Origin of the sequence: Flavobacterium jejuense (genome assembly GCF_006491595.2) — a bacterium.
Taxonomy (GTDB): Bacteria; Bacteroidota; Bacteroidia; order Flavobacteriales; family Flavobacteriaceae; genus Flavobacterium; species Flavobacterium jejuense.
In genome coordinates, this window is record NZ_VEVQ02000007.1 from 173,015 (window position 1) to 257,751 (window position 84,737).

Annotated in this window: 85 protein-coding genes and 1 tRNA gene (1 of these 86 cut by a window edge); 58 read left to right on the top strand and 28 right to left on the bottom strand. The window is 30.4% G+C overall.

Features of this window, described 5'->3' with window-relative positions; genetic code table 11:
• The 3 genes from FIA58_RS12295 to dnaG all read left to right on the top strand — a co-directional run.
• On the top strand, positions 1-406 hold the end of the coding sequence (locus tag FIA58_RS12295) for a hypothetical protein (protein ID WP_140962782.1). It extends 878 nt beyond the left edge of the window; 406 of the gene's 1,284 nt are visible here — the last part of the coding sequence; the start codon falls outside the window, past its left edge; it ends in the stop codon at positions 404-406.
• Between the two features lie 256 nt (positions 407-662).
• Positions 663-1,946 carry a hypothetical protein gene (locus FIA58_RS12300; RefSeq protein ID WP_140962783.1) on the top strand — a complete coding sequence of 428 codons (1,284 nt, stop codon included), beginning with the start codon at positions 663-665 and terminating at the stop codon, positions 1,944-1,946.
• A gap of 92 nt (positions 1,947-2,038) precedes the next feature.
• Complete coding sequence (gene dnaG, locus FIA58_RS12305) at positions 2,039-4,015, top strand: DNA primase (RefSeq protein WP_140962784.1); 1,977 nt, start codon at positions 2,039-2,041, stop codon at positions 4,013-4,015.
• On the opposite strand, the gene FIA58_RS12310 is transcribed toward dnaG, so the two are convergent.
• Both FIA58_RS12310 and nadE read right to left on the bottom strand, forming a co-directional pair.
• A complete protein-coding gene (locus FIA58_RS12310; RefSeq protein WP_140962785.1) occupies positions 4,012-4,641 on the bottom strand; it encodes a LuxR C-terminal-related transcriptional regulator in 630 nt (209 codons plus the stop codon). The two genes, dnaG and FIA58_RS12310, sit on opposite strands and share 4 nt — an antisense overlap.
• A 97-nt stretch (positions 4,642-4,738) precedes the next feature.
• Entirely contained in the window at positions 4,739-5,545 is an 807-nt protein-coding gene (gene nadE / locus FIA58_RS12315) for an NAD(+) synthase (protein WP_140962786.1), read from the bottom strand.
• A 100-nt stretch (positions 5,546-5,645) separates the two neighbouring features.
• Between nadE and gldB the strand changes: the two genes are divergently transcribed.
• The gene (gene gldB, locus FIA58_RS12320) at positions 5,646-6,602 is read left to right on the top strand and encodes a gliding motility lipoprotein GldB (RefSeq protein WP_140962787.1); all 957 of its coding nucleotides are present in this window, start codon (positions 5,646-5,648) and stop codon (positions 6,600-6,602) included.
• Positions 6,602-6,934, top strand: coding sequence for a gliding motility protein GldC (gene gldC / locus FIA58_RS12325; protein WP_140962788.1), 333 nt, complete (start codon positions 6,602-6,604; stop codon positions 6,932-6,934). The genes gldB and gldC overlap by 1 nt, the downstream gene beginning before the upstream one ends.
• 53 nt (positions 6,935-6,987) lie before the next feature.
• Here the strand turns inward: gldC and FIA58_RS12330 are convergent, their stop codons facing one another.
• From FIA58_RS12330 to FIA58_RS12340, 3 genes are read right to left on the bottom strand one after another with little or no spacing between them, the layout of a single operon-like run.
• Positions 6,988-7,926 carry a DUF6845 domain-containing protein gene (locus tag FIA58_RS12330; RefSeq protein ID WP_140962789.1) on the bottom strand — a complete coding sequence of 313 codons (939 nt, stop codon included), beginning with the start codon at positions 7,924-7,926 and terminating at the stop codon, positions 6,988-6,990.
• Between the two features lie 28 nt (positions 7,927-7,954).
• On the bottom strand, positions 7,955-8,575 hold the full coding sequence (gene yihA, locus FIA58_RS12335) for a ribosome biogenesis GTP-binding protein YihA/YsxC (RefSeq protein WP_140962790.1): 621 nt from the start codon (positions 8,573-8,575) through the stop codon (positions 7,955-7,957).
• A gap of 41 nt (positions 8,576-8,616) precedes the next feature.
• Positions 8,617-9,372, bottom strand: coding sequence for an alpha/beta fold hydrolase (locus tag FIA58_RS12340; protein ID WP_140962791.1), 756 nt, complete (start codon positions 9,370-9,372; stop codon positions 8,617-8,619).
• A 360-nt stretch (positions 9,373-9,732) separates the two neighbouring features.
• On the opposite strand from FIA58_RS12340, the gene mraZ reads away from it, so the two are divergent.
• From mraZ to FIA58_RS12415, 15 genes are all read left to right on the top strand, one after another.
• Positions 9,733-10,203 (top strand): division/cell wall cluster transcriptional repressor MraZ, encoded by a 471-nt coding sequence (mraZ, locus tag FIA58_RS12345; RefSeq protein ID WP_140962792.1) that lies wholly within the window; start codon positions 9,733-9,735, stop codon positions 10,201-10,203.
• Positions 10,190-11,086, top strand: a complete 897-nt coding sequence (gene rsmH, locus FIA58_RS12350; RefSeq protein WP_140962793.1) for a 16S rRNA (cytosine(1402)-N(4))-methyltransferase RsmH — start codon at positions 10,190-10,192, stop codon at positions 11,084-11,086. Before mraZ ends, rsmH begins: the two co-directional genes overlap by 14 nt.
• 48 nt (positions 11,087-11,134) lie before the next feature.
• Complete coding sequence (locus tag FIA58_RS12355) at positions 11,135-11,494, top strand: FtsL-like putative cell division protein (RefSeq protein ID WP_140962794.1); 360 nt, start codon at positions 11,135-11,137, stop codon at positions 11,492-11,494.
• Complete coding sequence (locus tag FIA58_RS12360) at positions 11,485-13,470, top strand: penicillin-binding protein (protein ID WP_140962795.1); 1,986 nt, start codon at positions 11,485-11,487, stop codon at positions 13,468-13,470. The genes FIA58_RS12355 and FIA58_RS12360 overlap by 10 nt, the downstream gene beginning before the upstream one ends.
• Positions 13,467-14,930, top strand: a complete 1,464-nt coding sequence (locus FIA58_RS12365) for a UDP-N-acetylmuramoyl-L-alanyl-D-glutamate--2,6-diaminopimelate ligase (RefSeq protein WP_140962796.1) — start codon at positions 13,467-13,469, stop codon at positions 14,928-14,930. Before FIA58_RS12360 ends, FIA58_RS12365 begins: the two co-directional genes overlap by 4 nt.
• Positions 14,931-14,960: 30 nt before the next feature.
• Positions 14,961-16,178, top strand: a complete 1,218-nt coding sequence (gene mraY / locus FIA58_RS12370) for a phospho-N-acetylmuramoyl-pentapeptide-transferase (RefSeq protein ID WP_140962797.1) — start codon at positions 14,961-14,963, stop codon at positions 16,176-16,178.
• 1 nt (position 16,179) lies between these two features.
• Positions 16,180-17,511 (top strand): UDP-N-acetylmuramoyl-L-alanine--D-glutamate ligase, encoded by a 1,332-nt coding sequence (gene murD / locus FIA58_RS12375; protein ID WP_140962798.1) that lies wholly within the window; start codon positions 16,180-16,182, stop codon positions 17,509-17,511.
• Positions 17,512-17,515: 4 nt separating this feature from the next.
• Complete coding sequence (locus tag FIA58_RS12380; protein WP_140962799.1) at positions 17,516-18,796, top strand: FtsW/RodA/SpoVE family cell cycle protein; 1,281 nt, start codon at positions 17,516-17,518, stop codon at positions 18,794-18,796.
• Between the two features lies 1 nt (position 18,797).
• Positions 18,798-19,889, top strand: coding sequence for an undecaprenyldiphospho-muramoylpentapeptide beta-N-acetylglucosaminyltransferase (gene murG, locus FIA58_RS12385; protein ID WP_140962800.1), 1,092 nt, complete (start codon positions 18,798-18,800; stop codon positions 19,887-19,889).
• Between the two features lie 59 nt (positions 19,890-19,948).
• Complete coding sequence (murC, locus tag FIA58_RS12390) at positions 19,949-21,298, top strand: UDP-N-acetylmuramate--L-alanine ligase (protein ID WP_140962801.1); 1,350 nt, start codon at positions 19,949-19,951, stop codon at positions 21,296-21,298.
• A complete protein-coding gene (locus FIA58_RS12395) occupies positions 21,285-22,010 on the top strand; it encodes a cell division protein FtsQ/DivIB (protein ID WP_140962802.1) in 726 nt (241 codons plus the stop codon). The genes murC and FIA58_RS12395 overlap by 14 nt, the downstream gene beginning before the upstream one ends.
• A gap of 9 nt (positions 22,011-22,019) precedes the next feature.
• Positions 22,020-23,381 carry a cell division protein FtsA gene (gene ftsA, locus FIA58_RS12400; RefSeq protein WP_140962803.1) on the top strand — a complete coding sequence of 454 codons (1,362 nt, stop codon included), beginning with the start codon at positions 22,020-22,022 and terminating at the stop codon, positions 23,379-23,381.
• Between the two features lie 11 nt (positions 23,382-23,392).
• Positions 23,393-25,357, top strand: a complete 1,965-nt coding sequence (ftsZ, locus tag FIA58_RS12405; protein WP_140962804.1) for a cell division protein FtsZ — start codon at positions 23,393-23,395, stop codon at positions 25,355-25,357.
• A gap of 150 nt (positions 25,358-25,507) precedes the next feature.
• Positions 25,508-25,957 (top strand): GatB/YqeY domain-containing protein, encoded by a 450-nt coding sequence (locus FIA58_RS12410; RefSeq protein ID WP_140962805.1) that lies wholly within the window; start codon positions 25,508-25,510, stop codon positions 25,955-25,957.
• 91 nt (positions 25,958-26,048) lie between these two features.
• Positions 26,049-26,122, top strand: a tRNA-Arg gene (locus tag FIA58_RS12415).
• A 766-nt stretch (positions 26,123-26,888) separates the two neighbouring features.
• Here the strand turns inward: FIA58_RS12415 and FIA58_RS12420 are convergent.
• Positions 26,889-27,743, bottom strand: a complete 855-nt coding sequence (locus FIA58_RS12420; RefSeq protein WP_140962806.1) for a hypothetical protein — start codon at positions 27,741-27,743, stop codon at positions 26,889-26,891.
• Between the two features lie 330 nt (positions 27,744-28,073).
• Between FIA58_RS12420 and FIA58_RS12425 the strand changes: the two genes are divergently transcribed.
• The 13 genes from FIA58_RS12425 to FIA58_RS12485 all read left to right on the top strand — a co-directional run bounded on the left by FIA58_RS12425 (position 28,074) and on the right by FIA58_RS12485 (position 36,232).
• A complete protein-coding gene (locus FIA58_RS12425; RefSeq protein ID WP_140962807.1) occupies positions 28,074-28,268 on the top strand; it encodes a hypothetical protein in 195 nt (64 codons plus the stop codon).
• Positions 28,269-28,309: 41 nt separating this feature from the next.
• On the top strand, positions 28,310-29,968 hold the full coding sequence (locus FIA58_RS12430) for an ATP-binding protein (protein WP_140962808.1): 1,659 nt from the start codon (positions 28,310-28,312) through the stop codon (positions 29,966-29,968).
• Positions 29,969-29,975: 7 nt separating this feature from the next.
• The gene (locus tag FIA58_RS12435; protein ID WP_140962809.1) at positions 29,976-30,644 is read left to right on the top strand and encodes a response regulator; all 669 of its coding nucleotides are present in this window, start codon (positions 29,976-29,978) and stop codon (positions 30,642-30,644) included.
• Positions 30,645-30,804: 160 nt separating this feature from the next.
• Positions 30,805-30,975 (top strand): hypothetical protein, encoded by a 171-nt coding sequence (locus FIA58_RS12440; RefSeq protein ID WP_165928915.1) that lies wholly within the window; start codon positions 30,805-30,807, stop codon positions 30,973-30,975.
• Between the two features lie 62 nt (positions 30,976-31,037).
• Positions 31,038-31,268 carry a hypothetical protein gene (locus tag FIA58_RS12445; RefSeq protein WP_140962810.1) on the top strand — a complete coding sequence of 77 codons (231 nt, stop codon included), beginning with the start codon at positions 31,038-31,040 and terminating at the stop codon, positions 31,266-31,268.
• Positions 31,269-31,270: 2 nt separating this feature from the next.
• Positions 31,271-31,555 (top strand): membrane protein insertion efficiency factor YidD, encoded by a 285-nt coding sequence (gene yidD / locus FIA58_RS12450; RefSeq protein WP_140962811.1) that lies wholly within the window; start codon positions 31,271-31,273, stop codon positions 31,553-31,555.
• 10 nt (positions 31,556-31,565) lie between these two features.
• Positions 31,566-31,703 (top strand): hypothetical protein, encoded by a 138-nt coding sequence (locus FIA58_RS12455; protein WP_165928916.1) that lies wholly within the window; start codon positions 31,566-31,568, stop codon positions 31,701-31,703.
• 6 nt (positions 31,704-31,709) lie between these two features.
• Positions 31,710-32,198: an SH3 domain-containing protein gene (locus FIA58_RS12460; protein WP_140962812.1), complete on the top strand. Its 489-nt coding sequence runs from the start codon at positions 31,710-31,712 to the stop codon at positions 32,196-32,198.
• Between the two features lie 279 nt (positions 32,199-32,477).
• Entirely contained in the window at positions 32,478-33,542 is a 1,065-nt protein-coding gene (locus FIA58_RS12465; RefSeq protein WP_140962813.1) for a type I restriction endonuclease, read from the top strand.
• A gap of 83 nt (positions 33,543-33,625) precedes the next feature.
• Entirely contained in the window at positions 33,626-34,759 is a 1,134-nt protein-coding gene (locus tag FIA58_RS12470; protein ID WP_140962814.1) for a hypothetical protein, read from the top strand.
• Positions 34,760-34,764: 5 nt separating this feature from the next.
• Positions 34,765-35,193, top strand: a complete 429-nt coding sequence (locus FIA58_RS12475; protein WP_140962815.1) for a hypothetical protein — start codon at positions 34,765-34,767, stop codon at positions 35,191-35,193.
• 1 nt (position 35,194) lies between these two features.
• Positions 35,195-35,407 carry a hypothetical protein gene (locus FIA58_RS12480; RefSeq protein ID WP_140962816.1) on the top strand — a complete coding sequence of 71 codons (213 nt, stop codon included), beginning with the start codon at positions 35,195-35,197 and terminating at the stop codon, positions 35,405-35,407.
• Between the two features lie 12 nt (positions 35,408-35,419).
• Positions 35,420-36,232, top strand: a complete 813-nt coding sequence (locus FIA58_RS12485; protein WP_140962817.1) for an endonuclease/exonuclease/phosphatase family protein — start codon at positions 35,420-35,422, stop codon at positions 36,230-36,232.
• A 413-nt stretch (positions 36,233-36,645) separates the two neighbouring features.
• Here the strand turns inward: FIA58_RS12485 and FIA58_RS12490 are convergent, their stop codons facing one another.
• The 3 genes from FIA58_RS12490 to FIA58_RS12500 form a co-directional block, all read right to left on the bottom strand.
• Positions 36,646-37,032 carry a hypothetical protein gene (locus FIA58_RS12490; RefSeq protein ID WP_140962818.1) on the bottom strand — a complete coding sequence of 129 codons (387 nt, stop codon included), beginning with the start codon at positions 37,030-37,032 and terminating at the stop codon, positions 36,646-36,648.
• Positions 37,033-37,191: 159 nt separating this feature from the next.
• Positions 37,192-37,908: a LytR/AlgR family response regulator transcription factor gene (locus FIA58_RS12495; RefSeq protein WP_140962819.1), complete on the bottom strand. Its 717-nt coding sequence runs from the start codon at positions 37,906-37,908 to the stop codon at positions 37,192-37,194.
• Entirely contained in the window at positions 37,901-38,707 is an 807-nt protein-coding gene (locus tag FIA58_RS12500) for a sensor histidine kinase (protein ID WP_243754673.1), read from the bottom strand. The genes FIA58_RS12495 and FIA58_RS12500 overlap by 8 nt, the downstream gene beginning before the upstream one ends.
• A gap of 466 nt (positions 38,708-39,173) precedes the next feature.
• Between FIA58_RS12500 and FIA58_RS12505 the strand changes: the two genes are divergently transcribed.
• The 3 genes from FIA58_RS12505 (at position 39,174) to FIA58_RS12515 (ending at position 40,963) form a co-directional block, all read left to right on the top strand.
• Entirely contained in the window at positions 39,174-39,524 is a 351-nt protein-coding gene (locus tag FIA58_RS12505; protein ID WP_140962821.1) for a MotA/TolQ/ExbB proton channel family protein, read from the top strand.
• 129 nt (positions 39,525-39,653) lie between these two features.
• A complete protein-coding gene (locus tag FIA58_RS12510; RefSeq protein ID WP_165928917.1) occupies positions 39,654-40,454 on the top strand; it encodes a zinc-dependent peptidase in 801 nt (266 codons plus the stop codon).
• Positions 40,455-40,543: 89 nt separating this feature from the next.
• Complete coding sequence (locus tag FIA58_RS12515) at positions 40,544-40,963, top strand: CBS domain-containing protein (RefSeq protein ID WP_140962823.1); 420 nt, start codon at positions 40,544-40,546, stop codon at positions 40,961-40,963.
• Between the two features lie 103 nt (positions 40,964-41,066).
• On the opposite strand, the gene rpe is transcribed toward FIA58_RS12515, so the two are convergent.
• From rpe to FIA58_RS12535, 4 genes are all read right to left on the bottom strand, one after another.
• Positions 41,067-41,726, bottom strand: a complete 660-nt coding sequence (rpe, locus tag FIA58_RS12520) for a ribulose-phosphate 3-epimerase (protein WP_140962824.1) — start codon at positions 41,724-41,726, stop codon at positions 41,067-41,069.
• 216 nt (positions 41,727-41,942) lie between these two features.
• Positions 41,943-42,554 (bottom strand): hypothetical protein, encoded by a 612-nt coding sequence (locus FIA58_RS12525; protein WP_140962825.1) that lies wholly within the window; start codon positions 42,552-42,554, stop codon positions 41,943-41,945.
• A gap of 208 nt (positions 42,555-42,762) precedes the next feature.
• Positions 42,763-43,626: a sigma-70 family RNA polymerase sigma factor gene (locus tag FIA58_RS12530; RefSeq protein ID WP_045967558.1), complete on the bottom strand. Its 864-nt coding sequence runs from the start codon at positions 43,624-43,626 to the stop codon at positions 42,763-42,765.
• 81 nt (positions 43,627-43,707) lie between these two features.
• Positions 43,708-44,655, bottom strand: coding sequence for a hypothetical protein (locus FIA58_RS12535; RefSeq protein ID WP_140962826.1), 948 nt, complete (start codon positions 44,653-44,655; stop codon positions 43,708-43,710).
• A 95-nt stretch (positions 44,656-44,750) separates the two neighbouring features.
• Between FIA58_RS12535 and FIA58_RS12540 the strand changes: the two genes are divergently transcribed.
• Both FIA58_RS12540 and FIA58_RS12545 read left to right on the top strand, forming a co-directional pair.
• On the top strand, positions 44,751-45,353 hold the full coding sequence (locus FIA58_RS12540; protein ID WP_140962827.1) for a hypothetical protein: 603 nt from the start codon (positions 44,751-44,753) through the stop codon (positions 45,351-45,353).
• Positions 45,346-45,960 carry a hypothetical protein gene (locus FIA58_RS12545; protein ID WP_140962828.1) on the top strand — a complete coding sequence of 205 codons (615 nt, stop codon included), beginning with the start codon at positions 45,346-45,348 and terminating at the stop codon, positions 45,958-45,960. The genes FIA58_RS12540 and FIA58_RS12545 overlap by 8 nt, the downstream gene beginning before the upstream one ends.
• Positions 45,961-46,020: 60 nt before the next feature.
• Here FIA58_RS12545 and FIA58_RS12550 read toward each other — a convergent pair whose 3' ends face one another.
• From FIA58_RS12550 to FIA58_RS12560, 3 genes are all read right to left on the bottom strand, one after another.
• Positions 46,021-48,189 carry a polyribonucleotide nucleotidyltransferase gene (locus tag FIA58_RS12550; protein ID WP_140962829.1) on the bottom strand — a complete coding sequence of 723 codons (2,169 nt, stop codon included), beginning with the start codon at positions 48,187-48,189 and terminating at the stop codon, positions 46,021-46,023.
• 135 nt (positions 48,190-48,324) lie between these two features.
• Positions 48,325-48,594, bottom strand: coding sequence for a 30S ribosomal protein S15 (rpsO, locus tag FIA58_RS12555; RefSeq protein ID WP_045967565.1), 270 nt, complete (start codon positions 48,592-48,594; stop codon positions 48,325-48,327).
• Positions 48,595-48,819: 225 nt separating this feature from the next.
• Positions 48,820-49,275 carry a GAF domain-containing protein gene (locus FIA58_RS12560; RefSeq protein WP_140962830.1) on the bottom strand — a complete coding sequence of 152 codons (456 nt, stop codon included), beginning with the start codon at positions 49,273-49,275 and terminating at the stop codon, positions 48,820-48,822.
• A 75-nt stretch (positions 49,276-49,350) separates the two neighbouring features.
• Here FIA58_RS12560 and xrtF point away from each other — a divergent pair, with 75 nt between their 5' ends.
• The 7 genes from xrtF to FIA58_RS12595 are packed head-to-tail and all read left to right on the top strand — an operon-like array spanning position 49,351 to position 55,677.
• Positions 49,351-49,902, top strand: a complete 552-nt coding sequence (xrtF, locus tag FIA58_RS12565; protein ID WP_243754674.1) for an exosortase family protein XrtF — start codon at positions 49,351-49,353, stop codon at positions 49,900-49,902.
• The gene (locus tag FIA58_RS12570) at positions 49,883-50,326 is read left to right on the top strand and encodes an exosortase F system-associated membrane protein (RefSeq protein ID WP_140962832.1); all 444 of its coding nucleotides are present in this window, start codon (positions 49,883-49,885) and stop codon (positions 50,324-50,326) included. The genes xrtF and FIA58_RS12570 overlap by 20 nt, the downstream gene beginning before the upstream one ends.
• Before the next feature lie 31 nt (positions 50,327-50,357).
• Positions 50,358-51,185: a restriction endonuclease gene (locus FIA58_RS12575; protein ID WP_140962833.1), complete on the top strand. Its 828-nt coding sequence runs from the start codon at positions 50,358-50,360 to the stop codon at positions 51,183-51,185.
• On the top strand, positions 51,182-52,537 hold the full coding sequence (locus tag FIA58_RS12580; protein WP_140962834.1) for an MBL fold metallo-hydrolase: 1,356 nt from the start codon (positions 51,182-51,184) through the stop codon (positions 52,535-52,537). The genes FIA58_RS12575 and FIA58_RS12580 overlap by 4 nt, the downstream gene beginning before the upstream one ends.
• A 44-nt stretch (positions 52,538-52,581) precedes the next feature.
• A complete protein-coding gene (locus FIA58_RS12585) occupies positions 52,582-52,986 on the top strand; it encodes an HYC_CC_PP family protein (RefSeq protein ID WP_140962835.1) in 405 nt (134 codons plus the stop codon).
• A 51-nt stretch (positions 52,987-53,037) separates the two neighbouring features.
• Positions 53,038-55,278, top strand: coding sequence for a TonB-dependent receptor (locus FIA58_RS12590; protein ID WP_140962836.1), 2,241 nt, complete (start codon positions 53,038-53,040; stop codon positions 55,276-55,278).
• 57 nt (positions 55,279-55,335) lie between these two features.
• The gene (locus FIA58_RS12595) at positions 55,336-55,677 is read left to right on the top strand and encodes a heavy-metal-associated domain-containing protein (protein WP_208022804.1); all 342 of its coding nucleotides are present in this window, start codon (positions 55,336-55,338) and stop codon (positions 55,675-55,677) included.
• Positions 55,678-55,786: 109 nt separating this feature from the next.
• Here the strand turns inward: FIA58_RS12595 and groL are convergent, their stop codons facing one another.
• The 7 genes from groL to miaB form a co-directional block, all read right to left on the bottom strand.
• A complete protein-coding gene (groL, locus tag FIA58_RS12600; RefSeq protein WP_140962838.1) occupies positions 55,787-57,418 on the bottom strand; it encodes a chaperonin GroEL in 1,632 nt (543 codons plus the stop codon).
• 68 nt (positions 57,419-57,486) lie between these two features.
• A complete protein-coding gene (locus FIA58_RS12605) occupies positions 57,487-57,762 on the bottom strand; it encodes a co-chaperone GroES (RefSeq protein WP_140962839.1) in 276 nt (91 codons plus the stop codon).
• 137 nt (positions 57,763-57,899) lie between these two features.
• Entirely contained in the window at positions 57,900-58,262 is a 363-nt protein-coding gene (gene secG, locus FIA58_RS12610) for a preprotein translocase subunit SecG (protein WP_208022805.1), read from the bottom strand.
• Positions 58,263-58,265: 3 nt separating this feature from the next.
• Entirely contained in the window at positions 58,266-59,084 is an 819-nt protein-coding gene (locus FIA58_RS12615) for a tetratricopeptide repeat protein (RefSeq protein WP_140962841.1), read from the bottom strand.
• Between the two features lie 16 nt (positions 59,085-59,100).
• Complete coding sequence (locus tag FIA58_RS12620) at positions 59,101-59,604, bottom strand: LptE family protein (RefSeq protein ID WP_140962842.1); 504 nt, start codon at positions 59,602-59,604, stop codon at positions 59,101-59,103.
• Positions 59,605-60,876 carry a sigma-54 interaction domain-containing protein gene (locus tag FIA58_RS12625; protein WP_140962843.1) on the bottom strand — a complete coding sequence of 424 codons (1,272 nt, stop codon included), beginning with the start codon at positions 60,874-60,876 and terminating at the stop codon, positions 59,605-59,607.
• Positions 60,877-60,947: 71 nt separating this feature from the next.
• On the bottom strand, positions 60,948-62,399 hold the full coding sequence (gene miaB, locus FIA58_RS12630) for a tRNA (N6-isopentenyl adenosine(37)-C2)-methylthiotransferase MiaB (RefSeq protein WP_140962844.1): 1,452 nt from the start codon (positions 62,397-62,399) through the stop codon (positions 60,948-60,950).
• Positions 62,400-62,654: 255 nt separating this feature from the next.
• Here miaB and topA point away from each other — a divergent pair, with 255 nt between their 5' ends.
• The 7 genes from topA (at position 62,655) to FIA58_RS12665 (ending at position 72,183) form a co-directional block, all read left to right on the top strand.
• Positions 62,655-65,153 carry a type I DNA topoisomerase gene (gene topA / locus FIA58_RS12635; protein ID WP_140962845.1) on the top strand — a complete coding sequence of 833 codons (2,499 nt, stop codon included), beginning with the start codon at positions 62,655-62,657 and terminating at the stop codon, positions 65,151-65,153.
• A gap of 3 nt (positions 65,154-65,156) precedes the next feature.
• On the top strand, positions 65,157-66,305 hold the full coding sequence (locus tag FIA58_RS12640) for a formimidoylglutamase (protein ID WP_140962846.1): 1,149 nt from the start codon (positions 65,157-65,159) through the stop codon (positions 66,303-66,305).
• Positions 66,306-66,450: 145 nt separating this feature from the next.
• Positions 66,451-67,824 carry a T9SS ring complex lipoprotein PorK/GldK gene (gene porK, locus FIA58_RS12645; RefSeq protein ID WP_140962847.1) on the top strand — a complete coding sequence of 458 codons (1,374 nt, stop codon included), beginning with the start codon at positions 66,451-66,453 and terminating at the stop codon, positions 67,822-67,824.
• Positions 67,825-67,883: 59 nt separating this feature from the next.
• Positions 67,884-68,528, top strand: a complete 645-nt coding sequence (gene porL, locus FIA58_RS12650; protein WP_140962848.1) for a type IX secretion system motor protein PorL/GldL — start codon at positions 67,884-67,886, stop codon at positions 68,526-68,528.
• 54 nt (positions 68,529-68,582) lie between these two features.
• Positions 68,583-70,127, top strand: coding sequence for a type IX secretion system motor protein PorM/GldM (porM, locus tag FIA58_RS12655; protein WP_140962849.1), 1,545 nt, complete (start codon positions 68,583-68,585; stop codon positions 70,125-70,127).
• 42 nt (positions 70,128-70,169) lie between these two features.
• Entirely contained in the window at positions 70,170-71,057 is an 888-nt protein-coding gene (gene porN, locus FIA58_RS12660) for a type IX secretion system ring subunit PorN/GldN (RefSeq protein ID WP_140962850.1), read from the top strand.
• Between the two features lie 70 nt (positions 71,058-71,127).
• A complete protein-coding gene (locus FIA58_RS12665) occupies positions 71,128-72,183 on the top strand; it encodes an NAD(P)/FAD-dependent oxidoreductase (protein ID WP_140962851.1) in 1,056 nt (351 codons plus the stop codon).
• Here FIA58_RS12665 and FIA58_RS12670 read toward each other — a convergent pair whose 3' ends face one another.
• The gene (locus FIA58_RS12670; RefSeq protein WP_140962852.1) at positions 72,184-72,576 is read right to left on the bottom strand and encodes a DUF983 domain-containing protein; all 393 of its coding nucleotides are present in this window, start codon (positions 72,574-72,576) and stop codon (positions 72,184-72,186) included.
• Positions 72,577-72,644: 68 nt separating this feature from the next.
• Here FIA58_RS12670 and FIA58_RS12675 point away from each other — a divergent pair, with 68 nt between their 5' ends.
• The 3 genes from FIA58_RS12675 (at position 72,645) to FIA58_RS12685 (ending at position 77,662) form a co-directional block, all read left to right on the top strand.
• Positions 72,645-74,573, top strand: a complete 1,929-nt coding sequence (locus FIA58_RS12675) for an ABC-F family ATP-binding cassette domain-containing protein (protein ID WP_140962853.1) — start codon at positions 72,645-72,647, stop codon at positions 74,571-74,573.
• Positions 74,574-75,487: 914 nt separating this feature from the next.
• The gene (locus tag FIA58_RS12680; protein ID WP_140962854.1) at positions 75,488-76,009 is read left to right on the top strand and encodes a hypothetical protein; all 522 of its coding nucleotides are present in this window, start codon (positions 75,488-75,490) and stop codon (positions 76,007-76,009) included.
• Between the two features lie 114 nt (positions 76,010-76,123).
• A complete protein-coding gene (locus FIA58_RS12685) occupies positions 76,124-77,662 on the top strand; it encodes a rhomboid family intramembrane serine protease (protein WP_140962855.1) in 1,539 nt (512 codons plus the stop codon).
• Positions 77,663-77,675: 13 nt separating this feature from the next.
• On the opposite strand, the gene FIA58_RS12690 is transcribed toward FIA58_RS12685, so the two are convergent.
• Positions 77,676-78,644, bottom strand: a complete 969-nt coding sequence (locus tag FIA58_RS12690) for an App1 family protein (protein ID WP_140962856.1) — start codon at positions 78,642-78,644, stop codon at positions 77,676-77,678.
• Positions 78,645-78,705: 61 nt separating this feature from the next.
• Here FIA58_RS12690 and FIA58_RS12695 point away from each other — a divergent pair, with 61 nt between their 5' ends.
• Positions 78,706-79,584, top strand: coding sequence for a diacylglycerol/lipid kinase family protein (locus FIA58_RS12695; protein WP_140962857.1), 879 nt, complete (start codon positions 78,706-78,708; stop codon positions 79,582-79,584).
• Positions 79,585-79,648: 64 nt separating this feature from the next.
• On the opposite strand, the gene FIA58_RS12700 is transcribed toward FIA58_RS12695, so the two are convergent.
• The 3 genes from FIA58_RS12700 to FIA58_RS12710 all read right to left on the bottom strand — a co-directional run bounded on the left by FIA58_RS12700 (position 79,649) and on the right by FIA58_RS12710 (position 81,924).
• Positions 79,649-79,984: a hypothetical protein gene (locus tag FIA58_RS12700; protein ID WP_140962858.1), complete on the bottom strand. Its 336-nt coding sequence runs from the start codon at positions 79,982-79,984 to the stop codon at positions 79,649-79,651.
• A gap of 253 nt (positions 79,985-80,237) precedes the next feature.
• A complete protein-coding gene (locus FIA58_RS12705) occupies positions 80,238-81,383 on the bottom strand; it encodes a GNAT family N-acetyltransferase (RefSeq protein WP_140962859.1) in 1,146 nt (381 codons plus the stop codon).
• A 70-nt stretch (positions 81,384-81,453) separates the two neighbouring features.
• Positions 81,454-81,924 (bottom strand): DUF1761 domain-containing protein, encoded by a 471-nt coding sequence (locus FIA58_RS12710; protein ID WP_140962860.1) that lies wholly within the window; start codon positions 81,922-81,924, stop codon positions 81,454-81,456.
• 888 nt (positions 81,925-82,812) lie between these two features.
• Here FIA58_RS12710 and FIA58_RS12715 point away from each other — a divergent pair.
• On the top strand, positions 82,813-83,130 hold the full coding sequence (locus tag FIA58_RS12715; protein WP_140962861.1) for a hypothetical protein: 318 nt from the start codon (positions 82,813-82,815) through the stop codon (positions 83,128-83,130).
• A 1,089-nt stretch (positions 83,131-84,219) separates the two neighbouring features.
• A partial coding sequence (locus tag FIA58_RS12720) for a sensor histidine kinase (protein ID WP_140962862.1) occupies positions 84,220-84,737 on the top strand: 518 nt, incomplete at its 3' end.

Consider the following 84,737-nt stretch of genomic DNA (forward strand, 5'->3'; position numbering starts at 1 on the left):
GAATGTTACAGCAACCAATTTGGTGTTGGTAAATATGGAAGACAATGATCAAGGGTTAGTTAAAGAAGCTGTTTTTGCTTCTAAGGATAGTCAATTAACCTTTAGTAATAGTGTGGTTTATGGCTTTAAAGATCTTTTAATGGTTAAAGAGTTTTCCTATATAGATGAGTTAGAACATTATATAAAACTTAAAAATTTAGTAGTTGGTCATTGTACTAATATGATCTCAAGTATGAAACCAAAAGATGTACTTGGAATGGATTTAGATTACTTTTTCTCAAAAAATAATATCAAAGTTTCTGATGGATTAATTGAAGACTATTTCATGAATTCAAATGTTTTAGAAACTCCTGATTTTAGATACCTTAAAATCGAAAGAACAAATAATAGTTTGGTAAATAAATAAAAGTTAAATAATATATAAATAAATGACTTTTTTGTGAGGTAGAATGGAGTTTAACGACGATTAACGAAAAAAAATGTATTTAATCGATATTTTTCTTTGTTTGTATGGATGGATTTTCGTATATTCGTAGAAGCTTTATTAGACTATGAGATGATGTTCCAAAATTTAGATAGTTTTTAAAATAAAGTTTGATGTGTGAATTACAAAAAGATATTTGTACTAATGCATTAAGTGTTTAATTACAAAAACATTTATTATGAAAAGAAACCTACTATTATTAACAGTTATTTGCAACTTTTGTTTTGCAGGTTATGCACAGTCTGGATTAGGTATTAGTGAAAAAGAAAATTGGTTAGAATATTGGACAGAATTTAATCCTAAAAAAGAAGACTACAGAGATCCTCAAAAAATTTTAACAGGATATATAACTGAAAACACAACGCTTTACAGTAGAGATACTTATTTGCTTCAAGGAGTTGTTTATGTTACAAATAATGCAACTTTAACAATCGAGCAAGGAACACTTTTAAGAGGTGATTCTAAAACTTGTGGTACTTTAGTAATCACTAAAGGAGCTAAAATAATTGCTGAAGGCTCAGAAAGTTTTCCAATTGTATTTACAACCAATAACGACGAATATTCTAGAAAACCAGGAGATTGGGGAGGAATAATAGTAATGGGAGATGCTCCTGTGAGTGGCTTTGGAGGTATGGGTGTTGTTAATTTTGATTTAGAACCAAAATACAATAGATTTGGTGGTGAAAATATGCAAGGTAATTCGGGTGTTTTAAAACACGTTAGAGTAGAATATGCAGGAAGAAAATCAGCTTCAAAAAATCAAATAGCAGGAATAACTTTTGCAGGTGTTGGAAGTGGAACTAAAATTGAAAACATTCAAGTAAGTTTTTCAGATAATGATTCATTCGAATTTTACGGTGGCAATATTAAAGCACAAAAACTGATTTCTTATAGAGCCGCAGATGATGATTTTGATTTTACACAAGGAGTTCAAGCAGATTTTACTAATAGTATTGCTATAAGAAATCCATTTTCTTCAAATCCTGGAAAACCAAGATGTTTAGAAATTAAATCATACAATGAAATTGAAAAATTTGATCCTCAAAGAAGTAAAACTAATGTTAAAGCTTCAAATATAACTTTGGTTAACACTGAAGATAATAAGCAAGGATTAATAAAAGAAGCTGTTTTTGTTTCTAGTGAGGCTAATCTAACTTTAACTAATAGTGTAGTCTTTGGTTTTAGAGATTTTTTAATGCTAGATAAGTTTACCAGTTTAGAGGATTTAGAAAAATATGTAAAACTTAAAACGCTTGTAGTGGCTCATTGTACTAATACTTTCTCAATTATGGATGGAGTATTAAGAACAGATGTTGATTATATTGCTTCTAAAAACAGTATCACAATTTCTGACGGATTAATTAATGATTATTTTAAGAATTCAAATTTCTCAATCACTCCAGATTTCAGATATCTTAAAATTGATAAAAACGCTAGCAATGTCGTTCTGAATAATAAATAAAAGATTAATTTAATATATAAAAAAGCACCTTTAATTAAAGGTGCTTTTTTTATTTCCAACTTTGTATCTTTGTCCCTTAAAACTTAAAGTAATTGATTGCAAAATCCACCATAGAAAATGTATTTGAGACAGCTCGTGTTGAAGAAGTAATTGGAGACTTTGTTCAATTAAAACGATCTGGAAGTAATTTAAAGGGATTGAGTCCTTTTGTAGATGAAAAATCTCCTTCTTTTATGGTCTCTCCTGTAAAGCAAATTTGGAAAGACTTTTCTTCTGGTAAAGGAGGTAATGTAGTAACTTTTTTGATGGAACATGAGCATTTTAGTTATCCTGAATCCATAAAATATTTAGCAAAAAAATACAATATTGAAATAGAGGAAACTGTTCAAACTAATGAAGATTTGGCTGTTGCCAATGAAAAAGAAAGTATGTACTTAGTTTCTGAGTTTGCTAATAAGTATTTACATAATGCATTATTAAATACAGAAGAGGGGAAAGCTATTGGTCTTACTTATTTTAAAGAAAGAGGTTTTACAAATGATACTATTTCGAAGTTTAGTTTAGGATATTCACCTAATTCTTGGGATGCTTTTACAAGTGTAGCTTTAGGAAAAGGATATAAATTAGAGTTTCTTGAAAAAACGGGTCTAACTATTGTAAAGGAGGAGAAACAATTTGACCGATTTAGAGGTAGAGTTATGTTCCCTATACAAAGTATGAGTGGGAGAATTTTAGGCTTTGGAGGACGTATTTTAACTAATGATAAAAAAGCAGCTAAATATGTGAATTCTCCTGAAAGTGAAATTTATCATAAAAGTAAGGTGCTTTATGGAATCTATCATGCTAAGCAAGCTATAGCAAAACAAGATAATTGCTATTTAGTAGAAGGATATACAGATGTAATTCAATTTAATCAAGCAGGAATAGAAAATGTTGTGGCATCTTCTGGCACAGCTTTAACGCCAGACCAAATACGCTTAGTAAGTCGCTTGACTAAAAATATAACTGTTCTTTTTGATGGTGATGCAGCTGGTCTTAGAGCGTCTATAAGAGGAATTGATCTAATTTTAGAGGCTGGAATGAACGTAAGAGTTTGTGCTTTTCCAGATGGAGAAGATCCAGATAGTTTTGCTAAGAAAACACCATATGATAAATTGGTTTTGTTTTTAGAAGAAAATGCAAAAGATTTTATTCAATTCAAGGCTTCTCTTTTAATGAAAGAAGCTAAAAGCGATCCTATAAAGAAAGCTGATTTGATCCGTGATATGGTTGTTAGTATTTCGAAAATTCCAGATAGAATAAAACAAGAAGTTTATCTGCAAGAATGTTCAAGAATTATGGATATTTCTGAAGATGTATTATTTAATACATTGGCACAAATTGATAAGAAAGATGTGTCCGATACAAATAAGAAATTCAAAGAAGAACAAAAAGCGTTTCAAGTTCATAAAAACGATGAAGGAATAGTTGAAACTAAGGTTGATATCCAAGATGAATTAGAAAGAAAAATCATTGAAATCTTATTATTGTACGGTAATGTAGAAGAGGAATTTGAAGATGTTTTAATTAAAGCGAATGAGGAAGGAGAATTAGTGGAAGTAAAAGAGCTGAATACTTATAAAGTTTTTAATCGTATTTATTTGAGTTTACAAGAAGATGAAATTGAGTTAGCAAATCCAGTTTTTCAAGCCATATATTCAGATATTATCAATTATTATAATCAGGTTGAAAATTTTGACATTGAAAGTTACTTAAAGCAAATTAATCCAGAAATTGCTAGTGAAGTTACTTCTATTTTAATGAATGAAGAAAGAGAAGTTTTGCATAATTGGGAATCTCAACAAATTATTGTTAAGTTAAAAGATAAAACAATAGGGCAATATGTTACAGAAACCATTTTGACATTAAGATGGTATTGGGTTAATAAAATTATTGAAGAATTGAAAATAGAGGTTTCTACAACAAATAAAGAGGATAATTCCGAAACCTTATCTATGGTTATGGATTATTTAGGTTTAACTAATATGTTTTCAAAAAAATTAGGAAGAGTAATGAGTAGATATACTTAAATGACATCCAGGCTCTTTGCTTTGCTTAATAAATCTACTAAATTAGTTACATTTAATTTAGCTAAAAGACGTAATTTGTAGGTACTTATCGTTTTTTCGTCGAGGCCCAAAATTTCAGCAATTTCTTTATTCTTTTTGCCTTCATTTAAATAACGGAGCACTTCAATTTCTCTAGTAGATAACTTCTTGAATAAGCGATCTGATTTTTTTCCTTTAGATAAAATGTCGATATTTTTTCTAACTGTTTCACTAAAAATAATAACTCCTTGGTATACTTTAATAATAGCATTTTCTAGTTCTGCTAAAGTGATATTCTTTAAAATATAAGCGGAAACACCTGCTTTAATGGCTGTTGGAGCATACATTTTCTCAGAGACAGCTGTAAAAAGTATAAATTTGGTTGTAGGATACTCTTTAAGCAACGTTTTAATGTCTCTTATACTTGAGATTCCTTTGAGCTCAAATTCCAAAAGAACAATATCAATAGGTTTTGTTTGTAAAACACTATTAAGACTTTCTAAGTCATTTGCATTAGCCATAATATGTATGGTTGAATGATCATTAAAATACGATTTTATTCCTTGTACAACCACTGGCTGATTGTCAGCAACACAAATTTTTATCATGACTCTGAAGTGTTAATTAAAAAATAGTGAACTTATATTTCAAAGTTAAGAAAAAAAATGTAATTACTTGTTAATTAATTAAGTAATATGTCGAAAGTCATTTATATTCCTTTGGAATAGTGCATACTGGGATTGGATTCATTTTATGTTGATTAATTTGATTCAAACGTTTGTAGATTGAAAAAACGATAGCTTCTCTTCCAGAAAAATCAGCAATTGTTTTTCCACTTTCATCTTCACGCATAGCCCATTCTAATTCATCATAATTAGCTCCTATTTGATCTTCATCACTTCTATCATCACCAAATAAACCATCAGTAGGTTTAGCTTTTAAAATACTATCTGGAACATTTAAGTATGCAGCTAGTAAACGAACTTCGCTTTTCATTAAATCTGCAATCGGACTTACATCAACTCCTCCATCACCATATTTTGTGTAAAAACCGACACCAAAATCTTCTACTTTATTGCCTGTTCCAGTAACGAGTAAACCTTGTGTTCCAGCAAAATAATATAAGGTAGTCATCCGTAACCGAGCTCTAGTGTTGGCTAAAGATAAATGTAAGGCAGCTTCGTTTTCTATAGTGGATACTTGATTTTTAAAAGTTTCAAAAACAGGTGTTAAATCGGCTCTTTCACTACTTACATTAGAAAAACGTGCTTTCAATTGCTTAATATGTTCATTGGCTCTTGAAACATGACTTTCTGCCTGATGAATAGGCATCTCTACGCAAAGTGTAGGTAATCCAGTTTGTGCGCAAAGTGTTGAGGTTAATGCACTGTCAATTCCTCCAGAAATACCCACAACAAATCCATTCATTTTTGCGTTAGTAGCATAGTCAAGCAACCATCTTACAATATATTTGTTGATTTTTTCAGTATTAAAAGAAATTGAATTTGTCATTTTTTTAAGAAAATTTAATTAGGTAAACAGTATATTTGCGCTTTTATTTTTATGAAATTTTTAATTTCTATTTTGTATAAAATTATAAAAAATACCCAATATGAAAAAGCTTTTAGTGTTTTCAGTTTTCGTTTTATTATTTTCTTGTAAAAAGGAGGATAAAATTGAAGAAAAAGTAGCTGAGATACCTGTTCAGTTTAAAGTTGAGCGTTTTGATAAGTTATTTTATGAGTCAAAACCTAATGATTTAGAACAAATAAAAGCCAAATACCCTTTTTTATTTCCAGAAGGAAATGAAGATTCTGTTTGGACTAATAAATTAAAAGATCCTTTATTACAAGAATTGTATAAGGAAGTGATTAAAAAATATCCAACAACGGAAAAAATAGAAAATGATTTGGAAGGTTTTTTTCAACATGTTCAATATTATTATCCTAAATATAAAACTCCAAGAGTAATAACTTTAATCTCTGAAGTTGATAGAGAAGCAAAAGCGATTTATACTGATTCTATTGCTTTTATATCTTTAGATTGTTATTTAGGAAAAGAGCATCCTTTTTACGCAGATTTTTCTGACTACCAAAGAGAAACGTTTGAAGAAAATCAAATCCTTCCAGATTTGGTCTCTAGTTTTTGTTATGGAAAAATCGCAAGGCCTTTGGATAGAAGTTTACTTTCTTTGATGGTTTACCATGGAAAAGAATTATATATGAAAGATAAATTAATCCCAAGTTATTCAGATGCAGCTAAAATTGGTTACACGGAACAACAATTAGAGTGGTGTAAAGAAAATGAATATCAAATGTGGAGTTATTTTATAGAGAATAATTTGTTGTATGAAACTAATACGAAAAATGAGTTCCGATTTGTCAATGAAGCTCCTTTTTCTAAATTTTATTTAGAAATTGATAATGAATCTCCTGGTCGAGTTGGTCAGTGGTTAGGCTGGCAAATAGTAAGAAGCTATATGGAGCACAATGATGTTTCTGTAGAACAATTGTTGGCAACTGATGCTAAAACAATTTTTGAACAATCTAAATATAAACCTAATAAATAATGGCAAAAACGATAACCTCTGAAATTAAATTTTTAGTAGAATTAGATGAAAACAGAGTTCCTGAAAAATTAACTTGGACAGCTCAAGATGGTGGTGTAGATAATGAAGAAGCAAAAGCAATGATGGTTTCTTTATGGGATGCAAAAGCACAAGAGACGCTACGAATTGATTTGTGGACAAAAGAGATGCCAGTAGATGAAATGAAACTTTTCTTTCATCAAACACTCGTTGCTATGACGGATACTTTTCAACGAGCAACAAATGACGAAAAAATGTCGGCAACTATGAAAGATTTTTGCGATTATTTCGCAGAAAAATTAGAATTGAAATAATAAAAATAAAAGCCCGAAAATTTTCGGGCTTTTTATGTTTTACTTAATGGTAGTTACATTACAAAACTATTATAATCCCCTAAAACACTGCTGTATTCCCTATTGAATTCTTCATAATCTCTATCTGATATTTCACCATCTCTTTTGGTTTTTCTCAAGACTCCCAGCATTTTCTCAATTTCATCATAAAAATTATTAAAACTATTTAGCTTGTTTTGTTTTACTAAATTTTTAGTTTCCATTTTTTTACTTTCGTTAAATCGCTCTTCTAATAAAAGATAAGATTTTTCTACTGAAGCAATAGGGGTTTCTGGATTAGCAATTAAATCAGCTAATTCATCAACAATCTTTAATGTTTTTTTAGCATGTAGAATTTCTTTTTTCAATGGGTGATCTTTTAATACTTCTTTTTCAGCTACTTCCATAGTAGGTTCAATTAAATTAAAAAAAGCATCTCTATTAGAATAAAATGAATCACTATTGGATTTCATTTTTGAAATTAACACTTCACCTTTAGCCCAGTTGTCGTCTTTGAAATCTTCATTGGAATAATAACTTTTAAAATCATTATATGCTTCTTTAACAGAAGTGTAAGAAGAAGACATGTCTTCGATTAATGGTTTTACTTTTTCTGCTATATCATTTTCAAAAAAGTCACTTGGTTTTAACAAATCTACTTGATTGCTTCCATAACCTACTTTTGTATTTGGGTCTATTCCCATAAAAGCAGTCCAAGTTAAAATACTTGAGGTTTTCCTTTTGTTCTTTACCATTTCAGATAAAGTGATAAAGTCTCTTTTTAAAAGGGCGTTGACTTTTTTTGAGCTGTTATTGTCATACTCAATTACAGCATTAAAATAATTAATTGCAGTTGAAGCTTTACTTTCTTCGGATGAGTCTCCTAAAATAGAGTTAAGGCTAGAATTTGATTCTCCTTGCTTACAGCCAATAAAAGAAGTTAACAAAAGTGAAAGAATTAGAATTTTTTTCATGTTTTTTAGTTTTTTTGCAAAATTACAATTAAAAACCACTATTTTCTTTAAAAAATTGTTGGTTTATTTCATCAATAAAAGCTAATAGCTCTTCTTTTCCTGTTGATTCTGATGAAGAGGTAATAAAATGTTGAGGCATTTCTTCCCATCCATTTGCTAATACTTTTTTATTATATGCTGCTACATTTTTTTGTGCCGTTACTTTTCCTATTTTATCAGCTTTGGTAAAAATAATACAAAAAGGAATGCCTGTCTCTCCTAGGTAATTAATGAATTCTAAATCAATTTTTTGAGCTTCTAGTCTAATGTCTATTAGTACAAATGCACAAACTAATTGTTCTCTAGTTTCAAAATAATCAGTTATAAACTTTTGAAAGACTTCTTTGGTTTTTTTAGAGACTCTAGCATAGCCATAACCTGGTAAATCTACTAAATACCAATTTAGATTTATTTTAAAATGATTAATTAACTGAGTTTTTCCTGGTTTTCCAGAGGTTTTAGCTAAGTTTTTATGATTGGTAAGCATATTTATTAGAGAAGATTTTCCTACATTAGATCTTCCTATGAAAGCATATTCTGGTAAAGGTTCGTTCGGACATTTACTTACTTCAGAATTACTAATGATAAACTCAGCACTTGTTATTTTCATCTTTTTTTTAAACTGAAATTCCCCATGTAGGGGAATTTTTATTATATATTATTTTTTTCTAGCCAATGAAGTAATAAAGTATTAAATTCATCTGGATGTTCCATCATAGCTGCGTGTCCACATTTATCAATCCAATATAATTCTGAATTAGGTAATAATTTATTAAATTCTTCTGCTACTTCAGGAGGTGTTACTTTGTCATTTTTACCCCATATGATACATGTTGGTGTTTGCATGTTAGGTAAATCTTTTGCCATATTATGACGTATAGCGCTTTTAGCAATAGTTAAAGTTTTGATTAGTTTAATTCTGTCATTTACAGTTGCGAAAACTTCATCAACTATTTCTTTTGTAGCGACTTTGGGATCATAAAATACATCTTCACTTTTTTTCTTAATGTATTCATAATCTCCTCTTTTTGGATAACTTTCACCCATACCGCTTTCATATAGCCCTGAGCTTCCAGTAATCACTAATCCTTTCATTAATTCAGGATACATTTTTGAGTGATATAATGCAATGTGTCCTCCTAAAGAATTTCCAAGTAAAATTACTTTATCGTATCCTTTGTAAATGATGAAATCTTTTACAAATTTTGAAAAAGCTTTTACATTAGTCTTTAAAATATTTTGTGTGTATAATGGTAGTTCAGGAATAACTACTTTATATCCTTTTTTTGGAAAAAAATCAGCTACAGCTTCAAAGTTACTTAAGCCGCCCATTAACCCATGTAAAACAATTATTGGGGTTCCTTCTCCAGATTCAAAATAGGTATACTTACTTTCTTTCTTTAACATAAAATGAATTTCAAATTTATTTCTGAAATTTTGACAAATATAAGATTTTATATAGTAATTAAAAGCAATTGAAAAAAACTATTTGAAAACACCTTTTTATTTTGTTTGTAGTATAAGTTTTTAGTTTTCAATAGTTTTTTTTCTTTAAGAGATGTTCTGTTTTTTGTGATGCTATTTCTTAAGTCTCTTTTTTTTTGAAATAAAAGTAGTAATTGGACTAAAATTCAAAGGTAATTAGTTAGGGTTGAGAGTATTTATTTGAGTTTCAAAGGGAAAAACTTATCAACAAAGTGGTGCTAAGTGGTAAAAAGTGGTAATTTTTTTTTAAATTTGTCAATATTCTAACGAAAAAATGAATTGTTGAAATCATTTATTGGTACATATGAATGCAAGGTAGATGCAAAAGGTAGATTGATGCTTCCTACTTCTCTAAAGAAACAATTCGGTTCTTTAGAGGATGGCTTTGTTTTAAAGCGTTCTGTTTTTCAGCCTTGTTTGGAGTTGTATCCTATGTGTGAATGGAATAGAATGATGCAGAAAATCAATAAGTTGAATCGTTTTGTAAAAAAGAATAATGACTTTATTCGTCGATTTACGGCAGGAGTAAAAATGGTTGAAATTGATAGCAACGGGAGATTGTTGATTCCTAAAGATTTAGTGGTTTTTGCTAAGATTGATAAAGATATAGTGTTGTCTTCAGCTGTGAATATTATAGAGGTTTGGGATAAAGATTTATACGAAGGTGTTATTGAAAACGCTGCTGATGATTTTGCAGATTTAGCAGAAGAAGTAATGGGTAATTTAATTGATGATGAAGATGGAATATCATAATCCAGTTTTGTTAAAAGAGACTGTAGGTGGTCTAGATATAAAGCCTGATGGGGTTTATGTAGATGTTACTTTTGGTGGTGGTGGTCATTCAAGAGAGATAATGTCTCATTTGGGTGAAAAAGGACGTTTGATAGCTTTTGATCAAGACGAAGATGCGCTACGAAATGTAATTGATGACAGTCGTTTCTTGCTGATAAATGAGAATTTTAGAAACATCAAGCGTTTTTTAAGATTTCATGGCATAAGAAAGGTTGATGGTATTTTAGCAGACCTAGGAGTGTCTTCTCATCAATTTGATGTTGCTGAAAGAGGTTTTTCTACTCGTTTTGATGCTGAATTAGATATGAGAATGAATCGAAAAGGGGATTTAAGTGCTTATCATGTGGTAAATGAGTATGAAGAACAAGAATTAAAAAGAGTGTTTCTGGAATATGGAGAGCTTAAAAATGGTGGTGCAATGGCTAATGTTATTGTTGCTGCTAGAAAAGACAAACAGATAAAGGATTCAGATCATTTAAAACAGGTCTTGGCTAAGTTTTTACCAGCACATAAGAGTAATAAAATTTTAGCACAAATATATCAAGCGATTCGAATAGAAGTGAATCAAGAAATGGATGTTTTGAAAGAATTTTTAGAACAATCATTAGAAATTTTAGAAATAGGTGGCCGACTAAGTGTAATTTCATATCACTCGCTTGAAGATCGATTGGTAAAAAGGTTTTTTAGAAACGGAATGTTTGAAGGGGAACCAGAAAGAGATTTTTTTGGAAATTTTGAAGTGCCATTTAAAATTATTGAAAAATTAATAGTGCCTAATGCAGAAGAAATAGCAATAAACAACAGAGCTAGAAGTGCTAAATTAAGAGTGGCAGAAAAAAAGTAAAAAGGAATTAATGAAGGTTTTAAGCTTTCGTAGATATTTTATAAACACATGAAAAACGGAATTTATAGTTTACTAAAAGCAAAGTTTCTTGTAAGCGATGATGCCTTGAAGAACTGGAAGTTCATCGTTTTTCTAATATTCTTAGCTATGATCATGATTGCAAATAATCACCGCTATGATGCTAAAAATTATAAGATTACTGAGTTAACAAATAAAGTAAAAGAACTTCGTTCAGAGTTTGTAGATAGACGCTCGGAATTAATGAAACTAAAGATGGAATCTACAGTGGCCAAGAAAATGGAGAAAAGAGAAATTTTCCCTGCAAATGTACCACCAACGAAGATTATTGTAAAATCTAAAAAAGAAGAAAAAAAGAGTTTTATAGACCAACTAAAAATATGGCAGTAAAAGAGAAAAATAGTAATTACCGCATGTATTTAGTAGCTTTCACAATGTTTGTGATGGCTATTTTGGTTATGATAAAATTAAATAATATTCAATGGATAGAAGGAGAATATTATAGAAAATTAGCAAAGGAAAGAACAGTTAAGAATTTTATTATTCCTGCAAATAAAGGAAATGTATACTCTTCTGATGGTAGCTTATTGGCTACGTCTATTCCAGAATATACTATTCGTTTCGATGCCATGTCACCTTCGATAGAGAACTTTCAAGAAAATATAAAACCATTAAGTGATTCATTATCAAAAATGTTTGGTAAACCAACTGGTTATTATCAAGCGACTTTACAAAAAGCAAGGTCAAACCAAAATAGGTATTATTTAATTGCAAGTAAGTTGAGTTATACCGATTATATGAGGATTAAAAGTTTTCCGCTTTTTAATAAAGGTCCTTATAAGGGAGGAATTATTGTTGAGCAAAAAACAGTAAGAGAACACCCGATAGGTCTTATTGCTCAAAGAACTATTGGTTATGAACGTACGGATAGTGATGGAAAAGGATTGGAATTTGCCTTTAAAGAATATATTAATGGGAAGAACGGTCATAGAATGATGCAAAAAATCGCAAAGAGTCAATGGAAACCTATTAATGATAATAATGAATTAGAACCACAAGATGGATATGATATAGTTTCAACTATAGATGTTTATGTACAAGATATAGCGCATCATGCTTTGTTAAAACAATTAGAATATTATCAAGCAGATCATGGCTGTGTGGTGGTAATGGAAACTAAAACTGGTGAAATAAAAGCAATATCAAATTTAGGAAGAGCTAAAAGCGGATCTTATTACGAAACGCAAAACTATGCTGTAGCTGAGTCTCACGAACCAGGTTCCACATTTAAACTTTTGGATTTAATTGCACTTTTAGATGATGAAAAAGTGGATACTAGTAAAGTATACGATACAAATGGTGGTGTTGTTGAATATTATAAGAAAAAAGTAAGGGATTCTCATAGAGGAGGTTATGGTAAAATTTCTTTAGCAAGAGGTTTTGAAGTATCTTCTAATACGGTTTTAGTACAAGCAGTTTACGATAATTATAAAGATAACCCAAAACAGTTTGTAGATAGAATTAATAGTTATGGTTTAAACAAACCATTAGGATTGCAACTTATTGGAGAAGGAAAACCTTATGTGCCTCAGCCAGGAGATAAAAGATGGTATGGAACTACTTTACCATGGATGGCATTTGGATATAATATTTCTTTAACTCCCTTGCAAACACTAGCCATGTATAATGCTGTTGCTAATAATGGAATTATGGTAAAACCTTACTTCGTAAAAGAAATTAAAGAATGGAATAAAACGATTAAAAAATACGATACAGAAGTTATTAATTCAAAAATAGCTTCTGATGAGGCCTTAAATAAAGTAAGAGCAGTATTAGAAAATGTTGTTAAAAGAGGAACAGGCTCAAAATTGTATTCCAAAGATTTTTCAATGGCTGGTAAAACAGGAACAGCACAAGTAGATTATAACAAAGGACAAGGTAAATTGTATTATTCTTCTTCTTTTGTGGGGTATTTTCCAGCAAAGAATCCTAAATACTCTTGTATTGTTGTGGTACACAAACCAAATGTTGAATCAGGTTATTTTGGAGCAGATGTGGCTGGACCTGTTTTTAAAAGAATTGCTCAAAAAATTTATACCGATTCTCCACCAACCAATCATATTAAGGATATTAATCAAAATATTGCTCAACTTGAGAAATCCTATAACCTCTATAATAAAGAAGTCAATAAGGAAACTAAAAGTATTCCAAATTTAAATGGAATGGACGGAATGGATGCCATTGCTTTATTAGAAAATTTAGGAATAAAAGTTAATGTAAAAGGTATTGGAAAAGTGAAAGCACAATCAGTAAAAGCAGGAGAAAAAATTGATAAGAATCAAATAATAACATTAGAGTTATCATGAAGATTTTAAAAGATATATTGTATAAAGTGCACATCGAAGCTGTTAAAGGAGTAACTGATGTGGTAGTAAATAAAATTGAATTTGATTCTAGAAAAATAGAATTAAACGATGTTTTCGTTGCTATTCGTGGGGTTGTTTCAGATGGCCATGAGTTTATTGGTAAAGCTTTAAGTTTAGGAGCAAGTGTTATTATATGTGAAGAATTTCCTCAAGTTATTGTTAACGGGGTAACTTATGTTAAGGTTTCAAACTCAAATGAAGCATTAGCTTATATGGCTTCTAATTTCTTTGAGAATCCATCTGCTAAAGTTAGGTTAGTTGGTGTAACAGGAACAAATGGTAAAACTACTATTGCTTCTTTATTATATCAATTATTTAAAAAAGCAGGTTATAAAGTAGGTCTGCTGTCTACAGTGAAAATCATGGTAGATAATGTTGAGTATAAAGCTACTCATACAACACCCGATTCCTTAACTATAAATCATTATTTAAATGAAATGGTTGAAATGGGTTGCGAATTTTGTTTTATGGAAGTAAGTTCTCATGGGATTCATCAAAAGAGGACTGAAGGGCTTGATTTTCAAGGAGGGATTTTTACTAATTTATCGCACGATCATTTAGATTATCATAAAACATTTGCCGAATATAGAGATGTAAAAAAAGCATTCTTTGATGGTCTAACTAAAACTGCTTTTGCTATTTCTAATGTTGATGATAAAAATGGAGCTATAATGTTCCAAAACACCAAAGCAAAAAAAATAACTTATGCTTTGAAATCTTATGCTGATTATAAAGCACAAATCTTAGAAAATCAGTTTACAGGTTTGTTGATGAAGATTAATAATAATGAAGTATGGACGAAATTAATAGGCTCTTTTAATGCTTACAACTTGCTTGCTATTTTTGCAACTGCAGTAGAATTAGGGATTGAAGAACAAGAAGCCTTGCGATTATTATCTGATTTAGAAAGTGTTTCAGGAAGATTTCAATATATTATTTCTGAAGCTAAAATAACAGCAATAGTCGATTATGCTCATACTCCAGATGCTTTAGAAAATGTATTGAAAACGATTGAAGATATTCGTACAAAAAACGAACAATTAATTACAGTTGTTGGTTGCGGTGGAGATAGAGATAAAACGAAAAGACCTATTATGGCTCAGATTGCTTCAGAATTAAGTACGAAAGCTATTTTTACATCAGATAATCCAAGAACTGAGAATCCAGAAACCATTATTGGAGAAATGGAGAAAGGAGTGGAACCTCAAAATTTTAAAAAAACGCTTTCTATCTTAGATAGAAAGCAAGCTATTAAAACAGCTTGTCAATTGGCTGAAACAAATGATATTATTTTAATCGCAGGAAAAGGTCATGAAACCTATCAGGAGATAAACGGTGTGCGAAATGATTTTGATGATTTAAAAATTGTAAAAGAATTATTAAAGCAATTAGGAAAGTAATTCAAAATTTGGAATAAAAAAAATAAAGATATGTTGTACTATTTTTTTCAATATTTAGATAAAGCATTTGATGTTCCAGGAGCAGGAGTATTTCAATATATAACTTTTCGTTCTGCTTTTGCTTTTATTTTGTCATTATTAATTGCAGCTATTTACGGAAAGAAAATTATTAATTTTTTAAGAAAACAACAAGTTGGTGAAACAGTAAGAGATTTAGGATTAGAAGGACAAAGTCAAAAAGCAGGTACACCTACTATGGGAGGCGTTATCATTATTTTAGCCACTTTGATTCCTGTTTTGCTATTAACAAAATTAGAAAATATATACATCATTTTATTAATAGTAACAACACTTTGGATGGGTACTATTGGTTTTATAGACGATTATATAAAGGTGTTTAAAAAGGATAAACAAGGTTTAAAAGGTATTTTTAAAGTATTTGGTCAGGTTGGATTAGGATTAATTGTAGGCTCTGTGTTGTATTTACATCCTAATGTCACTATTAGAAAAGATACTATTGGAGAACGTGTTAAGACTGAGAACTTTGACCCAACTAGCTTACATGAAAAATCTACAGCAACAACGATTCCTTTTTTAAAGAATAACGAATTTGATTACGCTGAAGTATTATCTTTTTTAGGAGAGGGTTATGGAAGTTGGGCTTGGTTAATTTTTATTCCAATGGTTGTTATTGTAATAACAGCCGTTTCAAATGGAGCTAATTTAACAGACGGAATAGATGGTCTCGCAGCCGGTACTTCTGCTATTTCAGTACTTACACTCGGGCTTTTTGCTTTTGTATCAGGGAATATTATTTTCTCGGATTATTTGAATATCATGTTTATTCCAAATTCGGGAGAGATGACCATTTTTATAGCAGCTTTTGTAGGAGCTCTTGTAGGCTTTCTTTGGTATAACACTTACCCAGCTCAAGTTTTTATGGGAGATACGGGTAGTTTGACGATTGGAGGAATTATTGCTGTCATAGCCATTGCTATTCGTAAAGAATTAATGATTCCTATTTTATGTGGTGTTTTCTTAGCTGAGAATTTATCAGTAATGCTTCAAGTAAGTTATTTTAAATATACTAAGAAAAAATATGGTGAAGGTAAAAGGATATTTTTAATGTCTCCTTTGCACCATCACTATCAAAAGAAAGGATTTCATGAAAGTAAAATTGTAACACGTTTTTGGATTGTAGGGATTCTTTTAGCAATATTCTCATTGGTCTCATTAAAACTAAGATAATATGAAACTAGTTGTATTAGGTGGAGGTGAAAGTGGTGTAGGAACGGCAATTTTAGGAAAGAAAAAAGGATATGATGTTTTCGTGTCCGATTTTGGAATAATAAAAGAAAATTATAAAGAGGTTCTAACCATCAACAAAATAACGTGGGAAGAGCAACAACATACAGAATCATTGATTTTAGATGCTGATGTAGTAATGAAAAGCCCAGGAATTCCTGAAAAGGCTCCTATTGTAAAAAAGTTACTTGCCTTAAATATTCCTGTAATTTCTGAAATTGAATTTGCTTTTCCGTTTACCAATGCCAAAACGATTGGAATAACTGGAAGTAATGGAAAGACAACGACTACATTGTTGACTTATCATTTGTTGAAACAAGGAGGGTTAAATGTTGGCTTAGCAGGAAATATAGGAAAGAGTTTTGCTTGGCAAGTAGCAGAGAATAACCATGATGTGTATGTATTAGAGTTAAGTAGTTTTCAACTAGACGGAATCGTCAATTATAGACCAGATATAGCTGTAATTACTAATTTAAGTCCAGATCATTTAGATAGATATGCTTATGATTACAATTTGTACATAGCATCAAAATTTAGAATAACAAAAAATCAAATAGAAACCGATTATTTAATTACAGATCATGATGATGTTGAAATTAATAAATGGTTTCAGAAAAATAAAACAAACGCAAAAATATTTACTTTCTCTATTCAGCAGGAATTAGAAGAAGGAGAATACATAGAAGATAAAAATTTTAAAAGTAACATTAATAACGACCTATTTACCATGCCAATGAATGAATTAGCTTTAGAAGGAAAGCACAACCTTAAAAACGCAATGGCTGCAACAGCTGTAGCGCAGTTAATGAAAGTTAGAAAACAAACGATTAGAGAAAGCTTAAGTAACTTTCAAGGAGCTGAACATCGTTTGGAAAAAGTTCTGAAAATTCAAAACGTGCAATATATTAACGACTCTAAAGCTACTAATGTTAACGCAACTTTTTTTGCATTAGATAGTATGAATACTCCTACAGTTTGGATTGTAGGCGGTGTAGATAAAGGAAATGATTATGACGAACTAATGTCATTAGTAAGGGAGAAAGTAAAAGGAATTGTTTGCTTAGGTGTTGATAATGAAAAACTATTCAAGACATTCAATGGAGTTGTTGATGTAATGATTGAAACTACTTCTATGTCAGAAGCAGTTAAAATTGCTCAGAAGATGGCGGAAAAAGGGGATTCAGTTTTATTGTCACCATGTTGTGCTAGTTTTGATTTATTTGAAAATTATGAAGACAGAGGAAGACAATTTAAAAATGCAGTACACAATTTATAGATAAATGAAATCATTAGTAGCAAGATTAAGAGGAGATAAAGTGATTTGGGCAATAGTTTTTCTGTTGGCTCTAGTTTCTTTTTTGCCTGTTTATAGTGCTAGTACTAATTTAGTTTACGTAATAGGAAAAGGATCTACATTAGGATATCTTGTAAAGCATTTAGGACATTTGTTTCTTGGTTTTGCTATCATTTACTTTGTTCATAAAGTTCCTTATCACTATTTTAGAGCGTTGTCTATTTTTGGTATTCCTTTAGTTATAGTTTTGTTATTGTACACACTATTTCAAGGAACAACAATAGGGGGAGCAAATGCTAGTAGATGGATTCAAATTCCTTTTGTAGGAGTTAGTTTTCAAACCTCTACTTTAGCTTTTACAGTGTTAATGGTTTATGTAGCTCGTTATTTGGCAAAAGTGAGTGATAAAGAATATACATTCAAAGAATCTCTTTTAGAATTGTGGTTGCCCGTTTTTGCTGTATTAGTGTTAATATTACCTACTAATTTTTCAACAACAGCTTTAATATTTTCTATGGTATGTATGCTTATTTTTATAGGATATTACCCATTAAAATATTTAGCAACAGTAATTGGCTTAGGTATTGCAGCTTTATTGTTGTTTTTGCTAATGGCAAAAGCATTTCCAACTAATAAATTATTTAGCAGGGTTAATACTTGGGGAAACAGAATTGAGCGCTTCATGGATGATAAGCCAAATGAAGATGATTACCAAATTGAAAAAGCAAAAATTGCAATTGCTTCTGGAAGAATCTATGGATTAGGACCAGGGAAAAGTGTTCAGAAAAACTTTTTGCCTCAATCTTCTTCCGATTTTATTTTTGCAATTATTGTAGAAGAATACGGCTTGTTTGGAGCTATTGGAATAATGTTTTTGTATTTACTACTATTTTTTAGGTTTATTATTAATGCTCAAAAAGCACCTACTTTATTTGGTAAGCTACTTATTATAGGTTTAGGATTTCCTATTGTTTTTCAAGCCTTAATTAATATGGCGGTTGCTGTTGAATTGTTGCCTGTTACAGGACAAACATTACCGTTAGTAAGTAGTGGAGGAACATCAATATGGATGACATGTGTAGCTGTTGGAGTTATTTTGAGTGTTACTAAAAAAGAACAAGAAGTAGCTTTAGATCAAGAAGAAAAAATGAAAAGAGAAGAAACTTTAAAGCGAATCATAGATAAAGAAATCGAATTAGAGGAGTTAAATAATAATAAAGAGGAAAAAGAAGCAAAAAATCCTTTAGAACCCATTTTGAATCAATAATATGGAAAAGAAATTGAAATTTATTATCAGTGGTGGTGGAACAGGAGGACATATTTATCCTGCAATTGCTATTGCAAACGAATTAAAGTATCGTTTTCACGATGCGGAATTTCTTTTTGTGGGCGCAAAAGATAAAATGGAAATGCAAAAGGTACCTCAGATGGGGTACAATATTAAAGGTCTTTGGATTTCAGGTATTCAAAGAAAGGTGACATTTAAGAATGCTATGTTTCCTTTAAAATTAGTTTCAAGCTTATGGAACTCATATCGCATTATCAAAAAGTTTAAACCAAATGTAGTAATTGGTACAGGTGGGTTTGCTAGTGGAGCTGTTTTAAAAGTAGCTTCTATGTTAGGTATACCAACAGTAATTCAGGAACAAAATTCATATCCAGGAATTACTAATAAATTATTAGCTAAAAAGGCCAATACTATTTGTGTGGCTTACGAAGGATTAGATAAATTTTTTCCAAAAGAAAAACTGATAATTACAGGAAATCCTGTTCGTCAGGATTTATTAGATATTGATGATAAACGATTGCAAGGATTAACTTATTTCGAATTAGATAGTACTAAAAGGACTTTGTTAGTGTTAGGAGGAAGTCTAGGAGCTAGAAGAATCAATCAATTGTTAGCAAAAGAAATTGATTTTCTTTTAGAATTAGGTGTTCAGATAATTTGGCAATGTGGAAAACTGTATTTCGATGAATATAATCATTTTAATACAAAAGAGAACGTACATGTTTTTGCTTTTATAGATAAAATGGATTTTGCTTATGCAGCAGCAGATGTTATTATTTCTCGTTCTGGTGCTTCATCCGTTTCTGAATTGTGTATAGTAGGGAAACCAACGGTTTTTATCCCTTCACCAAATGTTTCTGAAGACCATCAAACTAAAAATGCAAAAGCTATTTTGGATAAAAAAGCAGCAATTTTATTAAAAGAAAAAGACTTAGATATCAATTTTAAAAAAGTATTTGCTGATTTAATATCTAACGATGAAAAGCAATCTAAATTAAGTAAAAAGATATATAAATTGGCCTTGCCTAATGCTACAAATCAAATTGTAGATGAAATTGAAAAACTACTCTAAAAAGAGTATAGCATATAGAAAAACAAACAAAAAAGAATACACAACTGACAACAAAAAAAATGAACTTAAACCAAATACATAACATTTATTTTATAGGAATTGGAGGCATCGGTATGAGTGCTTTGGCTCGTTATTTTATGAATATAGGTAAAAATGTGGCTGGTTACGATAAAACAAGAACTCAGTTAACTGATGAGTTGGAGGCTTTAGGTATGAAAATTCATTTTGAAGACAATTTAGATTTAATTGATGATTCTTTTTTGAATAAAGAGAATACGTTAGTTGTAATTACACCAGCGGTTCCTAAAAATCATTCGCAATGGAATTATTTTTTATCTAATGATTTCGAAGTTAAAAAAAGAGCAGAAGTGTTAGGTTTAATTACCAAAGATACTTTTTGCTTTGCTGTTGCAGGTACACATGGTAAGACAACAACTTCAAGTATTTTAGGGCATATTTTATTTGAGAGTGGAGTTGATGTAACTGCTTTTTTAGGAGGTATCGTTGAAAATTACAATTCGAATTTAATTGGTAATGGTAAAACGGTAACAGTGGTAGAAGCAGACGAATTTGATCGTTCGTTTTTGCATTTGCATCCTAATTTGGCTTGTGTGACTTCTATGGATGCCGATCATTTGGATATTTATGGGGATTCTGCAACTATTGAAGCTTCTTTTGTCGAGTTTGCTGATAAAGTGTCAGCTAAAGATTTATTTGTGGCTAAAGAGTTGCCATTGAATGGGAATACCATTGGAATAAATGAAGAAGCTACTTTCTCGGCTCAAAATATTCGTATCGAAAATGGTTTTTATGTTTTTGATGTGAAAGCTAATACCGAATTGGTTACCAATGTGAAATTTGGTTTACCTGGACATCATAATCTGTCTAATGCTTTAATAGCATTTGCTATGGCAAAAAAATATGGTGTCGAAAATAATAAAATAATAAGTGCTTTAGCATCTTTTAAAGGAGTTAGAAGACGTTTTTCATTCCAAATTAGAGAAGAAAATTTAGTCTATATAGATGATTATGCTCATCATCCAACAGAAATTAATGCAGTTCATCAAGCCGTTAGAGAATTGTATCCTAATAAAAAAATTGTAGCCGCTTTTCAGCCGCATTTATTTTCAAGAACCAATGATTTTATCGACGGTTTCGCAGAAAGTTTGTCAAAGTTTGATGAAATTATATTATTAGATATTTATCCAGCCAGAGAATTGCCTATAGAAGGTGTAACCTCAGAATGGTTATTGGGAAAAATTACTAATGAAAATAAAAAATTAGTAACGAATGAAAATTTAGTAGAAACGTTTAGAAATACACAAGCGGATGTTTATGTAACAATTGGAGCAGGAGATATAGGGGAAATGGTAAAGAATATAAAAAAAGCACTCCATGAAAAGGTTTAATTGGCAAAATATTCGATTGGTACTAATACTATTTGTAATGGTGTTTTTATTTTCTTTTTCTTCACATAGAAACGATAAAAGAGCAATAAAAAGCATCACTATTTCGTTTTTTGGAGGAGATGAGAATTTGTTCATAACTCACGAAATGGTTAATAACTTGTTGAAACAAAATTTAGGAGGCACATTAACAATTAAAAAAGAAGAGGTAGATTTGAAGTCTTTAGAAACTGCTCTTAATAATCACAAGATGATTGAAAAATGTGAGATTTTTTCAACAATAGATGGTTCTCTAAATACAAACATTAAGCAAAAGACCCCAATTGTACGATATGTATCAGGAAATACTATGTATTATCTTGATAATAAAGGTATTAATATACCTTTGTCTGAAAACTTTTCTGCCAGAGTTCCTATTGTTATGGGGAATTTTGACGATGAGAATAAGGACAATTATGTGTTGTTGTTTAATGAAATTTATAAAGATGATTTCTTAAAAAAGAACATCACTGGAATAAAGATTTTGCCGTCAGGTAGCGTTATTTTGACCAACAGAAATTATGATTATAAAATAATTTTTGGAAAACCGGTTTATGTAGAGAAGAAGTTGAAGAATTATAAAGCTTTTTTTCATCATGCCGTAAAAGATACATTGATAAAGAATTATAAAGAAGTAAATGTAATGTTTACGGAACAAGTAGTTTGTAAGAAATAGAAATGAATTATGAACAAAGATAATATTGCAGTAGGATTAGATATCGGAACTACAAAAATTGTAGTAATGATTGGAAAGAAAAATGAATACGGAAAACTGGAAATCCTAGGAGTAGGAAAATCCAAGAGTCTTGGTGTTCATAGAGGTGTTGTGAACAATATTACACAAACAATTCAATCGATTCAACAAGCTATTTTAGAAGCAGAAAGTGATTCAGGATATAAAATAAATGATGTGGTAGTTGGAATTGCTGGCCAACATATTCGCAGTATTCAACACAGCGATTACATTAGTAGACCTAATTCGGAAGAAGTAATTAATGATGTCGATATTGATGCCTTAATCGGTCAGGTTCATAAATTGGCTATGTTGCCAGGTGAAGAAATTATTCATGTATTGCCACAAGAATTTAAAGTTGATGGTCAAGGTGAAATTAAAGAACCTATAGGAATGTATGGTGGCCGATTAGAATCTAGTTTTCATGTAGTAGTAGGTCAAGCAGCTTCTATTCGTAATCTAGGTCGTTGTGTAAAAAGTGCTGGTTTAGAATTATCAGGATTAACATTAGAACCACTTGCTTCTGCTGATGCTGTTTTAAGTCAAGAAGAAAAAGAAGCTGGTGTAGCTTTAATAGATATAGGTGGTGGTACTACTGATTTAGCAATTTTCAAAGATGGTATCATTCGTCATACGGCTGTAATTCCTTTTGGCGGAAACGTTATTACAGAAGATATTAAAGAAGGCTGTTCTATTATTGAAAAGCAAGCTGAATTATTAAAAGTGCGTTTTGGTTCTGCTTGGCCAGGAGAAAATAAAGACAATGAAATTGTTTCTATTCCCGGATTAAGAGGTAGAGAACCGAAGGAAATTTCGTTAAAAAACTTATCAAAAATTATACACGCAAGAGTAGTAGAAATTATTGAACAAGTCTATGCAGAAATTAAATTATATGGTCATGAAGATCCAAAAAGAAAATTAATTGCTGGCATTGTTTTAACAGGGGGTGGTTCTCAGTTACAACACATTAAACAATTAGTAGAGTACATTACAGGTATGGATACCAGAATAGGATATCCAAACGAGCATTTAGCAGGTAATTCTGATGAAGAATTATCTAGCCCGTTATATGCAACAGCTGTAGGTTTAGTTATGAATAGTATTAGAAATAATACAAAAAGCGCTACACCATTAGTAGAAATGAAAAAAGAAGAACCTGTTTTTGAAACAAAAGAAGCTATTGAAGATGAGGCTGACAAACAAGAACAGGAAGAACAAAAACAAAGAGAAGAGACAACAGAAAGCAAAATCAAAAAATCTTTTTTTGATAAGTATATAGAAAAAATTAAAGAGTTTTTAGATAACGCAGAATAAAAAGTACCATTATGGAAGATTTCAAAAGCATTTCATTCGATTTACCAAAAAACCAATCCAACGTTATCAAAGTTATTGGAGTAGGAGGAGGTGGTAGTAATGCCATCAACCACATGTTTAAGCAAGGAATAAAAGGAGTAGATTTTATTGTTTGTAATACTGATTCGCAAGCCCTTGAAAATAGTGCTGTGCCAAATAAAATTCAGTTAGGAATGAGCCTTACTGAAGGTCTTGGTGCAGGAGCAAACCCAGAAGTAGGACAACAATCAGCATTAGAAAGTATTATAGACATTGAAAAAATGCTAGATACAAATACAAAGATGCTTTTTATAACTGCTGGAATGGGTGGAGGTACAGGTACTGGTGCTGCTCCTGTAATTGCACAGTTAGCAAAAGAAAGAGATATATTAACGGTTGGGATAGTTACTATTCCTTTTCAATTTGAAGGAAAAGTACGTTCTGAACAAGCCATGCTTGGTGTGGAAAGACTACGTAAACAAGTAGATTCTTTAATCGTTATCAATAATAATAAGCTAAGAGAAGTATATGGAAACCTAGGTTTTAAAGCAGGGTTTTCTAAAGCAGACGAAGTTTTAGCTACAGCAGCAAGAGGTATTGCTGAAGTAATAACCCATCACTACACGCAAAATATCGATTTAAAAGATGCTAAAACTGTATTAGCAGATAGTGGAACAGCAATTATGGGTTCTGCAACAGCCTCTGGAGAGGATAGAGCAAAAGAAGCTATCATGAATGCTTTAGATTCACCGTTATTAAACGATAATAAAATAACAGGTGCTAAAAATGTACTATTGTTAATAGTTTCTGGAACATCAGAAATTACTATCGATGAAATTGGAGAAGTAAATGATTTTATTCAAACAGAAGCTGGTTTCAATGCAAACATTATTATGGGTGTTGGTGAGGATGAAACATTAGGAGATGCAGTAGCAGTTACAATTATAGCAACAGGTTTCAATATAGAACAACAAGAAGAAATTGTCAATTCAGAGCCTAAGAAAATTATACATTCGTTAGAAGAAGATCAAAAAATAGTACACGATTTAACAAATAAAACCATAGCAAACATGGTTGTTAAAGATCCTGTTTTTGAAACCAATGCTCCTAAGGAAGAAAAAAATACAGTATCAGAAGCAAAGCCGACTGAGAAAGTTATTTTTAATTTAGAAGAAGTAGAAGAAAAAGAAGTTCAGTTTGAAATTCAAAATGTAACTCCACAGATGGATTTAGTTCCAACTACAGAATGGCTTAAAAATTTAGACGTTTCTTTTGAAGTTGTAGCTCCAAAAGAAACCATGGTAACACCTGTTTTTGAAATTATTACACCACAGATCAGAAATATCGAAGTTGTAGAGCCAGAGTTGGTTGAAAAAGAAGATAAATTCTCTTTTTCTTTAGATTTATTTGCTAATGAAACGCAGGAAGAGCCTAAAAAGAAGTTTGAATTAACAGAGAAAACAAAACAGATTGAAGTAAAAGACCCTGTTAATGTAGTTCCAGTAACTGAAGTAAATAAAGAAGGGGTAATTAAATATTCTTTAGAAGATTATTTACAAAAAGAAGATGAGTTATTATCTTCTAAACCTGTGACAGAAGTAAAGGAACCTGTAGATGAAGAATTAAACTTTGCGGTTAAAAAAACAGAAAAACCATCTTTAGAAAGTGCAGCAAACTTAGACAATGAGTCACCGTTTGAAATGACAATTGAAGAAACGCTAAAAGCTCGTTCAGATGAACGCAAACGTAAAATGAAAGAGTTCAACTATAAGTTTAATAATACTACAACTTATATAGACGAAATAGAAAAAGAACCAGCCTATAAAAGAATGGGTATTGATGTGACATCTGCTCCAAACGAAGTTAATGGGAAATCAAGAACATCTTTAGGTACAGATAGTAACGACGATTTGCAATTGCGATCAAATAATTCATTCTTACACGATAATGTAGATTAAAATCTGCTTAAACTAACCTAACCTTAAGTCCCGAAAAGTAAAATTTTCGGGATTTTTTTTACTATTTTTGCATCAAGTTTAGTGATTAGTACTTTTCGAATAGTACTTACTGACTTGAATTATAAAAACGATAACAAAAAACAAAATAATATGAGTTTAGAAGCAAAGATCATGGACAACATGAAAGAAGCTATGAAAGCAAAAGATACAGTTGCCTTGGAAGCATTAAGAGCTATTAAAGCAGCTATAATATTAGCTAAAACAGAAACTGGAGCAGCTGATGGATTATCAGAAGCAGACGAAATTAAAATGCTACAACGTTTAGTAAAAATGCGTAAAGACAGTGCTGAAATATACACTACACAAGGTCGTGCTGATTTAGCTGAACCAGAATTAGCACAAATAGCAGTAATTGAAAAATTTTTACCAGAGCAATTATCAGAATCGGAGATTGAAGCTATTATAGCAAAAATTATTTCTGAAACAGGAGCAAATGGTATTGCTTCAATGGGTAAAGTAATGGGCTTAGCTTCTTCGCAAATAGGTGGACAAGCAGAAGGAAAAGTAATTTCTGGTATTGTAAAAAAATTATTAGTTTAAGAAAGAAGAAAGAGAAAAGAACATTGAAAATAGACGTAGGGTCTATATAGAATCGAATAAATCTCTTTTCTATGTTCTTTCTCTCATAAAAGGCCTCGTAGTTCAACTGGATAGAATGACGGATTTCGGCTCCGTTGGTTGCAGGTTCGAACCCTGCCGAGGTCACTTAAGGAGATGCTGCTTAGTAGTTATCTCCTTTTTTTATGCCAATAAAGTCCTGTAAACCAAATAGTTTTGTTTGGTCATTTGTAGTTCTTTTTTTTAGCAATAAAAATCTTTTGTTAACGTATAAACTACCTAAAAACCTTGTCTCAGTGCATTTTTAGGCATTTTTCCCGAAGTTCGATTTCTCTTTAAGGTTTCGAATTCTTTTCGGTTTATTGTAATTTTTTTATTTAATCGCATAATTCCAGATTGACTATCAACAAACTGTTTAAAACTTATAATTTTAGCGTCTTTCAATTTCCAAACGTGAGCTACTCTGGATGTGAATACTTTGTTTGTAAGTTTGTATGTTCCAGAATGGTTTTATGCACAAATAGATGTTTTTTTGAATACTAAATAAAGAAACCAGTGACTGTTGAACTTGTTTCAACATCTTTATAAACCATACTCAGAAACTTGTCATGCTGTAAGCATCGCATTTGTAAAGCTACAATAAGTCAGCCTTATTCGTTTTGGATTACTTCCATCCTTTTAAATCTAAACCATTCCATCCACTTCCAAAATACTTATAAAAGCATTATTTCATAGAAAAAGCTAAATAAAGAACTTATTCGACTTCTAAAAATATATGATTTACTTTTAGTCTTGTGGGTGTTTCTATTTTTTTAAAAGTTGTGTCAATTTTTTTTGACACAAAAGTTTTGACACAAAGTTGTGGCAAAATTATTTTTTTAAAAAAAATTGCCACAGTTTTTGAGGATTAAATTTACTTACAGGGACCCTTTCCGTATTTGTTCATAATGTAATCGGTAACTTCTTTTAAGGTTTTACCAGTTTCTGGATGTACATCAAGAGCTGTAAAAAACTCAATTTCTCCTTTAGGTGATTTTCCATACCACAAACAAGCTCTGCCATATTTTCTATAAATAGTTGTATCACAAGGAATTATTTTTTTAAAGTTTTTTAATAATTCTTCGTTTATTAATGACTGAGATTTACTATCAATTAGTTCATAGTGGTCCTTTTTCCATTTAATGGATTTCTTATCCTTTATTAAATAATTGATTCCAAAAAATACTGTTATAAAAAGGAAAGAACCACCAATTATCTGTTTTATATTTTTCTTTATCCAAGTAGGATTTTTAGGAGGTGTTTCGATTGGATCTTTATCAATAAGTATTAAAACTGGAGGTGTAGGTTTCTTTTCTTCATCTGAATCTTTTTCCAGTTCAGGTGATTTATTTTCTTTATTATAGTTTTTAAAAAAAATATTATAAGGTCTCGGATTAAAATCAATTAATACTGATATGAGATTTAGATTGATAGTATTTGTGTTTTTAACTTTTTCATCCTCATTTAAAAAATTTCCAATTTTCTTAAAATTTGGAATATGATAATCAAATATCTTTTTTCTCAAATCTTCATCATCATTCACTTTAAAATAAATTCTGAAAATCTTCTCATCAGTTTTATTTAATCCATTATCAAATTTTAATAAGCAAAGTTCTCTCAAGTTTGCTGGAGTAGGATTATCTAAAAAACTGTGAAACTCACCAAACTTCTCCTCTCTAAATTTTTTTTTAATTAGATTTTTATAATCAATAGTAGTATTTCTTGTCATAAGCTATTCGGAATTATTTAGACTTTTCGGAATTATTTAGAACTATCAGAACTATCAGAATTCCATATAAACACTGCCATAAAATTGGACAATCTTTGTCTCAGATTTAGTTCTTGTTCTATTTCGCGATAAGAACAAATGTACAAAACTACTTCTAAAAAAGTGATGCTAAACAGATTAGGATTTTTATCTGGGAAGTATAAACAAGACTTTTCTGTTCTAGCACACTCACTTCCCACAACAAATTTTTAACGGCAATAGCTGTAATCAACACAATCGAGAAAACCTCGAACAGCTATTCCTATGTCCAATTTTAAAAAATTAAAAATCATGAAAAGATTATATATTTTAGTAGTAGTTATTTTATTCTCAGCAAGTTTTACATCGTGTACCGCTGATGATATTTCGGAAACAACCAATCAGTATGCAGATGATGATTTAGGAAATGGTGATGATACTGGTGGTGAAACGGGTGGTCAAACAGGAACTATTAATCCACCACCACCACCATTTACAATTCCATAATCAAATGATCATTATTTGATTAATTTTAATACATTCGGGAAATGAAATTCATTATGAAACATTTCCCGTTTTTATTTTTATTAGTTTTTCTCATTTCCTGTAGGGATAAGGGAAACACAAATCAAGAGGATAAGTACCAAGTGTTTATTAATAAGGCAATCTTTTATAGAGATTCCATAATAAATCTAGACAGTGCCTATTTTTACTTTAACAAAAGTAAATCAATTACTAATGATTCTCAATCAGATAGAAAAGTCTATTTGTTAGCTGAAATGGCTAAAATACAGAAGACAAAAGGAGATTATATTGGAAGTGAAGCTACTGCTACAGAAGCCTTTCAGTACTTTAATAGAGTTAAAGATTCAGCTTATATTTTTTCTGTCTATAGTTCACTTGGCACTTCATATCAAAGTTTATTTGATTATGAGAATGCAATTAAACATTACGATTTATGCTTGAATGGAAAAATTTCTAAAAGCGAGAGAAATACAATACTAAATAATAAGGCAGTTATTTATTTGATCAAAGAAGATTATAATAAGGCAGTCGAAATATTAGAACCATTAATAGATTTAAGAAGATCAGATTATGAAGAGATTGATTATGCAAGAATAGTTGATAATTTAGGTTATGCTTATTTTAAGAATAATGAAAAAGAAAAAGGCTATCAGTTATTAAATGAAGCGTTAAGAATAAGAGATAGTTTAAAAAATGATACACAATTAATTTCTTCATTTGTGCATTTATCTGAATTTTATGAAGATGATAATTTAGTTTTAGCCAAAGAATTTGCTGAAAAAGCATTAAAATCAGCAAAAAAAACTGATAGTCCAGATGATAAAATGGAATCTCTGAAACGTTTAATTGATTTAAGTCAACCAAGAGAATCAAAAGAATATTTTAATGAATATATAAAGATTAACGATAGTATGAATATTATCAAACAGATGTCAAAAAATCAGTTTGCTAAAATCAGATATGATAATAATTTAGAGATTGAAAAAAATGAAAAATTAAAATTAGAGAAAAATTTAATTAGCTTTATATTTCTTGGTTTTGGAATTATTAGTCTTTTAATCTTTTTCCTAATTCGTTCCAAAAACAAAAGAGATAAATTAAAAATCGCTTACACTACCGAAACCCGAATTTCTAAAAGATTACACGATGAACTAGCCAATGATGTTTTCAATACCATGACTTTTATTGAAACCCAAGATTTACAAAATGAAACCAATAGAGAAAATGTATTACAAGGCCTAGATGCTATTTATGGTAAAGCCAGAAGTATTTCTAAACAAACGGGCGAAATAAGAACAGGGAAAGAGTTCGGTGCACAATTGAATCAATTGTTAATGAGTTATAATTCTAAACAGGTTAGTGTTATTGTGAAAGGGAGTAGTGCTGTCGATTGGGAAAAAATAAAAGCCAACAAGCAAATTGAAATTCATCGTATTTTGAGTGAATTGTTGGTGAATATGAAGAAACACAGTCAAGCTAAATTGGTCTTGGTCAGCTTTGAAACCTTAGAAAAAACTATTAGTATTCAATATAAAGATAATGGTGTAGGATTTGAAAAAGAACAAATTACTAAAAACGGACTTCAGAATGTGGAAAACCGTATTCTAGGCATTCATGGAAGTATTACTTTTGAATCTGAAACCAACAAAGGATTAAAAATTAATATCGAATTCCCCAAATAATACGCTTATGTTTTCAAAAGTAATTATAGCAGAAGATTTAGACAGCATTAATTTAGCAGTTCATGAAGCACTTATACAATTAAAGATAACCAATTTGCACAGTACCAAATATTGTGATGATGCGTTATTGAAAGTTAAAAAAGCGTTGCAAGACAATGAGCCTTATGAATTACTAGTAACCGATTTGTCTTTTAAAGAAGATTATAGAAAAGGGCAATTGCAATCGGGTGAAGATTTAATTGAAGCCATAAGAGCTATGCAACCTACTATTAAGATTGTGGTGTTTTCTGTCGAAGACAAATCCTACCGCATTAAATCACTTTTCGAAAACCAATACATAGATGCTTTTGTACTAAAAGGTAGAAATAGCATACCCGAATTAAAAAAAGCTATTGAAACCGTTTACAACTCCACAGAAAAATACATTTCACCCGATATCGCTTTTGTCTTGCAAGATAAAACCGTTAATGAAATTGACAACTATGATTTGGAACTAATAAAACACTTATCGGTTGGTGTATCTCAGGAAGAAATGGAAAGTACTTTTAAAGCATTGGGCATTACCCCTAATAGTAAAAGCACTATAGAAAAACGAATCAACAAATTAAAAGTCTACTTTAAAGCTAAAAATACAGTGCATTTAATTGCCATCACCAAAGATTTAGGATTGATCTAATTGCAATCACTTAGTAGTATAGTAGACCTAACCTGTTTTAAAAATTGGTTAGGTCTTTTTTTATGCTTTTAAAAAAAGTTTCCTGCTTTACGGTTTCCCGTAAGGAATTGATTTTTAATGGTTATAAGTTTGGGTATTATTAATTTAAAATTTTGAAATCATGGCTAAAACACCAATCGGAACCACATGTTCAACTGGACAAAAATGCCCAGAATCAGGAGTCTGGAAAGCACTAAGTGCTCCATCAACAACTATTCCTTTAAGCGAAGGAGAAACATTTCCTCCATATAATAGTAAAGCTGTTACATGGCAATTAATTAGTTATGCATAATAATTTAAATAAGTTCTTTTTATTTATAACAAGAACTCATTTATTTAAAATCTCACAAACTTATGGAATATAAAGTAATCCCTTTCATAGCTTCTATTGATTCAAAAAGTGGAACGTCTAATCATGTTGCACAACAATTAGAAGATTTAATTAAAAACTATTCTAATCAAGGTTGGAAATATGAACGATTAGAAAGTGTAACCACCTTTGTGCAACCCGATAATGGATGTTTTGGACTAGGAGCAAAACCAGGTTATAATACTACTAGACAAATGGTAGTTTTTTCTAAATAAGTATGAAGTGTTTAATTCTTTTAATGATTCGGTTGTATTGGTTTTTAAAGCCAAAGTATAGAAAATCTATATGCATTTTTAGAAAATCATGTTCTCATTATGTATATGAAATTACTAAAGAACAAGGATTTCTAAAAGGGTTAAATGCTTTCTATTTTAGATATAAAAATTGCAGACATGGTTATGAGATTTTCAAAAATCCTGTAACCAATGAAACGCAAATGTTACTTCCTAGTAAAGTAATTATTGATAATAAAGAAATCGCAGAAAGATTATTAAGAAATTAAATTAAAAGATATGGCTAAGAAAACTATTCCTGTAAAACCTCACAAGAGATCTACACCAAGTCCAACACCAAGAAAAAATCCAGATGCACCTAAACCTGGACCAAAAACTGTTCCAGTAAAACCACATAAAAGAAGTCCACCTAAATAAAATACAATGAAAAAATCACTACTTATAATGTTTTTGACTTTCGCTATAAGTGTACAAAGTCAAACCACAAAACAAAACCGATTAATCGCTTCTTGTTGTGAAACAGAAGTTGGAAAATGTACAGGTTCTGCTTCTTGTTCCACTTGTAAAAATTGTACTCGCTGTAAACATTGTTCTAATGGAGGTAGTTGCGGTGTTTGTGAAGGAACTAAAATACATACTTTTTCTTCAAGCTCTAAGAAAAGCACTTCAACAAGTTCTACTTCAAGTAAGAAAACTACAAAAGTAGCAACCAATTATTATGCAGGTAAAACCCTAACAGTAGTAAACCAAACACTAAACCTAAGAAAAGAGCCTTCAATACAGTCAGAAGTTTTAGAGACACTATCGAAGAATGACAAACTCAGCTTTATTGAAGAAAAAGGAGATTGGGTTAAAGTACTAGTTAATCACTCTGAAAAAATAGGTTGGGTTTATGGTAAATATGTAAAGTAATTAATTTAAAATAATTTTTATGAGTAATCAAAGACCACCAAACGGACCAAGTACAAGTGGAAAACCATCAGGAGGAAACAGAGGAAATAATCCTCCAAAAACATCATCCCCAAAGCCAACCGTTCCAAAAAAATAGTTCGTTTGTTTTAGACCTGACTAGTTTCGAAAACATGGCAGGTCTTTTTTTGCTAAATATTGAAACTATTTTATCTCATTACGGTTTCCCGTAAGGAATTGATTTGTAATGGTTATAAGTTTGAAGTGTAAATTATAAAAACTATGGAACTAAATACACAACTAAAAACGCTAGCTGAAAAAATCAATCAGCTAAAAGACAGAATAGAAACGGAAGAATCGACCAAACATGCTTTTGTATTACCTTTTATCAATATTTTAGGATATGATACTTTTAATCCAACCGAAGTGGTACCTGAATTCACAGCTGACTTAGGATTAAAGAAAGGAGAAAAAGTAGATTATGCAATTTTTCAAAACAATGAGCCTATTCTAATTATTGAATGCAAGAACTGGAAAGAAAATTTATTGGTTCATAACTCTCAATTATTTCGCTATTTCCATGTGACTAAAACTAGATTTTCTCTTTTAACAAATGGTATTCATTTTCAATTCTATACGGATTTGGACGAACAAAATAAAATGGATGAAAAACCATTCCTTGAATTTGATATTACCAATTTAAAGGAAAATACTGTAAATGAAATTGCCAAGTTTCACAAATCCAATTTTGATGTCAACAATATTGTGAACAATGCTAGTTCGTTGAAATACACCAAAGAAATTAAGAAATTTCTTAGTGAAGAACTCAATGAACCTTCTTTTGATTTTGTAAGGCTCTTTGCAAATAAAGTCTATAACGGAAGATTGACAGAAAAAGTGATGGAAGAATTCAAAGAATTAGTTCAAAAAGGCTTTAACCAATTTGTTAGCGAAAAAGTAAACGACCGCTTGAATGCAGCCTTAAACAAAGAAGCCGAAAAACAGCAAGTAGAGCAAATCGATGAAGTAACGGAAACTACAAAAGTTGAAACTACAGAAGAAGAGATGGAAGGGTACAGAATTGTAGTAGCCATTCTAAGAAGAAAACTAACAGTAGACAGAATCGTACACCGTGATACGCAATCTTATTTTGGAATTCTCTTAGATGACAACAATAGAAAACCCTTGTGTAGATTACATTTTAACGGAAGCAAAAAGTATATCGGTCTTTTTGACGATAAGAAAAACGAAACCAAACAACCATTGGAATCTATTGATGCTATTTATCAATTTGAAAAAGAATTGCTAGAAACGGTTGGGTTTTATGAAGGAGATAATCAGGTATAAATACCAGTATGAGATAATGTTGATTCTTATATTTTTAGAAACTAAATTATATTTTAAAATTAATATCTAATAAAACGAACCTTATGAAAATAAAAATATTTTTAATAACAAATTTCTTAACCATTAATCTAATCCTATCGCAAGCTCCAATAGACATAACTGAACAAACTATAAAAGTAAAAGCTGTTAGTGAAGAAGTACTCTATTTTGGTTTTGAAGAAGGAGACCAGATTATTTTTAATATATCAGAAATAAATGGGAAAGAAATTAAAGAGGTTGAAATTATGGAATTTCCATCTTCTTCAAAATTTTCTGATTTTAAAACCTCAAAAATTGAAAACAAAATAATCAATGTAAATTCAAAAGCAGTTTATAAATTCAGATTTTATAATAGTTCTCTTGGAGGAAGAATATGTAAAATAAAAATTCAACGTATTCCAACTAATGAAAATTTGAAAGATTTCAATACTACTGTTAAATGGGTTACAGAGCAAGATACTACTTGGAATTCTTATACAAAAGATGTTATTGTAAGATATGAATCAAAAACGGATCAAAAGACTAGAAAAGAACTTGTTAGAGTAGACACAATTTTTAATCAATTTTTTGATAAAATATTGAGAGTACATTCTGAAACAGCTTTTGGAAAATCTCAATACACAACTGCAAGTGTAGAATTACCTGTAAATAGTTATTTTCCAGATAAAATTAATCCATACAAAACTGTAGAAGTTATTTCTTGGTCATATTGGATTGGTGTTGGACAAAAATCAGAAGAAGAATATGAAAACGCAAATAAACGATTAACATCAGGTATATCAACTGTTGGAAGTTTGACCGGAAATAGTGCTTTGGCTTCATTAGCAATAACTGGGATATCATTATTTAGGAATGTTAATATTGGTGATAATGTACATTATAAATTTTATGGAATTCAAAACGGGAAAGAAATTATTATAGATTATGGAAATGTTATATCTGCATCTGGAAGAAAAGATAATATAACTCAAGGTTTATTTGCTGTTCAATTGTATAATGATAATTTTAAAGATGGTATAAATGTCAATATAAAAATGGTAGCTGTTCAAATTCAAAAGACTTGGGAAGAAATTAGTTATTATGAAAAAATAGAAATACCTATTTATGAAAAACAAATTTTTAATGAACCAATCATTAGTACTAGAAAATTTCCAGTAACATTTGATTACAAAAAATAAACTCTATGACAAAAAAACTACTCCTATTATTCCCATTTCTTTTCCTTTCTTGCCAAGAAACCAATCAAGCACCGCCTAAAACCCAGCAAGAGCAAATACAGTCTTTTTATGCACAAGAAGATACTATTTTACCAGATGATATTGAAGAAATAACCGAGGTTGAAAAAAAGACTTATCATGTGGATAGCAAATATGAATATAACTACCGAACAGGTATAAGTGACCACTACGAATATAACTATAATATAATAGGTACTGATAGTCTTGGTAATGTGATAAAAGGCAATGTGAATGTCAACAGAAAAGGAGGTGCTGGTAAAATAACGAATGCCAAAGGTGAAGAAAAAGATGTTTTTGTAAAATGGATATATAATGGTAAATTAGTGGGCAAAGATGCAGATAGTTTGGCTTATGAATTCGTAGTAGAAAAGTAATATGAAGTTTTTAGCAACACTTTTAATCACGATTATAATAACCTCTTTTTCAATCGAAGAGAAAGAAGTGTATTTATGTGGTCCAAAAGGAGCTAAAAAATACCACTACAGCAAATCATGTAGAGGTTTGTCTAACTGTAAACATGAAATTACCAAAAAGAAACTTTCTGAAGCACAAGATTTAGGACTTGGTCTTTGCGGCTGGGAAGATTAATTACAACTAATAATGTTTTATAAACAACCTCTTTTTTTAATAGTACTACTTTTTTTAAACTTATCCAGTTTTGCACAAATCAAAGTTTGCTCTTGGAATATTGAAAACTTAGGAGCTTCCAAAACCGACCAAGACATTGCTTACATGGCAAAAACTTTAAAAGACTTTGATATAGTAGCCTTACAAGAAGTGGTGGTGAGTGCAGCAGGAGCACAAGCGGTAGCAAAATTAGTAGACGAACTCAACAGAAAAGGAGCACAGTGGGATTATGTGATAAGCGACCCAACCTCAGGAAGTGCTTATAAAGCCGAACGCTATGCCTTTTTATGGAAACCTAGTAAAGTTAAAATAATTGGAGAAACTTTCTTGGAACCTACTTATGTGGAAGAGATAGAACGAGAACCTTATTTAGCTACTTTTAAATATGGAGCAAAAGAATTCACGTTAGTAAATTTTCATGCTAAAACCAAAAAACTCCAACCCGAAACTGAGATTAAGTATTTTAAATTTTTTCCGGCTTTATATCCGGATAAAAATTTAGTTTTTATAGGCGATTTCAATTGTCCGCAATCGCATACTGTTTTTTTTCCTTTGCGAAAAATGGGCTATCAATCGGTTTTTGTCAATCAAAAAACATCTTTACGACAAAAATGTAGCAATGAAGATTGTCTAGCTTCCGAATTTGATAACATTTTTTATAATTCCAAAACGATTGCGATAACCCATTTAGGTATTATTCCTTTTTATAAAGATTTTGAAGATCTTCACGAAGCTAGAGCTATTTCAGATCATGTGCCTATTTGGTTTGTTTTTACTTTGTTGTAAAGGAAAAAAATCGATCACCATTATTTTAAAATGACTTCTATTTACAAATCTAATGGTAAGTCTCTCATTCCATTATTTTTTAAAAGTTGTGTCATTTTTTTTGTGTCAATTTTTTTCTAAAAAATTATTTTGACACAAGTTTTTGATAGTTGATTGTACTGACACTCAATCAATAATAAAATGTATTATGGAAAAAGATAAAACGATACGATCACCCTTATTACTATCACAAGAAGAAATAGCCATGTAGTTTGCTTTTGGAGCTTGTTTGAGGATTTGGATTGGGGAAGTTATTTTCCTTAAGCTTCGTCTTATTTACTTGGCGTGTTAGTTTTGGAACTTGGTTTGTAGCTATTTTTAGTTTTGGGTATTTTTCTTAAAGAAGATTTATTTTTTTGACAAATTGCTTTAGGCTAATCAATTCTTACTAGTTTCCCACTCCATTCATTTCGGTTGATGGATGAGGTAAAATAAATTTCATTTTTATAAATCCGATTTACTTTCACATGCATTTGGTCGTCAACTCTATAAAAAGGTTTTGGAATTGTAGTTTTTACGCAAGTGGCAACAAATTCGCAATCGTTAATCCAAAATAATTTGGAGTGAATTACATATTTACCGTTTTCGTGATATTCGGTATGGTTGTTTTCATTTATGGTCACTTTTATTTTTTCATTGTTATAAAAATAGATAAAAGTGCCGTTATGAAGTAAGTCACAATTAGTATTATCTATTTGTGTAAAAGTGATTAATGGCAAGACGCAGATTAGTAACAGGAAAATAATTTTTACTTTGTTCATAATACTATCGTTTCAAAAGGGTTACTCTTTAGAACTTAATTTGATAATAGCATTGTCAAAAGTTACTTATTTAAAAATAGATAAAAATGTGTTTTGGCTTAAAATGATATTTTTTATGATTTTTTTATGATTTTTTGGAATGAATAACTGTCGTTTTTTCTATAATCTTTCTAATTGTTCCAAAACACTTTTTTTATAACTTCTGCTGATAGGTAGTGATTTTTTATTGATCTCTATATATTCATTGGTAAACGATTCAATTTTAGCAATTGCTATTAAGAAGGAACGATGAATACGAATAAATTTTTTCTTGGGAAGTTTAGCTTCAATGTTAGAAATGGTTTCTCGTGTTATAATTGTTTTTTGTGATGTGATAATTTTAATATAATCACTTAAACTTTCAATATGAAGGATTTCTTCAAAATCAATTTTAACCATCTTACGATCTGATTTTACGAAGATGAAATCACTTTCCTCGAGTATACTTTCAGAGGAATGAGATATTTCAACTGGAATGTTTTCTCCAAGATATTTATTGACTGCTTGTAAAAAACGGTCAAAAGAGATGGGTTTTAGGAGATAATCTACTGCTTGTAAATCAAATCCTTCTATGGCATATTCGCGATAAGCGGTTGTAAAAATTACTTTTATATTTTTATTAATCGATTTTGCAAAAGACAAACCGTTAATGTCTGGCATATTAATATCGAGAAAAATTAAATCAATCTTTTGATTGTTTATAATACTAAAAGCTTCTAATGCATTTTTACAACTTCCAGAAAGTTGAATAGATGCTATTTTTGCTACATGCGATTCTAAGATTTCTCTTGCAGTTATTTCATCATCAATAATTAAACAGTGGTGTTTTTCAGTCATCTTTTTTCAGTTTAATTTCTAATTCAATTTTAAATTGCTCTTCAACTGTTGTAATGTTAAAGCTATGGGCTTCTGGGTATAATAATTGCAATCTTTTTTTAATGTTTTCCAGTCCAATTCCATTTGTCATAGCCTCATTTTTGTCAATAAAACTATTACTACAATTAAATAGTAGCCTATCATTGGTAAACTTCAATTGGATATCAATACTTAAATAATCATTTATAATGTTACCGTGTTTAAAAGCATTTTCGATAAAAGGTAGAAAAAGCATAGGAGGAATTTGAAGGCTTTCATTTTCTATTTGAGAGTCAAAATTCACTTTAAGTCGGTCTTGAAATCTTATTTTCTCTAAGTCAATATATTCTTTTATATGCGCTACTTCTTCAGAAATGGCTACTTTTGGTTTTTGTACCTGATATAAAATATAATCGAGCAGATTAGAAAGTTTCAAGATAATTTCAGGAGTATATTCTGATTTTTTTAAAGAAAAACCATAAATAGTATTCAAAGTGTTGAATAAAAAATGGGGATGAATCTGTTTTTTTAGGTAATTTAGTTCTTGCTCTTTGATTTGTAGATTGGTTTCTAATATTTTGTTTTCCAGTTCTTTAAATTGAGATTGTACATTGAAATTATGGTTTAGCATTGTTAAAAAGCTAATAAGGCCTACAATTAAATACACTAGAATTAGAATAAAAATAAAATTTCTACCCATAGGAGGTACTTTACTTATGTCTAAATTAGTGATAAAAATGAAACTTCCATATATAGCTAAAACAATCAAATAGATAGACATAGCCAATACATAAAAGCCATACAAAAGCAATTTTAAATACTTTTTGGTTAATAAATATCTAGGTATTAAAATATAGATGGTTAAATAGGTTGTTATCAGAGTAATGGGTAAAAGGAGGCTGGAAAACCAAGTAATATAGACTGTGTCAGTAGAATTATAGCTAAAAAAATAGACATAAAAAAACCAAACACTTATCCAAAAGAGTAAGTGAAGTAAAAAAGATTTAGAAGTTTGAAGTATATTTGGAAACATACTAGCAAGATAAATAAATTATTAAAGAGTAGTCCTTTTTAGCGGTGGATTACGTGTTTTTGTCTTGATTTGGTAAAAAAGAGATTAAAAAGAATCGATTTGATTTATGATTTGGTTAAATAGGACGCTAAAGGGTAGATTCGTCGCAAATATAAAATAAGAGAGCATTAGTGAAATACTTTTGAGGTATTACTAATCTTAAAAAATAAAAATTATGATTTTAGACAGAATTTACGAAGGAGGACCTTTTTTCATGGTACCAATTGTCTTTTTATTAATAACGATATTGTTGTTGACTATTTTTGGAATTGTAAAAAAGGACAATAATAAGAAAATGATTAGCTTGATAAGTTCGCTAAGTCTTTTTGTTTTAGTTTGGGGGTTTTTGGGTCAAGCCATTGGGTTAATAGGAGCATTTGACGCTATTCAATCCTTAGGAAATATTACTACCGATATTTTAGCTGGTGGTTTAAAAATAACCTTTTTACCAGTCGTTTTTGGAATGTTTACTTTCTTAATAGGGAGAGTAGGCATAATCATACTTACCTTATTAGATAAGAAATAAACTATAGTATAAAATAAAAATAGAAGCATTACACATCCTAATTATCTTGTGATAGGATGTGTTTTTGTTTTAACAGTTTCTATTTGTTTTAAATTCTCTATATTCGTTCTTCCCAAATTTAGAAAAGAATTGCATTACATTTTATTTTTTTTAGGAATTCTCTTTTTAGGTTTCTTTGCCTATAATGTGGCTATTGAACCAGCATATGCTTTTCTCTTTAGAAAACCTATATACGTGCATTTTTATCCTTTTCCAAAGAAATTAAAACTAGGCCAAGTACAGCTATTGCATAATCAATTTGAATTTTACAAGCGATTGACCTCTGCTCAGAAAAGTTATTTTGAACATAGAGTGGCTGTTTTTATAAAGAAGTATCCTTTTATAGGAAAAGAAGGTCTTGTGGTTACTGATGAAATGAAAGTTTTAATAGCTGCAACAGCAGTAATGCTTACTTTTGGGATGCGAAATTATTTGTTTACTGTGATTAATAAGGTAGTTATTTATCCGGATGTCTATTATTCTAGAATTAATGATAACTATCATAAAGGAGAATTTAATCCTAGAATGAAAGCTATCGTTTTTTCTTGGAAGCACTTTTTAGAAGGCTATCAGATAAGTAATGATAATTTGAATTTAGGTTTGCACGAGTTTGGTCATGTATTGCATTATCAAGGATTAAAAAATACAGATACTTCTGCCACTATTTTTTCAATCACTTATGAAGAAATAATGAAAGAGGTTAATTATCCAGCAAATTATTCCAAATTAACACAATCAAATTACTTTAGAAATTATGCTTATACCAATGAGTTTGAATTTATCGCAGTAATCTTGGAACACTTTTTTGAAACTCCAAATCAATTTAAAACAGAATTTCCCCATCTTTTTGAAAAAGTAAAAGTGATGATTAATTTTACAGATAATAGCTAATATAAGTAAAAAATACTTAATAATCAATGATTTAAGATTGTGTTGTTTGTTTAAATATCACTAAATTTATGGTATCTAAATGAAAAGTCATGAAACAGAAAGTTCCCATTTCAACTATTATGACAAAAGATGTTGTTAAGTTGAATCTCTCAGACAATCTCACAAAAGCAGAAGCTTTATTTAAAAGACATCACATAAGGCATATTCCTGTTGTTACTGGAAATAAAATCATTGGAATGTTAAGTTATACAGATCTATTGCGTATTTCTTTCGCAGATGCTGTGGATGATGATGAAGATAATATTGATACAACAGTTTACAATATGTTTACTGTTGAGCAAGTAATGGCTAAAAATTTAGAAACGATTACACCAGAAACAACTATAAAAGTAGCAGCAGAAATATTAGCAACAAGAGAGTTTCATGCTTTGCCAGTCTGTGAAGGAAACTTATTAGTTGGAATAGTTACCACTACAGATTTAATTAAATATTTAATCGATCAATACTAATAAAAGAGACTGTATAAAAATCCTTAATTTATGTCAATCTGAAATTATTTCAGGGTCTAAAACAAGTTCAGATTGACAAAAAAATAAATTTTGTAAGCTGTTTTTATTTTGTAAGCTGTTTTATATCAGAAATAGTTGCTATTGGGTCTTGAGCTCCAAAAACATAACTTCCAGCGACTAAAACATCTGCACCTGCATCAACAAGTTGTTTTGCATTTTTATTAGTTACACCTCCATCAATTTCAATTAGGGTGGAAGCATTATTTCTTGTAATGATTTCTTTTAATTGTTTGATTTTTTTGTAAGTATTTTCAATGAAAGATTGGCCACCAAATCCTGGGTTTACACTCATAAGACACACTAAGTCAATGTCTTTAATAGTGTCTTCTAGTAGGGAAACATTTGTATGTGGGTTTATAGCAACACCAGCTTTCATACCTTCAGCTTTAATGGCTTGAAGTGAACGATGTAAATGGGTACAAGCTTCATAGTGTACTGTAAGAACATCTGCACCTAGTTTTTTAAAAGTTGAGATGTAGCGATCAGGATCAACAATCATTAAGTGAACATCAATTGTTTTTTGAGCATGTTTTGAAATCGCTTGTAGAACTGGCATTCCGAAAGAAATATTAGGAACAAAAACACCATCCATAATATCAATATGAAACCAATCGGCTTCACTATTGTTAATCATTTCTATGTCTCGTTGTAAATTAGCAAAATCTGCAGCTAAAACAGAAGGTGCAATAAGAGTGTTTTTCATTATGATTTAATTTGATTCAGTGTTCTTTGCAGAATGTCTGAAATTTAGTTATGTTGTTTGTGCAAAGATAGTTTTAAAAAAACAAAATTTAAAATTGAAATTTAGACGAATTGAAATTTAAAAATAACTTCATGCTTCACTATTTAATGAAAATATAAAAGCTTTTTTACAATGAAGTAAAAAAGCTTTTAAAAAAGATATTTGAGTTACTAAAAATTAATCAAGTTTTGATAAATCAATTTTTTTTAAGTATGATTTTAATTCTTCTAAAGATATTTTAGCTCCGTTTATTCCTATTTGGAAACGGTCGTTGTAAAGAAAGGTAATAGAAGAATTTAATGATTCAGGGTTTGTGTCATCTTCAGTTAAACATCTAACACCATTAATTACTTCTACTTTTTTTGTTTTGGTATCGTCTATAGATTCTCTATTCATTGATAATGCCATTACAGTAAGGGCTAAGATGCTACTTCCAGTTTCACCAGCACCATCAAAAACGCTTAATTTGATGTTTTTTTCTGAATCATCACCATATGTTGCCTCAGCAGAAGTTAAGCCCATCATAGAAGTGTCTCCTGCGCTAAAATGGGTTCTTTTTAAATCGCCTAAACTTTCTGTAAGCACATTTTTTAAAATTTCATTTGAAACAGGTTTCATTGTTTTCAGTTCTTCTTGTTTTTTTTCAAAGTCTTCTAAAGCATCACCAGCTTTACTAAGATTGTTAATGCCTTCTACAGCATCCATTAATCCTGGTTCGTCTTTTTCTGCTTCATTTTTTTTACAGGCTAAAATTGTTAGCATGCAAAGTAGTACAATAATTTTCTTCATTTTTAGTGTATATATTTTATGTAAAAATAACATGAGAATTTAATTTTACCATAAAAAAATGATGAGAATTATTTTTCTTCGATTTATGGCAAAATAAAACCACGGTAATCAGCCGTGGTTTCAATCATCAATCAAAAAACGAACAGTTATTGAAACTGTTGTTATTGTGAAATTCCAATCTAAAATTTTCTAGATTGAAATTTTAAACTTACCCTAAGTAAGTTTTTAATATTTTACTTCTAGAAGTATGTTTTAATCTTCTAATAGCTTTTTCTTTAATTTGACGTACACGCTCACGAGTTAAGTCGAAAGTTTCTCCAATTTCTTCTAAAGTCATTGGATGTTGATCTCCTAAGCCAAAATACAAACGGACTACATCAGCCTCTCTAGGTGTTAATGTTTCTAGAGCTCTTTCAATTTCAGTTTGTAAGGATTCATGAATTAATTCTCTATCAGGATTTGGAGATTCACCAGAACGTAAAACGTCATATAAGTTAGAATCTTCACCTTCAACAAGAGGAGCATCCATAGATAAATGACGACCCGAGTTTTTCATAGACTCTTTTACATCATTAACCGTCATGTCTAGTTCTTTAGCAATTTCTTCAGCAGATGGTGCGCGCTCACTAGATTGTTCTAATAACGCATACATTTTGTTGATCTTATTGATAGAACCAATTTTATTTAAAGGCAAACGTACGATACGAGATTGTTCTGCTAAAGCTTGAAGAATCGATTGACGAATCCACCAAACCGCATAGGAAATAAATTTGAAACCACGTGTTTCATCAAAACGTTGAGCTGCTTTAATTAAACCAAGATTTCCTTCATTAATTAAATCAGGTAAGGTTAAACCTTGATTTTGATATTGTTTGGCAACCGATACTACGAAACGTAAATTAGCTTTTGTTAATTTTTCAAGTGCACGTTGGTCACCTGCTTTAATACGTTGTGCTAATTCTACTTCTTCGTCAGCAGTAATAAGGTCAACTTTTCCAATTTCTTGTAGGTATTTGTCTAGGGAAGCAGTCTCACGATTGGTTACCTGCTTGGTGATTTTGAGTTGTCTCATTTATATAATTCCTCTTAATTTTAAGTGTTACAGTTGTTATACGTAAGAGGTTACCAAAAAGTTACAAAAAGTTTAAAAAAATTATTCAATAATATAATTTTCTACTTTGTTCTTATAGAAATCAATCTTTTGATACATCTTGTTAAAGAAAATTTTTTGATCTTTTCTGCCTGCTTTTGAGATAGACATAGAGTTTTTTAATTGATTAATTATAAATTCTTTTTCTTCTTTGCAAATAATAGAATCTGAACTTACATAATAACTTAGCATATTGTGAGGAATAAAAAAGGATGCGCTTTTTTCATTGGTAAACAAAACAGTATTGTTTAAAACTAGTAATTCATTATAAAACAGTTCGAAACTAGAATTGTCATTGTGTATCTCTTTTTCAATTTTTGAAATAATGTTTTTTATATCGGCTATAATTAAAATGGCATTGTTGTAATTTAATAGACCTGCTTCGAAAAAATAATACATTTGTTGTAAGGAGCTGTTTATAGTAGTGTCATTCCAAATTTCTGTCCGATTTATATTTTCAAATATGGCTACCAAATTAGATGATTCTTGTAGCATAGATTCTTCAATAACAAAATTTTCAAAACTTAAATTTTGATCCGATGTTAAGATGTTCAACCAAACATAGATTTTAAATTTAGATAATAGACTTCCACCAATAGTATAATGTAATGGAATGTCTTTTGCTGAGTAATACACATAAGAATTATTCCCTTTATATTGATTTAAAAGTAAAGCAGATTTTTCAAGATACTGTTTAAAGTCTGCAATAGATTTTATGGTTTTTGTTTTATCTAGTACATATTTACTTTCATTTCTAAATAAAGTATCCATCGAAATATTAAAATGATTACAAAGCAGGATGGTTTCGTCTATAGAAAATTTGCTTTTTAAAGATATTCTTCGGTGTGAAGCATCGTAACTTATTCCTAATACTTTGGCTACTTCATCTAATAGGGAAGTGTTTTTGACTTTTTTTTGTATGGTTTTTAAGAGTAGTTCTTGATTTTTCATTTTGTGATTTTCGCAAATGCAAATGTAAGGAATATTATTTAGCGCAATTTTTTTTGTGATTTATAAAATAGTTTTGGATCATAAATTTCAATATTATGAAGAAAATAATAAATAGGGAGTTAGTATCATTTACAGAGAATGATATTAAGAAGTACTCAAGAATGGTAAATGAGTATTTTAAAAGGAAATGGCGATTTGTTTTTGTGTTTTTACTAGTATCATGTAGTGTACAGAATGAAATTAATAAAGATGATTTTAAAAGTATTTCTAATAATTTTTCTGCTAGTTTTTATGATAAACTAGATACAATTGGTAATTATGATAATAGAATTATAACTAGAAGTTTGTTGAAAGAATTAATAGATATAGATACGATAAATTATTCTAAACCAATTAAAATTGAAATTAAAAAAGAGACATTGTTTTTAAAATTTGAAGACAGTAATAAAAAACAATATGTGTTAAAATTTTTAGGAGAAAAACATAAAAAGAGATTTGTTTTTTATACCAATTATAAAACGATTTCCTTTCCCTTAGTTCTAATGAGTAAGGAAATGAAAAGGTACAGTATTTACTTGACTAGTACAGATGAAATCATTTTTGCAAATAAAAATGAAAATACAGGAATGCTTTTGTTTTTTGGAGCAGGTAATTCATCAGGATTTGAGTATCAATTTAAACTTTTAAGAGATGAATAAAATACTGTTTTTTGTTTTGTTTGCATTACAGGTTACTGCGCAGGACACTATCACATTTCCTAAGATAGATTTATATAAAAGAAATATTGTAGAGATTAGTTATGGAATTCCATTAGGAGAATTAGCTAATAAATATGGAAATTCAATAAATACAGGGATATATTTTAGAACAAAAATAGCTAAGCATCAATTTATTGATTTTGGTGCTGAATTGAGTGGTATAATTAATGGAAAAAATGTTGAATATGAAGTAAATGGAGAAAAAGTAACTTTGGATGGAAGTAAGTCTTCTTTTTTATTAGGTTTTAGATATACTAGATTCTTATATAGATCTAAGAATGATGATTTTCATGTAGAGTCAAATTCTGGAATTGGATGGAATTATTTGCATTATAGTAAGCCAGATGAGGAAAGGTTTGAAGAATTAGATTTTAAACCTTCCCTCCATACTTTTGTATTATCACAGGGTATAAAAGTTGTTTTTTATGGATTTGGGTTGCATTGTAATTATCATTATTCTCCATTCAATCTTTTTAATTCTAAAGTTGAAAGAGAATTTGGTTCTTCTTCAATTAATATTGGAGTATCTGGAAGTTGGAATTTTTAATAAAAAAATCCTGTTTCACTTAAGAAACAGGATTTTTTTTATAGGAATAAAATAATTGAATTAACCTTGTGGGTTGTCTTTCTTTTCTATTTTTTTCTCTTCTCTTGGAGGTCTAGGAACTAGTGCTTTTTTAGACACTTTTTCTTTACGTGTTTTGGGATCAATACCTAAATATTTTACCATAAATACGTCACCCATTTTCACTACATCTGCAACGTTCTCTGTTCTTTCCCAAGCTAATTCAGATACGTGTAATAAAACTTCGTTTCCTGGTGCTTGTGTGTATTCTACAACTGCTCCAAAATCTAACATTTTAATTACTTTTACCTCATAAGCTTCTCCCATTTCTGGTTTGAAGATAATTGAGTCAATTTTTGCTAATACAGCTGCTATTCCTGCTGGATCAGTTCCTAAAATTTCAACAACACCTTGCTCGTCAACTTCATTGATAACAATAGTTGTTCCAGTAGCTTTTTGTAACTCTTGAATTACTTTTCCACCAGGACCAATTAAAGCTCCAATGTAAGCTCCAGGAATTGTTCTTGTAATAATTTTTGGTGCTTTTGGTTTTACATCTTCTCTTGGTTGTGCAATAGTTTCGGTTAATTTGCCTAAAATATGTAAACGACCGTCTCTAGCTTGAGCTAATGCTTGTTCCATAATATCATAACGTAAACCGTCGATTTTGATATCCATTTGACAAGCTGTAATTCCGTCTGCTGTCCCTGTTACTTTAAAATCCATATCACCTAGGTGATCTTCGTCTCCTAAAATATCAGATAAAACTGCAAATTTAGAACCGTCAGTGATTAATCCCATAGCAATACCAGAAACTGGTTTCGTCATTTGAATTCCAGCATCCATTAATGCCATTGTTCCAGCACAAACTGTTGCCATTGAAGAAGAACCGTTAGATTCTAATACTTCAGAAACGATACGAATGGTGTAAGGACAATCTGCAGGAATCATGTTTTTTAAAGCACGTTGTGCTAAATTACCATGACCTACTTCTCTACGAGAAGTTCCTCTTAATGGTCTAGCTTCTCCAGTTGAGAAAGGAGGGAAGTTGTAATGTAAATAAAATTTTTCTTCTCCTTGCTCTGATGGTGAATCGATAACATTGGCTTCTCTAGAAGTACCTAAAGTTACTGTTGCTAAAGCTTGTGTTTCACCACGTGTAAATAAAGAAGAGCCGTGAACAGAAGGTAAATAATCGGTTTCACACCAAATTGGTCTAATTTCTGTTGTTTTTCTTCCGTCTAAACGTGTTCCTTTTTCAAGGATTACATTACGAACTGCTTCTTTTTGAGTTTTGTAGATGTATTTACCAATTAATTCAGATAAATCTGCATTTTCAGCATGATCTTCTTCTGTAAATAAAGCTTTAATTTCTTCTTTAATTTCTGCAAATTTTTCTCCTCTTTCACTTTTTGCAGAAGCTTCTTGAGCGATAGCATAATACTTGTCATAAGAAGCAGCTTTGATTTTAGCATATATTGCCTCATCCTCTGGTTCTCCTTCATATTCTCTATACGCTGGAGTTCCAACGGCTTCTCTTAAGCGTTGTTGTGCTTGAACCTGTACTTTGATAGCTTCGTGTGCAAATTTGATAGCTTCTACCATTTCGGCTTCTGAAATTTCATGCATTTCTCCTTCAACCATTGCTACAGAATCCATAGAAGCACCAATCATCATATCTAAATCTGATAAGCCTAATTGTTCTCTACTTGGATTGATTACAAATTTTCCGTCAATACGTGCTACACGTACTTCAGATATTAAGTTGTAAAAAGGGATATCAGAAACAGCTAAAGCTGCTGACGCTGCTAATCCTGCTAAAGCATCAGGCATAATATTCTCATCATGACTCATTAATTGAATCATAACTTGAGTTTCTGCATGATAGTCATCTGGGAAAAGTGGACGTAAAACACGGTCTACTAATCTCATTGTTAATACTTCACTGTCACTTGGACGTGCTTCTCTTTTGAAAAATCCTCCAGGGAATCGTCCTGCTGCAGCAAATTTTTCACGATAATCTACCGTTAAAGGTAAAAAATCTACCCCTGGATTAGCAGTCCTAGCAGAAACAGCAGTAGCTAATAACATAGCGTCTCCCATTCTTACTACGACTGATCCGTCGGCTTGTTTGGCTAATTTTCCTGTCTCGATAGTGATTGATCTTCCATCACCTAAATCGATAACTTCTTGGAATACTTTTGGAATCATAAAATGTAATTCTTAATTAAACAAAGGGTTTTAGTTGTGTTGTTGTTGTGTGTAGTTGTTTGAAACCCAATGAAAAACCAAACTTTTTCTTTAAAATATATAAAAACAAAAAGGGGCACAAAGCCCCTTAGTTGATTATTTTCTAATTCCTAATTCTTTAATAATCTCACGATATCTATTGATATCTTTTTTCTTTAAGTAGTCAAGAAGACTTCTTCTCTTACCTACTAATTTTACTAATGAACGCTCAGTATTATAATCGTGACGATTTTGTTTTAAGTGCCCAGTTAAGTGGTTGATTCTAAATGTGAACAAAGCGATTTGTCCTTCTGCAGATCCTGTGTTTTCTGCTTTTCCTCCGTGTTTAGCGAAGATTTCTGCTTTAACTTCATTAGTTAAGTACATGCTAATATTATTTTAAATGATTATTATGTATGAAATGGTGATGTTCCAATTCGGGTGCAAATATAGAAATATATAATTAGTTATTGCTATGTTTTCTTATTTATTTTTCAATAGCCCAGATAGTAGTGGCATCCTTTTATTGCAAGTTGTTTTATTGCTTTCTTAATGGCTAAGTCGCTCTTGCAGTGAAAGATAGAACGGATAGCTGGAAATAGCTCCAAAAAATTAATATAAGGTAGCTACTTGTTCGTTTACAAATTCTAAAAAGCGTTCGTCTTCTACTGTAAAAGGGTCGATAACATGAGAATCGATATCAATTTGACCAATATTTTTTCCGTTTACAAATAAAGGAACAACAATTTCTGATTTTACTGTGAAACTACAAGCGATATAGTTGTCTTGGGCAGCAACATCTGGTACTACAAAGTTTGCATTAGATTCTGCTACTTGTCCGCAAATTCCTTTTCCAAAAGGGATTACTGTATGGTCTGTTTCCGCTCCTACATAAGGTCCTAAATGTAATGTTTTGGTTTCATGATTAGCAAAATAGAATCCTACCCAATTGTAATAGGAGATATTGTCTTGTAATAATTGACAAATATGTTGTAACTTTTCATCGCGAGTTGTATTTGTGTCAGCGATTATTTTCGTTACTTCGGATTTTAAAGTTTCAAAAGCCATTTTTTTAAATTGTTTTTGCAAAAGTATTTATTCTTTCCTATCAAAAATTATATATTTTTGTTAAAAATTACTAGTTTGAACTCTATTTTTGTTACATATAAACCTTTTTTGACTTTCTTAGCTAAGTTTCTGCTTTTTTATGTAGTTTTTGCATTTATATATGAAGGATATTTAAAGCAATTTGATTTTTCAAAAAATGAAGTTGATGGTATTTCTGTTAGTGTTGCTAATCAGACTAAGTTTCTTTTGAATTTTTTTGAGTATGATGTTGCTATTGTGAAAAATGAAGCTAGTCCTTCTTTAAAAATTTTATACAAAGGGAAGTATGTTTCTAAAATAATTGAAGGTTGTAATGCGATTAGTGTTATTATTTTATTTGCTGCGTTTATATTTGCTTTTTCTGCAAAAATAAAGGAAACGATACTTTATATTTTTATTGGAACAATTGTAATTCATGTTTTGAATGTGGTTCGTATAGCTTTGCTCACATATATGCTATATTTCTATCCTGAATATCAAGAAGTTTTGCATGGAACTGTTTTTCCACTCTTTATTTATGGTGTTGTTTTTTTATTATGGGTTTTATGGGTAACTAAATTCTCTGGCTATGATAAAAAAAATACTTAGGAATAAAGGAAGGTTTTTCTTGATTGTTGTTTCTTTGCTTTTTTTAGTATTAGTTAGAACATTTGAGAGCCAACTTTTCTACGATCCTTTTTTAGCTTTTTTTAAATCGAACTATCAAAATCAGACACTACCTGAATATGATACTCTCAAGCTTTTTTTAGGTGTTTTATCACGATATTTTTTAAATACTTTTTTTTCATTAGTATTAATTTATCTTATTTTTAAAGAAAGAAAGATGCTTCTTTTTTCAGTTTGGTTATACCTGATTCTTTTTGGTTTTCTAATTGTTACTTTTTTTAGTATTCTTATCTTAATTGAAAGTCCTAATTATTTAGTTCTTTTTTATGTAAGACGTTTTTTAATTCAACCTCTGTTTTTAGTGTTATTTGTACCAGCATTTTATTATCAAAAAATGATGAAATAATTCACTATCTTAGTACAACAATTTTTGTACTATGAAGGTTAGAAAATATTCTGGGGACATTGTTGATTTTGACGAATCGAAATTAATTAAATCTTTAATTAACTCTGGAGCAACTAATGAAAATGCAAAACAAATCCTCTTAGATGTTCAACCTCAATTGTATGATGGGATTCCAACAAAGAAAATTTACAAATTGGCTTTTCAGAAGTTGAAGCGGTTTTCTAATGTGCATGCTGCTAGATTTAGTTTGAAAAATGGTATTATGGCTCTTGGCCCAGCAGGTTTTTATTTTGAAAAATTTATAGCAAGAATTTTCGAATTACAAGGCTACCAAACTACAACCAATGTTTTTTTAGAAGGAAATTGCATTTCACATGAATTGGATGTTGTTATTAAAAAGGACAATCACCTAGCAATTATAGAATGTAAATTTCATGGAAGTCAGGAAAACAAAACGGATGTTAAAATCCCAATGTATATTTTATCCCGATTTAATGATTTGAATAAAAAAACATATGCTGTATTTGAAAAAGAAGAACGTATTTCTAAATGTTGGCTTATTACAAATAGTAAATTTACTAGTGAAGCCGTAAAGTTTGCAGAGTGTTCTGGTTTGCAGTTACTCAGTTGGGATTATCCAATTGGAGCTAGTTTAAAAGATTTAGTAAATCAATTTACTATTTATCCTATTACTTGTTTAACTACCTTGACCATTGCAGAAAAAGAAATTTTATTGCTTCAAGGTATTCTTACCGTATATGATTTAGTACATCATGAAAGGAAATTTGATAAACTAAAATTAAGTGAAACTAGAATGAAAAACGTTTTAAAAGAAAGTAATCAATTGTTAAATAAATGAAAATACATTTTTTAGGAGGAGCAGGAACAGTTACAGGTTCTAAAACGTTAATTGAAGCAAATGGTATTTCAATTTTAATTGATTGTGGTTTGTTTCAAGGTTTAAAAGAGCTTAGGGTATTAAATAGATTACCATTGGCTTATAATCCAAAAGATATAGATGTTGTGCTATTAACACATGGTCATTTAGATCACTGTGGTTGGTTGCCTAAATTAGTAAGTGACGGTTTTTTAGGTAAAATATTTTGTACTGCACCTACAAAAGAAATCGCAAAATTAATTTTATTGGATAGTGCTAAAATACAAGAAGAGGAAGCTGAAAAGGCTAATAAAGAGCATTATTCCAAACATGATCCAGCTTTGCCATTATATACTGTTGAAGAAGCTCAACAAGTATTTCCATTATTTAGAATAGTAGATAAAGATATTGATGTGGTTTTAGGAGAGGATTGTTTTTTTTCTTTTTTTTATGCTTCACATATTCTAGGAGCGTGTTCAATTTCATTACAAATTGAAAATAAAACATTAGTTTTTTCAGGAGATGTAGGTCAAGATGATGATGTCTTATTATCTCCACCGGTAAAACCTCAAAAAGCCGATTATATATTTTTAGAAAGTACTTACGGCAATAGGGTTCACCCCAAAAGTAATCCTTTGTTTGATTTGGAATTAATCATTAATAACACATACAATAAAGGAGGGAATTTAGTTATTCCAAGCTTTGCAGTGGAACGAGTTCAAACCATTATGTATTTGATTTGGCAATTAAAAAAACAAGGCAAAATTCCTGAGATGCAATATATTATTGATACACCAATGGGAATCAATGTATTACAATTATTTTTAGAAAACAGAAAATGGCATAAATTGAATTTTGAAGAATGTACAGAAATGTGCGAAGTATTTACTTTGATTACTGATTATAAAGATACTATTGAAGCTATTTATGATCCTCGACCTAAAGTGGTTATTGCAGCAAGCGGTATGATTACAGGAGGAAGGGTTTTGTCTTATTTAGAACGCTATATTATTAAACCAGAGAACACAGTAGCATTAGTGGGATATCAAGCGGAAGGAACTCGTGGCAGAAAATTATTGGAAGGAGATAAGACGATTAAAATGTATGGCAAAATTTATCCTGTGAAAGCTACCATTTTATTGGTTGAAGGTTTGTCGGCTCATGGAGACCAAAATGATTTGCTAGATTGGTTGTCAGAATTAGAAAGTAAACCAGAAAAAATAGTACTAGTTCATGGAGAAAGTGAAGCTTCTCAAGGTTTAAGTACAAAAATTCAAGAAGATTTAAAAATAACCTGTTTTATTCCTGAAAGAGGGCAAATGCTTGAAATTTAGATAAAATTAACTTTGATACATAAAATTATTAGTAACTTTGCAACATGTCATTTAGAAAGAGCACTTCTTTATTATTAGCTGTTTTTGTCCTATTTTCAAATTTAGGCTTGGCTTTTAATGTGCATTATTGTCATGATGAATTATCTGCAATCTCTGTTGATTATCAATTTGAAGAAGCTTGTATCAAAAAACAAAATTCTTGTTGTGAGGTTGTTAATAAACATTCGGAATGTTGTTCAAACAAGATTGTTAAGGTTGAAAAGGAATCTGATAAAGCTTTAGTTACTTCTTTTCAGTTTCATTTAGATTGTTCTATTTTAGTTGCAAATTATAGTTTAGACTTTCCTATTTGTGAAAAGACTATTGAGAATGACTTTCTTGATTTTTATTGCGATTCCAATGCACCTCCTTTTTATAAATTATATTGTCAATTAATATTCTACGCATAATTTTTTAATGTTATTCCGATTTCGAATTTTAAAAACATTAAAAAATAATTTATGTATAAAAAAATAGCGTTATTGCTATTGTTGTTTACTTCTGTGAACTATGCACAAGAAGTAATTAACGGAAAAATAGTAGATGAAAATAACGAACCTCTTTTAGGTGCCAATGTTTTTTGGCAAAATACTTCCACAGGAACTACATCAGATATTGATGGGAAATTTTCTCTAAAGAAAATGGAAGAGTCAATTAATTTGATAGTGAGTTATATTGGTTATAAAACAAAAAAGATAGAAATTACTTCAACTGAATTTATCACTATTAAGTTGGAAGCAGTAACAAGCTTAGCAGAAGTAACGGTTTCTAAAACTAAAAAAAGTACGGAACATTCTAAGTTTCAAGTTACCAATGTGCAAACTATGGGGCAAAAAGAATTGTTGAAGGCTGCTTGTTGTAATATTTCAGAAAGTTTTAGTACCAATCCTTCCATAGATGTAAGTTACTCTGATGCTGTTACTGGAAATAAACAAATCAAAATGCTAGGTTTGACAAGTCCTTATATATTAATCGCAGAAGAAAATATTCCTTCTGTAAGAGGAGCTTCTCAAGCTTATGGATTGTCTTTTGTTCCTGGAACTTGGGTAGAAAGTATTCAGATAACGAAAGGGGCAGGAAGTGTTATTAATGGGTATGAAAGTATTTCAGGACAAATTAATTATGAGATCTTAAAGCCTTTAAATGACATTCCTTTTTTCTTAAATGCTTATGCTGGAATGGGTGGAAGATTTGAATTAAATACACACTTTAATCAAAAATATTCTGATAAATTGAGTTCAACTTTGTTTTTGCATGGAAATACAAGACAGGTTAAAAATGATATGAATCATGATGGTTTTTTAGATAATCCCATTGGTAAACAAATTAATATTTTAAATCGTTGGCAATATAATGATGCAGACAATGGAATTGTTAGTTTCTTGAATGTACGTTATATGAAAGACGAAAAGCAATCGGGACAAACTTCTTTTAATCCTGATTCAGATAGATTGACTACAAATGCTTGGGGAAGTGAAATTAATACTGAGAAAATAGAAATATCTAACAAAACGGGTTATGTTTTTCCAGATATGCCATATCAAAGTATAGGTTTTCAAAATTCGTTTCAATCACATCAACAAGATTCTTATTTTGGTTTAAACCAATATGACATTCATCAAAAAAGTTACTATTCGAATTTATTATTCAACTCAATAATATCTAATACGAAGAACAAATTTACCACAGGATTAAATTTTGCTTACGATCAATATGATGAAATGGTAGCTCTAAACTTTGCAAAAGATTTCTCAAGAATAGATAATTCGGTGGGAGCATTTTTTGAGTATACTTATGATAATTTAGATAATTTTAGTTTGGTTGCAGGTGCCCGTATAGATAACCATAATAGATTGGGTACTTTTTTGACTCCAAGAATGCATTTGAGATATAATCCATGGAAAGATGCTGTTGTGAGAGCTTCTGTAGGAAGAGGGAAAAGAGCAGCTAATATTTTTGCAGAAAACCAACAATTATTTGCCTCAAGTAGAAGTTTTTCAATTCTTAATACTGACGGAAAATTATACGGGTTAAACCCTGAAATTGCATGGAATTATGGATTAAGTTTTATTCAGTCGTTTAAACTTTTTGGTGCTGAATCAGAAGTAATATTAGATTATTACAGAACAGATTTTCAGAATCAAGCTGTAGTTGATGTTGATTTCAGTCCGCAACAAGTTTTGTTTTATAATTTAGAAGGGAATAGTTTTGCAAATTCTTTTCAAGTTGAGTTTACTATTGAACCTTTTAAGCATTTTAATATCAAGTCAGCTTATAAGTTTTACGATGTGCAATCGCAATACAAAACAGGTCAGTTGCAAAGAGCTTTACAAGCAAAACACCGATTTTTTGCAAATGCTTCCTTTGAAACTCATATTAAGGAAAAAGGACAACAATGGAAATTTGACGTCACTTATAATTGGTTAGGACAACAAAGGTTACCCAATACAGCTAGTAATTTGCCTCAATATAAATTGAAAGAATATGCTCCTTCATTTGGAATAATAAATGCGCAGATAACAAGAACTTTTTCTAGTGTTTTTGAAGTTTATGTAGGTGGAGAAAATATGGGTAATTATAAGCAAGAAAATGCAATTGTAAGTGTAGATAATCCATTTGGAGGCTATTTTGATAGTAGTATGATTTATGGCCCAGTTTTTGGGCAAATGTATTATGCAGGTTTGCGATTTAAAATTAAATAATTAATTTGCCATTTTCTCGAAGTCTCGGGATTAGCCAATGGCCTAAAAATAAATATAATGAAGAAAATAATGATGATTTTGCTAGTAAGTCTTTTCTCATTAGCTAGTTTTTCTCAAGAAAAGAAAAATAAAAATAAGAGAGTAGAGTTTCCTGTTAATGGAAATTGTGAAATGTGTGAAAAGCGAATTGAAAAAGCGGCTTTTTCAGTAAAAGGAGTAAAAAGTGCAGATTGGCATATTGATCATAAAGATTTGCATTTAATCTTTGATGAAAATAAATGTTCAGTTGCAGATATTCAAAAAGCAATTGCAAGAGCTGGTCATGATGCAGGAAAAGTAAAAGCTTCAGACGAGGATTATGAAAAGCTTCATGGTTGTTGCCAGTATGAAAGACTTTAAAGAAAAGATTTTTAACTGAGATTTAATATTCGAATGTTAATAAAAAATCCGATTAGAAATTTTTCTAATCGGATTTTTTTATACTTGCAAAGTAGTACTTTGTACTTTATTACATCATTCCTGGCATACCACCACCCATATGGCTGTGACCTGCTGGTTCGTTTTCTTTAATGTCAATCAAAGCACATTCAGTAGTAAGAATCATTCCAGCAACAGAAGCAGCGTTTTCAAGAGCTACACGGGTTACTTTTTTAGGATCAATAATTCCTGCTTTAAGCATTTCAACATATTCTCCTGTTTTGGCATTAAAACCAAAATCTCCTTTTCCGTCTAATACTTTAGCTATAACAACAGAACCTTCACCACCAGCATTTTCAACAATTGTTCTTAATGGAGCTTCGATGGCTCTATTTACAATCTGAATTCCAGTTGCTTCATCTGCGTTTTCTGCTTTAAGTTTTGCTAAAACATTTTTAGCTCTAACTAAAGCCACACCACCACCAGCAACTATTCCTTCTTCAACAGCTGCACGAGTAGCATGTAAAGCATCGTCAACACGGTCTTTTTTCTCTTTCATTTCTACTTCAGAAGCGGCACCTACATAAAGTACAGCAACACCACCAGCTAATTTAGCCAAACGCTCTTGTAATTTTTCTTTATCATAGTCAGATGTAGAAGTTTCAATTTGAGCTTTGATTTGGTTTACTCTTGCTTTGATGTTTTCAGCATTTCCTGCACCATTAACAATAGTTGTATTGTCTTTGTCGATAGTAACAGTTTCTGCTGTACCTAACATTTCAATAGTAGCATTGTCTAAAGCAAAACCACTTTCTTCCGCAATTACAGTTCCTCCTGTTAAAATTGCAATATCTTCTAACATTGCTTTTCTTCTGTCTCCAAAACCTGGAGCTTTTACAGCTGCAATTTTTAATCCACCTCTTAATTTATTTACTACCAAAGTAGCTAATGCTTGCCCGTCCACATCTTCTGCAATAATAACTAAAGGTCTTCCAGATTGTGCAACAGGTTCTAATATTGGTAACAATTCTTGAAGATTAGAAATCTTTTTATCGTATAATAAAATGTAAGGATTTTCTAATTCAGCAATCATTTTGTCTGCATTGGTAACAAAATAAGGAGATAAATACCCTCTGTCAAACTGCATTCCTTCTACAACATCTACATAGGTATCTGTTCCTTTTGCTTCTTCCACAGTAATTACACCTTCTTTACCAACTTTTCCAAAAGCTGTAGCGATTAATTCACCAATAGTTTCGTCATTATTAGCTGAAATAGAGGCTACTTGTTTTATTTTTTCAGAAGAATCACCTACAGCAACAGTTTGTTTTCCTAAATCTGCTACAATAGCTTCTACAGCTTTGTCGATTCCTCTTTTTAAATCCATTGGATTTGCACCAGAAGCTACGTTTTTAAGACCTTCTTTTACGATTGCTTGAGCTAAAACAGTTGCAGTAGTTGTTCCGTCTCCTGCTAAATCATTAGTTTTTGAAGCTACCTCTTTTACCATTTGAGCCCCCATGTTTTCTAATGGATCTTGTAATTCAATTTCTTTGGCTACAGAAACACCATCTTTAGTTACTGTAGGTCCTCCAAATGATTTAGAGATAATTACATTTCTACCTTTTGGACCTAAAGTTACTTTAACTGCATTAGCTAATGCATCTACACCACGTTTTAATCCGTCACGTGCTTCTATATCAAATTTTATATCTTTTGCCATTTTGTTTTTGTTTAAATTGTTTAAAGTTTAAATGTTTAATTTTGTTTTTTTAACTCACAATTTGATTTCTAAAGAATCGCGTAAATTTCATCTTCTTTCATTATAAGGTAATCTTTACCTTCATATTTGAATTCTGTACCAGAGTACTTTCCATAAAGTACAACATCACCCGTTTTTACAGTCATGGTATGGTCTTTTTTTCCATTTCCTACAGCTACAACAATTCCTTTTTGAGGTTTTTCTTTTGCAGTATCTGGAATAATAATTCCTGATGCTGTTGTAGTCTCAGCAGCCATTGGCTCAATCACTACGCGATCTGAAATTGGTTTAATGTTTAATGACATATTATGTAAATTTTAATTAGTATTTGTTCGGTACTGTAATTTTCAGAAATTGTGCCAAAATGATTTTGTGCCAAATTTACTGTAATAAAAATGCCAGCACTGACAGGCTGGCATTTATTAATTTATGTGCTATATAATTATTTAGGAGCTTCCTCTGTTTTTGCAGGAGCTTCTGTTGCTGTATTTGTAGCGTCTTGAGTTGTAGGGATTGTAGTTTGAGTGGTAGGAACTTTTACTTCGTCATCTCCTAAAACTTTTGATCCACTTGCATCACTTCCGCTGAAAGCTAAAGTAGATAATAAGATAAGTGCAATTAAAATTCCACCTAAAGTCCAAGTACTTTTGTCTAAAAAGTCTGTTGTTTTTTGTACACCACCTAATTGTTGTGAACCACCAAAAGAAGATGATAAACCTCCTCCTTTAGGATTTTGTACCATAATGGCTAAAATTAATAAAAAGCAAACAATTGTTATTGCAATTAAAAAACCTGTGAATCCCATAATCTAATTATTATTTTGTTGTAAATTTTTTATATCTTTTATTCGGTTTGCAAAGAAACTACTTTTTTCTGGATATTTCAAAATTAAAATATCATAAGCTTGAATTGCTTTCTGATATTTTTTTTGTTCTAAGTAGATTTTAGCAAGTGTTTCTGTCATTAAATGTGTTGGCTCTTCACTGCTTTTGCTAATGTTTATAGGTGCTGGAGTAGCTTCTTTGACAGGAGATATCTTTGGATTAAGTTCTATGAAACGATCAATAATATCTATTTTTTTTAATTTTTCATCATCTCTAACTTCTTCTTTTTCTTTATTTTCCCTTTCAATAGGAGCAAATTTGGTTAGTTGAAGCCATTCTTGAAAGGAATGTTTTTCGCTTTGATTGAAATCTAAAGGCTTCCCTATCTCTAATTTTTTTTCAATAGTAATTATGTCTTCTCTTTCTTCTTTTATTTTAGTTTCTAATTCTAAAGTTTCATTATTTGTTTCTATCTGAGGTTCATTAATAACAACAGGACTCTCAACAACTGGTAAGTTGCTAATTGTTTTTTCTTGAACATTTATAGTGTTCTTTTGAAGTGTTGTGAAACTATCAGAAGTAATGAAATCAAATAGAATGCTTCTGTCATTTGTGTGTGCTGCTGTTTTTTTTAATTCGTAGTTGTATCTAAAACTTTCTTGATTATATAATCCTTTTAAGTGTAGTGCTTTAACACTTTGAAAAAAGGGAAACTGTTGTAAAATAATTTCTAATGCCATAGTTTGTTTTTCATTAATGGCATTAGGTTTATTTAGAAGATATGTTAAATCAGTTTTGTTCAATTTTAATTTTTATGTTTTACCATTTAGCTAATGATTCATTAAAGATATCTTGAGTAATCCTTTCAAAAATTTCATCAAGAGCAGTTGTTAACCTACTACCAGTCATTTGTTCGTTGGCTGGATAATCATGATAAAATGAAAAACGTTTTTCAAAATCATCATCTTCTTTTTTTCTGTTTGAAAATCGAACTAAAACAGAAATTGTTAATCTGTTTTGAGCAGCCCTTTGATCAGCGGTAGCAGACATAGGTGTAATGCGATATTCAGTAATTTCTCCTTCGTATAATAAGTCTCCTCCTTGAGAAACCAAATTTAAATTCGTTTGATTTTGTAAAATTTCCTGTAAAGTAATTGTAAACGTTCTTTCAATTCCTGGTTCTATAAGATCTGCAGTGTTTTGGAAGTAGTTTACCTGAAAGGTATCGGCATCTATTTTTCCGGTTCCTGTAAAATTATAATACTTGCAGCTACATACTGTAAATAATAAAAATAAAGATAGTATTTTTAGAATAGATTTCATTTATAAATCGTATTGTTTAATTTTTCTATATAAGGTTCTTTCGGAAATACCTAATTCATCTGCAGCAGCTTTTCGTTTTCCTTTATTTCGTTCCAAAGATTTTTTGATTAGTTCAATTTCTTTAGCCTCTAAACTTAATGTTTCTTCTTCCTCTACGGTTTCGGCAAAAAGATAGTTTTCTTCATCTTCATCTAAATCCTGATTCTCAAAAGTTTCTTGTTGTATTTGATTTTGAACAGGAATAATTTCAGGTTTTGATTCTTTATCAAAGATAACATTATCTTCGTTTTGACCATAGATGCGTTGAATTAAATTTTTATTAGTTTCTTGAACTTTTGAGGTTCCATTTTGCATTAATTCAAGCGTTAATTTTTTCAAATCATTTAGATCTGCTTTCATGTCAAAAAGCACTTTGTATAAAATTTCTCTTTCATTACTAAAATCATTCTCATTTTTTTTAGTATTTATAACAGAAGGTAAATTGCTTCCTTCTGAAGGTAAATAGTGCTGTAATGTTGGTAAACTAATTTCTCGTTTTGTTTCTAAAACAGATACTTGTTCAGCTATATTTCTTAATTGACGAATGTTTCCGCTCCAGCGATATCGAATTAAATAATTGACAGCTTCATCTGCTAATTTAATGGGAGGCATTTTGTACTTATGGGCAAAATCAGAAGAAAATTTTCTAAAGAGAATATGAATGTCATCTTTTCGCTCTCTTAATGGAGGTAGTTGGATTTCAACGGTACTTAATCTATAGTATAAATCTTCTCTAAATTTCCCTTTTTCTATAGCATCAAACATGTTTACGTTTGTGGCAGCCACTATTCTTACATTGGTTTTTTGGACTTGAGAAGAACCAACTTTTATAAATTCACCATTTTCAAGAACACGCAATAATCTTACTTGTGTGGTTAAAGGTAATTCGCCCACTTCATCTAAGAAAATAGTTCCACCATCAGCTACTTCAAAATAACCTTCCCGTGTAGAAGTAGCTCCAGTAAAAGAACCTTTTTCATGACCAAAAAGCTCACTGTCAATAGTTCCTTCTGGAATAGCACCACAATTGACCGCAATGTATTTTCCATGTTTTCTATGTGAAAGCGAATGGATTATTTTTGGGATACTTTCTTTTCCCACACCACTTTCTCCAGTAACTAAAACTGAAATGTCAGTAGGAGCAACTTGTATGGCTTTTTCTATTGAACGATTTAATTTTGGGTCATTTCCAATAATTTCAAATCGTTGTTTTATGGCTTGTACTGTTTCCATTACTTAATTTGTTTAAGAGTTTAAGAGTTTAAAAGTGTTTCTGGACAATTTTAAGCTATATTAAACAATTTTTAACTTTGCATTATTTCAGAGTATCCTACTGCTTCTCCTATTAAAGTAGCTGCTGTACAGTCTGTGATTTTTACATTTACAAAATCACCAGGTTTGTAATTTTCTTTTGCAAAAACGACTACCGTATTTTGAGAGTTTCTTCCAGACCAATGTTCGCTAGAGCGCTTTGAATCTTTTTCAACTAGTACTTCAACTGTTTGCCCTATAAAACGCTTTGTTTTTTCTAATGCATGAACTTGTTGTAAGTCAACAATCTCAGTTAATCTTCGTTTTTTTACATCGTCAGGAACATCGTCTTCCATTTTTCGAGCAGCCATAGTTCCTGGCCTTTCCGAATAAGCAAACATGAAACCAAAATCATATTTCACATATTCCATTAAGGAAAGTGTGTCTAAATGATCTTCTTCAGTTTCTGTTGGAAAGCCTGTAATCATATCTTGTGATAAAGAAATATCAGGTATAATTCTTTTAATATTGTCAATTAAAGTCATGTATTCTTCACGAGTATGTTGACGATTCATTTCTTTTAGTATTCTAGTACTTCCAGATTGAACGGGTAGATGAATATAATTACAAATATTATGATGCTTTGCCATTACTTCAATCACTTCTACGTGCATATCTTGTGGATTTGAAGTAGAAAAACGGAAACGCATTTTTGGAAATTGAGTAGCAGATAGGTTTAAAAGTTGAGCAAAATCTACTGCTGTTGCTTTTTGCATATCGGTAGCTTTTACGAAATCTTTTTTCAATCCTCCACCATACCATAAGTAACTATCTACATTTTGCCCTAAAAGAGTAACTTCTTTGAAACCTCTATTCCATAAATCTTGAATTTCATCTAAAATGCTTTGTGGTTCGCGACTTCTTTCTCTTCCTCTTGTAAAAGGGACAACACAAAAAGTACACATATTGTCACAACCTCTTGTGATAGATACAAATGCAGTAACTCCATTTGAATTTAGTCTTACTGGAGCAATATCTCCATAAGTTTCTTCTTTAGATAAAATCACATTGATAGCATCCCTACCGTCTTCAACATCTTTTAGAAGATTCGGAATGTCTTTGTAGGCATCTGGGCCAACAACCATATCCACGATTTTTTCTTCTTCTAAAAATTTATCTTTTAAACGTTCAGCCATACAACCAAGAACTCCAACTTTCATGTTTGGGTTGATTTTCTTAACAGCATTGTATTTTTCTAAACGTTTTCGTATAGTTTGTTCTGCTTTATCACGAATGGAACAAGTGTTTACCAATACCAAATCAGCTTCTTCAAGATTCTGAGTAGTATTGTAACCTTGATTTACTAATATTGAAGCTACAATTTCACTGTCAGAAAAATTCATCTGACAACCATAACTCTCTATAAAAAGTTTTTTTGCGTTTCCTTCTTTTTGTTCTAAAACAAGACTAGTTCCTTGTTTGTTTTCTTCAATTATCTTTTCCATAATAGGTATTCTGTAATTTCAATACAAATTTCAATCTGCAAAGATAATACTAAATTATAAATTATGACAAGATGTCAGAAGTACTTTAACAAATATTAATATATTACAGTTACTATATATAAGGAGTAAAATTACTTTTTAGGAGAATTAAAAACGATTATAGAGGTGGATTATGAGAATAAATTCTTTAAAAAACAGGTATAAAACTTAAAATTTAAAAAAAACTCCTACTTTTGTGCCAAATAAAAATTGAGAATGGCAAAGAATTTAGTTATCGTTGAGTCACCTGCAAAGGCAAAAACTATCGAGAAATTTCTAGGAAAAGACTATCAGGTTGAGTCCAGTTTTGGGCATATTGCTGATTTACCTTCTAAAGAAATTGGAGTAGATGTAGAAAATGGTTTTAAGCCAAAGTATGAGGTGTCGAGTGATAAAAAGGCTTTAGTGACAAAACTAAAATCTTTAGCTAAAAATGCCGATATGGTTTGGTTGGCTTCCGATGAGGATCGTGAAGGGGAAGCTATTTCTTGGCACTTGTCTGAAGAATTAAAGTTAAAACCTGAAAAAACAAAACGTATTGTTTTTCATGAAATTACAAAAACAGCCATTCAAAAAGCAATAGAGAACCCTAGAAGTATTGACTATAATCTAGTAAATGCACAACAAGCAAGAAGGGTTTTAGATCGATTAGTAGGATATGAATTGTCTCCAGTCCTTTGGAAAAAAGTAAAAGGAGGGTTGTCAGCTGGTCGTGTACAGTCGGTTTCGGTTCGTTTAATTGTTGAGAAAGAAAGAGAAATTCAAAATTTTAACTCTGAAGCATCTTATTCTATAAGTGCTGAGTTTACTAATGAAGCTGGAAAATCTTTCAAAGCGAAGTTGCCGAAAAATTTTTCTACTAAAAAAGAAGCAGAAGATTTTCTGCAAAAAAATATCGGTTCTTCTTATAAAGTAGCAGACTTAGAAACTAAGCCAACTAAAAAATCTCCTGCAGCGCCATTTACAACATCAACCTTGCAACAAGAAGCTGCTAGAAAGTTGTATTTGCCAGTTGGTATTACAATGCAAATTGCACAACGTTTGTATGAAGCCGGTTTGATCACCTATATGAGAACGGATAGTGTTAATCTTTCAAATGAAGCAATGCAAGCAGCACAAGCAGAGATTGAAAGTTATTATGGTAAAGAATTTAGTAAGCCTAGAAATTACAATACAAAATCTAAAGGAGCGCAAGAAGCCCATGAAGCTATTCGCCCTACAGATATGTCTCGTCACACAGTAGATATAGATAGAGATCAAGCGCGTTTATATGATTTAATTTGGAAAAGAACTTTGGCTTCACAAATGAGTGATGCGCAATTAGAGCGTACTAATGTTAAAATAGAAGCGAATAATCATAATGAACTTTTTACCGCTACTGGTGAAGTAATTAAGTTTGAAGGTTTTCTAAAAGTTTATTTAGAAGGTCATGATGAGGATGAGGAAGAACAAGAAGGAATGTTGCCAGCAATGAAGGTAAGTGAGAAATTATTAAATTCTTACATAACTGCTACAGAACGTTTTTCAAGACCACCAAGTCGTTACACTGAAGCATCATTGGTGAAAAAATTAGAAGAATTAGGAATAGGACGTCCTTCAACTTATGCGCCTACAATCTCAACAATTATAAATCGTAATTATGTAGAGAAAGGAACATTCGAAGGACAAGAAAGAAAATACAACCAGTTAGTTTTAGAAGCAGGTAAAGTTATTTCAAAGGATTTAACAGAAAATACGGGTTCTGATAAAGGAAAATTAGTACCAACAGATATTGGTATTATTGTAAATGATTTTTTAGTAGCCAATTTTAAAACGATTTTGGATTATAATTTTACAGCTAAAGTGGAGCAAGATTTTGATGAAATTGCTTCTGGAAATGAAGATTGGGTAAAAATGATGAATGATTTTTACAAACATTTTCATCCGAATGTAGTAGATGTAGAGAAAAATGCAGAAAGAGAAACTGGAGAGAGAATTCTTGGTAAGCATCCAGAAAGTGGAAGACAAGTTTCTGTTCGATTAGGAAAATTTGGACCAATGGTTCAAATTGGAGAGCAAGAAGATGAAGAAAAACAATTCGCAAGTTTACTACCAGAGCAAAATATTGGAACAATAACTTTAGAAGATGCTCTGACATTATTTTTGTTGCCAAAATCATTAGGGCAGTATGAAGGGGAAGAAGTAGAAGTTAATAATGGTCGTTTTGGACCGTATGTAAGATTTGGAAAAACATTTATTTCCTTGCCAAAAGGAGAAGAACCTTTAGATGTAACTATAAATAGAGCTGTTGAATTAATTAAAGAGAAGCAAGAAGCTGATGCTCCAATAGCTACATATGATAGTTTACCAGTTCAAAAAGGAGTAGGTCGTTTTGGGCCGTTTCTTAAATGGAATGGAATGTTTATTAATGTGAATAAAAAATATGATTTTGATAATTTATCACAGGCAGATGTTAAGGAGCTTATTTTAGATAAATTACAAAAGGAGAAAGATAAGCTTGTTCATAATTGGGAAGAAGAGGGAATTCGAGTTGAAAAAGCGCGTTGGGGACGTTCTGTGATATTAAAAGGAAAGGTAAAAATTGAATTAGGTAAAGATTTTGATGTTTCTAAATTAACTTTAGAAAAAGCGAAAGAAATGATCGAAGCAAAAGCACCTGCTAAGAAGACTACAAAAAAAACACCAACAAAAAAGACAACATCTAAAAAGAAGTAGGGAATGGTCTTCGATTTTTTGCAACCAGTTAGTAATACTTTTATTGATTTTAGAGAAAAACTGTCTAGTCAAACATTAGGAAAAAAAGTATTGTTTCATACAGATGAAGATTTTCCTGATTTAGATGAGGTGGTAATTGCAATAGTTTGTGTTAATGAAAATAGAGGAAAGGGAGTAGAAAACTCAGATGATGAATTTGATGCATTTCGAAAAAGTTTTTATTCTTTATTTCCTGGAAATTGGAATGTTGCAATTGCCGATTTAGGTAATATTCAATATGGGGAAACAATAGATGATACGTATTTCTTGGTTAAAACGATAAATGAAGATTTATTAAGAAAGAGTATTGTACCTATTATAATAGGAGGGAGTCAAGATTTAACTTATGCGCTTTATCGAGCATATGATAATTTAGATCAAATGGTTAATTTAGTAACTATTGATGATCAATTTGATTTTGCTAAAGAAAATGTAGAATTGAATCATTCTTTTTTGACAAGAATAATTGTCGATGAACCAAATAATCTGTTTAATTTTAGCAATATAGGATATCAGACGTATTATAATCCTCAGGAAGAAATTGATTTAATTGAAAAATTATATTTTGATGCTTATCGTTTAGGTGAAGTGTCAAATAAAATAGCAATAGCTGAACCTGTTTTTAGAGATGCAGATATTGTTAGTGTGGATATGAATTCTGTACAATCTTCATTTTCTGGAAATTATTTAAATTTTAATCCAAATGGATTTAATGGAAAAGAAATTTGTACATTAGCTAGATATTCAGGTATAAGTGATAAGGTTTCATCATTTGGAATTTTTGATTTCAATGATACTTTCAATGAATCTATATTAATCGCTCAAATGGTTTGGTATTTTATTGAAGGATTTTGTTTTCGTTCAAAAGAATATCCGTTTGGTACGAAAGAACAGTATTTAAAGTATATTGTTTTGATTGAAGAAGAAGAATTAATCTTTTTTAAGAGTAATAAAACCGATAGATGGTGGATTGAAATACCTTTTTTAGATAATAAGAATAATAAATTAAAAAGAAATACGTTATTACCATGCACACATGATGATTATTTAGCAGCATGTGAGCAAGAGATACCAAATAGGTGGTGGAAGGCATATAGGCGTAATTTATTGTAAATCAAGGATGGTTATTGAAGTTGAATGTTTCTTATTATGTTAATTTTAATATTTTTTTAAGAAAAAGTTCAAAATAATTGTTTTTTTCAAAATTATTGAATAGGTTTACGCCCTTAAAAGTGAAATTATATTAACCCAAATTTATATGAAGAAGTTAGTTGTATTTACAGCAATCTTATCATTGTTTGCCAGTTGTGGTAAAGGCGATAGAGGTGAACTAGTAGGTGTAAAAGGAAAAAAATGGCATCCAGAAAAACCTTATGGAATGACATTAGTGCCAGGCGGTGCGTTTATTCTGGGTAAGTCAGATGATGATTTGGCTAATATTCAGGATGCTCCTACTAAGACGGTAACGGTGCGATCATTTTACATGGATGAGACTGAAATTACAAATGCAGAGTACAGACAGTTTGTGGAATGGGTAAAAGATTCTACAGTAAGAACTAGATTGGCTATGTTGGCTGATGAAGTTGGGCAAACTGCAACGGACGGTGCAGGAGGTATAGGTGACTATGCTTTTGCTGATGCTAATGTTGAAGAAATGTCTCCGTATGACAAATACATGTATGAGAATTACTACAGTATTGGTACAGAAGAGGATCAGTATTCAGGAAGAAAATTAAACAGAAAAGTGAAGTTGATCAATGATCCACAGAAATATCCAGATGAATATTATGTTGAGGTTATGGATTCTATGTATCTTCCAGAGTCTGAATCTTATAATGGATTAAAAACAATTGATGTTTCTAAATTGAAATTTAGATTTAGAGAAGTGGATTGGAATAAAGCTGTTACTAAGAAAGGACGTAAAGGATTATATGAAGAAAGTCCTCCAATTGAAATTTATCCAGATACTACAGCTTGGATTAAAGACTTTGCTTATTCTTACAATGAACCGATGCATAATGATTATTTCTGGCACCAAGCTTACGCAGAATATCCTGTTGTAGGAGTTACTTGGAATCAAGCTAAAGCTTTTTGTGCATGGAGAACTTTGTATAAAAATTCTTATATAAAAAAGAAAAAAGGAAGAGATCAAGTTAACTCTTTTAGATTACCTACAGAGGCTGAGTGGGAATACGCGGCTAGAGGTGGTTTAGAATCAGGAGCTTTTCCTTGGGGTGGTCCTTATGCTAAAAATGATAGAGGATGTTTTATGGCTAACTTTAAGCCCAATAGAGGTGATTATGCAGCTGATGGTGCTTTGTATACTGTGGAAGCTAAATCATATGAGCCAAATAACTTTAACCTATATAATATGGCTGGTAATGTTTCAGAATGGACTGAATCAGCTTACGATGTTACTGCATATGAGTTTGTTTCAACAATGAACCCTAATGTTGCAGATCGTAAAAATCAAAGAAAAGTAGTTCGTGGAGGTTCATGGAAAGATGTGGCTTACTTTTTACAGGTGTCAACTCGTGATTACGAGTATGCTGATTCTGCAAGAAGTTACATTGGATTTAGAACAGTACAGGATTACATGGGTACTGCTGCAACTGCAACTAGTCCTAAATAATTATTTAACCAATTTTTAAATATAAATTAAACTTAACTTAACTAAAAAAATTATTTATTATGGCAATTTTAAGCAAAAAGGCAATGAATTTCGCTTACGGTATGGGAGCAGCAGTTGTAATTATTGGAGCACTATTTAAAATTACTCACTTTGAGATAGGCCCATTGACAGGTACACTTATGCTTTCTGTTGGTCTTGTAACAGAGGCTTTAATTTTTGCATTATCTGCTTTTGAACCTGTTGATAAAGAACTTGACTGGTCATTAGTATATCCTGAGTTAGCTGGTGGAGAATCAAGCGGTAAGAAGAAAACTGAAAATCCTGCTGAAGCTCAAGGTTTATTGTCACAAAAATTAGATTCTATGCTAAAAGAAGCTAAGATTGATGGTGCTTTAATGGAGAGTTTAGGAGCTAGTATTAAAAACTTTGAGGGTGCTGCAAAAAGCATTTCTCCAACAGTTGATTCTATAGCTTCTCAAAAGAAATATTCTGAAGAAATGTCTCAAGCGGCAGCTCAAATGGAAGCTTTAAATAGTTTATATAAAGTGCAATTAGAAAGTGCTTCAAGAAATGCGGATGCTAATAAAGAAATTGCTGATAATGCAGCTAAATTAAAAGAACAAATGCAGTCTATGACTTCTAATATCGCATCATTAAATGCTGTTTATGGAGGTATGTTATCTGCTATGAATACAAGAGGATAATTAGTTTTATCATTTAATTAACAAAAATTATTAATTTAAAAAACTAATTTAAAAATGGCAGGAGGAAAATTAACCCCTAGACAGAAGATGATTAACTTGATGTATTTGGTTTTCATCGCAATGTTGGCTTTGAATATGTCAAAAGAAGTTTTATCAGCTTTTGGATTGATGACTGAAAAGTTTGTTGAATCTAATGAAGATGCAAAAAATAGAATCGCATTAGATATGAAAGGAATGGAAAAGCAAATGGAATCTCAACCAGAGAAATTCGCTCCATTAGTGAAACAGGCTAATGAAGTACAAACTTTGTCTAATGAATTTTTTGCTTATATTGAAGGTCTGAAGAAAGAAATGTTAGCTACTGTAGAGGATCCTAAAGATTATGAGGTACAAGATAAAGCAGATGTTTTAGATGAGAAATTTTTTGTAGGAGATAAGCTTAAGCCAGATGGTCAAAAGTTTTTAGACAACATGAAAAAATATAGAGAAGGTGTTGCGAAAGCTTTAGGAACGGATAAAAAATATTCAGAAGTTGTAAAATCTGTTAATTCTTCTTTTTCAACTGAGCCAGTTAAAAATAGGGAAGGTATTAAAGAAGATTGGTTAGATTATAACTATAAAGGTTATCCTATGGTTGCTTCTATTACTAAATTAACCGCTTTACAAGCTGATATTAGAAAAGCTCAAGCGGATGTTTTAAATGCTATGGTTCAAGAGAAGTTAAAAGTGGAAGCTTCATTAACTAATTTTGATGCTATTGTTATTCCAGATAAAACTGCTTTCTTTAGTGGAGAACAATTTAAGGGGAAAATTATTTTAGGAAAAAAGGATAAAACTTTAAAAGCAAATTCTGTTGTTGTTAATGGTAAAGAATTACCAGCTACAGCTATGCAAGAAGGTCAAACAATTTTAGAATTCCCTGCAGGTAGTGTAGGAGAACAAAAAATTTCTGGTAAGATGGCTTTTACAGATTTTGATGGTAATTCTTTTGATTTGCCAATTGAGTCAACTTATACTGTTGTTCCTAAACCTAATTCAGCTACTATTTCAGCTGATAAAATGAATGTAGTTTATAGAGGTGTAATAAACCCTATGACAATATCATTTGCTGGTGTATCTGATAATAATGTTAATGCTTCTGCAGCGGGTTTATCTAAAGCATCTGGAACTGGTAAGTACAATATGAGTCCTGGTCAAGGAAGAGAAGTAACTATTAATGTTACTGGTAAATTACCAGATGGTACTTCAGTGTCAGATAGAAAAGCTTTTAGAATTAAAGATATTCCTGGTCCACAAGGTAAAATTCGTAAAGAGGTTGCTGCTAGTGGTCCAAAATCAAGTTTAGAAGTTTCAACAGTTACTGCTGAATTAGATGATTTTGATTTCGAATTAGGAATCGATGTTACTGGATTTAATATAAAAGTTCCAGGACAACCTACTGTAGTGGTTTCTGGTAATAGAATGGATAGTAGAGCTAAAGCTGCTATTGGTAGAGCAAGTAGAGGTGATGTTATTATCATTTCTGAGATTAAAACGAGGTTAAGAGGTAGTTCAATCATGATGAAGAAAACTGCTCCTTGTACTTACGAAATTAAATAAGAAGTTTTCAGAGTTTATTTATTAAACTAAAAAATAGAAAAGATGAGTTGGAGAAATTTTATGTTAGTTGTTGCTTTAGGTTTAAGTTCTACTTTTACTTTTGCTCAATCTAATCTTTTAAATGCAAAAACACCTGATCAAATTGGTCAGAAAACAGAAGCGGAATTAGTTGCTGATAATGACAAGCCATTACCATATGGTTATGTTATGGACAGAGACGTTTTAATGGGTAAGCGTATTTGGGAATATATTGATCTTGATGAAAGAGTAAATTTTCCTTTATATTTTCCAGTTGAAGGTGATTTAGGTCCAGATAGAAGACCTTTATATGATGTTTTAATTAACGGAATTAAAGACGGTAAAATTACTGAAATTTATAATAGTAGTTATTTTATTGAAAAAAAATCATTAAGCGATATTGAAGCTTCTTTAGTTTTTATAGATACAACTGATGCAGGTAGAGAGTATTTCAATGCTGGTGAATCTATTCCTGAGGAATATATTGTTAAAACAGAAATTGAAGCTTTCCACGTGAATGCTTATAAAACAGTAGGATATTGGTACTTTGATAAACGTCAAGGTGAAATGAAATATCGTTTATTAGGTATTTGTCCAGTTGTTCCAGATGTTTTTACATTGAATAGTGAAGAGCCAGAAGATGTTGAATTATTTTGGGTATATTTCCCTGCTGTAAGAGATATTTTACACGAAGCTAAATCGTTTAATAATAAAAATTCAGCAATGCCATTTTCTTTCGATCATTTGTTAAATTCAAGAAGATTTAATGCTGTGATTTATCAAGAAGAAAATGTTTATGGAGACCGTCAAATTAAAGATTACATGAAAGAAAATGCACAAATGCAACTTTTAGAAGCAGAACGTGTAAAAGAAAAGTTACGTGATTTTGAACAAGATATGTGGAATTATTAATATAAAATTTCTCCAATTTTAATTTAAACTCTTATCATTAATTTGATAAGAGTTTTTTTATTTTTGCACTATGATAGACTATTTAATTGTTGGTTCTGGAATTGCTGGAACTTGTTTTGCGGAATTCTGTTTTCAAAATAACAAAAGCTTTCTTCTTTTTGATGATAATTCACAACCTTCATCTAAGATTGCAGGTGGCTTATACAATCCTGTTGTTTTAAAACGTTTTAGTGAAGTTTGGAAAGCTAAAGAACAATTAGAATTAGCAATTCCATTTTATGCAGCATTAGAAGAAAAGTTAAATATACAGATTGACTATAAAATTCCCATTTATAGAAAATTAACTTCTATAGAAGAACAAAACGAATGGTTTTCTGCTGCAGACAAACCAAGTTTAGTAGACTTTCTTTCTACTAAATTAATATCTAATACTTTTTCTGCTGTTAACGCTTCTTATGGCTATGGAGAAGTTTTACATACTGGTTATTTAGATGTTAAAGCTTTAGTTTTGAGTTATTGCAGTTATTTAGATAAACAAAATTTATTTCTTGCTGATCGATTTGATTATGATGCAATTGAGTTTTATCCTAATTATATCGTTTATAAAGAATATCAATTTAAAAACATCATATTCGCAGAAGGTTTTGGATTACATGCTAATCCTTTTTTTAATGATTTGCCTTTAGATGGTACAAAAGGAGAATTATTACTCATAAAAGCACCTAATTTGAAAGTTGATGTCACCATCAAATCGAGTGTTTTTATTTTACCAATTGGGAATGATATTTACAAAGTAGGTGCAACTTATGATTGGTCTGATAAAACAAATGTACCAACCGATGGTGGAAAAAAGGAATTAGTAGATAAACTTAAGGAAGTTATTAACTGCGACTTTGAAATAATCAATCATTTTGCAGGTGTTAGGCCAACAGTAAAAGATCGAAGACCTTTAGTGGGTACTCATTACAAATATAAGAATCTTCATGTCTTAAATGGTCTTGGAACGCGTGGAGTAATGTTGGCTCCTTTTTTGGCAAACCAACTCTTTACTCATATTGAAGCTGGAAAATTATTAGACAAAGAAATAGATATCGTTCGTTTTTATAAGAAAAGAAATCTGTTGTAACTATTCTTTAATTTTATCTTTCCAATCTTTATCATAATGTACAAATATGTTTATCCATATATTTCTGGATACTCTCATTATAAATGGCATAAAAACAACTAATGTGCCAATGATAGCATAAAAAGAAGTTAGTAAACTACTTTCTAAGAAAATTTTTGAAATTACAAATGCTGCAACAGCAAAGGCAATTCCAACACCATAGCTAACATACATTGCCCCATAAAAAAAGGAAGGTTCAATTTTATATCGGGTGTGACAATGACTACATTTTTCATGCATTTTATAAATATTGGATAAATTATAAGGATTTTTGTCCTCATACATACTTTCTTCTTGACATTTAGGACAACTTCCTGTTAAAATGCTATTTATTTTGGATCCTTTTTTTAACATTTGCAAAATATTTACACAAAGGTACGCATTGCCTATTTTAATAGTGTAACAATTGTAACAAAATTATCATGTTAAACATACATAATTTATCGGTTTCATTTGGTGGAACTTATCTTTTTGAAGAAGTAACTTTTCGTTTAGGTTCTGGTGACTGTGTAGGTCTAGTAGGAAAAAACGGAGCAGGAAAATCAACCATGTTGAAAATATTAGCAGGTGATTTTAAACCCGATTCGGGAGTTATTGCTACTGAAAAAGAAGTTCGAATGGGGTTTCTGCGTCAGGATATTGATTTTGAAGAAGGAAGAACGGTTTTGGAAGAAGCCTATCAAGCCTTTAGCGAAATTAAAAAAGCAGAATTGCGAATCGATGAAATCAATCATCAGTTAGCAACTCGTACCGATTATGAAAGTGCATCCTATTCGGAACTAATTGAAGAATTAGGAGAAGTAACCCATCACTATGAAATATTGGGAGGTTATAATTATGTAGGAGATACTGAAAAAATCTTACTAGGTTTAGGTTTCAAACGTGAAGATTTTAATAATCTGACCAGTACTTTTTCAGGAGGATGGAGAATGCGTATCGAATTAGCTAAACTATTATTACAATCCAATGATATTTTACTTTTGGATGAACCTACCAATCACTTGGATATTGAAAGTATCATTTGGTTAGAAGGTTTTTTACGTAATTTCCCTGGAGTTGTGGTAATTGTGTCTCATGATAAGATGTTTTTGGACAATGTTACCAATAGAACCATAGAAATTTCCTTAGGAAAAGCATACGATTTCAATAAACCTTATTCAGAATACTTACTTCTTCGTGGTGAAATTCGCGAAAAGCAATTGGCTACTCAAAAAAATCAAGCTAAAAAGATTGAAGAGACAGAAAAGTTAATTGAAAAGTTCCGTGCAAAAGCTTCTAAAGCATCGATGGCTCAGTCTTTAATAAAAAAATTAGACAAAGTTGAGCGCATTGAAGTAGACGAAGACGACAATTCAGTCATGAATATTTCGTTTCCACTTTCTCAAACTCCTGGTAGAGTAGTGGTAGAAGCAGAACATGTTACCAAAGCTTACGGAGACAAAGTAATTTTGGAAGACATCTCACTTTTAGTAGAAAGAGGCAGCAAAATCGCTTTCGTAGGGCAAAACGGACAAGGGAAATCGACTTTTATTAAAGCAATTGTTAACGAGTTCGAGTACAAAGGTGACATTAAGTTAGGACACAACGTACAATTGGGTTATTTTGCCCAAAATCAAGCGGAATATTTAGACGGAGAGAAAACACTTTTAGATACCATGTTGGAATCGGCTTTAGATTCGAATCGTTCAAAAGTAAGAGATATGCTAGGTTCGTTTCTGTTTAGAGGCGATGATGTAGAAAAGAAAGTCAAAGTCCTTTCAGGAGGAGAGCGCAACCGTTTAGCGCTTTGTAAGTTGCTTTTACAGCCTATCAATGTGCTTTTAATGGATGAGCCAACCAATCACTTAGATATTAAGTCCAAGAACGTTTTAAAAGCCGCTTTGGCAAAATACGAAGGGACATTGTTATTGGTCTCTCATGATAGAGATTTCTTACAAGGCTTGGCAAACGTGACTTATGAATTCAAAGACAAAAAAATAAAAGAATATTTAGGTGATATTAATTTCTTCTTAGAGCAAAGAAAAGCGGATGACATGCGTGCTTTCGAAACGAAAGATCAAGTAAAAGCTAAAAACAACTCGAAACCGGAAACAAAAGAAGCTAAAAACCTTTCTTACGAAGAGCAAAAGAAACAAAAATCCTTACAAAACCGATTAAGTAAAGTAGAAAGCCAAATCAAACAATTAGAAATCGACATCCAAAAAGACGATAAAGAATTGGCATCCAACTACGACAAACTAATTGAAAACGCAGCCTTCTTCACAGCCTACGAAAAGAAAAAGAAAGAACTAGACCAATTATTAGAAGATTGGGAAACGGTTCAAGAAGAAATAGATGGGTTGAGTAGTTAATACTTAGTGATTAGTCCATAGTGATTAACAAAGCAGATAACCTATAACATACAACAGGTAACAGAGAACCGATAACTGAGAACCTACAACTTCCTCTTGAAGCTATTTCCAGCTGTCCATTACAAGTTTTCAAAAAACCAGTGCCGTTTTCTAAGCCTTCAAAAGAGCTTCTTCTAGTCGCTTTTTGAAGACAAGAAAACGTGCACTACTTTTTCAAAAAGCTTTCCATTGCTATCTGGGCTAGGGAATAGTCTTTATAAGACCAAACAAGTTTTGAAATAACCACTTTCTATTTCAGAACAGGCTATCCAAGCCATAAAATAGGCTGATAAAGCGTGAAAAATGCCATTCAAGTAGTAAAGTATACCGTTCAAGTATGAAAAACACAATCCAAGTAGTAAAGTAAGCTATTCAAGTATGAAAAATACAATCCAAGTATATTACTAGACCATCAAAGCGTGAAAAATACAATCCAAGTAACAAAGTAAGCCATTCAAGTAGCAAAGTAGACTATTCAAGTATGAAAAATACTCAATCGGGAGTAGTCATTAGATTGTGTAAACTCCCATCTGGTGCTCGTTTACAACGAGTACCTACTTCTTATTTAATTTAAAACGTAGCGTTTGAAACGCGGCTTACTAAGAAAAATAATCATTATATTAGAGAGTTTTTTGTTAATTACCCGCGTTACAAACGCTATACTTTTCCTGTTATAGTAAAGTAGGTACTCGTTGTAAACGAGCACCAGTTTGATGATTATTTTGATGAATTAGCATTGGTTTACCACCAAGAATGGATCATGGATGTCTTTAAAATAATAAAGTTTATTTTATATTTGCCTTGCCTTTCTTTGTCTAGACACAAACATGCTTTTTAGAATCAAACTGTTTAGATTAAGTTTAATATAACTTTAAATGAAACTAGAACTTTTATTCGATGAGTCGGTTTATAGAAGACAAATGGAATTGCTTTACAAATTGGCATACGAGAGACAAACTACCTATTTTAAAAACTCGCATTTTGTAGGTTTTGCATTGCTTTTTCTAGGTGTTTTGGCTGTTGTTGGAAAGGCAAATATTGGGTATTCATTTATGTTCTTTGGTATGTTTGTTTTGGTACCTTATTACTATTTCTATTTCAAACAAAATAGGATTAAAAGGAAATTTGAAGAGGAGAGGTTAGCGATAATTTCATTATATAAAGAAAATCCAAAAGTAACATATAAATTTAATGATGTGGACTTTAAATATTCAGATTATACATCAAATCTTATTTTTAGCTGGGATGAGTTATTGACTTTTATTGAACTAGAAGAAAATATTTTCTTTTTCACAAAGAATTCTGAACCTTTTATATTTGGTAAGGCAGAACTTGGAGAGACAAATTATAATAAACTACTAAAGCTACTTGAATCAAAATTGAAAACTGTTAACTAACTTTTATAATGCCTTTTTTAATTCAAGTCAAGTGTTTGGATAAGTATAGTTTACTAGTGTGTACATCATTAAAACAAATTGTTTTGTACAAATAAAAATTAAACAAAAAGTTATTTGGAAACATATATTAAAAAACTGAAACATATCTTACCAACATTTTTGTTGGTAACATTAGGCACAGTAATAGGTCTTGCCTTTATGAGGTGGTTACTTACTATACAATTTTCAATTATTGAAGTAAAAGAGGAAGTTTGGGTACTTTGGCTTCCAATAATTTTTCCTTGGATACCAATTACACTTTGGCTTCGACAAAGATTTAGAGTTTTAACTTTTAAAAAAGACAATGATAGTGGGCGGTTTTTCTTTCAAATGCTTTCATGGGTTGTCATAATGATTATGCTCTTTCTTTCTCAAAATTATTTAACTACAGCAACAGGGAAACTTAAAGTTTTATCAACTATTACTGACATTAATAAAACAGAAAAAGTTCGTTATTATAAATTAACAAATTTTGAAGTAGCACCTTATTTTGGGAGCTCCTATACTGATTTTAGAAGAAGTGGAAAACATAATCAATATCTAAACTTTAATATTTATTTTACCGTTCCTATTTTTAAAGATACATTAGAAATAAATACAGACGTTCCAAAATATTGGTATGGTGTACAATTTAAAAAACAAATTAGCAATAAAATTGCTAACGAAGAGAAAGAGCAGAAATATGAAGTTTTCTACAAAGAGTGTGTTGATAAAATGAATGTCTATGACTTTCATTCATTAGAATATTTTGAAAGAAAACCAACATCTGATGACAAAGAATGCTTTTTGAAAGCTATTGAAGTAAAAACAAAGCAAATCGTAAATAATGATTTTATTGTTTTAGAACCTATTCAAGAAAAATTTGAAGATAGAAATGAGAATAAATTAGCTAGGATTTTTGGTTCATTTGGAATAGGACTTGGTGTTTTACTATTTTCGTTAATTTGGCCAAGTTATAGTGAAACAGAGAGAAAAAGATTTTTTTCAGGAAAAAAACCGAAACAAGATGACTTGGTTGATATGCTTGCTTATTTAATTCCGAAAGGAGACCATTTTGTTACTTCCATAATCTTAGACTTAAATATTTTGGTTTATTTAGTCATGATTTTCTCGGGTACTCACCTTCTTTATCCAAATGGTTTAGAATTAATGGAATGGGGAGCAAATAGAAGGCTTGAGACTAATAATGGAGAATGGTGGAGATTATTTACAAGTATGTTTTTGCATGGAGGAATTATGCATTTAATTTTAAATATTTCAGGGCTTGTTCTGGTTGCTATTTTTTTAGAGCCAATTATGGGAAGAAAAAAATATTTTATCATATACATTTTATCTGGACTTTGCGGAAGTCTTGCCAGTATTTGGTGGTATCCTAATACGGTAAGTGTGGGTGCGTCTGGTGCTATTTTTGGTCTTTATGGTGCTCTTTTAAGTTTGCTTTTAACCGATACATTTAGTAAGAAAGGGAAGAAAGGATTATTAATGATGTTTGGGTTTTATGTAGGAATAAATTTACTTTGGGGTTTAACTGGTGGTATTGATAATGCTGCCCATATTGGAGGCCTTTTAAGTGGAGCCTTAATTGGACTAGTGTTTAGTAAAATTGAAAAATAATAACACAAAAAAATCACTCAATCAACCCAATTTCCTTAGAATGCGTAATCGCTTCTTTACTAGATTTAAAATAGCAAGTGGCAACATCTAAGCTATTCATGTTTTCTAAGATATTTAGGGTTGCCGTTTTTTGATGTTTTCCAACTTGCCTTATATAAACTGCTTTAATATGCAAAGGGAAAATTTTGCAAATCGCTTCGTATAGTTTGGGATCGTGTTGGGAATCATCACCTAATAAAACATATTGCAAATCAGGATAAAATTCTAAAATATGTTTTATTTTTTCAAACTTATGATTGTGATTGCCACGACCAGTAAAGAAGAATTGGCTCAAACTGGTTTTAATGTCTTTTAAAAGTAAAACAGCCTTTGGTAAACTATGAATAATGGAAAATTGGGTAATTAATCTGTATAAATTCCATTCGCTACTTGAAACATAAAAGAAAGCATTTTCTTGGTTTTTGTCGTTTCTTCCAGCAGTTTGCAAAGCTTGATAATGCGGGACCACATCTTCAAAAATCTTTCTTTTATTAACATTTTTAAATAATAAAATATATAGTTTTTTTAAAGGATTTCGTGTGTGTGAGATGAGGAAAGTATCGTCTATATCAGAGATAAAACCAAATTTTCCAATGTTAGGTTTGATATAACTTCCAGTTGCTTCAATCTTTTCTTTTTCATGTGTTATATAAACCGTGTAATTTTTCCAACCAAAATCAGTAGCCTCTTTTATGGGTACGCAAAATTTAAAATAACCATCTTCTAGTGTTCTGGTATGAATAACTTCTCCATTTAATTCTAAATAAACATCTGCATTGGATTTTGTTTTTACTTGAAACAACCTAATGATGGATTGCGCATTTTTAAAGTTTTTTTGCTGAAAATCGTAATTGGCACTAGTGGTTGGTTTAAAAATATGTCCCATTACAATTAATTCTTGATTATTTGCATAGCCACGATATAATTTTAGAACAGGTTTCATTTAATTTTATACATTTGGATTAGAGTTCTACAAATTACAAATTAATTAGTGAATCGATAATATGTCTGCGAAAAAGAAATTTTTATTAGTAGTGAATCCTATTTCTGGTGACAGAGATAAAACGCAAATGTTGGAACAAATTCAGGCTTTTGCCACTCATTTAGATATAGATTTGGTGCAATATAAAACTTCTGGAACAAATGATTATTATAAAATAAAAGAAGCATACGATTTCCATAAACCAGAACGTATTATTATTGCTGGTGGAGATGGTACCATAAAAATGGTAGGAGAAGCCTTAGAAGAGGAAGATGTTGTTTTTGGAATTATTCCCGCAGGTTCTGCTAATGGTTTGTCCATCGATTTGAATTTACCAACTTCACTTGAGGAAAATTTAGAAGTGGCTTTTCAAAATGACTATATGGAAATTGATATGGTGGAAATTAATGGAAAGAAAAGTTTGCATTTGAGTGATTTGGGTTTGAATGCATTACTAGTCAAAAATTATGAAAATGGAGATACTAGAGGAAAGTTAGGTTATGCTTTACAAGTAATTAATACCTTAACAGAATCAGAAGATCCTTTTGAAGTTACTATTGCAGTTAATGGGGAATCTATTACTTGTATTGCTAAAATGGTAGTTATTGCTAACTCACAAAAATATGGAACGGGTGTAACTATTAATCCGAATGGAAAAATTAACGATGGAAAATTTGAAATTGTGGTATTGAAAAATTTAGATTTATTTGTAATGGGTAAAATAGTAACAGGAAATATTCTTTTGAATTCAGAAGATGTTGAAATTATCTCTACTGAAAAAGCGATAATCACCACATCAAAGAAAATAAACTTTCAAATTGATGGTGAATATTTTGGCGAAGTAGACCGATTGGATATCAGTATTTTGCCAGCGCAAATGAAAGTAGCTGTTCCTAAGTAGGGCTATATGTAAAAAAAATAGACTATCACTTCTGATAGCCTATTTTTTACTGGAATAATTTAAGTTAGTTGCTTACATTAATTGCTAACCCTTCTAATTGCTTTATTGTAATTACACTGTGCGTGTTTAATGCCCAGTCAAATGTTGGTTCAACACCTGTAGCAATTACTTCTTGACGATCAGTTGATAAAGATTGTGTTCTTGCGTCTTTCCATTCAAAAACTAAACCATTTAAAAAAATGTTTTCGTTGTTTCCGTAGGTTACTGGTAAACTTTGTCCAGCTTCTAACGAGAATTTTTGTTCTAAAGACGGTTTTTGAATGTTAGTTCCTTGTCTAATCAATAAAGTAACGTTTACATGTTGATCAGTCTTGTTGATGAAAGTTTTTGTTCCTGCCATTGTGATTTTTTTTAAGTTAATACATTTTTAAATAATCATAAATTGATTACAAAACAAATGTACCTTCATCAATGGTAATATTTAAGCGCTTATAAACGGTAATTAAAAAAAGGGTACTTCTGCCTGATATCCAGGTATTTCTCTATTCTTTTTATCTAGGTATAATTATTTATGGATACGTTTGTGGAACTATTGGAGAATTGATTTTAGGTTTTTATGGTGTTTTGATAATAAAAACAATAATCTAGATTGACTATTTAAAAGGATGTCTTTGTTGCCAATTCACCTCAGGTTCAAGACGGCTGAAAATTTTTGGCATTAAATAATTGATAAGAGGATTGGTGTGATAAATAAAACCAGACATTTCAATGGGATGAGCTCCTATTGAGCTTTTGATTTCTAAAGCAGTTCGTCCAAAATATATTTTTTTGAAGTGGTTCTCTATGCCAAATTCAGTCATGTTATATAGCATATTTAAATATAACATGTGTTCTTTTTGATGTGTTTCGTCGTATCCTAAAAAATAGGTTTCTAAAGTATCTTCGTTTAATAGAATTGTATGAAACCCTATTAGTTCTTCATTTTTAAAATAACCAAAAATCTTAAATCTTTCTCCACATTGTTTTTTAAAAAAAGAGAAGTGTTCTTTAGACAAGAAGAAGGTGTTAAAAGGAGCATTAACAGCTACATAATGATACAATTCATAAATTCTTTTTTCATGAAGGATAATTTCCTCTAAAGAGAGTTCAGTAGTTGTTACACCGTCAATTTTTTTATGAGCTCTTTTGTATTGATCTCTGTATTTTTTTGTTAAAGCACTAATGTAATCATTCGCATTTTGCCATTCTTTATCCAACTTAAAAATCATATTAGGCTGTGTATTGAATTCATACATAGAGTGAAAATCATATTCTTTAAGCTCTTTGGTGAACGCTCTATAGAAATCTTTATAAGTTACAATATGAATTTTTATTTTTTTGCTTTTAAAATAGGAGATAAGCGATTCAGTACAATCAATTAATATTTTACTGATTATTTCTGCTGGAACTTTTTTCTCAAAAACAAAACTGTTTTCACCTGTAATCATGTTATTACCTAAGAATAATACATGCGAACAAAAATTTTTAAAGATGAAATTACGAATAGTTGTTTTTAGACAATTATCTCTTTTTCCAAATGACTCTAGATGATCTACATTTATATATTGAGCAATAGAAACACCAATTAACTTTAATGAATCAAATATACCAATGAAGAAACATTCCATATTTACTGGTGCTGTATTTTCAAGCACCTTTAAATAAGGTTTTTGTAAAAAATGATTAGATGCAGCTACGTTATCCCAATTCTCAGGTAGTGATGCTACATTATTGTATATTTTAAAGGTAATGTTTTTCAAAATAAAAAAATCGTCCTGCAAAAATAGGACGATTGAGTTATAATAAAATGTTAATTAATTGACAAATATTTTATTTCCATCCGCAAATGATAGCTCCCATTATGGCAAAACTAACAATCCAGTAACCAGCATGAATAAATATATATTTCCAAGAGCGTCTTTCAAAAAGAAAGGTAGTGCCTAGAATTGGTAATGCTAAAAACAATCCTAAAAAGGTTCCATGTAATGCTCCATGTTTAAAAGATCTGAATTTTCCACCATGTACTTTTAAAAATTCAAGTAATGCAGGATCGGTATCATTGCCACCAGCTGCTTGTACTGCACCAATATCATGAATCACAAGAGTAGGCATTATAAATGCTATAAGGATGGCAAATAAAAAGGCAAATCCAAAGATTTTTGCCATATTTCCTTTTTTTAAATATTCTTCAGTTAATCCAGTTTCTTTCATCCATGCTGTTCCAAAAATTTTTGGGTTGTACCAAATTGCTCCAAGAGCAAAAGTACTTAGTGCTGCAACTAAAATGGCTAAAAAATTCATAATCTATAATTTTATGGGTTAGTATACCAAATATAATTAAAAAAAGCTGACTTTTTTTTAAAAAATAGATGTTAAAATGTAATGTATGAAAAACAAAAAAATCCGACGAAAAATGAAAAATACGTATAAATACGTACAAAAAAAGGCAAAAAATACGTATAAATACGTATTGATTGGTCTTGTTTTTGTTTATAGATTTGAAATGTTGGGATTATGATAGAAAAATTAAAAGAAAGATATAATGAGTTTCATATCGATAATAGAAGATTTAAAAATTAATAAGAGGACGGTATTTTTTTCCGTTCTTGGTCAAACATATTATTTTTTAATTGCATTTTTTCTTTTTAAACAAGATTTATTTTTATTGCTTGACGATAACTATCTTTTTGATGTGAATTTTTATTTTATAATGGCAGTAAGTTTTTTGATGTCATTAATATGGTTTTTAATGAACATATGCGTTTCTTCAATTCTACTGATTTTTTCAAATACTAAGAATAAATATATAGGTAACCCATCCGGAATATTTATAAATTCTATGATTTGTTCCATTGGATATTTAACATTTGCAATGTTATTGAATTTTTTACTGGATTATGATTTTAAGTATTTTATTTCCTTTTCATTTAGTTTTATCGCTATAAGGGTAATATGTGCAATATCAAAATCATTGTTTTTTAATAGAAGTTTTGTTTGAACGATTTTGATTTATAATACTAACAATAAAATCTTTAACTCATAGTCCAGTTTTGTTTTAACGTAAAAAAGATACATTTAAACTGTTTTTTATTGTAAAAGCTTTAAAAAAAACTTAAAAAAAATAAATATTGTCCGTTTTTTGTTAAAAAAAACATTATTTTAGTACTATTAACACTTAAAAATTTAATTATGCCGATTAGCCCAAATTCAGGTTCAGAAATTAGTTTGTCAGAAGCACAGGAATTAGTAGGTGCTTTTAGAAGTAAATTTTCGAAAGAGATTAAAGCTTCGTTTGTAGGGATTGAAACTTTAAATAAAATACTCAGTCAAGAGGATTGTATTGGAGTACGTATTTATAATGGACACCATACAGAGTTAGGAAGGTTGTCACCCGTTTTAGTTGGTGTCGATTCTAAAGGGAAAGATATGACAAACGGTTTTATTTTTGATAGGTTGATTCCTTGTCCGTCTTATTGTGATACTGAGAGCGAACTTTTTTGTAAATAACTAAAAATTAAACAAGCTGTAAAGAATTTTCTTTACAGCTTGTTTAATTTTTTAAATAATTATTCTAAGTTTTGGTAAATAATTAGATTGACATGGTTTTAATTTATCAGTTATATCTCATCTATACTTTTTTAAGTTGCATTTGTGTTTCAAGATTTTTAGAATTATAAAGCTTTATTGATTTTTATTCCAAATTTTATAAAGTTTATTTCTTCATTAATAATAAATGAAAGAGATTTGTTTTCAATGTTATTCTAAATTGAGATTCTATGATTCTTTCTTTTTTCGATACTGAAATGATAAATTTGTTGATAGTTAAAAGAAGTTGTTTTCTTGATAGTGTCATTGTTTTATCTTTGAAATCATTATTCTAATTATTGATGATTGAATTATAGTTTGAATTATAGTTTGAATAATTTTGTTTTCATTTTGAATTTGTTAATTAATATTTCTAATGTAAGAATTATTATTTTTTAATGTTATTATGAACTTTACAATATTCGTTTGTTTAATAGGCGTTTTACCCTTGATTCTTTATTTTCTTAATAAGAACGTTGATAGTGCCACAAAATATCTATTCCCCTATATTTTGTTATTAGCTGTAGCAAGTGTATATGAGTTTTTTGGAACGTATATTTTAAAATTCAATACAAGTTATTGGTTTAGAATATATATATTACTTGAATTTGGTGCAGTATGGTATTTTTACTATAAAATATTTAAATATAAGATTTTTTATTTTTTGTATGGTTTTGGATACTTCATAATTTATATTTATTCGTTAATTAATTGGTCACCAAAAAGTAAAATTATAGATGATCTACCTCTTACTTTAATAATGACTTTTATGGTTATAATTAGTAGTTTTTTTTGGTTTATAAATGTATTTAAAAAATTAGAAGAAAGACCATTATATCTTAGGACTGAATTTTATTATATTTCTATTTTATTAATTTATTTTAGTGGAACTTTTTTGGTTTTTTTAATGACTGATTATATTATTAGTAATGATTCAATGGAATTGCTTTATTATTGGAATTTAATTGTTATTTTTAATCTTATAATCAGATTAACTTTAATTTTTACTGTTTGGAAAGCACGAAAGAAATAGGATCATTAATACTCATTGGTACAGGACTAATTGTTATTTTAGTTTTGATTCTTTTGTTTTTGGTTGTTTTTTATCAAATATATGTAATGAAAATGAAGAAAAAAGAGGCAGAACTACTTCTTAAAACCTCTTTAGAATCTGAAAAACAAGAACGTAAACGAATAGCTGCTGATATTCACGATGGTGTTTCGGGCGATTTAAATGCAATAAGAAACTTTTTGTCTGTACTTTATAAAACAGAAACATCAGAAGAAAAAAGAGCGCTATACGACGATATTAGAATTGGTGTGGAAGCTGCAATTGAAAATACTCGCTTAGTTTCTTATAAATTAATGCCTCCTTTGCTAGAAACTTCTGGTTTTTTAATAACTCTTCAAGATTATTTTTCAAGATTAAACTCTAAAACTAACGCTTGTTTTACTGTAAATACGGACGAAGAATTGATAGATTTGTCTAATGAAGTATCTTACGAAGTTTTTAGAGTTATACAAGAACT

What these genes read in the sequence shown, in the direction of transcription:
- FIA58_RS12605 (WP_140962839.1), bottom strand. Translation starts at nt 57,762, where the DNA reads ATGTCATTAAACATTAAACCAATTTCAGATCGCGTAGTGATTGAGCCA.
- gldB (WP_140962787.1), top strand. Translation starts at nt 5,646, where the DNA reads ATGAAAAAGCTTTTAGTGTTTTCAGTTTTCGTTTTATTATTTTCTTGT.
- FIA58_RS12675 (WP_140962853.1), top strand. Translation starts at nt 72,645, where the DNA reads ATGTTAAACATACATAATTTATCGGTTTCATTTGGTGGAACTTATCTT.
- FIA58_RS12470 (WP_140962814.1), top strand. Translation starts at nt 33,626, where the DNA reads ATGAAAATAAAAATATTTTTAATAACAAATTTCTTAACCATTAATCTA.
- FIA58_RS12435 (WP_140962809.1), top strand. Translation starts at nt 29,976, where the DNA reads ATGTTTTCAAAAGTAATTATAGCAGAAGATTTAGACAGCATTAATTTA.
- rpsO (WP_045967565.1), bottom strand. Translation starts at nt 48,594, where the DNA reads ATGTACTTAACTAATGAAGTTAAAGCAGAAATCTTCGCTAAACACGGA.
- mraY (WP_140962797.1), top strand. Translation starts at nt 14,961, where the DNA reads ATGTTGTACTATTTTTTTCAATATTTAGATAAAGCATTTGATGTTCCA.
- FIA58_RS12480 (WP_140962816.1), top strand. Translation starts at nt 35,195, where the DNA reads ATGAAGTTTTTAGCAACACTTTTAATCACGATTATAATAACCTCTTTT.
- FIA58_RS12525 (WP_140962825.1), bottom strand. Translation starts at nt 42,554, where the DNA reads ATGAAGAAAATTATTGTACTACTTTGCATGCTAACAATTTTAGCCTGT.
- FIA58_RS12340 (WP_140962791.1), bottom strand. Translation starts at nt 9,372, where the DNA reads ATGTTAAAGAAAGAAAGTAAGTATACCTATTTTGAATCTGGAGAAGGA.
- FIA58_RS12700 (WP_140962858.1), bottom strand. Translation starts at nt 79,984, where the DNA reads ATGGCAGGAACAAAAACTTTCATCAACAAGACTGATCAACATGTAAAC.
- miaB (WP_140962844.1), bottom strand. Translation starts at nt 62,399, where the DNA reads ATGGAAAAGATAATTGAAGAAAACAAACAAGGAACTAGTCTTGTTTTA.
- FIA58_RS12395 (WP_140962802.1), top strand. Translation starts at nt 21,285, where the DNA reads ATGAAAAGGTTTAATTGGCAAAATATTCGATTGGTACTAATACTATTT.
- FIA58_RS12425 (WP_140962807.1), top strand. Translation starts at nt 28,074, where the DNA reads ATGAAAAGATTATATATTTTAGTAGTAGTTATTTTATTCTCAGCAAGT.
- FIA58_RS12530 (WP_045967558.1), bottom strand. Translation starts at nt 43,626, where the DNA reads ATGAGACAACTCAAAATCACCAAGCAGGTAACCAATCGTGAGACTGCT.
- FIA58_RS12365 (WP_140962796.1), top strand. Translation starts at nt 13,467, where the DNA reads ATGAAGATTTTAAAAGATATATTGTATAAAGTGCACATCGAAGCTGTT.
- FIA58_RS12585 (WP_140962835.1), top strand. Translation starts at nt 52,582, where the DNA reads ATGTCATTTAGAAAGAGCACTTCTTTATTATTAGCTGTTTTTGTCCTA.
- FIA58_RS12665 (WP_140962851.1), top strand. Translation starts at nt 71,128, where the DNA reads ATGATAGACTATTTAATTGTTGGTTCTGGAATTGCTGGAACTTGTTTT.
- FIA58_RS12545 (WP_140962828.1), top strand. Translation starts at nt 45,346, where the DNA reads ATGAATAAAATACTGTTTTTTGTTTTGTTTGCATTACAGGTTACTGCG.
- gldC (WP_140962788.1), top strand. Translation starts at nt 6,602, where the DNA reads ATGGCAAAAACGATAACCTCTGAAATTAAATTTTTAGTAGAATTAGAT.
- FIA58_RS12445 (WP_140962810.1), top strand. Translation starts at nt 31,038, where the DNA reads ATGGAATATAAAGTAATCCCTTTCATAGCTTCTATTGATTCAAAAAGT.
- FIA58_RS12360 (WP_140962795.1), top strand. Translation starts at nt 11,485, where the DNA reads ATGGCAGTAAAAGAGAAAAATAGTAATTACCGCATGTATTTAGTAGCT.
- porK (WP_140962847.1), top strand. Translation starts at nt 66,451, where the DNA reads ATGAAGAAGTTAGTTGTATTTACAGCAATCTTATCATTGTTTGCCAGT.
- yihA (WP_140962790.1), bottom strand. Translation starts at nt 8,575, where the DNA reads ATGAAAATAACAAGTGCTGAGTTTATCATTAGTAATTCTGAAGTAAGT.
- FIA58_RS12330 (WP_140962789.1), bottom strand. Translation starts at nt 7,926, where the DNA reads ATGAAAAAAATTCTAATTCTTTCACTTTTGTTAACTTCTTTTATTGGC.
- FIA58_RS12640 (WP_140962846.1), top strand. Translation starts at nt 65,157, where the DNA reads ATGGTCTTCGATTTTTTGCAACCAGTTAGTAATACTTTTATTGATTTT.
- yidD (WP_140962811.1), top strand. Translation starts at nt 31,271, where the DNA reads ATGAAGTGTTTAATTCTTTTAATGATTCGGTTGTATTGGTTTTTAAAG.
- FIA58_RS12475 (WP_140962815.1), top strand. Translation starts at nt 34,765, where the DNA reads ATGACAAAAAAACTACTCCTATTATTCCCATTTCTTTTCCTTTCTTGC.
- FIA58_RS12485 (WP_140962817.1), top strand. Translation starts at nt 35,420, where the DNA reads ATGTTTTATAAACAACCTCTTTTTTTAATAGTACTACTTTTTTTAAAC.
- murG (WP_140962800.1), top strand. Translation starts at nt 18,798, where the DNA reads ATGGAAAAGAAATTGAAATTTATTATCAGTGGTGGTGGAACAGGAGGA.
- FIA58_RS12540 (WP_140962827.1), top strand. Translation starts at nt 44,751, where the DNA reads ATGAAGAAAATAATAAATAGGGAGTTAGTATCATTTACAGAGAATGAT.
- FIA58_RS12560 (WP_140962830.1), bottom strand. Translation starts at nt 49,275, where the DNA reads ATGGCTTTTGAAACTTTAAAATCCGAAGTAACGAAAATAATCGCTGAC.
- groL (WP_140962838.1), bottom strand. Translation starts at nt 57,418, where the DNA reads ATGGCAAAAGATATAAAATTTGATATAGAAGCACGTGACGGATTAAAA.
- FIA58_RS12410 (WP_140962805.1), top strand. Translation starts at nt 25,508, where the DNA reads ATGAGTTTAGAAGCAAAGATCATGGACAACATGAAAGAAGCTATGAAA.
- FIA58_RS12590 (WP_140962836.1), top strand. Translation starts at nt 53,038, where the DNA reads ATGTATAAAAAAATAGCGTTATTGCTATTGTTGTTTACTTCTGTGAAC.
- topA (WP_140962845.1), top strand. Translation starts at nt 62,655, where the DNA reads ATGGCAAAGAATTTAGTTATCGTTGAGTCACCTGCAAAGGCAAAAACT.
- FIA58_RS12710 (WP_140962860.1), bottom strand. Translation starts at nt 81,924, where the DNA reads ATGAATTTTTTAGCCATTTTAGTTGCAGCACTAAGTACTTTTGCTCTT.
- FIA58_RS12625 (WP_140962843.1), bottom strand. Translation starts at nt 60,876, where the DNA reads ATGGAAACAGTACAAGCCATAAAACAACGATTTGAAATTATTGGAAAT.
- porN (WP_140962850.1), top strand. Translation starts at nt 70,170, where the DNA reads ATGAGTTGGAGAAATTTTATGTTAGTTGTTGCTTTAGGTTTAAGTTCT.
- FIA58_RS12430 (WP_140962808.1), top strand. Translation starts at nt 28,310, where the DNA reads ATGAAATTCATTATGAAACATTTCCCGTTTTTATTTTTATTAGTTTTT.
- FIA58_RS12500 (WP_243754673.1), bottom strand. Translation starts at nt 38,707, where the DNA reads ATGTCTATCTATTTGATTGTTTTAGCTATATATGGAAGTTTCATTTTT.
- rsmH (WP_140962793.1), top strand. Translation starts at nt 10,190, where the DNA reads ATGGAATATCATAATCCAGTTTTGTTAAAAGAGACTGTAGGTGGTCTA.
- FIA58_RS12715 (WP_140962861.1), top strand. Translation starts at nt 82,813, where the DNA reads ATGCCGATTAGCCCAAATTCAGGTTCAGAAATTAGTTTGTCAGAAGCA.
- FIA58_RS12460 (WP_140962812.1), top strand. Translation starts at nt 31,710, where the DNA reads ATGAAAAAATCACTACTTATAATGTTTTTGACTTTCGCTATAAGTGTA.
- ftsZ (WP_140962804.1), top strand. Translation starts at nt 23,393, where the DNA reads ATGGAAGATTTCAAAAGCATTTCATTCGATTTACCAAAAAACCAATCC.
- FIA58_RS12695 (WP_140962857.1), top strand. Translation starts at nt 78,706, where the DNA reads ATGTCTGCGAAAAAGAAATTTTTATTAGTAGTGAATCCTATTTCTGGT.
- FIA58_RS12495 (WP_140962819.1), bottom strand. Translation starts at nt 37,908, where the DNA reads ATGACTGAAAAACACCACTGTTTAATTATTGATGATGAAATAACTGCA.
- secG (WP_208022805.1), bottom strand. Translation starts at nt 58,262, where the DNA reads ATGGGATTCACAGGTTTTTTAATTGCAATAACAATTGTTTGCTTTTTA.
- FIA58_RS12465 (WP_140962813.1), top strand. Translation starts at nt 32,478, where the DNA reads ATGGAACTAAATACACAACTAAAAACGCTAGCTGAAAAAATCAATCAG.
- nadE (WP_140962786.1), bottom strand. Translation starts at nt 5,545, where the DNA reads ATGACAAATTCAATTTCTTTTAATACTGAAAAAATCAACAAATATATT.
- rpe (WP_140962824.1), bottom strand. Translation starts at nt 41,726, where the DNA reads ATGAAAAACACTCTTATTGCACCTTCTGTTTTAGCTGCAGATTTTGCT.
- FIA58_RS12355 (WP_140962794.1), top strand. Translation starts at nt 11,135, where the DNA reads ATGAAAAACGGAATTTATAGTTTACTAAAAGCAAAGTTTCTTGTAAGC.
- FIA58_RS12580 (WP_140962834.1), top strand. Translation starts at nt 51,182, where the DNA reads ATGAAAATACATTTTTTAGGAGGAGCAGGAACAGTTACAGGTTCTAAA.
- porM (WP_140962849.1), top strand. Translation starts at nt 68,583, where the DNA reads ATGGCAGGAGGAAAATTAACCCCTAGACAGAAGATGATTAACTTGATG.
- murC (WP_140962801.1), top strand. Translation starts at nt 19,949, where the DNA reads ATGAACTTAAACCAAATACATAACATTTATTTTATAGGAATTGGAGGC.
- FIA58_RS12535 (WP_140962826.1), bottom strand. Translation starts at nt 44,655, where the DNA reads ATGAAAAATCAAGAACTACTCTTAAAAACCATACAAAAAAAAGTCAAA.
- FIA58_RS12690 (WP_140962856.1), bottom strand. Translation starts at nt 78,644, where the DNA reads ATGAAACCTGTTCTAAAATTATATCGTGGCTATGCAAATAATCAAGAA.
- FIA58_RS12455 (WP_165928916.1), top strand. Translation starts at nt 31,566, where the DNA reads ATGGCTAAGAAAACTATTCCTGTAAAACCTCACAAGAGATCTACACCA.
- FIA58_RS12440 (WP_165928915.1), top strand. Translation starts at nt 30,805, where the DNA reads ATGGCTAAAACACCAATCGGAACCACATGTTCAACTGGACAAAAATGC.
- FIA58_RS12490 (WP_140962818.1), bottom strand. Translation starts at nt 37,032, where the DNA reads ATGAACAAAGTAAAAATTATTTTCCTGTTACTAATCTGCGTCTTGCCA.
- FIA58_RS12575 (WP_140962833.1), top strand. Translation starts at nt 50,358, where the DNA reads ATGAAGGTTAGAAAATATTCTGGGGACATTGTTGATTTTGACGAATCG.
- FIA58_RS12670 (WP_140962852.1), bottom strand. Translation starts at nt 72,576, where the DNA reads ATGTTAAAAAAAGGATCCAAAATAAATAGCATTTTAACAGGAAGTTGT.
- FIA58_RS12300 (WP_140962783.1), top strand. Translation starts at nt 663, where the DNA reads ATGAAAAGAAACCTACTATTATTAACAGTTATTTGCAACTTTTGTTTT.
- FIA58_RS12595 (WP_208022804.1), top strand. Translation starts at nt 55,336, where the DNA reads ATGAAGAAAATAATGATGATTTTGCTAGTAAGTCTTTTCTCATTAGCT.
- FIA58_RS12310 (WP_140962785.1), bottom strand. Translation starts at nt 4,641, where the DNA reads ATGATAAAAATTTGTGTTGCTGACAATCAGCCAGTGGTTGTACAAGGA.
- FIA58_RS12570 (WP_140962832.1), top strand. Translation starts at nt 49,883, where the DNA reads ATGATAAAAAAAATACTTAGGAATAAAGGAAGGTTTTTCTTGATTGTT.
- FIA58_RS12420 (WP_140962806.1), bottom strand. Translation starts at nt 27,743, where the DNA reads ATGACAAGAAATACTACTATTGATTATAAAAATCTAATTAAAAAAAAA.
- FIA58_RS12505 (WP_140962821.1), top strand. Translation starts at nt 39,174, where the DNA reads ATGATTTTAGACAGAATTTACGAAGGAGGACCTTTTTTCATGGTACCA.
- ftsA (WP_140962803.1), top strand. Translation starts at nt 22,020, where the DNA reads ATGAACAAAGATAATATTGCAGTAGGATTAGATATCGGAACTACAAAA.
- FIA58_RS12550 (WP_140962829.1), bottom strand. Translation starts at nt 48,189, where the DNA reads ATGATTCCAAAAGTATTCCAAGAAGTTATCGATTTAGGTGATGGAAGA.
- murD (WP_140962798.1), top strand. Translation starts at nt 16,180, where the DNA reads ATGAAACTAGTTGTATTAGGTGGAGGTGAAAGTGGTGTAGGAACGGCA.
- FIA58_RS12620 (WP_140962842.1), bottom strand. Translation starts at nt 59,604, where the DNA reads ATGAAATCTATTCTAAAAATACTATCTTTATTTTTATTATTTACAGTA.
- FIA58_RS12680 (WP_140962854.1), top strand. Translation starts at nt 75,488, where the DNA reads ATGAAACTAGAACTTTTATTCGATGAGTCGGTTTATAGAAGACAAATG.
- FIA58_RS12380 (WP_140962799.1), top strand. Translation starts at nt 17,516, where the DNA reads ATGAAATCATTAGTAGCAAGATTAAGAGGAGATAAAGTGATTTGGGCA.
- FIA58_RS12515 (WP_140962823.1), top strand. Translation starts at nt 40,544, where the DNA reads ATGAAACAGAAAGTTCCCATTTCAACTATTATGACAAAAGATGTTGTT.
- porL (WP_140962848.1), top strand. Translation starts at nt 67,884, where the DNA reads ATGGCAATTTTAAGCAAAAAGGCAATGAATTTCGCTTACGGTATGGGA.